At 32.0% G+C, this 115,343-nt stretch carries 93 protein-coding genes and 1 riboswitch (2 of these 94 only partly in view); of the genes, 46 read left to right on the top strand and 47 right to left on the bottom strand.

Annotated features, from left to right (window positions below):
• Positions 1-700, top strand: partial view of a TonB-copper family protein gene (locus MUN68_RS11425; protein ID WP_249996153.1) — the final stretch only. Its footprint begins 1,301 nt before the window's first position; 700 of the gene's 2,001 nt are visible here — the last part of the coding sequence; the start codon falls outside the window, past its left edge; its stop codon occupies positions 698-700.
• A 2-nt stretch (positions 701-702) separates the two neighbouring features.
• On the opposite strand, the gene MUN68_RS11420 is transcribed toward MUN68_RS11425, so the two are convergent.
• The 7 genes from MUN68_RS11420 to MUN68_RS11390 form a co-directional block, all read right to left on the bottom strand.
• A complete protein-coding gene (locus MUN68_RS11420) occupies positions 703-1,167 on the bottom strand; it encodes a hemerythrin domain-containing protein (RefSeq protein ID WP_249996154.1) in 465 nt (154 codons plus the stop codon).
• A 138-nt stretch (positions 1,168-1,305) separates the two neighbouring features.
• A complete protein-coding gene (gene ric / locus MUN68_RS11415) occupies positions 1,306-2,037 on the bottom strand; it encodes an iron-sulfur cluster repair di-iron protein (RefSeq protein ID WP_249996155.1) in 732 nt (243 codons plus the stop codon).
• A 47-nt stretch (positions 2,038-2,084) separates the two neighbouring features.
• Positions 2,085-2,528: an RrF2 family transcriptional regulator gene (locus MUN68_RS11410; RefSeq protein WP_249996157.1), complete on the bottom strand. Its 444-nt coding sequence runs from the start codon at positions 2,526-2,528 to the stop codon at positions 2,085-2,087.
• A gap of 80 nt (positions 2,529-2,608) precedes the next feature.
• Positions 2,609-3,172 carry a PepSY-associated TM helix domain-containing protein gene (locus MUN68_RS11405; RefSeq protein WP_249996158.1) on the bottom strand — a complete coding sequence of 188 codons (564 nt, stop codon included), beginning with the start codon at positions 3,170-3,172 and terminating at the stop codon, positions 2,609-2,611.
• An 80-nt stretch (positions 3,173-3,252) separates the two neighbouring features.
• Positions 3,253-3,807 (bottom strand): YdeI/OmpD-associated family protein, encoded by a 555-nt coding sequence (locus tag MUN68_RS11400; RefSeq protein WP_249996159.1) that lies wholly within the window; start codon positions 3,805-3,807, stop codon positions 3,253-3,255.
• A gap of 19 nt (positions 3,808-3,826) precedes the next feature.
• Entirely contained in the window at positions 3,827-4,297 is a 471-nt protein-coding gene (locus MUN68_RS11395) for a DUF6265 family protein (protein ID WP_249996160.1), read from the bottom strand.
• Between the two features lie 8 nt (positions 4,298-4,305).
• The gene (locus tag MUN68_RS11390; RefSeq protein ID WP_249996161.1) at positions 4,306-5,574 is read right to left on the bottom strand and encodes a nuclear transport factor 2 family protein; all 1,269 of its coding nucleotides are present in this window, start codon (positions 5,572-5,574) and stop codon (positions 4,306-4,308) included.
• A gap of 175 nt (positions 5,575-5,749) precedes the next feature.
• Between MUN68_RS11390 and MUN68_RS11385 the strand changes: the two genes are divergently transcribed.
• Both MUN68_RS11385 and MUN68_RS11380 read left to right on the top strand, forming a co-directional pair.
• Positions 5,750-6,061 (top strand): BlaI/MecI/CopY family transcriptional regulator, encoded by a 312-nt coding sequence (locus MUN68_RS11385; protein WP_249996162.1) that lies wholly within the window; start codon positions 5,750-5,752, stop codon positions 6,059-6,061.
• Entirely contained in the window at positions 6,058-7,470 is a 1,413-nt protein-coding gene (locus MUN68_RS11380) for an N-acetylmuramoyl-L-alanine amidase (protein ID WP_249996164.1), read from the top strand. Before MUN68_RS11385 ends, MUN68_RS11380 begins: the two co-directional genes overlap by 4 nt.
• A gap of 172 nt (positions 7,471-7,642) precedes the next feature.
• On the opposite strand, the gene MUN68_RS11375 is transcribed toward MUN68_RS11380, so the two are convergent.
• The 6 genes from MUN68_RS11375 to MUN68_RS11350 all read right to left on the bottom strand — a co-directional run bounded on the left by MUN68_RS11375 (position 7,643) and on the right by MUN68_RS11350 (position 16,614).
• Positions 7,643-9,451 carry an acyl-CoA dehydrogenase family protein gene (locus tag MUN68_RS11375; RefSeq protein WP_249996165.1) on the bottom strand — a complete coding sequence of 603 codons (1,809 nt, stop codon included), beginning with the start codon at positions 9,449-9,451 and terminating at the stop codon, positions 7,643-7,645.
• Between the two features lie 120 nt (positions 9,452-9,571).
• A complete protein-coding gene (locus MUN68_RS11370; RefSeq protein WP_249996166.1) occupies positions 9,572-10,765 on the bottom strand; it encodes an acetyl-CoA C-acyltransferase in 1,194 nt (397 codons plus the stop codon).
• Positions 10,766-10,769: 4 nt separating this feature from the next.
• The gene (locus tag MUN68_RS11365; protein WP_249996167.1) at positions 10,770-13,178 is read right to left on the bottom strand and encodes a 3-hydroxyacyl-CoA dehydrogenase/enoyl-CoA hydratase family protein; all 2,409 of its coding nucleotides are present in this window, start codon (positions 13,176-13,178) and stop codon (positions 10,770-10,772) included.
• 1 nt (position 13,179) lies between these two features.
• A complete protein-coding gene (locus MUN68_RS11360) occupies positions 13,180-13,635 on the bottom strand; it encodes a MarR family winged helix-turn-helix transcriptional regulator (protein WP_249996168.1) in 456 nt (151 codons plus the stop codon).
• 128 nt (positions 13,636-13,763) lie between these two features.
• Complete coding sequence (locus MUN68_RS11355; protein WP_249996169.1) at positions 13,764-15,536, bottom strand: AMP-dependent synthetase/ligase; 1,773 nt, start codon at positions 15,534-15,536, stop codon at positions 13,764-13,766.
• A 274-nt stretch (positions 15,537-15,810) separates the two neighbouring features.
• Positions 15,811-16,614: a helix-turn-helix domain-containing protein gene (locus tag MUN68_RS11350; protein ID WP_249996170.1), complete on the bottom strand. Its 804-nt coding sequence runs from the start codon at positions 16,612-16,614 to the stop codon at positions 15,811-15,813.
• Between the two features lie 184 nt (positions 16,615-16,798).
• Here MUN68_RS11350 and MUN68_RS11345 point away from each other — a divergent pair, with 184 nt between their 5' ends.
• The 3 genes from MUN68_RS11345 to MUN68_RS11335 are packed head-to-tail and all read left to right on the top strand — an operon-like array spanning position 16,799 to position 22,852.
• Positions 16,799-20,128, top strand: a complete 3,330-nt coding sequence (locus tag MUN68_RS11345; RefSeq protein ID WP_249996171.1) for a tail fiber domain-containing protein — start codon at positions 16,799-16,801, stop codon at positions 20,126-20,128.
• 19 nt (positions 20,129-20,147) lie between these two features.
• Entirely contained in the window at positions 20,148-22,121 is a 1,974-nt protein-coding gene (locus tag MUN68_RS11340; RefSeq protein ID WP_249996172.1) for a tetratricopeptide repeat-containing sensor histidine kinase, read from the top strand.
• Positions 22,118-22,852 (top strand): LytR/AlgR family response regulator transcription factor, encoded by a 735-nt coding sequence (locus MUN68_RS11335; RefSeq protein ID WP_249996173.1) that lies wholly within the window; start codon positions 22,118-22,120, stop codon positions 22,850-22,852. Before MUN68_RS11340 ends, MUN68_RS11335 begins: the two co-directional genes overlap by 4 nt.
• On the opposite strand, the gene purL is transcribed toward MUN68_RS11335, so the two are convergent.
• The 3 genes from purL to MUN68_RS11320 all read right to left on the bottom strand — a co-directional run bounded on the left by purL (position 22,853) and on the right by MUN68_RS11320 (position 29,871).
• Positions 22,853-26,581 carry a phosphoribosylformylglycinamidine synthase gene (gene purL / locus MUN68_RS11330; RefSeq protein WP_249996174.1) on the bottom strand — a complete coding sequence of 1,243 codons (3,729 nt, stop codon included), beginning with the start codon at positions 26,579-26,581 and terminating at the stop codon, positions 22,853-22,855.
• Between the two features lie 167 nt (positions 26,582-26,748).
• A complete protein-coding gene (locus MUN68_RS11325) occupies positions 26,749-28,650 on the bottom strand; it encodes an endonuclease (RefSeq protein ID WP_249996175.1) in 1,902 nt (633 codons plus the stop codon).
• Positions 28,651-28,656: 6 nt separating this feature from the next.
• Complete coding sequence (locus MUN68_RS11320) at positions 28,657-29,871, bottom strand: RsmB/NOP family class I SAM-dependent RNA methyltransferase (protein ID WP_249996176.1); 1,215 nt, start codon at positions 29,869-29,871, stop codon at positions 28,657-28,659.
• Positions 29,872-30,021: 150 nt separating this feature from the next.
• On the opposite strand from MUN68_RS11320, the gene MUN68_RS11315 reads away from it, so the two are divergent.
• From MUN68_RS11315 to MUN68_RS11265, 11 genes are all read left to right on the top strand, one after another.
• Positions 30,022-30,600 carry an RNA polymerase sigma factor gene (locus MUN68_RS11315; protein WP_249996177.1) on the top strand — a complete coding sequence of 193 codons (579 nt, stop codon included), beginning with the start codon at positions 30,022-30,024 and terminating at the stop codon, positions 30,598-30,600.
• A 39-nt stretch (positions 30,601-30,639) separates the two neighbouring features.
• Entirely contained in the window at positions 30,640-30,954 is a 315-nt protein-coding gene (locus MUN68_RS11310; protein ID WP_249996178.1) for a hypothetical protein, read from the top strand.
• Positions 30,955-30,966: 12 nt separating this feature from the next.
• Complete coding sequence (locus tag MUN68_RS11305; RefSeq protein WP_249996179.1) at positions 30,967-31,470, top strand: Spy/CpxP family protein refolding chaperone; 504 nt, start codon at positions 30,967-30,969, stop codon at positions 31,468-31,470.
• 115 nt (positions 31,471-31,585) lie between these two features.
• Complete coding sequence (locus MUN68_RS11300) at positions 31,586-31,882, top strand: EF-hand domain-containing protein (RefSeq protein ID WP_249996180.1); 297 nt, start codon at positions 31,586-31,588, stop codon at positions 31,880-31,882.
• A gap of 154 nt (positions 31,883-32,036) precedes the next feature.
• Positions 32,037-33,032, top strand: a complete 996-nt coding sequence (locus tag MUN68_RS11295) for a YHYH protein (protein WP_249996181.1) — start codon at positions 32,037-32,039, stop codon at positions 33,030-33,032.
• A 2-nt stretch (positions 33,033-33,034) separates the two neighbouring features.
• Complete coding sequence (locus MUN68_RS11290; RefSeq protein WP_249996183.1) at positions 33,035-33,643, top strand: hypothetical protein; 609 nt, start codon at positions 33,035-33,037, stop codon at positions 33,641-33,643.
• A 97-nt stretch (positions 33,644-33,740) separates the two neighbouring features.
• A complete protein-coding gene (locus MUN68_RS11285; protein WP_249996184.1) occupies positions 33,741-34,844 on the top strand; it encodes a fibronectin type III domain-containing protein in 1,104 nt (367 codons plus the stop codon).
• 61 nt (positions 34,845-34,905) lie between these two features.
• Positions 34,906-35,436, top strand: coding sequence for a toxin-antitoxin system YwqK family antitoxin (locus tag MUN68_RS11280; protein WP_249996185.1), 531 nt, complete (start codon positions 34,906-34,908; stop codon positions 35,434-35,436).
• Between the two features lie 34 nt (positions 35,437-35,470).
• Complete coding sequence (locus MUN68_RS11275) at positions 35,471-36,088, top strand: SCO family protein (RefSeq protein WP_249996186.1); 618 nt, start codon at positions 35,471-35,473, stop codon at positions 36,086-36,088.
• Between the two features lie 24 nt (positions 36,089-36,112).
• Complete coding sequence (locus MUN68_RS11270) at positions 36,113-38,425, top strand: CotH kinase family protein (protein ID WP_249996187.1); 2,313 nt, start codon at positions 36,113-36,115, stop codon at positions 38,423-38,425.
• Between the two features lie 204 nt (positions 38,426-38,629).
• The gene (locus MUN68_RS11265; RefSeq protein WP_249996188.1) at positions 38,630-39,430 is read left to right on the top strand and encodes a sulfotransferase domain-containing protein; all 801 of its coding nucleotides are present in this window, start codon (positions 38,630-38,632) and stop codon (positions 39,428-39,430) included.
• A 74-nt stretch (positions 39,431-39,504) separates the two neighbouring features.
• Here MUN68_RS11265 and MUN68_RS11260 read toward each other — a convergent pair whose 3' ends face one another.
• The 7 genes from MUN68_RS11260 to MUN68_RS11230 form a co-directional block, all read right to left on the bottom strand.
• On the bottom strand, positions 39,505-39,951 hold the full coding sequence (locus MUN68_RS11260; protein WP_249996189.1) for a hypothetical protein: 447 nt from the start codon (positions 39,949-39,951) through the stop codon (positions 39,505-39,507).
• Between the two features lie 5 nt (positions 39,952-39,956).
• Entirely contained in the window at positions 39,957-40,457 is a 501-nt protein-coding gene (locus MUN68_RS11255) for a hypothetical protein (RefSeq protein ID WP_249996191.1), read from the bottom strand.
• Positions 40,458-40,521: 64 nt separating this feature from the next.
• The gene (locus tag MUN68_RS11250; RefSeq protein ID WP_249996192.1) at positions 40,522-41,064 is read right to left on the bottom strand and encodes an RNA polymerase sigma factor; all 543 of its coding nucleotides are present in this window, start codon (positions 41,062-41,064) and stop codon (positions 40,522-40,524) included.
• Between the two features lie 288 nt (positions 41,065-41,352).
• Positions 41,353-43,194 (bottom strand): ABC transporter ATP-binding protein, encoded by a 1,842-nt coding sequence (locus MUN68_RS11245; protein ID WP_249996193.1) that lies wholly within the window; start codon positions 43,192-43,194, stop codon positions 41,353-41,355.
• Complete coding sequence (locus MUN68_RS11240) at positions 43,194-44,924, bottom strand: phospho-sugar mutase (protein WP_249996194.1); 1,731 nt, start codon at positions 44,922-44,924, stop codon at positions 43,194-43,196. Before MUN68_RS11240 ends, MUN68_RS11245 begins: the two co-directional genes overlap by 1 nt.
• A 79-nt stretch (positions 44,925-45,003) precedes the next feature.
• On the bottom strand, positions 45,004-45,951 hold the full coding sequence (locus MUN68_RS11235; RefSeq protein ID WP_249996195.1) for a glycosyltransferase family 2 protein: 948 nt from the start codon (positions 45,949-45,951) through the stop codon (positions 45,004-45,006).
• 54 nt (positions 45,952-46,005) lie between these two features.
• The gene (locus tag MUN68_RS11230) at positions 46,006-46,524 is read right to left on the bottom strand and encodes a DUF4199 domain-containing protein (protein ID WP_249996196.1); all 519 of its coding nucleotides are present in this window, start codon (positions 46,522-46,524) and stop codon (positions 46,006-46,008) included.
• A 160-nt stretch (positions 46,525-46,684) separates the two neighbouring features.
• On the opposite strand from MUN68_RS11230, the gene MUN68_RS11225 reads away from it, so the two are divergent.
• The 3 genes from MUN68_RS11225 to MUN68_RS11215 all read left to right on the top strand — a co-directional run bounded on the left by MUN68_RS11225 (position 46,685) and on the right by MUN68_RS11215 (position 49,140).
• On the top strand, positions 46,685-46,936 hold the full coding sequence (locus tag MUN68_RS11225) for a type B 50S ribosomal protein L31 (protein ID WP_249996197.1): 252 nt from the start codon (positions 46,685-46,687) through the stop codon (positions 46,934-46,936).
• A 105-nt stretch (positions 46,937-47,041) separates the two neighbouring features.
• Complete coding sequence (locus tag MUN68_RS11220) at positions 47,042-48,223, top strand: GlmU family protein (protein ID WP_249996198.1); 1,182 nt, start codon at positions 47,042-47,044, stop codon at positions 48,221-48,223.
• An 11-nt stretch (positions 48,224-48,234) separates the two neighbouring features.
• Positions 48,235-49,140, top strand: a complete 906-nt coding sequence (locus tag MUN68_RS11215) for a TolB family protein (RefSeq protein WP_249996199.1) — start codon at positions 48,235-48,237, stop codon at positions 49,138-49,140.
• Positions 49,141-49,258: 118 nt separating this feature from the next.
• Here the strand turns inward: MUN68_RS11215 and MUN68_RS11210 are convergent, their stop codons facing one another.
• Positions 49,259-50,896, bottom strand: a complete 1,638-nt coding sequence (locus MUN68_RS11210; RefSeq protein ID WP_249996200.1) for an ABC transporter substrate-binding protein — start codon at positions 50,894-50,896, stop codon at positions 49,259-49,261.
• A gap of 82 nt (positions 50,897-50,978) precedes the next feature.
• Here MUN68_RS11210 and mtaB point away from each other — a divergent pair, with 82 nt between their 5' ends.
• Positions 50,979-52,304, top strand: coding sequence for a tRNA (N(6)-L-threonylcarbamoyladenosine(37)-C(2))-methylthiotransferase MtaB (gene mtaB, locus MUN68_RS11205; RefSeq protein WP_249996202.1), 1,326 nt, complete (start codon positions 50,979-50,981; stop codon positions 52,302-52,304).
• 42 nt (positions 52,305-52,346) lie between these two features.
• Here the strand turns inward: mtaB and MUN68_RS11200 are convergent, their stop codons facing one another.
• The gene (locus MUN68_RS11200; RefSeq protein ID WP_249996203.1) at positions 52,347-52,643 is read right to left on the bottom strand and encodes a GNAT family N-acetyltransferase; all 297 of its coding nucleotides are present in this window, start codon (positions 52,641-52,643) and stop codon (positions 52,347-52,349) included.
• Positions 52,644-52,761: 118 nt separating this feature from the next.
• On the opposite strand from MUN68_RS11200, the gene MUN68_RS11195 reads away from it, so the two are divergent.
• From MUN68_RS11195 to cls, 3 genes are read left to right on the top strand one after another with little or no spacing between them, the layout of a single operon-like run.
• Complete coding sequence (locus tag MUN68_RS11195) at positions 52,762-53,430, top strand: alpha/beta hydrolase (protein ID WP_249996204.1); 669 nt, start codon at positions 52,762-52,764, stop codon at positions 53,428-53,430.
• A 40-nt stretch (positions 53,431-53,470) separates the two neighbouring features.
• The gene (locus MUN68_RS11190) at positions 53,471-54,424 is read left to right on the top strand and encodes a lytic transglycosylase domain-containing protein (protein ID WP_249996205.1); all 954 of its coding nucleotides are present in this window, start codon (positions 53,471-53,473) and stop codon (positions 54,422-54,424) included.
• On the top strand, positions 54,425-55,879 hold the full coding sequence (gene cls, locus MUN68_RS11185; protein ID WP_249996206.1) for a cardiolipin synthase: 1,455 nt from the start codon (positions 54,425-54,427) through the stop codon (positions 55,877-55,879). It abuts the gene before it with no gap.
• A 7-nt stretch (positions 55,880-55,886) separates the two neighbouring features.
• Here the strand turns inward: cls and MUN68_RS11180 are convergent, their stop codons facing one another.
• Positions 55,887-56,465, bottom strand: a complete 579-nt coding sequence (locus MUN68_RS11180) for a DUF2892 domain-containing protein (protein ID WP_249996207.1) — start codon at positions 56,463-56,465, stop codon at positions 55,887-55,889.
• A 170-nt stretch (positions 56,466-56,635) separates the two neighbouring features.
• Between MUN68_RS11180 and rpmH the strand changes: the two genes are divergently transcribed.
• From rpmH to MUN68_RS11165, 3 genes are all read left to right on the top strand, one after another.
• Positions 56,636-56,797 (top strand): 50S ribosomal protein L34, encoded by a 162-nt coding sequence (rpmH, locus tag MUN68_RS11175; protein ID WP_033961596.1) that lies wholly within the window; start codon positions 56,636-56,638, stop codon positions 56,795-56,797.
• Positions 56,798-56,896: 99 nt separating this feature from the next.
• Positions 56,897-59,749: a carbamoyl-phosphate synthase large subunit gene (gene carB, locus MUN68_RS11170; protein WP_249996208.1), complete on the top strand. Its 2,853-nt coding sequence runs from the start codon at positions 56,897-56,899 to the stop codon at positions 59,747-59,749.
• A gap of 72 nt (positions 59,750-59,821) precedes the next feature.
• Positions 59,822-60,685, top strand: coding sequence for a T9SS type A sorting domain-containing protein (locus MUN68_RS11165; protein ID WP_249996210.1), 864 nt, complete (start codon positions 59,822-59,824; stop codon positions 60,683-60,685).
• 95 nt (positions 60,686-60,780) lie between these two features.
• Here the strand turns inward: MUN68_RS11165 and MUN68_RS11160 are convergent, their stop codons facing one another.
• Together MUN68_RS11160 and MUN68_RS11155 are read right to left on the bottom strand one after the other, a co-directional pair.
• Complete coding sequence (locus tag MUN68_RS11160) at positions 60,781-61,542, bottom strand: T9SS type A sorting domain-containing protein (protein WP_249996211.1); 762 nt, start codon at positions 61,540-61,542, stop codon at positions 60,781-60,783.
• Between the two features lie 130 nt (positions 61,543-61,672).
• Positions 61,673-62,749 (bottom strand): hypothetical protein, encoded by a 1,077-nt coding sequence (locus MUN68_RS11155; RefSeq protein WP_249996212.1) that lies wholly within the window; start codon positions 62,747-62,749, stop codon positions 61,673-61,675.
• Positions 62,750-62,864: 115 nt separating this feature from the next.
• Here MUN68_RS11155 and MUN68_RS11150 point away from each other — a divergent pair, with 115 nt between their 5' ends.
• Genes MUN68_RS11150 through MUN68_RS11140 form a run of 3 tightly spaced genes read left to right on the top strand, consistent with a single transcriptional unit; the run spans position 62,865 to position 66,620 of the window.
• Complete coding sequence (locus MUN68_RS11150; RefSeq protein ID WP_249996213.1) at positions 62,865-63,389, top strand: RNA polymerase sigma factor; 525 nt, start codon at positions 62,865-62,867, stop codon at positions 63,387-63,389.
• 47 nt (positions 63,390-63,436) lie between these two features.
• Positions 63,437-64,348, top strand: coding sequence for a FecR family protein (locus MUN68_RS11145; protein WP_249996214.1), 912 nt, complete (start codon positions 63,437-63,439; stop codon positions 64,346-64,348).
• Positions 64,332-66,620, top strand: a complete 2,289-nt coding sequence (locus tag MUN68_RS11140) for a TonB-dependent receptor plug domain-containing protein (protein WP_249996215.1) — start codon at positions 64,332-64,334, stop codon at positions 66,618-66,620. Before MUN68_RS11145 ends, MUN68_RS11140 begins: the two co-directional genes overlap by 17 nt.
• Here the strand turns inward: MUN68_RS11140 and MUN68_RS11135 are convergent.
• From MUN68_RS11135 to MUN68_RS11085, 11 genes are all read right to left on the bottom strand, one after another.
• A complete protein-coding gene (locus tag MUN68_RS11135) occupies positions 66,617-67,168 on the bottom strand; it encodes an acyl-CoA thioesterase (RefSeq protein WP_249996216.1) in 552 nt (183 codons plus the stop codon). The genes MUN68_RS11140 and MUN68_RS11135 overlap by 4 nt on opposite strands.
• Positions 67,169-67,176: 8 nt before the next feature.
• Positions 67,177-68,499 carry a DNA recombination protein RmuC gene (locus tag MUN68_RS11130; protein ID WP_249996218.1) on the bottom strand — a complete coding sequence of 441 codons (1,323 nt, stop codon included), beginning with the start codon at positions 68,497-68,499 and terminating at the stop codon, positions 67,177-67,179.
• A gap of 72 nt (positions 68,500-68,571) precedes the next feature.
• On the bottom strand, positions 68,572-69,213 hold the full coding sequence (locus tag MUN68_RS11125) for an SCO family protein (protein ID WP_249996219.1): 642 nt from the start codon (positions 69,211-69,213) through the stop codon (positions 68,572-68,574).
• Between the two features lie 10 nt (positions 69,214-69,223).
• The gene (locus MUN68_RS11120) at positions 69,224-70,909 is read right to left on the bottom strand and encodes a tetratricopeptide repeat protein (RefSeq protein ID WP_249996220.1); all 1,686 of its coding nucleotides are present in this window, start codon (positions 70,907-70,909) and stop codon (positions 69,224-69,226) included.
• A gap of 195 nt (positions 70,910-71,104) precedes the next feature.
• The gene (locus MUN68_RS11115; RefSeq protein WP_249996221.1) at positions 71,105-72,037 is read right to left on the bottom strand and encodes a hypothetical protein; all 933 of its coding nucleotides are present in this window, start codon (positions 72,035-72,037) and stop codon (positions 71,105-71,107) included.
• Positions 72,038-72,052: 15 nt separating this feature from the next.
• Positions 72,053-73,009 (bottom strand): DUF6175 family protein, encoded by a 957-nt coding sequence (locus MUN68_RS11110; RefSeq protein WP_249996222.1) that lies wholly within the window; start codon positions 73,007-73,009, stop codon positions 72,053-72,055.
• A gap of 16 nt (positions 73,010-73,025) precedes the next feature.
• The gene (locus MUN68_RS11105) at positions 73,026-73,547 is read right to left on the bottom strand and encodes a hypothetical protein (RefSeq protein WP_249996223.1); all 522 of its coding nucleotides are present in this window, start codon (positions 73,545-73,547) and stop codon (positions 73,026-73,028) included.
• A gap of 12 nt (positions 73,548-73,559) precedes the next feature.
• A complete protein-coding gene (locus MUN68_RS11100) occupies positions 73,560-74,792 on the bottom strand; it encodes a hypothetical protein (protein WP_249996224.1) in 1,233 nt (410 codons plus the stop codon).
• Between the two features lie 151 nt (positions 74,793-74,943).
• Entirely contained in the window at positions 74,944-75,735 is a 792-nt protein-coding gene (locus MUN68_RS11095) for an ABC transporter ATP-binding protein (RefSeq protein ID WP_249996226.1), read from the bottom strand.
• Positions 75,736-76,752, bottom strand: coding sequence for a FecCD family ABC transporter permease (locus MUN68_RS11090; protein ID WP_249996227.1), 1,017 nt, complete (start codon positions 76,750-76,752; stop codon positions 75,736-75,738).
• Complete coding sequence (locus tag MUN68_RS11085) at positions 76,753-77,907, bottom strand: ABC transporter substrate-binding protein (RefSeq protein WP_249996228.1); 1,155 nt, start codon at positions 77,905-77,907, stop codon at positions 76,753-76,755.
• 191 nt (positions 77,908-78,098) lie between these two features.
• A riboswitch (cobalamin riboswitch) is annotated at positions 78,099-78,302 on the top strand.
• A 64-nt stretch (positions 78,303-78,366) separates the two neighbouring features.
• On the opposite strand from MUN68_RS11085, the gene MUN68_RS11080 reads away from it, so the two are divergent.
• The gene (locus tag MUN68_RS11080) at positions 78,367-80,298 is read left to right on the top strand and encodes a TonB-dependent receptor plug domain-containing protein (RefSeq protein ID WP_249996229.1); all 1,932 of its coding nucleotides are present in this window, start codon (positions 78,367-78,369) and stop codon (positions 80,296-80,298) included.
• Between the two features lie 37 nt (positions 80,299-80,335).
• Here MUN68_RS11080 and MUN68_RS11075 read toward each other — a convergent pair whose 3' ends face one another.
• Entirely contained in the window at positions 80,336-81,781 is a 1,446-nt protein-coding gene (locus MUN68_RS11075) for a S41 family peptidase (protein ID WP_249996230.1), read from the bottom strand.
• Between the two features lie 325 nt (positions 81,782-82,106).
• Here MUN68_RS11075 and MUN68_RS11070 point away from each other — a divergent pair, with 325 nt between their 5' ends.
• Genes MUN68_RS11070 through MUN68_RS11055 form a run of 4 tightly spaced genes read left to right on the top strand, consistent with a single transcriptional unit; the run spans position 82,107 to position 84,309 of the window.
• Positions 82,107-82,616, top strand: a complete 510-nt coding sequence (locus tag MUN68_RS11070) for an RNA polymerase sigma factor (protein ID WP_249996231.1) — start codon at positions 82,107-82,109, stop codon at positions 82,614-82,616.
• Positions 82,603-83,172, top strand: a complete 570-nt coding sequence (locus MUN68_RS11065; RefSeq protein WP_249996232.1) for a hypothetical protein — start codon at positions 82,603-82,605, stop codon at positions 83,170-83,172. The genes MUN68_RS11070 and MUN68_RS11065 overlap by 14 nt, the downstream gene beginning before the upstream one ends.
• Positions 83,173-83,185: 13 nt before the next feature.
• Positions 83,186-83,758, top strand: coding sequence for a DUF4252 domain-containing protein (locus MUN68_RS11060; protein WP_249996233.1), 573 nt, complete (start codon positions 83,186-83,188; stop codon positions 83,756-83,758).
• Positions 83,759-83,763: 5 nt separating this feature from the next.
• Positions 83,764-84,309, top strand: coding sequence for a DUF4252 domain-containing protein (locus tag MUN68_RS11055; RefSeq protein WP_249996234.1), 546 nt, complete (start codon positions 83,764-83,766; stop codon positions 84,307-84,309).
• Between the two features lie 58 nt (positions 84,310-84,367).
• On the opposite strand, the gene MUN68_RS11050 is transcribed toward MUN68_RS11055, so the two are convergent.
• Together MUN68_RS11050 and purB are read right to left on the bottom strand one after the other, a co-directional pair.
• Positions 84,368-84,547, bottom strand: a complete 180-nt coding sequence (locus MUN68_RS11050) for a hypothetical protein (RefSeq protein ID WP_249996236.1) — start codon at positions 84,545-84,547, stop codon at positions 84,368-84,370.
• 5 nt (positions 84,548-84,552) lie between these two features.
• The gene (gene purB / locus MUN68_RS11045; protein WP_249996237.1) at positions 84,553-85,896 is read right to left on the bottom strand and encodes an adenylosuccinate lyase; all 1,344 of its coding nucleotides are present in this window, start codon (positions 85,894-85,896) and stop codon (positions 84,553-84,555) included.
• A gap of 206 nt (positions 85,897-86,102) precedes the next feature.
• Between purB and MUN68_RS11040 the strand changes: the two genes are divergently transcribed.
• The 6 genes from MUN68_RS11040 (at position 86,103) to priA (ending at position 93,211) form a co-directional block, all read left to right on the top strand.
• On the top strand, positions 86,103-87,032 hold the full coding sequence (locus MUN68_RS11040; RefSeq protein WP_249996238.1) for a YihY/virulence factor BrkB family protein: 930 nt from the start codon (positions 86,103-86,105) through the stop codon (positions 87,030-87,032).
• Entirely contained in the window at positions 87,025-87,465 is a 441-nt protein-coding gene (locus MUN68_RS11035; RefSeq protein ID WP_249996239.1) for a DUF2147 domain-containing protein, read from the top strand. Before MUN68_RS11040 ends, MUN68_RS11035 begins: the two co-directional genes overlap by 8 nt.
• A gap of 286 nt (positions 87,466-87,751) precedes the next feature.
• A complete protein-coding gene (locus MUN68_RS11030; protein WP_249996240.1) occupies positions 87,752-89,440 on the top strand; it encodes a hypothetical protein in 1,689 nt (562 codons plus the stop codon).
• 45 nt (positions 89,441-89,485) lie between these two features.
• Positions 89,486-90,034 carry a hypothetical protein gene (locus MUN68_RS11025; RefSeq protein ID WP_249996241.1) on the top strand — a complete coding sequence of 183 codons (549 nt, stop codon included), beginning with the start codon at positions 89,486-89,488 and terminating at the stop codon, positions 90,032-90,034.
• Between the two features lie 45 nt (positions 90,035-90,079).
• On the top strand, positions 90,080-90,685 hold the full coding sequence (locus tag MUN68_RS11020) for a hypothetical protein (RefSeq protein ID WP_249996242.1): 606 nt from the start codon (positions 90,080-90,082) through the stop codon (positions 90,683-90,685).
• A 72-nt stretch (positions 90,686-90,757) separates the two neighbouring features.
• Positions 90,758-93,211, top strand: coding sequence for a replication restart helicase PriA (priA, locus tag MUN68_RS11015; protein WP_249996243.1), 2,454 nt, complete (start codon positions 90,758-90,760; stop codon positions 93,209-93,211).
• A 36-nt stretch (positions 93,212-93,247) separates the two neighbouring features.
• Here priA and MUN68_RS11010 read toward each other — a convergent pair whose 3' ends face one another.
• On the bottom strand, positions 93,248-93,943 hold the full coding sequence (locus MUN68_RS11010; RefSeq protein WP_040254020.1) for a LytR/AlgR family response regulator transcription factor: 696 nt from the start codon (positions 93,941-93,943) through the stop codon (positions 93,248-93,250).
• A 200-nt stretch (positions 93,944-94,143) separates the two neighbouring features.
• Between MUN68_RS11010 and rpsF the strand changes: the two genes are divergently transcribed.
• The 4 genes from rpsF (at position 94,144) to MUN68_RS10990 (ending at position 95,794) form a co-directional block, all read left to right on the top strand.
• Positions 94,144-94,482: a 30S ribosomal protein S6 gene (rpsF, locus tag MUN68_RS11005; RefSeq protein ID WP_249996260.1), complete on the top strand. Its 339-nt coding sequence runs from the start codon at positions 94,144-94,146 to the stop codon at positions 94,480-94,482.
• Between the two features lie 2 nt (positions 94,483-94,484).
• Positions 94,485-94,781, top strand: a complete 297-nt coding sequence (rpsR, locus tag MUN68_RS11000; protein WP_249996244.1) for a 30S ribosomal protein S18 — start codon at positions 94,485-94,487, stop codon at positions 94,779-94,781.
• 13 nt (positions 94,782-94,794) lie between these two features.
• Positions 94,795-95,244 (top strand): 50S ribosomal protein L9, encoded by a 450-nt coding sequence (gene rplI / locus MUN68_RS10995; RefSeq protein WP_249996245.1) that lies wholly within the window; start codon positions 94,795-94,797, stop codon positions 95,242-95,244.
• Positions 95,245-95,320: 76 nt separating this feature from the next.
• Positions 95,321-95,794 (top strand): DUF6495 family protein, encoded by a 474-nt coding sequence (locus MUN68_RS10990; RefSeq protein ID WP_249996246.1) that lies wholly within the window; start codon positions 95,321-95,323, stop codon positions 95,792-95,794.
• Positions 95,795-95,809: 15 nt separating this feature from the next.
• Here MUN68_RS10990 and MUN68_RS10985 read toward each other — a convergent pair whose 3' ends face one another.
• A complete protein-coding gene (locus tag MUN68_RS10985; RefSeq protein WP_249996247.1) occupies positions 95,810-97,045 on the bottom strand; it encodes an ABC transporter permease in 1,236 nt (411 codons plus the stop codon).
• A gap of 307 nt (positions 97,046-97,352) precedes the next feature.
• On the opposite strand from MUN68_RS10985, the gene hisS reads away from it, so the two are divergent.
• Positions 97,353-98,726, top strand: coding sequence for a histidine--tRNA ligase (gene hisS, locus MUN68_RS10980; RefSeq protein WP_249996248.1), 1,374 nt, complete (start codon positions 97,353-97,355; stop codon positions 98,724-98,726).
• 89 nt (positions 98,727-98,815) lie between these two features.
• On the opposite strand, the gene MUN68_RS10975 is transcribed toward hisS, so the two are convergent.
• The 3 genes from MUN68_RS10975 to MUN68_RS10965 all read right to left on the bottom strand — a co-directional run.
• Positions 98,816-108,640 carry a choice-of-anchor D domain-containing protein gene (locus MUN68_RS10975; RefSeq protein ID WP_249996249.1) on the bottom strand — a complete coding sequence of 3,275 codons (9,825 nt, stop codon included), beginning with the start codon at positions 108,638-108,640 and terminating at the stop codon, positions 98,816-98,818.
• Positions 108,641-108,823: 183 nt separating this feature from the next.
• On the bottom strand, positions 108,824-111,274 hold the full coding sequence (locus tag MUN68_RS10970) for a M14 family zinc carboxypeptidase (RefSeq protein WP_249996250.1): 2,451 nt from the start codon (positions 111,272-111,274) through the stop codon (positions 108,824-108,826).
• 296 nt (positions 111,275-111,570) lie between these two features.
• Positions 111,571-115,343 carry the 3' end of a BspA family leucine-rich repeat surface protein gene (locus tag MUN68_RS10965; RefSeq protein ID WP_249996251.1) on the bottom strand. It continues 6,055 nt past the right edge of the window, so the window shows 3,773 of its 9,828 coding nt (coding positions 6,056-9,828); its start codon lies beyond the right edge, outside the window — the gene reads right to left on this strand; its stop codon occupies positions 111,571-111,573.

Below are 115,343 nucleotides of genomic sequence, written 5' to 3'. Positions count from 1 at the left end.
GGGTTATGGAGAACGAGCTCCTTCTGTGAGTGAAGGTTATGGTTTTTTCTTATTTAATAGTTTTGATAACTATGATTATATAGGGAATCCAACACTTGATAATGAAAAAGCGATTGAAATTAATACTAAAGCCAATTATCATACTGATAAATTTCATGTTGGAGTAGAGGCTTCCTATTTTTATATCAAAGATTTTATTATTGGAGATATTGATGAGTCGTTAAGTTCTATGACTATTGGTGCCAATGGTGTTAGAATTTATAAAGCACTTTCAAGCGCATCTATATTTGATGTGTATATAAATTCGTCTTATGAATTATCTAACTCCTTTTCAGTAAATGGAACAATTGGTTATAATTATGGCAGAGGAAGCAATGATGAAAATTTACCATTGATAAGACCATTTTCATATTTAACAGAAGTGAATTATAAAACAAAGCATTTTAATGCAGCACTTCAATTAGAAGGTAACGGAAATCAAAGTAGTTACAGTAGCTTTTATGGTGAAGATGAAACATCTGCTTATGGTATTTTAAATCTTAATTTCGGAAATGTCATTTATGCGAAAGAATCTAAGTTCGTTTTAAAATATGGAATTGAAAATCTCTTAGATACTGAATATTCAACATTTTCAGATTGGAATAACATTCCGAGACAAGGACGTAATTTTTATATGAATTTGTCTGTGGTATTACAATAAGTTTAAGTCCAAAATACATCATCTAGATTATCTTCAAAACGATCTGGATGGTGTATTTTATCTATATGAAGCATTTGCGCTTCAGTTGCTACTTTTTGAATTTCTGGAAATAAAACACGCTCTTCAAATCGGATGTGTTTTTCTAATTCTTCTTCTATACTACTTAATGTTTTTGCATCATCATCCTTACTTTCATTAAATAAGCATTTTATTCGACTGTGTTCTGTTAAAGCTCTTTTAACAAGTTCATGATCTTGGCCTAGAATAGGGAAGATGTGTTTTTCTTCAATTTCAAAATGCGGAATTAAATGGTTGTCAAAAAACCAGTCTGCATATAGTCGAATGCGTTTAGGAGCAATTTCTTTACTAAATCCAGATCTAATTTTCCAAGATAATAATAAGCCATGATGGTGCTCTCTACTTAGCGGTTGTAAAGCTTTATGTCGTTTTTGAGGTTGATGTGGCATTGTTTTGAATTTTATATTAAAAAGAACACTTCCCTTGGTCCAAATTATTGCAATTTCTGTTTATTCCCTCGAAAAAAACAGTTATTACAGTAGGTTAAGTAACTCAAAGGAAGTGAAGCTTCAACGTAAAACCAATCGTTAACTATATGATTTTTCCAGTTTTATAGCTTCCGGAAAAAGGATATTATTTTCTAAATGAATATGTAAGTGTAAATCTTTTTCAAATTCGTCTAGCATTGCAAAGGTAACTCTATAAGTATTACAGGCATCTGCTGGTGGATTGTAATTTTCTGTAAGTTCTGCTATTTTTCTAAAACGCTCACCTTCATTATCATGTTCTTGCATCATCATCGCGATTGGGCTTTCTATTGTGCCAAATTGTGGTGATTGTACAGCTATGTTTTTTAATTTGCCTTTTACTAATTGTTTTATAAACGGAAAGAGTATGAGTTCTTCTTTTTTCATATGAGAAGCTAGCTCAACGGTTGAAGCTGTAAATAATTCATTGATTTTTAACAATTCTGGATGACGTTCACCATGAACACGACATAGCTTATCTAAAAACTGTCTTAGAATTGGTGTTTTTTCTTCAACATATCTGTGATGTTTCTTTTCAATATAATCAACTAATAAATCTATTGGCCACGATTTATAGTCAATAGTTTCTGCTCCTTTAGAATTTAAAATAGAATTAATTTCGTCTATTAAGATTTTGCTGTCAATGCCTTTTTTTTCACAAGCTTCATTGATTGTTCTATTACCATTACAACAAAAATCAATTTTGTATTTCGAAAAAATTGCTGCTGTTCTGTAGTCTTCTGCTACAAATTGTCCAATCTCTACTTCTGTGTATTTTTCTAATGTTTCCATAATTAGTTTATTTCGGATATTTTTATCCTATTTATAATTAAATTTTTTTAGTCTCCTTTAATTTTTAAAAATGATGTTCCAGATTTGATGTCCAATGCTAGTTGTTCTAAATTGGTGTTTTCCAACATGTTTTTTAATTCTGAACGTACGATTTTAAATTTATCATGAACAGGACAAGGATGTTTGTCATCACAAATATGTAATCCCAAACCACAACCTCTATAAATACTGTCACCATCGATAGCATTAACAATTTGAGCGAGCTTTATAGTAGAAATTTTTTCTTTCTCAATTTCAAACCCACCATATGCACCTTGTACAGAATTTATAACATCATGCTTTACTAAGGCTTGTAAAATTTTAGCAGTAAACGCTTTAGGAGAATCTATTTCTTCAGAGATTTCCTTCGGGCTTACGCGTTTATTTTCATACGAATTAATCGCAATAAAAATAGATGCTTTGATGCCATATTCACAAGCTTTGGAAAACATAGGATTGTAATTTAATTGCAAATATCTGAAAAATATTTTAAATAGGATGTTATTGTCTTATATAAAATATTGAAACCTTTCTATAGTTTTGATAATTTGCTTTTGTTATTTTTAATCTGCTTAGGTTTTAACCATAACCAAAAGCCGCTAAACGATAGAAATAATAAGCCAAAAGCAATACATGTTGAGTAAAATAATTTTGTTGGTTTTCCTTCAGATTTAAATAAATAGCCAACAATTGAACCATCATGAATCATCTCAATAATATCTGCAGTTCTAGTTTTTTGCGAAATAATTGCTCCAGTGTAGCAATCGATTTGTAATTCAGTAAAATGCTCTTCAAACCTAACTTTAGCAATGCCTTTTCTTGGTCTATAATCAATTCTATTTATAGTTTTAGAAAGCTTTAAACTGTCTATAAAATGTACAGCATTTTGTTCAATTTCAGCAAGAGAAATTAAGGGCCTTCCATTTGCTGCAATATTTGTTGTTGAAGGTTTTAATTCTAATTCATCTTTCCAGGTAAGTAGCAATCCTGTGACACTCATTATAACAATAAAGAGCAATAAAATAATGGCAACAAAACGATGCGATTTGCGATACCAACGAGTAGATTTTGCTAAAGATTTGTTTTTCTTTTTCACAGATAAAATAAACTACGAATCTAAAAAAAAAGTCTATTACATTATCTTAAAGAGACGTTAATACCTCTTGAATATTATCGCTATCTCATTTTAATATTTGAGTTACATAATTTAATTATCTCAATTATTCGTTTTTCGCGAGTAGCGTCACGTTTTGCTTGATTTAGCCAATATAAATATCCTTTTTTGTAAGAAGGCGCGAAATTGTTGAAGTTATCAAAAGCTTTAGGGTTTATATCAAAGGCTTGTTTCAGTGCTATTGGAATAATGCCTTTTTCAACATCATCTAGAGCTGACCAACTTCCATTTTGTTTACCAATTTTAATTTTCTCTAAACCACTTTCATGCATCAATCCTGAAGTTGTAAGTTCTTTTATGTGTTTTTTATTCAAAGCACTCCAAACACTTTTTTCATTTCTTTCACAGAAGTATTGTTTGCGCTTCCCATTACCTAAACTTTTAACAGTAGAATCAATCCAACCATAACATAAAGCAACTCTTACGGCTTCTTCCCAACGCATCGATTGATTTTCGTGATCTACTTTATAAAAAATTAATTGAATGCCATTAGAAGAATTATAATTTTCTTTAAGCCAATTCCTCCATTCTGTGTCGGTTTTAAAATAGTATTCCATTGATATGATTAAATAATATTTATTTCTTTTTGTAATTAAATGTTACAATTTGAATATCACCTTCTTCATTTTCTATATCAACAAACACATTCATTTCATTATGGCTAATTTTTTCAAAAGTCATGCCTTCAAAAATAACTTTAGTAGCAGTAATTTCTTTTAATGGAAAATCTACAGTTTCGTTTTTAGTTTCCCAACCTTTAAGGTCGCTATCAAAATGTTTTAACTGAAGCACTAATGTGTTTTCAACCTCTCTTATAATTTCAATTTCATAAAAAGAGACTTTATCATCATTTATGAGTTTAAATGTTGCCATCATGGAACCACCTGAAGGTTCGCTCCAATTTTCTTCAGTTTGTCCACCAAAAGCTTCGCCTTTCCAATTGCCAGCAATCCAAGCGCAATTTTCTAATTTAGGTTCTAATTGTAGGTCATTTTGCGCTACTGTAGTTAACGTAAAAGCAAAGTATAAGATAACAATGTACTTCATAAGCTATTTTATTGAATGAATGTAACTGTAACTATTTTTCCATTTTCTATTTCGTAAATGGCAACAGCATTTCGTATTTTTCCATTAGCTGTAACTTGCTCTTCATCGATCACTTTATTGCCAATTACAATTCGTTTTTTTACGAAAGCTCTTAAATCTTTAACATTGTCAAACCAATCTTTATAGCTTTTTCGCATGGCTTCTTTACCATCAGTTTGTAAGGTGTTCGGATAGGCATATAATTTCACATCAGCAGCATAATCTTTCATAAAAGCATCTATATCTCTAGCGTTATAAGCATCGAGATTTCTTTGAACTATAGCTTCAACTTCTGACGTACTTGTAGAGGTTTTTGTTTCAGTTTTTTCGGTATTAGAAGTGTCTTTTGTAGCATCTATAGCTTCAGTTTTCGGACTAATATCTCCAGCAATAAGCAGTTTGTTAGATTCTGAATTAACCGCTAAACGTGTGATTTTAGTAATTCCATCAGAATTTAAATCGGTAATTTGCTTCCAATTATTATCTCTTTGAAGGCGTAATTTGAATAAGGTACTCTCTTTACCTGAAAGTAAAGTTTTTCCGTCTAGCCAGCAAATGTCTTCAATACCTTCAAGCGTATTTGCAATCACTTTTATGGCTCCAGTTTTGGGATTCAGTGATTTTATTTGCCATTGATTTTCATTGTCTTTAGAAATAAAACTCACAAGATTAGAGTTTGGAATTCTGTGAAAAGAGCGACCAACACTAGTTGCATATTTTGTGTTCGTTCCATCTTGAAGATTACTTACAAATAAGTTAAGATTATCATTTTCTATAACTGCAGAAACAATAGTGTGTTCATCATACCAAGTGTAATAAGCCACAACTAAATTTTTGATAAGTACTGTAGATTCACCATTGCTACCACTATAAGAATATAAGCGTTGTTTTCCGTCTTTATCTAAACGCACTGCTGAAATTTCATTATTAATAGGATGTTTAAGCGGTGTATATTCTCCTCCTTCAGTAGCATTTAACCAAGATTTTGATCCATAACGCGTATCATATTTTGCAATGTCAGTTTGTCCATTTCTAGTTGACGCAAACAAAATATATCTATCGTTTAAAAAAGAAGGCTGATTGTCATAACCTTCATTATTTGATAAGTTTTTTGCGTTTTTAACTTCAATTTTTGAAGAATTAGCTTCTAAATCGAATAAGAAAACTTCAGTGTTAGATTGCGCATTAATAATAAAGATTGTTCCCAAGAAGGCTAGGAAGCAAGGTATTGTTTTCATAAACTTTTATTTAGGTTAAAGATATGAAAGTTTTAATGTTGATTTTATAAAAGTTTGTGTAATTCAATTTTATTACTACATTTGTAGTATTAAAACTATAATTGTGGATATAAAACAGTTGAATAAAACAGAATTGCAAATCATGAAATATTTGTGGAATCTAAAAAAAGGATTTATGAAAGATATTGTTGAGCAATTCCCTGAGCCTAAACCAGCTTACACGACTATTTCTACACTTTTAAAGCGTATGTGTGATAAAGATTACATAGGTTTTGAACGCTTAGGAAGAGATAAACAATATCATCCAATTTTGAAAAAAAATGAGTATTTCTCAACTCAAGTTAATGGAATGATCACGCATTTTTTTAATGATTCTAAATCGCAGTTTGCTTCTTTTTTTACTAAAAATGCTGATTTATCTATGCAAGAATTAGAAGATCTTCAGGAATTATTACAACAGAAAATTAATCAAAAAAAGTCTAAATGATTAACTACATTTTTTATACAATCGTAAGTTTAGGCTGTGCTTATTTAATATATCAACTAGTCTTAAAAGCACAAAAGACATTTCAGTTTAATCGTTTTTTCCTTTTAGGAACACTACTTCTCAGTTTGATGGCACCAATTATGGAGATTAATGTTTTAGATACGATGCCAAGTATTACTGAAATCTCCTTAGAACCTTCAGAAGTAAGTGTTGTTTCCCATGAGATATTAGAAGGAGTTACAGTGGCTGAAATTCAAAAGCCTAAATACTCAATATTTTACATTTTGTGGTATGTATATCTTACGATATCAATTTGTTTTGCAATTAGATTTATAAAAAACATATTCGGAATTATTAAGCTCACAAAACGAAGTCATGGACGTATTGGAAGCTTGAAATTAGTAGAAACTAATGATGGAAAAAATGCTTCAAGTTTTTTTAATTATCTATTTATTAATACTGAATCTTTAAAAGATAAGTGTTATTCAGATTCTATGATTCAACATGAGCTTGTGCATTGCAATCAATGGCATACTTTAGATGTTATTGTATTAGAATTATTGTTATGCGCATTTTGGTTTAATCCATTTATTTGGTTTTATAGAATGGCTATAGTTCAAAATCATGAATTTATTGCAGATGGTAATACAGTTCAATCTGGTATTGATATTATAAATTATTCACAAATCATTATTCATTCAAGTCATAAGGAATACCGCGTTCCATTAACTAGCGGATTTAATTTCATTCAAATCAAAAATAGAATTACTATGTTACATCAATCACAATCATCAGTATTAAAACGAACCTTAAAAATCACAGCTGCACTGTTGCTATTTGCAAGTGTTTTTATGTTTAGCTCCTTCAAAGATTTAAAAGAACCATTAATTGTAGTTGTAGATGCTGGACATGGTGGTAAAGATCCAGGGAATTTAAATGAAAAAGATATTGTGCTTAGAATTTCGAAACAGCTATCAAAAATGAGTAATGAAAAAATTAAGATCATAACAATTAGAGACAAAGATAAGTTTTGGTCTCTTGAAGATCGTGTGAATTTTATTAATGATAAAAATGCAGATTTAGTTATTAGTTTGCATACTAATGCCTATAAAGACACTTCTGTAGGAGGTGTTGAAGCTTATTATTATGATAAAAATAATTATGGTAAAAAATCACATGATTACAGTAAAATTTTACTTCAAAACCAATTGCATTTATTTTCTAGTAAAAGAAAAATTAAACAAGCGGGTTTTTATATCCTCAAAAATGTGAATTGTCCTGCGGTGTTATTAGAACTTGGATTTATAACTAATGAAAAAGACAAGGCCATCTTAACTAACGGAGAAAATCAGAAGGCTATTGCGAAATCTTTATTTAAAAGTTTATTAGAGATACGAGCAACGAAATAGTTTTAAAAACTAGAAAAGAAAAGCCAATTCCGTTAGTGAATTGGCTTTCTACTGTTTATAAAATTTTGAATTAGCCTAAACTTATAAACAAACTGTAACTGTCTTATTGAGTACAATCTAAATTTTATGGCGTAAAGGATGTACTCAAATCAACAAATCAACTAAATATATTTTAGAAGCAGTACTTGCTTTCTGCTTTTACTTTTTCAGCAATTTCAATACGTAAATCGACGATGTCTGGATAATTTTGATATTTGGTAAAGCGTTTGAGTCCCATTAACATCATACGTTGTTCATCACCTTCAGCAAAAGAAATAATACTTTCTTTTCCTTTTTCTTCTACGATATCTACCGCGTGATATAAATATAGTTTCGCCATAGCTATTTGAGCAGATTGTGTATCTTCACCAAAACGTTTGGCATTCTTTTCGGTTCTTAAAATTGCAGACTCAGCCATATATATTTCAATTAAAATATCTGCAGCGGCAATTAATAATTGTTGATGATCTTCTAATTGTGGTCCATATTTTTGAACAGCTCCACCAGCTACCATTAAGAAGGTCTTTTTTAGTTTCTTAATCATTTCTTTTTCTTCTGAAAATAATTCAGAATAATCTGGTGTTTCAAAAGAAGGAATTCCTACAAGCTCTTCTTGTACAGCTTGAGCAGGGCCTAATAAATCTAAATGCCCTTTCATAGCTTTTTTTACTAACATACCAACAGATAACATTCTGTTAATTTCATTAGTACCTTCATAAATACGAGCAATACGAGCATCTCTCCAGGCAGATTCCATTGGAGTTTCTTCAGAGAATCCCATACCACCAAAAATTTGGATACCTTCATCAGCACAGTTTTGTACATCTTCAGATACCGCAACTTTTAAGATTGAACATTCTATTGCATATTCTTCAACACCTTTAAGTTCAGCCTCTTGGTGAGAATTACCAGAAGCCTCACGAATTGCGATGCGATCTTCAATATTTTTTGCAGCTCTATAGGTTGCAGATTCACCAGCATAAGCACTACTAGCCATTTCGGCTAATTTAGTTTTAATCGCTCCAAAATCTGCAATAGGTGTTTTAAATTGTTTACGCTCGTTAGCATAGCTTACCGCAATTGATAAAATACGTCTTTGAGAATCTAAACAAGCAGCAGCCAATTTAATACGACCAACATTAAGCGCATTCATGGCAATTTTGAAACCTTCACCACGACCAGCTAGCATGTTTTCAGCAGGAACAACACAATCACTAAAGAACACTTGACGCGTTGAACTTGCACGAATACCTAATTTGTGTTCTTCTTCACCTAAAGTAATTCCGTTAGGATTATCTTTGTCATATTCTACAATGAATCCAGTAATGTTTTTATCGTCTTCAATACGAGCAAAAACGATCATCAAGCTACAGAAACCTGCATTTGAGATCCACATTTTTTGTCCGTTAATTTTATACGATTTTCCATCAGCTGAAAGTTCTGCAGTTGTTTTACCAGAATTGGCATCAGATCCTGCTCCAGGTTCAGTTAAACAATATGCTCCAAACCATTCACCTGTAGCTAATTTAGGAACGTATTTTTGTTTTTGTTCTTCGGTACCATAAAGTGTAATTGGCATTGTTCCAATTCCAGTATGCGCACCAAATGCTGTACTAAAAGAACCCGTTCCAGATGAAATATAATCACATGTTAAAACTGTTGAAACAAATCCCATTCCTAGTCCACCATAAGCTTCAGGAACAGCTACACCTAGAAAACCAAGTTCTCCAGCTTTACGCATAACGTCTTCAGTTAAGGCATAATCTTTAGCTTCAAAACGAGGTTTATGTGGAATAATCTCACGATCATTAAATTCCATTACAGCATCCTTCATCATTTTTTGTTCTTCCGAAAAATCTTCAGGAGTAAATACGTCTTCGCATTTTGTTTCTTTTACTAAGAATTGTCCTCCACGTAAGATGTTGTTTTCAGTTGCTTCCATTGTATAATAATTGTATTAGGTTCTTTATTAATAATTGTATGTTGGAGCGCAGTCGAGAACTAATTTAGTTTGTCCGATCAAAAGGTTTCGACTGCGCTCGACTGGACAGAATTGATTTTTTTAACTTAAAAATTCAAATATTCCACAAGCACCTTGACCAGTACCAACGCACATGGTTACTGCTCCATATTTGCCTTTCATATCACGTTTACGCATTTCATCAAATAGCTGTACTGAAAGTTTTGCTCCAGTACATCCTAGTGGATGACCAAGTGCAATTGCTCCACCATTTACATTAATGATATCAGGATTTAATTCTAATTCTCTTATAACTGCAAGAGACTGAGAAGCAAAAGCTTCGTTTAATTCAATAAGTGATAAATCGTTTTGTTGTAATCCAGCTTGTTTTAGAGCTTTTGGTATTGCCTTTACTGGACCAATTCCCATGATACGAGGTTCAACACCTGCAGCTGCATAGTTTACCATTCTAGCTACTGGTTCAAGATTTAATTCTTTCACCATAGCTTCACTCATAACCATTACAAAAGCTGCACCATCACTCATTTGTGATGAATTACCAGCAGTAACACTTCCTCCAGCTGCAAACACAGCTCTTAATTTTGCTAAAGCTTCTTTACTTGTACCAGCACGAGGACCTTCGTCTTTTGTTACTGTATATGATTTCGTTGCTTTTTTTCCGTTGGAATCAATATAGGTTTGTTCAACTTCTATTGGTACAATTTGATCTTGAAAACGATTTTCAGCTTGTGCTTTTAAAGCTTTCATGTGAGAATTGTAAGCAAATTCATCTTGATCTTCACGAGAGACTTTAAATTGATTTGCAACTGCTTCAGCAGTATTTCCCATTCCCCAATAATAATCTTCATGACCAGCTTTTACTATGGCATCGTAATTCAATTCTGGTTTAAATCCAGTCATTGGTACGCTAGACATGCTTTCTGCTCCACCTGCGATTATACAATCTGCCATTCCGGCTTGAATTTTTGCAGTTGCCATTCCGATAGTTTCAACTCCAGAAGAGCAAAAACGGTTTACAGTAACACCAGGAACATCTATAACTTCTAATCCCATTAATGAGATTAAACGTGCCATGTTTAGTCCTTGAGAGCCTTCTGGCATTGCGTTTCCAACAATAACATCATCAATACGTTTTGGATCTAAATTTGGCAATTCTTTCATCATATATTTGATGGTTTCTGCTGCCAATTCATCTGTCCTTTTAAAACGGAACACGCCTTTTGGTGCTTTACCAACTGCTGTTCTATATGCTTTTACTATATATGCTGTTTTCATTTTTTTAGTTTCTTAACGGTTTTCCAGTTTTTAACATGTGCTGAATTCTTTCTAAAGTTTTACGTTCAGTACATAGTGATAAGAACGCTTCACGTTCAAGATCTAATAAGTATTGTTCGCTTACTAAAGTTGGTTCAGATAAATCTCCTCCAGCCATAACGTATGCTAATTTATTTGCAATTTTCTTATCATGTTCACTTATGTAATGACTTGCTTCCATAGAATCTGTTCCTACTAAAAACATACTTAAAGCTTGTTTACCAAGAACTTTAATGTCATTGCGTTTCACAGGTTGCGTGTAACCAGCATTAGCCATTAATTTTGCATGTGCTTTTGCAGTTGCAATCTGTCTGTCTTTATTCACAACAACAATGTCTTTTCCTTTTTGAAGAATTCCTAAATCAAATGCTTCATAAGCTGACGTTGCTACTTTTGCCATTCCTATGGTTAAGAAATACTCTTGTAGTACATTTAGTTCAACATCACCTTTTTTGAAAATGTCTTGAGCTCTTAAAGCCATTTCTTTAGAACCTCCACCACCAGGAATCACACCAACACCAAACTCTACAAGTCCTATGTAAGTTTCGGCAGCAGCAACAACTTTATCTGCATGCATTGATAACTCACAACCACCACCAAGAGCCATTCCGTGAGGAGCAGAAATTGTTGGAATAGCCGAGTAGCGCATACGCATCATTGTATCTTGGAAATATTTAATAGCCATATTAAGCTCATCATATTCTTGCTCTGCAGCCATCATGAAAATCATTCCGATGTTTGCTCCAACAGAGAAATTCGCAGCTTGATTACCAACAACCAATCCTGCAAAATCTTTTTCGGCTAAATCAATAGCTTTATTTAATCCAGCAAGAACGTCACCACCAATGGTATTCATTTTAGATTGGAATTCTACATTAAGGATTCCGTCACCTAAATCTTCAACAACGACACCTGAGTTTTTAAATACTTCATTAGATTTTCTAATATTGTCTAAAATGATAAAGCTATCCTGACCAGGGATTTTTTGTTGTGTTTTCTTCGGAATGTCATATGCATATGTTGCACCATCTTTTACAGAATAGAATGAAGTACTTCCAGAAGTTAACATATCCTTGACCCAAGCATTAGGTTCTAAGCCTTCTGCTTTCATTATTTCGATTCCTTTTTCAACACCAATAGCGTCCCAAATTTGGAAAGGTCCATGTTCCCAACCAAATCCAGCTTTCATAGCATCATCAATCTTAAATAAATCATCAGTGATTTCTGGAATACGATTCGATACATAAGCAAATAAAGCAGCAAAACTCTTTCTATAGAATTCACCAGCTTTATCTTTTCCTTTGACTAAAACTTTAAAGCGATCAACGACTTTATCAATAGTCTTCGTCATTTCTAACGTTGCAAATTGTGCACGTTGCTTTCCTCTATATTCTAAAGTATTTAAGTCTAAAGATAAAATCTCTTTCTTGCCTTCAGTAGAGACATGTTTTTTATAAAATCCTTGTCCTGTTTTACTTCCTAACCATTTATTTTCCATCATAGTATTGATGAAATCTGGAAGGTTAAAAAGTGAGTTACATTCGTCTTTTGGACAATTATCTTTAATTCCGTTTGCAACATGTACTAAAGTATCTAAGCCTACAACATCTACCGTTCTGAAGGTTGCTGATTTTGGACGACCAATGACTGGTCCAGATAATTTATCGACTTCTTCAATCGTTAACTCTAAATCTTTAACCGTATGAAATAAGCTCATGATGCTAAAGATTCCTATTCTATTTCCAATAAATGCAGGTGTATCTTTTGCAACAACAGACGTTTTTCCGAGGAATTGTTCACCATAACCATTTAAGAATTCTAAAACAGATGCATCCGTTTTTGGTCCAGGAATGATTTCAAACAATTTTAAGTAACGAGCAGGATTAAAGAAGTGCGTTCCGCAGAAATGTTTCTGAAAATCTTCACTACGACCTTCACTCATAAATTTAATAGGAATACCAGAGGTATTTGAAGTGATTAAAGTTCCTGGAGTTCTGTATTTCTCTAATTTTTCAAAAACTTGTTGCTTGATGTCTAAACGTTCAACAACAACCTCCATAATCCAATCGACATCTTTTACTTTAGCAATATCATCTTCAAGATTTCCTGTTGTAATTCGATTTTTAAACGATGCGTGATATAAAGGAGCTGGTTTCGATTTTATTGAAGCCGTTAGCGCATCATTTACCATGCGATTTCTAACAACTTTATCTTCAAGCGTTAACCCTTTCGCTTTTTCTTTATCATTAAGTTCTCTAGGAACGATGTCTAATAAAAGGACATCAACACCAATGTTTGCAAAATGACAAGCGATTCCGCTTCCCATAATTCCCGAACCTATAATGGCTATTTTTTTAATTCTACGTTTGCTCATTTTATTTTATAGTATGTTCTTTTTGGTTGTATATCTGTTTATTTGAAATCATATTATTAATGACTTCTGCTACTTTATAGAAGTTTGTAAGTTCTTCTTCAGAAACGTTGTTTTTTACTGTTTCATTAAAGGTGATTACTTTTTCTTTTGAATAATTTCTTTTTTCTCTTCCAAATTCTGTTAAGTGTATTAAGACACCTCTACCATCTTCAGGATTAGGTTTGCGAATTATTAAACCCTTTTCTTCCATGGTTTTTAGTGTACGAGATAAACTAGTAGCTTCCATTCCCATTTTTGGACCTAGAGAAGTAGAAGGCGTTCCGTTTTCTGGATCTATACTAAGTAGTGCAAAACCAGTTGCCATCGTTGTACCAAATTGGGAAGCTTCTTCATTATACATCTTATTGACTGCTAACCAAGTGGTTCTAAGTACGTAGTCTATTGTTTTGTCTTTCATGTAATGAAATTAGTTTTTCAAATATACTAAAAAATACTATGCACGCATAGTATTTGTGAAAAAATTATGCATGCATAGTATATTGGTGATGTAAAAAAAATGCTTCATAATAAAATGAAGCATTTTTTTTAATTTCGATATATTTTATCGTAAAGATCTTGATATATACCCTTAATTATTTTGCGTTTCATTTTCATGGTAGGAGTTAAGTGTCCACTATCAACAGACCAAACATCAGGAGTCAGTTCAAAACGTTTTATTTGTTCCCATTTACCAAAGTTTTGATTATACTTGTCGATTTCCTTCTGAATTCGTTTGATAACAATATCTGAAGTTGCGATTTCTGTATCTGAAGTGCCAATAGAATACCTTTTATGATTTATCCAATCTCTAATGAATTCAAAATTTGGTTGAATGATGGCTGCTGGCATTTTCTCGCCTTCACCAACGACCATAATTTGTTCAATGAATAAAGACTGTTTCATATCATTTTCTAAAAGAGGAGGAATTACATATTTTCCGCCAGATGTTTTAAACATTTCTTTTTTACGGCCAGTAATTTTAAGAAAGCCGTCTTGATCAATTTCGCCTTTATCACCTGTGTGAAAATAGTCATCAGTCATGACTTCGGCAGTTTTTACAGGATCTTTATAGTAACCTAGCATTACATTGGGTCCTTTTATTAATAATTCTCCATCGTCTGCAATCTTAACCTCTACATTATCTATTGGTTTACCAACAGCTCCAACTTTATACATTTTATTTTTATATAAGCCAACAGATACAACTGGAGATGTTTCAGTTAAGCCATAGCCTTCCATAACTCTCATTTTTGCTGCTCCAAAAATCCTTGCTAATCTTGGTTGAAGCGCAGCACTACCGGAAACCATAGTTCCTAATTCGCCACCAAGTGCTTCTCGCCATTTACTAAAAATAAGTTTATTGGCTATTTTGAGCTGAAATTCATACCAAACACCATTTGCACCATATGGTTCCCATTTTTCACCGAGTTTAACTGCCCAAAAGAATAGTGCCTTTTTTACACCTTTTAATTCTTCACCTTTCAGCATTATCTTATCGAATACTTTTTCGAGTAAACGAGGTACAACACTCATTAAGTTAGGTTTTATTTCTTTTGCATTATCTCCAATTTTGTCAATGCCTTCAGCAAAGTATATTGAAGTTCCTGCATATTGATATACGTAAATTAATACGCGTTCGAAAATATGACAAATGGGTAAGAAACTTAAAATACGATTTTCGCCTTTTACTAAAGGAACTCTTGGTGAGCTGTCTAGAGCATTACTAGTAATATTCCAATGCGAAAGCATTACACCTTTAGGTCTTCCAGTGGTTCCAGAAGTATAAATTATAGTCGCTAGATCGTTTGGTTTTACATCGTTCTTTCTAGCTTCGACTTCAGGTTGATTGCTTTCATCTTTTCCTAATTCAAATAATTCAGAATAATGCTTGCAACCTTCAATTTGATTAAATGAGTACACCTCTTTAATGTTAGTGTTGGCTATAACTTTATTTACTTTTTCTAAGACTTCTTCATCAGAAACAAAGCAGTAAATTGATTCACTATGATTGAGAACATATTCGTAGTCTTCTGCGCAAATAGTTGGATAAATTGGAATGTTCTGTGCACCAACTTGTAGTATTCCAATATCCATGATGTTCCATTCTGTTCTATTGGTAGAAGAAATAACAGCAATTTTATCATTTTTATTAATACCTAATTTTAATAACGCTCTACTTATTGTATTTGCTTTATTTATATATTCTTGAGTAGATGTTGGTATCCATTTGCCATCATACTTAGTCACCAGAGCAGCAGCATTAGGCTTGTTTTCTAATTGGTAATATGGAAAATCAAAAAGGCGAGTAACTTCTGTCATTATTAATTTATGATTAGGAAATGCAAAGTAGTTAATAAATGAAGATATCACAAATGCTATAACAAATCACTAACATTTGTGCACTTATTATTTTTTAATAAAAAAGGAGCTATAATAACAATAGCTCCTAATTATATATTCGTCTTTCTAAAATTAATACTAACTAAAAAACTTAAATATAACCCTATAATTAAATTGATTCAAATAATAGCAGACAAACAAGCTATGAAATTACTTACAAATATTGAAGTTATGTTGTAAAAAAACGTAATAATTACTTATTTAGGTATTCGTTTAGTAATGGGTTATTAGTATTAAAATATGCTTTAGGTGATTGGTGCATAAATAATTTAAAATCTTTTGTAAAATGAGATCTATCATAATAGTCATACATATGAATCAAATCATTTAAATCAATTTCTTCGCTTTCATATTTGCGCATAAGTTTTAAAAACCTATATAGTCGTGTATATTTTCCTGGTGTTAAACCAACAATTGTTTTAAAATGATTTTCTAATGTTTTTTGAGAAATTTTTATTTGATCGAGTATTTCTTGAATATTTAAAAGACCTTCTTTGCTCTTTATTATATCAATTGCTTGGTCAATTTCATTGGTTTTTTTATTAACGTTTAAGTTTATATTTTGAAATAGTTCGTTAAGGTTTTTGACAATTGTTTCTGAAGGTTGAGGGCTTCCAAAAATAGGCTTTAATAGGAGGTATAAATCTTTATTGTATTGCGATAATTGAACATGTTTATTATAGAGTTGTGAAATATCTGTATTTAAAATTTTGAATAGAGCTGTAGGATGGAAACTAATCCCTAAAGAATGTGTTGCTTTTGTTGCTGAAAATTGATAAGACCTGAAGAATTGCCCACTAATAATAATGTCCTTTAAAGGTGTCTCTGTCTTGTTAATGATTGCTTTTTGTTGACCATATAACACTGAAGTGATGTGAGTGTTTCCTATTGGTAGTACAATAGATTCAAAGGGAGTACTATTTTTACTAAATTTTAGTTCATAGTATTCCTCAATGATATTTGAAACTGGACTATGATCAAAATAGTTGAGGGTCATTTATATAATATTATGTAGGTAAAATAACATATTTTATTTAAAACCAATGTTTTTTGTAGGCAATATATTTCGCAATTCCGCAAAATCTACCAAATTCTTCTCTAAACCTACCATATACTAATAGGCTGTTTTCTGATCTTTAATTAGAAGTTAATTTTAAGGTAAATCATAAAAAATATCGATTATGAAACCTCTGCAGTATCTAATAGTATTTATTTGTTTTATATCAATTTCAAATTCTTTTTCTCAGGTTGGAATTGGTACGACTTCACCAGATGCATCTTCAGTTTTAGATATTGTAACTACAGATAAAGGTCTACTTATTCCAAGGGTGAATTTGCCTAATATTGCAACAACTATGCTAGATGGTACGAATACAGCTGCAACAAGTTTACTAATTTATAATATTAATGCAGCTGTAACTGGAGGCAATGGAATAGGTTATTATTATTTTAATGGAACTATTTGGGAAAAACTAATAACCAGTGGTTCAAACATAGAGAAAATAGATGATCTTATTGATGGGAAATCTGATAGTGATGGTACTCAAAATGGTTCTTCAATTTATTTAGGAATAAATTCTGGTTTAAATGATGATAGTTCTGATAATAAAAATGTGGGAATTGGATTTGAAGCAATGATAACTAATATATCAGGTTATAATAACTCTACAATTGGCTACCAATCACTTTATAGTAATACTACAGGTTCTGGTAATGCAGCAAATGGGTTTCATGCGCTTACTAACAATACAGTAGGTAATTGGAATGTTGCAAATGGTTACAGATCACTTTTTTCTAACATTGGAGGGAACAACAATACTGCTAATGGAAATCAATCGCTATTTAATAACACTAATGGTTACAATAATTCAGTAAATGGCTATGAATCTATGTATTCAAATTTAACTGGTCATGATAATACAGCAAGTGGATTACAGTCTCTTTATTCTAATACTTTTGGAGGCAATAATACGGCATTTGGAGTAAGAGCAATGTATTTAAATATTAACGGGTCTGACAACGCAGCTACTGGAGATCGTTCTTTATATTCAAATACTTCAGGACGGTTTAATACGGCAAATGGTAGCGCGTCAATGTCAGGAAACACTTCGGGGGATTTTAACACAGCCAGTGGATACCAATCACTTTTAAGAAATACGCAAGGAAATAACAACACAGCAAACGGAAGCCTCTCAATGTTCTCAAATACACTAGGTCATGATAATGCTGTCAATGGTTTTCGTGCACTTTACTACAATTTGGATGGGGATTTTAACACGGCTTCTGGAAGTTTTTCGCTTTTTTTTAATAGTACTGGAAATCAAAATATTGGATTAGGTCATGAATCTTTATTCACTAATACAACTGGCTCTTATAATATAGGTATTGGAAGTCGTACTGGATCTGGTAATAGTACAGGAAGTCATAATATATATCTAGGCCATAATTCTGGTACTCCTGAGACTGGATCTAATAAATTGTACATAGAAAATTCTGGTGCCAACTCCGATAACGCATTAATTTACGGTGAGTTTGACAACAATATATTAAGAACAAATTCTGAATTTCAAATAGGAAATCCAATAGGAACTGGTTATGCATTTCCAACAGTAGATGGATCAGCAAGCCAAATTATGCAAACTGATGGTTCGGGAAGTATAAGTTGGGTAAACAGTTTTAGCGAAGATTACAATGATCTTTTAAATATTCCTATCCATAATATAAATAATTTGGTAGATGGTAAATCGGATAATGATGGAACTAATAATGGTTCATCTATTTTTTTAGGTGTTAATGCTGGGTTAAATGATGATAGTTCGAACAATGGTAATATAGGTGTAGGATTTGAGTCCTTAATGTCAAATAGTAATGGTAACACGAATACGGCTATAGGTCATACATCGATGTATAATAATTTATCTGGATCTGATAATGCTGCATTTGGCTTTTGGTCTCTTTATAACAATAGAGTAGGAGATAGTAATACTGCTCTGGGAGTAGCTGCAGGTTTTAGTAATTTTTACGGAAGTAGAAATGTCTTTTTAGGCACGTCTTCAGGAAGTACTGCTCCTTACGGAGATGGAAACATATTTATAGGTTATACTGCTGGTCAAATGTCTTCTGGAGATGACAAACTTTATATAGAGAATTCAAATGCTGATGCTGATAATGCTTTAATATATGGTGAATTTGATAATAATATTTTACGAATTAATGGTGAACTTCAGTTAGGTGATTCCCTGTTAAATAGATATGCCATGCCTACATCTGATGGTAATCTAGATCAGTTATTGCAAACTGATGGAGCTGGAAATATAGATTGGGTTGATGCTTCAAGTTTAGGGTCTGATGATCAAAACTTAAATGGAGCTATCCTTAGTGGATATAATTTAGAAATTTATATAGAAAATGGTAATTCAGCTAGTGTTGACTTATCTTCATTAGTTTCGTCAGGTGATATAACTGGTATAACAGCTGGAGATGGTCTAACAGGTTCTGCCTTAAGTGGTGCGCCAACTTTAGATGTCGTTGCAATTAATGGATTAACAGCATATACCAACAGCGTTGTGTTAGGTGGAACTTTAACTCAAGCAACAACAATCACACAAGGTACAAATAATCTCACTTTTGATTTAAACTCAAGTGGTGATTTTATCGTTCAAGACAATGGAATAAATCATTTTGAAGTGAGTAGTTCTGGGTTGACCTATTTTGGCGATGATACATGGTGGAATGATGGTAGCACAACAGGAACAACCATAGCAAGTTTGGTTGATGAAGGAAATAATGGACGTTTTAGAATATATGAAAATGGAGTTGCTTCTGTAGATCTCGATGCCAACACAGGATTTATTTTTAACGAACAAGGTTTAGATAGGGATTTTAGAATAGAAAGTGATGATGAAACTAGTATGTTTATAGTCGATGCAGGCAATAATCGGATTGGTATTATGGAAGCGACTCCAAATTTTGACATTCATTTAAAACAGTCATCAAATACTGAAGGAGGCGTAGGCGGAATAGGATTTGAAAGTAGCGTGACAACCAATAATTGGAAGCTATACCATTCAGGCGCGAATTTCTCTTTTGCTGAAAATGGAGTGCGACGTGCTTATATAGCGACTACAAGTGGACTGTATATGGATACTTCAGATAGACGATTAAAGAAAAGTATTACTGAGGTTGAATTTGTACTTGATAGAGTAAACAATTTAAAAGCTTATCGCTACTTATATAAAGATCAAGAAGATTCTGGAAAAAAAATACTTGGGTTTATGGCTCAAGATGTAGAACCCTTATTCCCTGAACTGGTTGGACAAGCTGAAGATGGTTATTTAGCATTAAATTATGCTGGCTTTGGTGTTGTTGCAATAAAGGCAATTCAAGAACAGCAACAAATTATTGATGCGCAACAGCAACAAATTGAAACACTTCAAAAGTCAGAATCAGAATCTATGCTATTATTAAACAGTTTGCTCAAGCGCATTGAAAACCTAGAGAACCAAGATTAATTTTCCTATTTTTAAAGTTATGAAGCTTTCCTTTTACAGCTTATTTGTTATGTTCGTGTTTTTGAGTTTTCAATTTATTGAAGCTCAAAATATAGATAGTCTTAATATTAAGGCAGTTTCAAGTAACGACACTAATCGCTTGAATGCTCTTGGAGTTTTAGGAGATTACTATTATTACAAGGAACCAAAAAAATCGGATAGTCTTTATAGAGTAGCTCTAACGCTTGCCAAAGAAATTAAAAATGAACTGGAAGAATGCAAATTATTAAGTTATATAGGCTTAAGGTTTAATGAAACAGCTCAAGCCGATTCTATCTTATATTATCAAAATAAAAGTTTAGAAATAGCACTTAAAATTGGAGATTCGGCTTTTATCGCCTCAGCTTATGGAAATATTGGAAATGCATTCCTTATAAAAGAACGTCATGATGATGCCATTGAAAATTATAATAAGGCTTTACTCATTTTTGAAAAACAAAGAAACCTAAGGTTGCAAGGGACAACATATGGTACTTTCGGAAATATTTATATCGATTTAAAAGATTATGAACAGGCTATTCTATATAATCAAAAAGCGAAAGAAATTTTTAAAGCACTTAATTTTATTCCAGGTTATGCTTCATCAACACTAAATACAGGAATTTGTTATCAGCGTTTAGAAAAGTACGAAGAAGCCATTCAATATTTGGAAGAAGCAAAAACGATCTGTGAAGAACATAGTTTGAATAGATTATTACGTGTTGCTACTTTGCAATTGGGTAACATTAATTATAATTATTACAAAAATTATGATCAAGCTAAAATTCAATATGAAAAAACTGAAGCTCTGGCAATCCAATTTCAAGATAATGAAGGTATTGCGCAATCAAATTATAGTTTAGGAAAAATAGCTTTGCTAAATAATGATTCAAATAAGGCCATTTTACATTATAGAAAAGCTGTTGAAAATTTTAGAAAAGTAGGAAAAAAAGAAGCATATTATAATGCTATTTCTGAACTCATTTCTGCTTTGAAAAAAAGTGGGAAAAATAATGAAGCCATTATGTATTATGATGAATTAATTACACTTAATGATTCTATTTTTAGTGAAAGTTCTAGAGCGAAAACTCTAGAACTGATGACTACTTTTGATGTGTCTCAAAAAAACAAAGAAATTGAAATCCAAAATTTAAAGTTAGAGCAACAAGATTTAGAAATTGCTAAACAACGAAATATTCGGATTTTCTTTTCTGTGTTTTCGGGACTATTAATCATCTTATTATATTTTGTTTGGCGATCAAATAAATACAAGAAATTAAATCAGTACAATAGGATTAAAAGCAAGCGTTTCGAACTTGAGCAACGTTTATTGCGTTCACAAATGAATCCACATTTTATTTTTAATGCTTTGAACTCAATTCAGAGTTATGTGTCTGAGAATAAAACTATGGATTCAGAAATATATTTATCCCGATTTTCACATTTAATGCGACAAATATTAGAGCATTCACAAGAAGAATTTATCATTTTGAAAGATGATTTTAATGCTTTAGAAGCATATGTTAATCTTGAACAATTACGATTTGAAAACAGCTTTGATTATAAGTTCAATACTAATGATATCGACGAATCAATAGCTATGATTCCTCCAATGATTTTGCAGCCCTTTATTGAAAATGCTATCTTACATGGATTAGAACCCAAAAAGTCTGAAGGTTTAATTAAGGTAGATATTAAAATGAAGAAAGCCATTCAAAACAATATGACTTATGGTGTATTAATTTGTAATATTATCGACAATGGTATTGGACGCGAAGCAGCATCTAAAAAAGATACATCTCCAAATAGAGAACATGTGTCGTTAGCATTGAAATTAATTAAAGAGCGATTAGCTAATTATTCAGAAATCACTAATGAAACTTACCAAATAACAATTGAAGATTTGTATGAAAACAATATCGCATCAGGTACAAAAATTAATATTGAAATGCCTTATACGCAAGACTTATTATGATTAAAAGCGTTATCATAGACAATGAAAAAAAGAGCCGCAAAACACTCAGTAATTTTTTACAGAAATACTGTAAAAATGTTGAGGTTCTTGGTGAGGCTGATGGTGTGTCAAGTGGAATAGAGCTTATAAAAAAAGAGAATCCAGAATTGGTGTTTTTAGATATTGAAATGACTGATGGCACAGGTTTTAAGCTATTAGAGTCTTTTGATGACATTCAGTTTAGTGTCATTTTTGTTACAGCTTATAGTGCTTATGCAATTAAAGCGTTCAAAATTAGTGCTATTGCATATCTGTTAAAACCAATAAATCCGCAAGAGCTTATTGATGCTATCGATAAATATCAAAAAGAAATAGGACTAAAAGGAATTCATAACAAATTAGAAGTCTTGTTAGGAAATCAAAGCAGTATTAAAAAGATTGCATTTCCAACGTCTGAAGGCATTGAGCTAGTAAAATTAAATCAGATTATACATTGTGAAGCAGATGATAATTATACATCAATTTATTTAGCTAATGAAAAGCGAATCATCGTCTCAAAAACGATTAAAGAATACGATACGATGTTGAGTGACTTTGGGTTTTTTAGAATTCATCAATCGCATTTAGTGAATCTTGATTATATTTCAAAATTCAACAAAAATGATGGAGGTTATGTGGTTTTAGAGAATGGAAAAAAATTACCTGTTTCTAGACGGAATAAACAAGAGTTTCTGGAAAAATTATTACGTTGATTAGTTGTTTTCTATCCATTTTTTCGCATTAATAAAAGCTTCTAACCAAGGCGATACTTCATCTGTTCTATCTGTTGGATAATTGGCCCAATTCCATTGAAAGGTAGACCGTTCAATATGTGGCATAGTTACTAAATGACGACCAGTTTTATCGCAGAGCATTGCTGTGTTGAAATCTGATCCATTAGGATTTGCAGGATAAGTTTCATAGCCATATTTTGCAACGATATCATATTGATCTTCACTTTGAGGTAAATTAAATTTCCCTTCTCCATGAGAAATCCAAACACCTAAAGTACTTCCAGCAAGAGAAGAAAGCATTACAGAATTATTCTTTTGAATCGTAACAGATGTAAAACTACTTTCATGTTTCTTCGATTCATTATGAATCATTTTCCCATGGGCTTCATGTTCTGGGTTGATAAGATCTAATTCCATCCATAGCTGACAACCATTACATATTCCAACAGATAATGTGTCTTCTCTTTTAAAGAAATTTTTGATGGTTTTGTTTGCATTTTCGTTGTACTTGATTGCTCCAGCCCAACCTTTTGCAGAACCTAAAACATCAGAATTTGAAAAGCCACCTACTGCACCTAAAAACTGAATATCTTCAAGAGTTTCACGACCAGAAATTAAATCTGTCATATGAACATCTTTAACATCAAATCCAGCTAAATACATTGCATTTGCCATTTCACGTTCAGAGTTACTTCCTTTTTCTCTAAGGATTGCAGCTTTAGGGCGTCTTGTCTCATCGAGCGCAGTCGAGAGGTTGTCAAGAGGTCTCGACTGCGCTCGACCTGACAACATATCATTTAGTTTCCCTGTGAAATGATTAGGAAACGTATACCTTAAAGGTTGATTTTTATAATTATTATAGCGTTCTTCAGCTAAATCATTTGCTGTTTGCTTTTGATCGAGTAGGAAGGACGTTTTGTACCAAACATCTCTTAATTTAGAAACATCAAAAGCGAAAGAATCTTCATTGTTTTTAATCGTTACTTGTCCTGAAGTATTTGCAGAACCAATATTGAAAAACTCAATGTTTTGTTCTGATAAAATAGCTTCTATTGAAGCATCAGCTTGAAATACAAGTCCAGAGTTTTCAGCAAACAATACTTTTATAGAATCCTCTTCGTTTAAAGAAGAGATATCGAAATCTGCACCTAAATTTACATCAGCAAAACACAATTCTAATAAAGTGGTAATCAATCCACCTGAAGCCACATCATGACCTGCAACAATTTTATCAGCTTTTATTAAACCTTGAATAGTGTTGAACGTGTTTTTTACAAACGCAGAATCTTTTACATCTGGCGCTTCATTTCCAATGGTATTTAATACTTGATGAAACGAACTTCCTCCTAATTTAAAATCGTCTTGTGACATGTTGATGTAGTAGATATTTCCACCATCAACTTGTAAAACAGGTTCGATAACTTTAGAAATTTCATTACAATTTGCAGCAGCAGAAATAATTACTGTTCCTGGAGAAATAACTTCGCCATCAGGATATTTTTGCTTCATAGATAACGAATCTTTTCCTGTAGGAACATTGATTCCTAAATCGATAGAAAATTCTGAAATTGCTTTAACAGCTTTGTATAAACGAGCATCTTCACCTTCATTTTTACAAGGCCACATCCAATTGGCAGATAATGAAACGGATTGTAAATTATCTTTTAAAGGTGCCCAAATAATATTGGTTAAGGCTTCAGTAATTGAATTTCTACTTCCAGCTTCTGGATGAATTAAACCTGAAATAGGAGAGTGGCCAATTGAGGTTGCAATGCCTTCTTTTCCATTATAATCTAAAGCCATTACGCCAACATTATTTAACGGAATTTGCAAAGACCCAACACATTGTTGTTTTGCAACTTTGCCACCAACACAACGATCAACTTTATTTGTTAACCAATCTTTACAAGCAACAGCTTCAAGCTGTAACACTTGCTCTAAATAGATGTTTAAATTCTTCGTTTTATAGCGTGAATTTTTATAATTTCTTTCAACAGTTGTATCTGTTAGAATAGTTTTAGGTGAAGAGCCAAACATATCTTCTAAAGCTAAATCCATAGGTTTATCACCTTTGGTTTTTGACTCAAAAGTAAATCTATCATTTCCTGTAACATCACCAACGGTGTACATTGGAGAACGTTCACGTTCAGCTATTTTTTGTAACGTATCTATATGTTTTTTAGCAATGACTAATCCCATTCGTTCTTGAGATTCATTACCAATAATTTCTTTTGCAGACAATGTTGGATCTCCAACAGGTAGTTTATCTAAATCGATGTTTCCGCCTGTATCTTCTACTAATTCTGATAAACAATTTAAATGTCCACCAGCACCATGATCATGAATAGAAACAATAAAGTTTTCTTCACTTTCTACCATACCTCGAACCGCATTTGCAGCACGTTTTTGCATTTCTGGATTAGAACGTTGCACAGCGTTTAGTTCAATTCCAGAAGCGAATTCTCCTGTATCTGCCGAAGAAACTGCTGCTCCTCCCATTCCAATTCTGTAATTTTCTCCACCAAGAATAACGATTTTATCGCCTTTTTTTGGAGTGTCTTTTAGAGCTTGTTCTGCTTTTCCATAACCAATGCCTCCAGCTTGCATGATGACTTTGTCATAGCCTAATTTTCTAGCTTTTGAAGTGCTCGAAGATGAATTTTCTTCGTGTTCAAAAGTTAACACTGAACCACAAATTAAAGGTTGTCCGAATTTGTTGCCAAAGTCTGAAGCGCCATTTGATGCTTTTATTAAAATATCCATCGGAGTTTGGTACAACCAATCTCTAGCTTCAAATTTTTGTTCCCAAGGTCTGTTGTCTTCTAAGCGAGAATACGAGGTCATATAAACCGCAGTTCCAGCTAATGGCAACGATCCTTTTCCTCCAGCTAATCTATCGCGAATTTCTCCTCCAGAACCTGTAGCTGCTCCATTGAAAGGCTCAACAGTTGTTGGGAAATTATGTGTTTCGGCTTTTAGAGAGATAACAGATTCAAAATATTTTGTAGTATAATAGTCTGGAATATCAGCACGTTTAGGTGCAAATTGTTCCACATTCGGACCTTTGATAAAAGCGACATTATCTTTATAAGCTGAAACAATATCGTTAGGATGTTGCTTCGATGTTTCTTTAATCATTTTGAATAGAGAAATTGGTTGTTCTTCTCCGTCGATTATAAAAGTTCCGTTGAAAATTTTATGACGACAATGTTCTGAGTTGACTTGTGAAAAACCAAAAACTTCCGAATCGGTTAACGGACGACCAATTTTTTTAGAAACACCTTCTAAGTAGTCTATTTCTTCATTATTTAGAGCTAAACCTTCCTGTTGGTTGTATGCTGAAATATCTTCAATATTCAGTATGGGCTCAGGTTTGACTTCAACCGTAAATGTACTTTGATGTAAACTTTTGAATTTTTCAGAAATCATTGGATCATAATCCTTGAAATCTTCAGGTGTAGCTTTAAATTCTTCAATTCTTAGGATGTCTTGAATTCCCATGTTTTGGGTGATTTCAACAGCATTTGTACTCCAAGGCGTTATCATCGCAGCTCTTGGTCCAACAAAAAAAGCATCGAGAGATGCTTGTTCTATTTTGGGTTGGTTGCCAAAAAGCCATACCAATTTTGAAATGGCTTCGGTTGATAATTCTTTTGTGACTTGAACAGCAAATACTTTACTGTTTTGGTTTCCGAAGAAATGAATCATTATGTCTTAGTTTGTGTTGTGTTTTGTAAAAAACAAATTTACTTTTTTTCAATGTATTTAACACATATTATTCATTCGAATATTTAGAGTTATTCACGTTGTTATTAACGAAAAAAGACCAATATAAAATCAATTATATTGGTCTTTTGTAAACAAATATTTTGTACTTAATTCTTAATCAACTTTTTACTGATTGTTGAATTGCCTTGTGTTAAGCGTAATATGTAAACACCGTTAGATAAATGTTCAGTTTGTATTGTTGCCGAAGTATTAATCGTTTTAGAAATAACACGTTTTCCTAAAACATTATAGATCTCCACTTGAGTTTTCTTAGCTGATTGAAGTTCAATGTTTAATACGTTTTTTACTGGATTTGGGTATACTTTAAATTGATTTAATGCAACATCATCAATACTTAAGGTTTGAGTGTGATCACCTAAATCATCACAGTTATCAGACTCGTCCCATTCATTTATAATATCGAATGTTGTTGTTGGTCTATCAACAGTTGACTTTCTAATTAGGGTTATGTCTTCTCCATATACAGCAGCATTTCCTAATTCGCCAATGATATCTAAAAGGACATCATTTTTAAATAATCCAATAGCGTCATTTCCATTAAACGACGTCATGTCATTATTTAGATAATCGTATTCACCCGAACAAACCGATGCACCACCATTTGCAACAACATATACATCTTGGTTTGTTATGGTTGCACCATTTGGAAATGTAAATCCTGATGTCCAACCTGCAGCACCATTTGCACTAAGTTTAATTGTGTAAACGGATAAATTAACATCTGCTCCAGTGAAATTAGCAATTTCTAATACTTTATTTTGACCAGACCCTTCAATGTATTCAGAAAAGAAAATATCGATATCACCACCAGAGCTTCCATTGTCTGTTGTTGTTTCACAATCTTGATTACTAAAACTAGATTCGTTACCTGAGTTGTCTTTAGCTTTAACAGTAAAACAATAATTAGTATCTGCAGTCAATCCTGTAGCAGTGAAAGTCGTTTCAGTTGTATTAAACGTATTCGTTCCATCAACATACACATCATAAGAAGCCACTGCAATATTATCGGTTGAAGCAGTCCAAGTTAAATCGATACTATTATCTGTTGGGTTTGAAGCCACTAAGTTTGTTGGATCAGAAGGTGCTTCAGTATCAGGAGTTGTGTCCCAAATTAAAGCTACATATTCTGGATGATCTACAAATGGGTTTCTATTGTTTTGATGGCTATAATAAATATTATTGTTTCTGTCGATTTCTTTTGCAGAAACAGGGTCATTTTGATGCCAAGTCACTAAAATATTTAAGAACGGATCAGCTAATGCTTTATCAGAACTTCCATCAAACATTGGATATGATGACCAAGATGATACTTGATCTTCATAACGTGTAACGAAGTAAAAATAAATACGAGCAATATCACCTTTAAACTCATCGATAGGCTCAAAAACTCGGCCTGAGTAACCAGCTGAGTAACCACTATTTAAATTGTTTCCAAGTTTTGATCCGTTATCTGTAGGATTATCAATTCCAGATTGCGATACTAATTGACTGTCATTTACACGGCCAAAAGGATAACTATCCCTAAACCCGTTAACACGACCATCAGTAGGAATTAAATGATGCGCATCACTATACATTGGACTTTGCGAACCGAAAACGGATTGTGGAATCACATGTTCTTTGTTGTAACAATCACCTTCACCACTATAGTTTCCACATTCGTCAGATCCTGGCGAAAATGTATAAGGATCTGCACCAGAAGGATTTTCTGAATACATATCTAAAATGGTATTGCTTCCAGCAGCTTCATAATAATAATCTCTTTCGTAAGTAGAATTAAAACCATCTAAAGAATTATAACTTTGCGGATTATGTTCTTCTTCAATCGTATTGCTTATCTCAGGATCATCAGTGTTATTGATAATTCTTTTAAGTTGTGTTTTTAAAGTATAACCTGTACCAGTGGCATGATCATAGTAATTAGCCGGAATTTGTGCCGAAGCAGTTAAAGTTATAAGTGTAATTAATAAAGTGTAAAAATGCTTCATTGTATTTTATTTTTTCTTTTCTAGCAATGCCATGTAAAATCCGTCAAATCCAGATTTGTGAGCAAAAATGTTATTTTCTTTTATAAAGGTAAACTCTTTTCCTAATTTAGATGTTAAAAAAATGTCAACTTGTTTTCTATTTTCTGAAGGTAAAACTGAACACGTCGCATACACTAGTTTACCACCAGCTTTCACAATGCGAGAATATTGTTGTAAAATCTCTTGTTGCGTTTTTTTGATGTCTTCAATAAACTCAGGTTGAAGTTTCCATTTAGCATCTGGATTTCGTTTTAAAACACCTAATCCAGAACAAGGCGCATCAATTAAAACACGATCTGCTTTATCATAAAGTTTCTTGATAACTTTAGTCGATTCAATAGCTCTTGTTTCAATATTAAAGGCCTTATTGCGTTTAGCTCTTCGTTTTAATTCATTGAGTTTATTACCATAGATATCTAATGCAATCACCTGACCTTTGTTTTCCATTAAAGCAGCTAAGTGTAATGCTTTTCCTCCAGCTCCTGCACATGCATCTACAACTCGCATTCCAGGTTTCACATCTAAAAATTCTGCAACCAATTGTGAAGATGCATCTTGAACTTCAAAGTGACCATTTTTAAAGGCTTCCGTTTGAAATACATTTGCACGTTCTTTTAAACGTAATGCATTTGGATGGCCTTTTATAAATTCAGTCTCTAATCCTAAGTCAAAGAGTTCAGATTGTAATTTTTCTTTAGTTGTATTTAAGGTATTCACTCTTAAAATCACATCAGCCTGAACATTTAAAGCTGAAATTTCTTTAGACCAAACAGTTTCACCTAGTTCTTTAACACCAAGTTCATCCATCCAATCTGTAATAGATTCTTTATATTTTCTTGTTTGTGATAATTCGTCAAAACGACCTTTGATTTTACGAGTTGGTGTTGCTTCAAAATATTTCCAATCTGGTAATTTTATGCCTCTTAATGTTGCCCAAACAGCAAAAATTCGCCAAAGATTATCTCTGTCAAAAGGTGTTTTTACTTCAGCAATTTCAGCATATAAACGTTTCCATCTAACAATGTCATAGACCGTTTCTGCAACAAATCCACGATCACGACTTCCCCAACGTTTATCACGTTTAAGAAGTTGTTGAATGACTTTGTCTGCATATTTTCCTTCATTGAAGATTAAAGTTAATCCATCAATAACTGCAAAGCATAAATTTCTGTGTAATCGCATTATAAAAAATTAAGCATGCAAAGGTACATTAAAAGTTGGTATATTGAAGTGTTTATGGGAAAGTGTTATCATTTGAAAATAAATACTTAGAAACACAAGTTTTTATTTTAAAACGCATCTAAATTTAACAAAGTAAAATTTAGCTATTTTTTGACAGACAACGAATTTATAGAAGAATTAAAAAGTAAGAGTAGAGCTTCTTATAGCAAGTTACTTGATGATTTTCAGCACAAAGTATTTGCGACGTGTTTGTCTTTTGTGCCAAATAAAGAAGATGCAGAGGATATTGCTCAAGATGTTTTTGTAGAAGTATTTAATTCAATCTCTAAATTTAAAGGACAATCTAAACTCTCAACTTGGATTTATAAAATTACAACTAATAAATGTTTAGAGTTCATAAGAAAACGTAACACCAAAAAACGTTTTGCGTTTTTACAATCTTTAACTGGTGATGGTTTTGAAATTGATAAAACCAATTATTTCACAGAAATGAATCATCCAGGAATTATTTTAGAAAATAAAGAGAAGAGTGAAACACTTTTTCTTGCAATTAATGGCTTACCTGAAGCGCAACGATTGGTGTTTACATTACATAAAGTTGATGGAAAAAGTTATCAGGAAGTATGTGAAATCACAGAGAAGAGTATGTCATCCGTAGAATCTTTAATGTTTCGTGCTAAGAAAAATTTACAATGCACATTAGAACATTTTTATAAAAATGATCAATAACGCAAGTTTTTTAAAGAAATAACATCTAAAAATATGAGTATGAAAATATATAATAACATACAAGATAAAATTGACGACGTTTTAAATAGTGTTGATGCAGTTAATGATGTAAAAGTGTCTCCATTTTTTAAGGATAAGGCAATGCAACGTTTGTTTACTGAAAAAGATAAAAGTCAAGCAAAAGTTTGGTCATGGTTTTCTCCACAGTTACAACTAGTAACTTTGATGGTTTTTGTGGTTTTAAATGTATTCGCAATGACACAATTAGATTCTAATACTTCTAGTGAAGAAATTGACGAGTTTGCACAAACTTATAGTTTAACTAGTACTGATTATCAATCTATTTTTAATTAAAGAATTATGATTATGAAGAAAAATAAGCTCTTATACATCTTATTAGTTTTTCTAGTGGTAGTTAACGGTTTTTTCTTATTTAATTATTTAGGAAAACCAAATTTTAAAAGACCAAGCGGAAAACAGGACGGTTTTATTGCTAGAGAATTAAATTTTGATGAAATTCAAAAGCAGAAGTTCGAAGCGTTAAAAGCAGCACATTTTAAAAGAATTGAAGTGGTTTTAGATGAAGAAAGAAAACTAAAAGATGATTTGTTTGACCGAATTTCAAATGAAACTATAAATACTTTTCAAATAGATTCAATTACTAATCAAATAGGAAAGTTAGCTAAATTAAAAGACCTAGAAACATTTAATCATTTTAGAGATATACAAAATATTTGTAATGAAAGTCAGAAAAATCAGTTTGAACAGATATTGAGACATGCACTTCATGGAAAAGGAAAAAACGGTCAAGGTCCTCCTTCAAATAGGGGAAGGGAAGGTGATATGCCACCTCCACCACCAAAGCATTAACTTTTAAAAAGATTCTAAATATTAGAGTCTTTTTTTTATGCTTTTTTTAACAATGGCTAGCACAAGTTTTTCAAATCAATGCCATCTAAACTTTATGTAACAAAAAATAGTAACGATGAAAAATTGCAAATTAAGAATGTCAGTTCTAGCTCTTGGAATGACAGTATTGGTGTCAAATAGTTCTTTTGGACAACCAGGAAATGGTCAAGATCGAAAAAATCCACCAACATTCAAACAACTATTAAAAGATTTAGATGCAAATGAAGATGGTAAGCTTTCAAAAGACGAAGTAAAAGGACCTTTAAAAGAAGTATTTACAAAAGTGGATACTGACGAAGATGGTTTTATTACAGAAAAGGAATTTGAAAATGCTCCTAAGCCGAAAAAGAGAGAGCGTAAAGAAAAAAGATAAAATAGAATATTGATTTGATTGGTTAGTTTTGTTAAAAGCTTCGTGAGTAATTGCGAAGCTTTTTCTATGAAATTGATAAGTATTTTATTTGTTATTCTTACTTTAGTAGCACTTTTTAAAATGAAATCAAGAAAATAGTAATTAAAAAAACAGCATGAAAATAAATATAACAACCTTTAAAAATCTGAAAACATTTGGTTTCGTAATGTTTTTATTTATGTTAACACTAACTGCTTGTAGTAGTGATAGTGATACTAAAGATAATAATGATGATGATCCAAATGAGGATTTAATTAAAGAATCATATTTTAATGCAGCATCTTTAATCTCCTATCAAAAAGTGCCATGCACTCTTGAAGATGGTTCTGAAGGAGAATGCTATCAATTGGAGTTTTCAAGTAACCCAGTAGACAATGGCCCATTTTGTCCTACAACAATTAATGAAATTGGTGGCTTAGGTTTTTATGATGGAGCTACAAATCCAGGGTTTCAAGTCATCAAAGAGAGTCTGTTTACTGCTATGGAAGCTGATGGTTTTGACATTGTAGATAATAATGGAAATATAAATATTGACGATTTTACTAATCCTCCAGATCCAGGTGGCTATTCTTTTTGTTTACAAGCTGTACCAAATAATAACTTGCAATTAACTTTTTTAATTCCTGTAGAGCCAATTTTAGCCTCAAGTAACAACAATATAGAAACTGTAGAGTTGATCGGTGTAACTATAGATGGAGTACCAATTAATGGTGATCCTCCTTCTGTTGCTAATGGTCCTGTGCTTGGAGTAGGAAATATACCTGCTATCGATCCTTGTGGTGGTCATCATGATCCTGCTGGTTATTATCATATGCATTTTGTAGCAGAATCCATCAATCAGGTTTTAGAATCTAACGGTATTAATGATGTATCCTGTACATTAGTAAATCAGGTTTCCAATAGTAAATTAATAGGTTTCGCAAAAGATGGATTTCCAATATATGCCTATGAAATTGAACCTTCAGGTTTAGATGAATGTGGTGGAATTACAGCTAATACTTCAGATTATCCAAATGGAGTTTACCATTATGTTGCCAGTAATACTGATGCTCCTAATGTGCCAAAATGCTTAAAAGGTGTAGCAGCAATTAATAGTTTCTCATTTCAGTAAAAATGAAAAGAATCGTTTTTCTTCTGTTGATTCTAATCGTTTCAATTCAAACGGTGCATGGGCATAATCCGTTATCTGCTATGTATTATTTAGAAGTTAAGGATGGCATTAATATCCTCAATATAAATTTAAGTCAAGATGGTTTGAATGCCGCTTTAAGAAAGCATTTTCCTAAGATAAAATTTGAAAAAATATCTAAAACAGAATTCAAACAACTCACAGTAAGTTATTTGAAAAACAATTTTCACTTAGACATTAATGGGAGTACAATCGACCTTTTAGAAGGTGGAATAAAACTTGGTAGTCATCAAACTGATGCAAAATTTATGGTGTCAAGTTTACCTGAAACCTTTAAAAAACTTAATGTAAGTATCAAAGCTTTTGCTGAAAATGAACAACATCAAACTGTTTTTTCTTTATTGTTAAACGGAAAAACGAGTAAAGTGATTCTAAATAAAAATAACGATTATACTGCATCAGTCAACTTTAAAAACAGTTTAATGGTGGTCAGTTCTAAAACTTTCAATAAAAATTATTTATGGTGTTTTGTCTTAGTACCAATTTTTCTATTTGTAAAAAGTAGAATTAATAAAGAAAGCACTAATACATAATAATTAAAGACGCTAAAAAAAGAATTTAATTTCAACCGCAAGTTTTTCATTTATATCGCATCTAAACTAAAAAAAATAATAGATCAATATAAAATCAATGAAAAATCATTTAAAAATTCTAATTGTATTTGTTTCAGTAGCGATAGCGTTTTATGCTTGCAGTAGTGATGATTCAAGTAATAATAATGGAAATGGAGGAACAACAAACGAAGCGCCTTCTAGTATTACAGTAAGTGTAAATTCAATAGCAGAAACAACTGCAACTTTAAATTGGACAGAAGCTACAGATCCTGATGGAGATACGGTTACTTATTCGATCACTTTACAAGATTCTGAAATAGCAACAGAATTATCACTACTTACTTTAGATTTAACAGGTTTAACACCATTTACTAGCTACTCAGGAACAGTTGTAGCTAAAGATGGAAATGGAGGGAATAGTACAGCTAATTTTAGTTTTTCTACTAATGGATCTGCTCCAGCTTTGCATCAAGCATTTTTAGAGTTTGATGCAGACAATACCGACATCATGTTAAGTGGTTCTAATGTTATGATTGAAACTAATGGTTTACCGAATCATACCTCACCATATTGGTCTAATACAACTGAACGTACTGCAATTGATCCAATGGGAAATACTTTGGTGACTCCTGCGTCTGCTGTAAACCATCCATTATTTGTTGAGCCAACAGTTACGACTTATATGTTTATGGCTCCAGGGAATATTGATGATTTTAACGGAAGTTATTCATTAACAGTATCTGCAAATCCTCAATTGGCAGCAAATTCAACTGCAACAGGTTTAGGTGCCATAGGAATTGCTGTTTCTGGCTCTATGATTTATAATGATGAAGAAGGACCAAATATTCCTTTAGATAATGCGGTTAGTTCTTTAGATTATACAGCTGCACATACTGGTCCGCAGAGTTATCACTATCATTTAGAAACTAAAGCATGGTCTGATGATGATGAAAAATTGATAGGCATTATTGCTGATGGATTTTTTATCTACGGAAGAAAATGTAACTCTACTAATGATTATCCAACCGATTTAGATGCATCTGGTGGTCATACAAGTACAACACAGCATAGTGATGGTGCTTCAGAATATCACTATCATATTCAAAACGAATTATATTTAAATCAATATTATATCTTATTTCCAGGTGATTATCAAGGAACTCCGAGTAACATTCAGTAAAACAGTTTTAATTTTAAGCCTGTTGGTTCTGTCTTCTTGTCAAAAGGTAGAACAGAAACCTATGGTTTTTGCTGAAGTTGTAAACCACTCAATAAATGATATCGCTGTAAATAAAAATGAATTAGTACTGAAAACCGATTTGGGATTAATGTATTATCAAAATCAACCCTTTAATGGAACTTCTGTAAAGCATTATAATGCTGTGGTAAAAGCAGAGTCTATCAAATATATCAACGGAAAGCGTCATGGGATTTACCAAAAATGGTTTCCAAATGGAGCTTTGAGTTTTGAGGCTTATTATGTTAACGGACTTCAGCATGGTAAAGCAAAATCGTGGTGGAAAAATGGCAATTTGCGTTCGGAAGCAAATTTTAAAGATGGTATTGTTAACGGAATTCAGAAGCAATGGTACAAATCTGGTGCAAAGTTTAAAGAAATGTCTATAGTAAACGGTCAAGAAGAAGGTTTCCAAAAAGCTTGGCGAGAAAATGGAAAAATTTACAATAACTACGAAGCAAAAAACGGACGAATTTTCGGATTGAAACGTGCAAGTTTATGCTACCAATTAGAAGATGAAAATGTTCAATATTAAATATATAATTGGTCTTAGTTTGATTTTCTGCCTTATGGGTTGTAAAGAATCTACAACTTCAAATAAAACAAGTCGAGTTGCAGCATTGCCTTTTTATAAAGAAGCAACATTTACACCACATTGGTTAGATGCAACTAGTGAAGCTGCTGATATTATACACCGAATACCAAGCTTCAATTTGATAAATCAATTAGGAGAAGAAGTCACAGAAAAAACTTTTAAAGATAAGATTTATATAGCCGATTTTTTCTTTACGACTTGTCCAGGTATTTGTCCGAAAATGACAGCTAATATGATGGTTTTGCAGGAAGAATTTATTAATAATAATGACATTTTATTATTGTCACATTCTGTAACTCCAGAGACCGATTCTGTTTCAATATTAAAACATTATGCAGAAACTAAAGGAATTATAGATCGTAAGTGGCATTTAGTAACTGGAGATCGAAAGCAAATCTATGATTTGGGTAGACAAGCTTATTTTGCAGAAGAAGACTTAGGAGTAAACAAAACGGAAGATGATTTTTTACATACCGAAAATTTTGTACTTATTGATAAAAACAGACATATAAGAGGCATTTATAACGGACTAAATAAAACGTCTGTGCAACAATTAATTGCAGATGTAAAAACACTGCAGAAAGAAAACTAAATTAAAAATCAAATTAATAATTCAATGAAAAAAATAATTGCAATTTTGGTGTTATCACTAATTTCAAATATCATTTCTGCACAAGATTTATATGATATTAATAGCATTCAAACTATAGAAATAGTTTTTGCTCAAAGCAATTGGGATGCTCTTTTAGATGCTGAAAAAGCTGGTGATAATAATTATACTGAAGCAACTTCAGTAACTATTAATGGAACCTTGTTTAATCAAGTTGGTGTTAAATATAAAGGGAACAGTTCTTATAATTCTAACCAAACTAAAAACCCGTTTCATATTGAGCTTGATACCTATATTGATCAAAATTACCAAGGTATAACAGATTTAAAATTATCAAATGTTATTTTTGACCCTTCTTTTGTTAGAGAAACGGTTGCTTATGACATTGTGAGAACTTATATGCACGCACCACAATCTAATTATGCAAATGTATATGTAAATGGAACATTAATAGGATTATACACAAATGTAGAATCAATTTCTAAAAAGTTTGTGAATAACCATTTTGGCTCAAGTGATAATGCCTTTTTTAGTTGTAGCCCTCCAGATGGAGCTGGACCGCAATCTAATAATTTGCCTAATCTTGCATATTTAGGAACAAACAGCGCAAGTTATGATGATGCTTATGAAATTAAATCTGATGATGAAACAGATCCAACTGTTGCTGAAGAAGATTGGGATGAATTGATTGAATTAACTAATATACTTAATAACGATATTGCAACTATTGAAACTGTATTAGATGTTGATAGAGCAATATGGATGCTAGCTTTTGATAATGTTTTGGTTAACCTTGATAGTTATATTGGTCAGTTTAAGCAAAATTATTATTTATATAAAGATGATAACGGACGGTTTAATCCTGTAGTTTGGGATTTAAATATGTCGTTTGGAACTTTCGGTATGACTGGAGCAAGTGGAGGAGGTCCTGGTCCTGGAGGAAATCTAAATTCTACAACTCAAAAAGCGCAAATGGATCATTTATTACATGATACAGATACTAATTTTCCATTAATGTCAAAACTTTTAGCAGTTCCTAGGTATAAAAAAATGTATCTAGCACATTATAAGACTATTTTGACTGAGCAAATTACAAACTCTAATTATTTAACCTTGGCTAATGATTATCAAAATATTATTGATGCTTCTGTTCAAGCGGATGCTAATAAGTTTTATACATATGCACAATTTGTTGGTAATATAAATACAGATTACGGTTTAGGAATGAATACAGCTTCCGGTTTAACTAACTTAATGAATGCAAGAGGTAACTATCTTGAAACATTGTCAGATTTTACGGTTACGCAACCAACAATAAGTAATGTAACACCTTCAAATTCTAGTCCAGAAATAGGAACGACTATAAGCATTACAACTGATGTCGTTAACACAAATACAGATGCTGTTTTCTTAGGTTATAGAAATGACCAACACGAACCATTTACTAAAGTGTTAATGTATGATGACGGAAATCATAATGATAATGGTGCAAATGATGGCGTTTATGGTATAGACTTATCAATCACTGAAGAATATACACAATATTACATTTATGCTGAAAACAACAATATTGGTGCTTTTTCACCAGCCAGAGCAGAACATGAATTTTACTCAATACATGCTATTTATGTAACTATTCCAGTTGGAGATTTAGTTATAAATGAGTTAATGGCATCTAACGCTACAACTGCTGTAGATCAAGATGGTGAGTATGATGACTGGGTTGAATTATACAATAATTCTTCACAAACTGTAAGTTTAGATAATTTATATTTATCTGATGACCCAACAGATTTGTTAGCTTGGCAATTTCCTTCAGGAATCACAATTGCGCCTAACGAATATTTAATTGTTTGGTGTGATAAAGATGACGAACAAGTTGGATTGCATGCAGATTTAAAGTTTTCTTCAGGAGGAGAAAGCGCCATCTTATCTTATGCAGATGGAACAATTATAGAAGATATTACGTTTGGAGAGCAAACTGAAGATATGGGTTATGCTAGAAATCCAAACGGAACAGGAGATTTTGTAATTCAAGAACCAACATTTGGTTTTAATAACGAATCACTTTCTGTTAACGACTATGAATTTGAAGATCGTTTGAAATTTTATCCTAATCCAACAACTGGCATTTTTAATATTGAAAATTCGAGAGCAAATATTGAGTTTGTTACGATACATAATGTTCAAGGTCAGTTATTATTTCAACAAGGTTTTCAAAACGAAAATCATGTTGAATTAAATTTATTATCTTACCCTAAAGGTGTTTATATAGTTAGTGTAAATAAGAATACAGTTTTAAAAGTTATAAGAAACTAGTGATTTTTTATGAAACTTTAAAGTTTATAAAAAGATAATAAAGGTATTATTGATAGATAGCTTTAATTATTTGAATGGCTTCGTGATTTGTCACGAAGCTTTTCTTTTTAATTGCAAGATTCAAAAAGTTGCTCTTATTTATTCTTTACAAATTAGATTCTTTATTAAAAGCATTATATATTGTCTACAAATAATATGGACTTTATGAAAAATACAATTCAAAGCACTTTCTGTAAACTTGGGTATTATTCAAAACCAGATTTCATAATCATTGGTACTCAAAAAGGTGGTACTTCAGGATTGTTTTCGATATTGAGAAATCACACTTATATAGAGCCTTCTTTAACTAAAGAGGTTCATTATTTTGATAATGATGAGTGGTATAACGAACATAAAATTTTTCAATACCATTCATTTTTTCCTTTGCCATATCGAATTAAAAAAAATGCAAAAGTTTTTGAAGCAACTCCGTTATATATTTTTCATCCAGAAGTAGCTTCTAGATTGTATTCTTACAATCCTAATCTAAAACTTATTATTGTGCTAAGAGATCCAGCTGAAAGAGCCTTTTCTGCATGGACAATGCGTCATCACAATTTTAAAACAAATAAAAATAGATCGTTGCATGATCCACGTTCGTTCTCAGATGCAATTTCAGATGAATTTGAGAATTTTAAAACAGAAACCTTTTATGATAATAGAATTTCTTACGTAAAACGTGGTATTTATCATCAACAAATAGAAAACTATCTAAAATATTTTAAAAGGGAACAACTATTAATCATTGAAAGTAATGATTTGAGAAAACATTCTGATGACGTATTAAAAAAAGTGCAGCGTTATATTGATGTGCCTTATGAGAAACTTGCTTTTGAAACGTCTAACAAGAGTAAAGTAAATGAAAAAGAAAAGTATGCCCAAGATATAAACAGACTTCGTGAATTTTACAAACCACATAATGATAGTTTATTCAAATTGTTAGGAAAAACTTATGATTGGACCTAGTATGTGTTTTAAATTGAGTGCATAAAAAAAGCCTCATGATTTTGTCATGAGGCTTTTCTTTCAATATTCTTTATTTAGTTTTTAGAGCCTTTTTTTTCTCTTCGTTTTTTTAACTCATCTAGCATCTGTCTTTTAAACTGTTCTTCAGTAAATTTTAATAAGATGATTTTTTTTGCAGGAATTGCAGTTAGTAAACTTTCTATTAAATCTGTTTTAAGCAATTGTTCTTCTCTTTCAAAAGCTAAAAGGTCGTTTAAAGCTGTTTTTGCTTGATCATCTGTGATGGTATTTATATCTAGATTTCGACGTTTTTCGCGTGCATTTATTCTAAGCATATCTGCTTCTTTTTGAAATGCATTATAAATTGGCCAAAATTTTTGAGCTTCAGTTTCAGTCAGATTTAATTTTTCGGTGATGAGTGCTATTTTTAAGGCTTTAATACGATCTTTTCGCTCATTTTTTTGAGCAAATCCATTAATTGTTAATGCTACAAATAATAGAGTTATAATTGTTTTTTTCATTTGTTTTATTCTAAAATTAAGTCTTCAAATTCAATGGTGTCAAATAAATAATCTTCAATTGTACTTTCTGATATTTCGTTTTCAATAAAATTGTTTTTATTTAATTCGTCTTCAGTTAATAGCGCAGCTAAGTCAGAGCTAGTGAAATCACCTTCTTCTAAATAATTTTCTATTGAAACTGTTTCAATATCATTAATACTAATGGTTTCAGAAGAAAGATAGACATTAAACATTAGGATCAAAGAAGCTGCAACTCCAGCAATGTAATATAAATGACGTCTCGATTTTAAAGTGATAACTGGTTGGTCTTCATTTAATCTATTTACTACTTTTTCGTCTAAGTTCTCAAAGTAATTATCAGGAACTTTAAAACCAGGTGTATCGATATTTTTAATCAATTGGGTTTCAGTTAATCGCGCTTTTAGTTTGTCATCAAAAGATTCAAAGTAACTGTCTGACGTTTTAAAACCAGCAGATTTTATTGTATGTAATTTTTTGTTTTCCATTGTTTGTATTTCGTATAAAAACGAAATTCTCTTTTAATTTAAGACTATTTTTTTTTCTAAACGTTTAATCTTTAGTTAAAAAGGCTTCTATTTTTTTTACTGCAATGTGATAGGATGCTTTTAAGGCTCCTTCGCTAGTATCTAAAATATCTGCCATATCTTTATATTTTATATCTTCAAAATACTTCATGTTGAAAACTAATTGTTGCTTATTTGGCAATGTCGCGATAGCCTTTTGTAGTTGTATTTTTATGTCTTCTCCTTCAAAATAAATATCAGCTTTTAAATTGTTGATTGTTTGATTTTGATAGTCTTCAGAAGATAATTGTAACCGTTTAGAGTTCTTATTGATGTGTGTAATGGATTCGTTTATAGCTATTCTGTACATCCACGAAAACAATTTGCTATCTCCTTTAAAGTTGTGAATGCTTCTATGCACTTTGATAAAAGTATTCTGTAGCACATCATCAGCATCATCATGAGACTTAACAATATGACGAATGTGCCAATACAATCGCTCTTTATAAAGTTGTAACAACTCATTAAACGCAGCTTCTTTGGTTTCTTTGGAGATTAACCTTTGAATAAATTCTTGTTCTTCTTTCAAAAACTCATTTTTTCTTTAGACTGATGAAAATAGTAAAAGTTTAATAAAAATTAAATTACAAGCTTATATGCTGATAGTCAAATATTTAGATTAAATTTTATCGATTAAGTGTTTGTTAAATACGATGAAATGCATATTTTTCTTGTTTGTACCATATATTTATTATATGTTTGCTTCAGCTTAACCTACTTATGAATATATTACCAGTGTCCCCAAATCTGGTAATAGAATTGAAAAGGACGCAACATATGTTGCGTCCTTTTCTAATTTTCTATAAGATGTTTAATTTTATTCGAAGCTTTGCATGTCTACCAATTTTTTATAAACACCATTTTTAGCAATGAGTTCGTTGTGTGTGCCTTGTTCTGCAATTTCACCTTTTTGCATGACAATAATTTCGTCGGCATTTTGAATGGTAGATAGTCTATGTGCTATAACAATTGAGGTTCTGTTCTTCATCATATTTTCAAGAGCTTCTTGAACAATACGTTCACTTTCTGTATCTAAAGCCGAAGTTGCCTCATCTAAGATCATGATTGGCGGATTTTTAAGAACAGCTCTAGCGATACTAAGTCGTTGTTTTTGACCTCCAGATAAATTACCTCCAGAATCTCCAATATTTGTATCTAAACCGTTTGTTAAGTCTTTTACAAATTCCCAAGCATTAGCAATTTTTAAAGCTTCAATAATGTCTTCATCTGAAGCATCTTCTTTTCCAATTAATATATTGTTCCTTACAGAGTCATTAAATAATATAGAATCTTGAGTGACAAGTCCCATTAAGTCACGAAGCGAATGAATCTCCATGTCTTTAATGTTGATGCCATCGATTTCAATTCGACCTTCGTTAACATCATAAAAACGGGTTAGTAGATTAGCAATCGTACTTTTTCCACTTCCAGATTGACCAACTAGTGCAATAGTTTTTCCTTTAGGAACTTCAATAGAAAAGTGTTTTAATACGTCAACCTCTTGATATCTGAAATTAATGTTTTTAATAGAAATACCACTTGTAAAACCTTGCTTAATCATCGCATCCTTTTTCGTAGGAATGCTGTCTTCTTGTTCTAAAATTTCAAATACACGTTCTGCAGCCGCTAAACCATTTTTTACAGAGTAGGAGGCTTTAGATATTGCTTTTGCAGGTGTAAGAATGTTATATGCTAGCATTAAATAGACTAAGAATAATTCGCCATCAAGTGTTTTTTCAACTAAAACTAAGTTTCCACCATACCACAATAAGGCAGCAATAGTTACAATACCCATAAACTCACTCATAGGTGACGCTAGGTTGTTTTTATTCCCTATACTATTAGATAATTTAAGAATCTTATTTATAGATTTTGAAAATCGCTGTTTAAAATTAGATTCAGCATTATAGCTTTTTACAACTTTTAATCCAGTTAAACTTTCTTCAACAATCGAAATGAGTTTACCAGATTCTTGTTGTAAACGTGTAGACTTAGATTTTAAATTTTTACCAATTCTAGAAATTATAAATCCAGAAATAGGTATGAATATGAATACAAATAGTGTCAGTTCTAAACTGATTTTTAGCATGGCAATAATTGCAAACAAAATGGTAAGAGGTTCTCTAACAACAAGTTCTAAAATCAGAAAGAAAGACCGTTTTACTTCACCAATATCACCAAGCATTCTTGCCATAATATCTCCTTTACTTCGCTTAGAATAGAAAGGAATGGGTAGGCTTATAATTTTGTCAAACATCTTAGACCGCAAATCTCTTAAAACCCCATTTTGCAAATGTAGGATATGATATGACGCTAAAAAATTAAATAAATTTTTAAGTAAAAAAGTGATAATCACAAGTCCGACTGCTAGTAATAATGCATATTGCGGACCGTTAAGTTTTTCTAAACTAGAAATGTTGTAGTAAAATGAATCTTTCAAATAATCTACAATGTTCCAAATATCTGTATATACAGGTTTGGTTGTAACTTTTGCTTCTAAATCTTCCCCTTTTTTAAACAAAACTTCCAAAAGTGGAAACATTGTAATAAATGAAAGTGTACTGAAAAGTGCATAAAGAATATTAAAAATAACGTTCCATACAATATTGGATTTATAACGTATTGCGTACGGAATTATTTTTTTTAGGTTTTGATCCATTATTTTAATTTCATATCCTTAAGGATAGTGTCAATTCTAGTTTCCAATTTTTGTTCCGTTGCTTTAAATTCTGACACATTGTCTAATGTTGTGTTAACGCTGATATAAAATTTAATTTTAGGTTCAGTTCCACTAGGTCGTAATGCAATTTTACTTCCGTCTTGCGTATAATAAATCAAGACATTAGATTTAGGTACATCAATACTTGTTTCTTCTCCTGTATTAAAATCTTTAGCAATAGACAATTGATAATCTTCAATTCGCACAACTTTTGAGCCATTGACTTCTTGTAATGGATTTTCACGTGCATCAACCATCATTTGTTTAATTTCCTGAGCACCTTCAATTCCTTTTTTAGTAATAGATATCAAACGTTCTTTATAAAAGCCATGTTCTACGTAAAGTTCTATTAATTCTTTGTAGACTGAAATGCCATTTGCCTTTGCTTGAGCTGCAATTTCACAAGCTAGAAGTGTAGAAGTTACTGCATCCTTATCTCTAACAAAATCACCAACCATAAAGCCAAAACTTTCTTCTCCACCACCTACAAAATCCATCGTATGAAAGTCTTTAATCATCTTAGCAATCCATTTAAAACCAGTTAAACCGATTTTGCATTCTACATTGTATGAATCTGCAAGAACAGACATCATTGGAGTGGATACAATTGTAGATCCTATAAATTGATTTCCATTAATTTTGTTATTGTTTTTCCATTGTTTTAATAGAAAGTTAGTCATAAGTAACATGGTTTGATTTCCATTAAGAATCACTAATTCACCTTCTAAATTTCTAACCACAACACCTAATCTATCACAATCAGGATCTGTACCAATAACAATATCGCCATCAACTTTTGAAGCTAATTCTGTTGCCATTTTTAGTGCCTCAGGTTCTTCAGGATTTGGTGATTTTACAGTTGGGAAATCACCATTAGGTTCACGTTGTTCTTCAACAATATGAACATTGGTGTAACCCGCTCGTTTTAAGGTTTCTGGTATTGCGGTAATAGAGGTTCCATGCAATGAAGTAAAGACGATATTTAAATTTTCTTTAGCGTCTTTTGATGTGTTAAAACTTCCGTTTTTTATAGATTCATTAATAAAAACATCATCGATTTCTTTTCCGATATATTGAATTAAATTATGATTAGCTTCAAATTTAATTTCAGAATAGTCCAAACGATTAATTTCAGCAATAATCTCTGCATCTTGTGGTGGAACTAATTGTCCGCCATCTTGCCAATACACTTTATAACCATTATATTCTGGAGGATTATGTGATGCAGTTAAGACAATGCCACAATGGCAATTTAAATGTTTTAGTGCGAATGATAATTCTGGAGTTGGACGTAAGTCTTCAAAAAGGAATACTTTTATTCCGTTAGCAGAAAACACATCAGCAACCACTTTTGCTAATGTTTTACTATTATGTCTGCAATCGAAAGCAATGGCAACTTTAAGCGCTTCATTAGGAAACGATTGTTTTATATAGTTACTTAAACCTTGTGTGTTTTTGCCAAGTGTAAATTTATTGATACGATTAGTGCCAATTCCCATTACACCACGCATTCCACCAGTACCAAATTCTAAGTCCTTATAAAAACTTTCTGTGAGTTCTTTAGTATCGTTAGCCATTAAGTTTTTTATGTAATCTTTGGTTTCGGTATCAAAAGTAGATGTTAACCAAGTATTTACGCGTTCTAAAAGTTGAGGTTCAATGTGTTTCATAATTTAAAAAGTAAGTTGCAAAAGTAAGTGTTTCAAAATCTGTTATTTATAAACTTGTCATTAATTTAGAGGACAAGTTTTATAGGTTTAATTCTTGCTTTATTAGGTAACGTTGTTTGTTCTCTTTGGTTCTTAAAATTATTTCTCCTAAAAATCCAGCAACAAAAAACTGTGTACCAATAATCATCGTTGATAGAGCAATATAAAATTGAGGTCGTTGTGTAATTAATCTCCCAGTTGGATTTAGGAATAATTTGTCGACACCTAAATATAAAGAAAAGGCAAAACCAATACCAAACATTAAAAAACCTAAAGCGCCGAAGAGGTGCATAGGCCTTTTCCCAAATCGAGAAATAAACCAAATGGTTAGTAAGTCTAAAAAGCCATTTATAAAACGATCCATTCCAAATTTAGTTTCACCATATTTTCTGGCTTGATGTTGCACAATTTTTTCACCAATTTTTGTGAAACCAGCATTTTTTGCTAGGACTGGAATATAGCGATGCATTTCACCACTAACTTCAATGTTTTTAACCACTTTATTATCGTAAGCTTTTAAACCACAATTAAAGTCGTTTAATTTAACACCAGAAGTTTTTCTAGCAGCCCAATTAAATAGTTTTGAAGGTAAATTTTTTGATATTATAGAATCGTACCTTTTTTTCTTCCATCCTGAAATTAAGTCATATTTATCAACAACTATCATGTTGTAGAGTTCAGGGATTTCATCCGGATTGTCTTGTAAATCTGCATCCATGGTAATAACAACATCACCTTGAGTCTTTGCAAAACCTGCATGTAAGGCTTGAGATTTTCCAAAGTTTTTAAGAAAACGAATCCCTTTAACGTTCTCGTCTTTTTGAGAGAGTTGCATAATCGTTAACCACGAATCGTCTGTGCTGCCATCATCAATAAAGATGATTTCATACGAAAAACGATTGGACTGCATGACATTTGCAATCCAATCGTAAAGTTCTTTTAAAGAGTCTTGTTCGTTAAGTAGTGGTATGACTACTGATATATTCATTAAGTAGTTTTAAATATTTAATATTCAAAAGTACTGAATTTTTTTAAGCTCTAGTTATGAGTTGCTTTTCATTACTAATCCGCCAATTAATGACCAAATTAAACCAAAAAGAGCACTCATTGCTATCCAAAATGCAGATCCAATAAGTGGATTAAACATCATTTCCATCATTTTCACGGTTTGATCAATCTGTGCTTGTGGCATATCTGGGTTATCAACAATCATTTTATCAATGGTTACTTCCATGAGTTGTGACATGAATTCAGGATCTATCACATAATTGAAAAGAAGTCCGTAAAGAATATAAACGATTGCACTTATGATTCCAATTACTACACCTAATTTAATTGCGTTTCCAAGTGTTAATACATTTGCATTGTAATTTTTATACTTGCTTATTGCATACATGATTACTATTGGGAAAATAATGTAATAAACGACTTGTGGCCATTGCGCACCTTCCATAGCTTGCCCAGTGACATAACTTATAACATTTAATACAATCATTATAACACCTAGGATGATGCCATAATTCATTGCAAATTTTCCAGTTGTAATCTTTTCTGTTTCCATAATTTAGTTGATTATTTAGTTAATACGTTTGGTTAGTATATTATTGATTAAATTTGTTACAATTCTTTTGTAAATAAAAAAAGAAATAATTTATTGGTAATTTACAAAAATTACTTAAATTTGCACCTCCAAAATAGTAAGGATTTTAAAGAATAAAGAGATGAAAAAAGGAATACATCCAGAAAATTATAGACTTGTAGCATTTAAAGATATGTCAAACGATGACGTGTTTTTAACAAAGTCAACAGCAGATACTAGTGAAACTTTAGAAGTTGATGGTGTTGAATATCCAGTAGTGAAATTGGAAATTTCAAGAACATCTCATCCATATTACACTGGTAAATCTAAATTAGTAGATACAGCTGGTCGTATTGATAAGTTCAAAAACAAATACGCTAAATTTAAGAAATAAGCGATATTTAATTATATACTCAAAGCCTTCAGGATTTATCTCGAAGGCTTTTTTGTTACCTACAATTGCTTTACATTTGATTTAACTATAATTTTTATCACAGTCATGAACTACATTCTTTTTGATGGTCCTTCACGTAATAATTTATTACCATTTACATTCACAAAACCAGTAGCAGAAATAAGAGTTGGTATTTTAACCATTAGAGAAAAATGGGAAAAACAGTTAGGCTTTACCACAACCACAATCACAGAAGACTACCTTTCTGAGAAATTTCCAATGGTTGAAATGGATTCTAATGTCATGATTAACGCGTCGTATTTGCCAAATAATGAATTAGTCGCCTTGGTAAAAAATCTAAGAGCGAATCAAGCCATTTTTAAAGGTGAAGATGTAATTGCGTTCTTTTCTAAAGATACTCAAGATGAGGTCAATTTTGATACTTATGAAGCTATAGAATATAATTCAGATCTCATTAAGATTGAACACACTTGGGATATTTTTTCAAAAAATGGTGAAGCAATAAATGAAGATTTTGAATTATTAACTCAGAATCGTAAATCTCAACCCATTCCAGATTCAAATAATTGTATCAATGCTCAAAATATCTTCATTGAAGAAGGTGCAAAAATTGAGTTTGCAACTTTAAATGCTAGTTCTGGTCCAATTTATATTGGAAAAGATGCCGAAATTATGGAAGGAAGTTTAGTTAGAGGACCTTTCGCTCTTTGTGAACATGCAACGCTAAAATTAGCTGCTAAAATTTATGGGCCAACGACTATTGGACCACATAGTAAAGTTGGAGGAGAAGTGAATAATTCTGTTCTTTTTGGCTACTCTAATAAAGGTCATGATGGTTTTTTGGGAAATTCTGTTATAGGTGAATGGTGTAATCTTGGTGCAGATACTAATAATTCTAATTTAAAAAATAATTATGCTGAAGTGCGTCTTTGGAATTATGAGACTCAAGGATTTGCTAAAACTGGATTGCAGTTTTGTGGATTAATGATGGGAGATCATAGCAAATGTGGAATCAATACCATGTTTAATACTGGTACAGTTGTTGGTGTAAGTGCTAATATATTTGGAAGCGGTTTTCCTAGAAATTTTGTGCCTAGTTTTAGTTGGGGCGGAAATTCTGGGTTTACGACTTATCTCACTAAAAAAGCGTTTGAAGTTGCAGAAGTAGTTATGAAACGAAGAGATATAGAGTTTTCAGATGTTGATAAAGCAATACTTGAGTATATTTTTGAAGAGACCAAACAATGGCGAAAAAAAGACGAATAAATAGAACTAAAATGAAAACCTTCCTACTTATATTAACCTTAGCAGTTACAGCTTCTGTTAGTTCTCAAAATGAAACCTATACTTTAAAAAACATTTCGCTTAATGACGAACTAAGCCAATATGGTGTGGTGCATGTTAAAGATGGAATTGTATATTATTCAAGATATAAAGTGAATAGTTTTGGTTCAGTTGAAAGAAATGATGATAGCCAACAGATTTTTACAGTTTATCATGGTGAAATGACTGACGATGGAAACATTATTAATACTAAAGAATTTGTATCATCAGATCGATTTGTATTTAATAGTTCTACGGCAGGATTCAGTAAAGATGGACAATATATGTACGTAACCACAAATGAGAAAAAGCGTGGTGATGTGTATAAATATGATGATAAAACAAGAAACTTAAGACTTGAAAGAGGTGAGTTTGTTGAAGGTAAAGGCTATATGAATTTTAAGCCATTGCATTTTTGTGATCAACGTTATTCTTATGGTCATCCATCGGTTAGTCCTGATGGACAATTTTTGTATTTTACATCAAATATTCCAAGTGCAAAAGGGCCTACTGATATCTTTAGAGTGAAAATTCTTGGAAACAATAAATATGGCAAACCCGAAAACCTAGGTGCAAAATTGAATTCGCCTAGAAAAGAAATGTTTCCGTATTTAAGTTCAGATAATACACTTTACTTTTCTTCTGATCGTGCAAAAGGAATTGGTGGATTGGATTTATACAAAGCTGAAATTGGTCCAGATGGAAAATTTGGTGTGCCAGAATTAATGCCAGCTCCAATAAATAGCAAAGCAGATGATATGTGTTTTGAACTTTTACCTGATGGTAAATCTGGATATTTTACATCTAATCGTGAAGGAGGAAAAGGTGAAGACGATATCTATTACTTTATAAAAGAATAACAAATTATTTTTGATTCGTTAATTCGAGTGAATTTTACGATTTAAATTGAGTGAAATTTGTATCGAGAATAAGCATTATAATTCAATACCAATCCAGTAAACGGTTTGTAGCAAACCTTTAGTTCGTTTTTCTAACACGCTTTAAATCTAAAAGATTTATTGGATTGATGCCTAATCCTGAAACTTGCTTTCTAGTAAATCTTACTACTTCATCATAAAATAAAGGAACTACAGGAGTTTTAACCATAACCAAACTATCCATTTTAGTATATAATATTTCACGTGATTTGGTGTCTGTTATTGTAAATGCTTTTTCATACCATTGGTCAAATAATTCACTTTTAAAGTGCGTGTAATTCGGGCCATTTGGTGCAAAATTCTTACTGTAATACAATGATAAATAGTTTTCGGCATCTGGATAATCAGCAACCCAACTTGCTCTAAATAGATCTAATTTTCCATTAGCTTTTGCGTCTTTTAATGTTGCAGGAGGAATAACATCTATATTTACTATAATCCCTATTTTTTGTAATTCTCTTTGAATATATTCACAAAAACTTAAATAATTACTGGTAGTTGTTATGGTTATTTCTGGATTAGTAATTCCAGTTTCAGTTTTAAATTGCTGTACTAATTGTTTTGCTTTTTCAGGCTGAAAACTAAAACCAATTGTTTCATCATATCCAGGAAGTCCTTTAGGAATAAAGCCTCCATTTGCTGGAATACCAATGCCGTTTCGTAAATACGTCATCATTTTTTGACGATCAAATCCATAGTTAATAGCTTTCCGAAGCATATCAGATTGCAATTCTGGCAATTCAGTTTCCATATAAAAAGCCAGATATTCTGTATTGAGATATGGACCACGAATCATGTTGACCTCAGTTTCATATGAAGGTCTTAATTGTCCACTTGCAGTCAATATCTCATCCTTGTATGAGGCGTCTAAACCAGATACGAAATCGATATTACCTTGCGCAAATTGTAAAAATTCACTTTGCTTATCTGGCAAAAATGTAATGGCTACAGCTTCTAAATATGGTAATTGTTGTCCATTGCTATCTGTTTCAAAATACGTTTCATTCTTTCTAAATACCAGTTTTAAATTTTCTTCCCAACGCTTAAATTTAAATGGACCTGTTCCTATTGGATGAGACCTGAAATCCGTTTTATTATGTTCTACAATTTCCTTAGGCACTACAGAGCAATACTTCATGGTTAATAGTCCAAGAAATGCTGGAAATGCTTGTTTTAATTGAATTTGGAATAGTGTGTCATTAATAGCTGTAAATTTTTCGACTTTATTAAGAGTCCAACTTCCTGGAGATGCTATTTTTTTATCTAACAAGCGGTTGAAACTATATTCAAAATCAACTGCTGTTACTATTTTGGTTGAATCGTTTCCAAATAATTGATGTTTATGAAACTGTACATCATTCCGAAGTGAAAACGAATAGGTGAGTGCATCTTCAGAAATTGTCCAATCTTTAGCAATACAAGGTTGTACATTCAGATTTTCATCCATTTGAACCAAACCATTAAATAATTGATTAATAGCCCAAATATCTGCATTATCTTTTGCAAATGCTGGATCTAATGATCCTATATTTTTATGTTCATTATATTTAAAAACAAGGTGGTTTTTATCAGAATTCGATTCATTTCCGCATGAAAAGAGCAAAAAAAGAGCAAATACACTCAATATTGCCATTGAAAATGAATATTTGCTATACAGAGGTTTTAGGATATTGCTCATTAATTGTAAATTTGCTCTCTCTAAATTTAAGAACGAGTAAATATAAATAGATTTCTGTGCTCACGGAAATACTAATCGAGTTATGAATAAAAAAGTCGCATTTTATACGTTAGGTTGTAAACTAAACTTCTCTGAAACGTCTACAATTGCTAGAAACTTTTCTTCGGAAGGTTTTGAGCGTGTAGATTTTAAGGAGGAAGCAGATATCTATGTGATTAACACATGTTCTGTGACCGAAAATGCTGACAAGCGTTTTAAATCTATAGTAAAACAAGCTCAAAAAGTAAATCCAGAAGCTTTCGTTGCTGCAATAGGTTGTTATGCGCAATTAAAACCTCAAGAATTGGCAGATGTTGATGGTGTAGATTTGGTATTAGGCGCAACCGAAAAATTTAATATCACAAGCTATCTTAATGATTTGACCAAAAATGACATGGGAGAAGTTCACAGTTGTGAAATTCAAGATGCCGATTTTTATGTTGGGAGTTATTCTTTTGGTGATCGCACTAGAGCATTTTTAAAAGTTCAAGATGGATGCGATTATAAATGTACCTATTGTACAATTCCATTAGCAAGAGGGATTTCTAGAAGTGATACTTTAGAGAATGTACTTCAGAATGCAAAAGAAATTTCTGAAAAAAACATTAAAGAAATTGTACTAACTGGTGTTAATATCGGAGACTATGGAAAAGGCGAATTTGGAAATAAAAAACATGAGCACACCTTCTATGAACTTGTTAAGGCTTTAGACAAAGTTCAAGGTATTGAGCGTTTGCGTATATCTTCAATAGAACCTAATTTACTGAAAAACGAAACGATAGAATTCGTGTCTCAAAGTAATTCATTTGTACCACATTTTCATATTCCTTTGCAGAGTGGAAGTAATGAACTGCTTAAACTAATGCGTCGTCGTTATATGACAGAATTGTACATCGATCGTGTTAATAAAATTAAAGAAACAATGCCTCATGCTTGTATAGGAGTAGATGTTATTGTTGGTTTTCCTGGTGAAACAGATGATTTGTTTTTAGAAACGTATAATTTTTTGAATGAATTGGACCTTTCTTATTTGCATGTGTTTACGTATTCAGAAAGAGATAATACTGTAGCTGCATCTTTAGAAGGTGTTGTGCCTAAAAATGTTCGTGCAAAGCGTAGTAAAATGTTACGTGGTCTTTCAGCTAAAAAACGCAGAGCATTTTATGAACAACAATTAGGAAGCACCAGAACAGTGCTTTTTGAAGGCGAAAATAAAGAAGGTTATATTCATGGGTTTACAGAAAACTACGTGAAAGTAAAAGCGCCTTGGAATCCAGAATTAGTGAATACTTTACAGACTGTTGATTTAACTAAAATTGATGAAGATGGATTGGTGAGATTTAATTTTGTACAAGAAGAAATAGTATAAAAAAACCAAAGCATCATGCTTCGGTTTTTTATGTCTAAGATATTATATTCTTATGCCAACTGGTAGCATCTTTTTATACTTTCGGTGTCGTCTAATAAATTTAGCAATTTCAGGACTCGTTGGAACTACGCTAATATTGCGTTCTGCAATATTTTCAAAGACTAGAGTCAAAAATTCTTCTTCAAAATCTTCTGATTTAATTCCATCAGGAATAATAAGTTTTGTTAAGAATATTTTACGATCTTGGAGAGCGTATTCAATTTTGGCAAGTTCACCTTCAACCTTAAGTTCAAATTGACGTAAAAAGTCGTTGTCAATCAGTTCTGCTGCATCAATCATAATAATTTGTATTTAATTCAATGGTTGGTAAGGTAGAAACTATAAGTTTATATAGTTTTGTGATACAAATTTACAAAAAAATTAACAGAAACTAAAAATAACTGATTTTTAAATACTTATGTCTCAAGAGATCATACATGTTTACTTCATGCCAGGAATGGCTGCTAACCCAACAATTTTTGAACACATAAAGTTATCTGAAGATCAATTTCAAATGCATTGGCTAGAATGGATGATTCCAAATAAAAAGGAGTCTCTCGAGTCTTATGCTAAGCGTATGATAGCTAAAATAGAACATGATAACATCGTATTGTTAGGTGTGTCTTTTGGAGGAATTCTAGTTCAAGAAATGAGTAAGCATATGAAACTTAGGAAACTTTTCGTAGTGTCTAGTGTAAAGTCTAAACATGAATTGCCAAAACGGATGAAACTCATGAAAATAACTAAGGCTTATAAAATATTACCCACACAATTGGTCAGTAATATTGATTTCTTAGCAAAATATGCATTTGGAGAAACCGTTACTAAACGAGTAGAATTATATAAAAAGTACCTTTCAGTGAGTGATAAACACTATTTAGATTGGGCAATTGAAAATGTAATTGAGTGGAATCAAGACCAACCTAATGCTGCTGCGATTTATATTCATGGAGAAAAGGATTCTATATTTCCACATTCTTGTATTGGTAATTGTTTGGTCGTAAAAGGAGGAACGCATATCATGATCATCAATAAGTTTAAGTGGTTTAACGAAAATTTACCAAAACTTATCTTAAATCAGGCTTGATAGCCAGTGTAATATTTTATACATTTATAAAAAAAGTAATATGAAGACGATTAAAAATATATTAACGACAATTGGTTTAATTGCTGTGTCTGGATTATTCATTTTTGCGATGCAGAAATCTCCTTCTGATAATCAAGTTTCAGAAAAACACAATTCAATTAATGAAACTGAATCTGCTAATAGTTATAATGTTTATGCATTATCTGTTCCTGGAGCTCTAGATTTTGCTGGTGAAGCTGTTCCATTAAATAATCCTGATATTTTAGAGCGAATGGATAGAGAATTACTAGTAAATACCTATTGGCAATCTAATGGATTATTGATGTTTAAACGTGCAGCTAAATATTTTCCTATAATTGAGCCTATTTTAAAAAAGAATGGTGTGCCAGATGATTTTAAATATTTGGCTGTTATTGAAAGTGGACTTACAAATGCTGTGTCACCAGCAGGAGCAAGAGGCGTTTGGCAAATTATGCCAACTACAGGAAGAGAAAATGGTTTAGAAATAAATAAAAATGTTGATGAGCGTTACCACTTAGAAATGTCTACTGAAGTCGCTTGTAAATATTTGCTTAAAGCAAAAGAACAATTGGGTTCATGGACTCTAGCTGCAGCTGCATATAATGCTGGTAATGCAGGAGTTTCAAGACGCTTAAAAGAACAAGGAGTAACAGATTACTACGATTTATTACTAGGCGAAGAAACTGGTCGATATTTGTTTAGAATTGTTGCTCTTAAAGAAATACTAAACCATCCTAACCAATATGGTTTTAACTTTAGTAATGATGATTTATATACTTCTGTGCCAACATATAAAGTTGAAGTAGATACTATAGTTAAAGATTTTTCTGAGTTTGCTAAAGGATTTGGTATCAATTATAAAATATTAAAACTTCACAATCCTTGGTTGAGAGAACCACATTTAAATAATAAATCGAGAAAAAAATATAGCATAGATATTCCTAAAGATGGATTCTATTCTGTAAAACCATAAATGATAGCTTTTATTAAGGATAATGTCTGGTCGATATTGCTGGTTTTTAATTATTTACTTGCTGTGTCAGCTGTAATAACCATTCTTCTTAAAAATATAAATCCTTCTAAGACTATTGCTTATATTCTAGTTTTAATCTTTTTTCCGTTTTTTGGGTTAGTTGTTTATTATCTTTTCGGACAAGAATATAGAAAAACTAAACTGTTCAATAGAAAAGATATTGCTAATAGTAATATCATTAAATCTGTTGGTAAAAACCTTCGTTTTGAAGAGAAAAAATTTGAAGATGTTACGATTGGTTTAGATGATAAAATTAAACTTATAAAATTGCTTAGAGCTAGTGAAAAATCACCGCTAACTTTAAATAATGACGTAGAAATTTTAAAAAATGGTGAGGTTAAATTTAAACGACTACTCGAAGATTTAAGACAAGCAAAAAATCACATACATCTTGAATATTACATCATTAAAGATGATCTTATTGGTACAGAATTATTAGATATTGTTTGCGAAAAATCAAAACAAGGTATTGAAGTGAAGCTGTCTTATGACGATGTTGGCAGTAAATTGTCTTCTAAAATGAAGCAAAAACTTCATGAAAGTGGAGTAGAGTATGTTCCATTTATGCCTGTCTTATTCTCTAGCTTAACAGGAAAGTCTAACTATCGAAATCATAGAAAAATAGCAATTATTGATGGTGAAATAGGGTATGTTGGAGGTGTTAATGTATCTGATAACTATGTAAATAATGGAAGTAATACAATCTACTGGAGAGATACGCATTTAAGAATTTATGGTGAAGCTGTAAAAGTACTGCAATTTCATTTTTTAACGACTTGGGATTTTGTTACAGAACATGCTATAGAAATTAAAAAAAGTTATTTTCCTAAAATTAATTTTGATGGCAATGTAGCAATACAAATTGCAGCTAGTGGTCCTGATACAGATTGGGCTAACATAATGGAAGCCATATTAACAGCTATAAATAATGCTGAAGACTATATTTATTTAACAACACCATATTTCATTCCTAATGACCAAATAATAACTGCGTTGCAGATTGCTTCAAAGATAGGTGTTGATGTGAAATTACTCATTCCAAAAGATTCAGATTCTTGGATAGCCAAGCATGCAACTAATTCTAATTTAGAAAAACTCTTAGAAGCAGGTGTTAAAGTACACCGCTATAACAAAGGTTTTATTCATGCAAAAACATTAGTGGTAGACGATGTGTTTTCAACTATTGGTACGTGTAATCTTGATAACAGAAGTTTTAATATTAACTTCGAAATCAATGCCTTAATTTATAATAAGCATCAAAGCGAATTATTAAAATCTCATTTTTTAGACGATTTAAAAAATAGCGAATGTATTAATTTTGATACTTGGAAAAATCGTTCAAAACTATCTAAGCTTAAAGAATCTTATGCTAGGCTATGGTCGCCTTTACTGTAAAGATAATTTAACGTCTACTTCGTCTATTTTGGCGTGAAGATGTAGGTTGCCCATACTGTTGTTTGGGTATAGACGTCTTTTTCATTTGCTGTTTAAACATTTTAATCTGATCAGCAAGCATGTCTCTTTTGTCTAGTTTTTCAGCTTCAACTAATAATTTCTTAGCTTCTTGAGGACGACGTTTACTAAATGCAATTCCAGCTAAATTTAATTTTGCCATAGCAAGATCATGATCCATAGATAAGCCAAGACCAATAGCTTTTTTGAAATGTTTTTCAGCTGCATTCATATCAGATTGAGCTACCATTACACCATGTAAATAATAAAAATAACCTTCTTGCTTCTTTACTAATGCACTTGAAGGATTTTTAATTTTATTCAACCATTTTGTAGCACCTGGAAAATCTTGTTTTCTCAATTTTAAAAAAGCAAGTAGTATGAATTCATTTTTAAAGTAGAGAAAAATAAAAATAAGTGATAATAAAAAATACATAATACCATTACCTATAAAGCCTTCAATAAACTGATATATAGCGTAGGCAACTATTAAAAAAGCGATTACTAATTTTATGTTTTTGTTGAACATTTTTAGAATTTAAAATTTAGGCTGCAAAGTTAATAAAAACAATTGTAAATATTTTTAATTTTAGGCTTGGCAAAATAAAAACTCTTTGTATATTTGCACGCAGTTTTAAGAACAGCTTAAGACAACAAAGTTAGAGATAAAAGAATATTAGTTTATAAAAATACAAGACAATGCCAAAAAGAACGTTTCAACCGTCAAAAAGAAAGAGAAGAAATAAACACGGTTTTAGAGAGAGAATGGCTTCTGTAAATGGAAGAAAAGTTTTAGCACGTAGAAGAGCTAAAGGAAGAAAGAAATTGTCTGTATCATCTGAAACTAGACATAAGAAATAATGATTAACAATTGTTAATATTTTAAAGGTGTTACTTAGGTGTAACACCTTTTTTTGTACCCATATGTTACCTATTTTTGCAACCATAAAAATTACTTAAATGCCAAAGAACGAAAAATTAAAATCTATCCTCATCATTGGCTCAGGTCCTATAGTTATTGGCCAAGCTTGTGAATTTGATTATTCTGGAACACAAGCTTTACGATCACTTCGTGAAGATGGAATTGAAACAATACTTATCAATTCTAATCCAGCAACAATTATGACAGATCCTACAATGGCAGATCATGTGTACTTGTTGCCATTAACTACAAAATCAATAATTAAGATTTTAAAAGAGCATCCACAAATAGATGCAGTTTTACCTACAATGGGAGGACAAACCGCTTTGAATCTTTGTATAGAAGCAGATGAAAAAGGAATTTGGAAAGATTTTAATATAGATCTTATTGGTGTCGATATTGATGCCATTAATATTACTGAAGATCGAGAACAGTTTAGAGAATTAATGCTTAAAATAGGTGTTGGCATGGCACCTCAAGCAACAGCAAATTCTTATTTAAAAGGAAAGGAGATTGCACAAGAGTTTGGGTTTCCATTGGTAATTAGAGCCAGTTATACATTAGGTGGAGCAGGAGCATCATTTGTTTATAAAGAAGAAGAGTTTGATGAATTATTAACGCGTGGTTTGGAAGTGTCTCCAATTCATGAAGTCATGATCGATAAAGCTCTTATTGGTTGGAAAGAATATGAATTAGAGTTATTGAGAGATAAAAATGATAACGTTGTTATTATTTGCACGATTGAAAATATGGATCCAATGGGAATTCATACTGGAGATTCGATTACTGTGGCTCCAGCAATGACACTTTCTGATAAAACCTTTCAAAAAATGCGTGATATGGCAATCCATATGATGCGAAGTATAGGTGATTTTTCAGGTGGATGTAATGTTCAATTTGCTGTAAGTCCTGATGAAAAGGAAGAAATTATTGCTATTGAAATCAATCCTCGTGTGTCTCGTTCGTCAGCTTTAGCTAGTAAAGCTACAGGATATCCAATTGCAAAAGTAGCAGCGAAATTAGCTATAGGTTATACTTTAGATGAATTAAGTAACCAAATTACAGGATCAACTTCAGCTTTATTTGAACCAACATTAGATTATGTAGTTGTTAAAATTCCACGTTGGAATTTCGATAAATTCGAAGGTTCAGACAGACGATTAGGCCTTCAAATGAAAGCTGTTGGTGAGGTTATGGCTATTGGTCGTTCGTTCCAAGAAGCACTTCATAAAGCAACACAATCTCTTGAAATTAAACGCAACGGATTAGGTGCAGATGGAAAAGGTTATAAAGATTATCAACAGATTATTGATAAATTAACCTATGCAAGTTGGGATCGCGTGTTTGCTATTTATGACGCCATTCAAATGGGAATTCCTTTAAGTAGAATCCACGAAATCACCAAGATTGATATGTGGTACTTAAAGCAATATGAAGAATTGCATGAACTTGAGAAAGAAATTTCGAAATTTACAATAGATACTATTGATCGGGAATTGCTTTTAGAGGCAAAACAAAAAGGTTATGGTGACCGACAAATTGCTCACATGTTGAAATGTTTGGAGAGTCAGGTTTATAACAAACGTGATGAATTCAATATTAATCGTGTTTATAAATTAGTTGATACCTGTGCTGCGGAATTTAAAGCGGAAACGCCATATTACTATTCTACGTTTGAAAATGAAGTTGAAACAGCTGATGGAAAAAAGTTTTCAGCAAATGAAAGTATTGTTTCAGATAAGAAAAAAATCATTGTTTTAGGTTCTGGTCCAAATAGAATCGGACAAGGGATTGAGTTTGATTACTGCTGTGTTCATGGTGTTTTAGCTGCTTCAGAATGTGGTTATGAAACCATTATGATTAACTGTAATCCAGAAACAGTTTCAACAGATTTTGATATTTCTGATAAACTCTATTTCGAACCTGTGTTCTGGGAACATATCTATGATATTATTCGTCATGAAAAACCTGAAGGTGTTATCGTGCAACTAGGTGGTCAAACTGCTTTAAAATTAGCTGAAAAACTAGACCGTTACGGAATAAAAATATTAGGTACAACCTATCAATCTTTAGATTTAGCTGAAGACAGAGGTTTGTTTTCTAACCTTTTAAAAGAAAATAATATTCCTTATCCACAATTTGATATTGCTACAACAGCAGATGAAGCTTCAGCAATTGCAGATGTTTTAGATTTTCCAATTTTAGTAAGACCATCTTATGTTCTAGGAGGTCAAGGAATGAAGATTGTGATTAACAAACAAGAACTTGAAGAGCATGTTGTCGATTTATTACGAAGAATGCCAGGAAATCAATTGCTTTTAGATCATTACCTCGATGGAGCTATTGAAGCTGAAGCCGATGCGATTTGTGATGGAGAAAATGTATACATTATTGGTATAATGGAACATATTGAGCCTTGCGGAATTCATTCTGGCGATAGTAATGCAACCTTACCACCATTTAACTTAGGTGAATTTGTAATGCAACAAATTAAAGATCATACTAAAAAAATTGCATTAGCTTTGAATACTGTTGGATTAATCAATATTCAGTTTGCGATTAAAGACGATATGGTATATATTATTGAAGCAAATCCTAGAGCATCGAGAACTGTGCCATTTATAGCAAAAGCCTATGGTGAACCTTATGTAAACTATGCAACCAAAGTGATGCTTGGTGAGAAAAAAGTAACCGATTTTAATTTCAATCCTCAATTAGAAGGTTATGCGATTAAACAACCTGTGTTTTCATTCAATAAATTTCCTAATGTAAATAAACAATTAGGTCCAGAAATGAAGAGTACAGGAGAAAGCATCTTGTTTATAGATAGCTTAAAAGACGACGAATTTTATAATTTATACTCAAGACGTAAGATGTATTTGAGTAAATAATCTAACATTTTCGATGAACGGTTATCTTAGTTATCTAAAAATTACTAATTTAGCTCGCAATAAAGCTAAGCTATGAAAACAAAACTACTTATATTTTCTTTATTGTTAATGTCTTCCGTAACTTTTGCCCAAGTTGTTGCAAATCAAGTTGATAATTTTGAGGATGGAACAAGTCAAAACTGGGAAATTGGTGGTGCAGCAGCACCTGAAGATATGCCAACCAATGTTGCAACTGATGGACCAAATGGTATTGATGATAATTACCTAACGTATACTTCACTTGGTGGAGGTGGACCAGTTAGTAAAATGGTTATTTTTAATGCAGGACCTTCTTCTCAATGGTCTTCTAACTTTACTTCTGAAAATATCGTCGGTATTAAAATGAATGTTAGAGTACTCACTAATAATTTAAATTTAAGAGTAGCTTTTCAAGGAAATGGAACTAGAATTTGTACAACTAATGCTGTAACAGTAACTGCAGGAAGTGGTTGGTCTGAAATTGTTATTCCAATTTCAGCATCTGATTTTACTTTAATTTCTGGTGGATCTACTATAGAAACGGCCTTAACTAATGTAAGTGCTATGAGAATTTTAAGTAGCGATTCTCCAACATGGTCTTCTCCTCATACGATTGCAGCGACTTTACACTTAGATAATATTACAGCTTCTACAACTTTAAGTACACGTGATATTGAAACTTCTAATGAGTTTTCAATTTCACCGAATCCAGCTACATCAAAATTAAATGTGTTTTTACCTCAACACTCAAATAATGCAACAATTGCTGTTTATGATGTTTTAGGTAAACGTGTTTTTACAACTCAAATAGATGCTTTAACGGCATCAATTGATGTTTCAAAATGGAATAGTGGTGTGTATCTAGTAAGAATTTCTACAGATAATTCTACACAAACAAAGCGTTTTGTAAGACAATAGAATTATTTAATATAATATACAAAAACCATCAGTAATTACTGATGGTTTTTTTGTTTTAATAGTTGAACGGATTCGTATTATTCTATATGTTAAAATCAGTTTTTGATAAAGCGTTTTGTTTCAGTTTTATCTCCCGAAACTATTTTGATGATATATAATCCATGTTCTAAACTCGTAATATCAATTTTTAGAGTATTATTTGTTTTAGAACTTCCTTTTATAACTTGTTTTCCCAATATATCAAATACTTGAAAGGTTAGATTAACCTCATTATTATGTAATTCAATATTTAATACTGAACTTACAGGATTAGGATAAAGATTGAAGTCTAACGTCCTGTTAAAATCATTTAGGCCTAATACTGTGTCCCAAAACTGAAAACCATTTTGAGCTCCACTTCCAGTATATTGATAAGGTGGAGCTTCGCTCACAAAAGTTCCAGCGGTCCAAATACCTTTATTAACAGCAACATTTTCACGACCAATTCCGCCTCCACCATATTGCATGAAATCTTCCATCGCTGCAGCAGAACCAAAGCTTGAAGAATTATAGAAACCAACATCAGAAGACGTAGTGTTTAAAGCAGAATCTAAAGTTAAAACAACATCAGCGCCTATGGCTAAATTTGTACTTCCACTTACAACTGCTAAACCTCCAACTTGATCATAAGCAAACCTTGCACAAAACCAATATGATGAAATGTCTTGAGGATTCATGGCACTACCAAAATTATGAAGTTTTACTGTATTTGCTACAGGATCTACTTCAACAATTCTAATTTGAGAAAAGGTTTGTTGAAACATAAAGGCAAAAATGCCAATGCATAACATTGTTTTAATTGAGTAATGTTTTTTCATAACGTTAAATTTATTTAATTAATAATTCATTTTTGGTATGGGTTTAAACTGCTCAAATTTTTTAGATTAAAGCAGCTTAATTGATCAATTTTTAATGACTAATCCAATTTTTCTTTTTCATTTTGGTTAGCTAATTACAATTATTTCTATATCGTAATCTGTCATCTGTATTAAGTATGAAATCAACCTTTGTTAACCCAGTATTGTTGTTTATTTCCTGTAATTCCCAATTATTATTACACAAGGGCAATGTAGGAATATCTATTGTTAGTATAATGTCATTTGCTGTTCCAGTTATTGACCAAGAACCATATGCAGTTGTCGAATTCCAATACACAGAAACAGTTCCATTTGTAAAAAAATTGAAATCATAGCCATCATAAATGGTATTGTAATCCACGTTATTTTTTTTTAATTTATCGACATACCAATCTTGACAACCCGTTAAAAAATCTGCAACTAATTCTTGAGTACACTGGTCACAATCATCATCATCATGATCAAAATCGTCATCTTCGTCGCAATCGTTTTGATGATTTTCAATGCTAGTTTGCAATTCTGTCATAGAATAAATCTCAAATTGAGAATTATCAGTGAGTTCAACAGAAATTGGAAAATCTATAGAAACAATATCTTCAGTTGAAATAGTTTTAATAAAATGATATAGTTCTTTATCGTTTGTAAATACTTCTGTAGATAATTGTTCATTATTTGTGTTAAATATTGAAACTGAAAACGGATAGACAAAATCGATGCATTCAATATCTTCATCAGCAATATTTTCACCATTACAGATATCAGCAGTGTTATAAAGATCATCTATATTATTCATTATAGCCTCTGAATAATCGGTATATACTATTGTGATTGGAAATGAAATGTTTAATACATTTATATCATCATACTCTTCATCAAAAATGTATTCCACTTTGTTATAGTCAGTTTCAGAATTAATAACTATTTCGGTCGAATTTGCAGTAACAGTAATTGGTAATTTTATATTAATGCAATTAGCAAGATCTAATATGTTATCATTTGAACCATCATTTGTAACAGTACGAAGCATTAAATCAGCAATTAAAGAGTTCGGTTCTAAAGTGTCTTCTGGAGGTGTTTCAATAAATTCTGATTCTTCTTTTCTACAAGACGTGAGTACTAGTGCAAAAGTAAATAGTAAAATTGAAACGAATTTAAATGCTGTTTTCATGGTATTTCATTTGTCTGAAATGTAATGCTTTTATTATATAACAACTTCAGTCTAAAAAGTCCCGAAAACGAATAATAAAATATTTATATACCTTTAAAAAATTAAAACAACAACCTTGCCCAAAGACATAAAAGAGAATATATGTGAAGCTAAAGTTTTTGAATATGTATATAATACATACTCAAATGACGTTCATAATTTTTTATATTATAAATATGGAGCACAGTTTAATCCAAAAGATAAAACACAAGATGCATTTATTAAATTATGGAACAATTGTAAGACTGTAACTTTAACTAAGGCTAAATCTTTTTTGTTTACAGTGGCGAATAATATGGTGCTTAATGATATAAAGCATCAAAAAGTTGTGCTCAATCACCAAAAAATAAAGCCTAAATCCCATACTAATGAAACGCCAGAATTTATTTTAGAGGAAGAACAATTTCTTCAACGTTATAAAAAAGTACTCGCAAGTTTAAATGAAGAACAGCGTGTTGCCTTTTTGCTAAATAAAGTGGAAGGTAAGAAACATAGTGAAATTGCAGAATATTTAGGCGTCACTCAAAAAGTTGTCGAATATAGAATTTACAGTGCTTTTAATATTCTGAAAAAAGAACTTGAAGGTTTTAAAATAAAATAATAAGGAGAAGTAGAGTTGAAGTTGTTATATAAGTAGTAAATCGATTTATGGATAAAGAAGATCTTTTAAAAAAATGGTTAAATGATGAGTTAACTCCTGCCGAAAAACGAGTATTCGAGCAAGATGGTGATTTTACTTTTCATCAAACTATTGTTGATTCTGCTAAACAATTTAAAGCGTCTAACTTTTCTAAACCAGAAACTTTTAAAGATTTAGAATCGGTATATCAAGTAAAAAAATCTAAGACGATATTATTAGATTGGTTTAAACCATTATTAAAAATAGCAAGCGTAGTTGTCATTACTTTAGGGATCTATTTTGCTTTTTTCAATACCAATATAATTGTAGAGAAAACCTTAGTTGGTCAACACACTACTATTGAACTTCCAGATCACTCTAAAGTTACTTTAAATGCAGATTCAGAAATTGAATACAGTCAAGTAAACTGGAGTGACAATAGACGTTTAAATCTCGATGGTGAAGCTTATTTTAAAGTCGCTAAAGGTAGAATCTTCGATGTCGTTACTAAGCAAGGTGTTGTAACAGTTGTTGGAACAGAATTTAACGTAAATCAACGTGACGATTACTTTGAAGTGCAATGTTATGAAGGAGTCGTTAAAGTAACTTCTGGTGATGTTTCTAAAACCTTATTGGCTGGAGATACGTATAGGCTTTTAAACAAAGAGTTTAGTCAGGATAAAGTGTCAGAGTTATCTCCACAATGGACACAGAATATAAGCACATTTAAAGCCATACCTTTTAAAGATGTTATTGCTGAATTACAACGACAATATGATGTTAAAATTAGTGTCGAGCATTTAGATTCAGAACGGTTATTCACTGGTGGTTTTATGCATGAAAATATTGAAAACGCTATCATTTCTATAACGCAACCAATGGGATTAAGCTATAAAACTAATGCCTCAAATGACATTATAATTTATGGAGATAAAAAATAAACTATATGTTTTATGTTTTATTCTTTTTCTTTTCTCTTTTGGAATTAATGCTCAAGAGACTTCATCTAAACTGCTATTAATAGAGGTGTTTGTAACACTTCAAAAACAGTATAACATTCAATTTAATTTTGCTGAAGATTCACTTGAAGGCATTACAATTGTTCCTCCAACTAAAGAATTGTCATTAGAAGATGTGCTATTGTATTTAGAAAGGAATACGTTGTTTTCATTTAAAAATTTAGATGGGACTTTCATTTTGGTTCGTTCTAAAAGTAAAACTTTTGAGCTGCAACATTTATCTGAAGTCATTTTATCCAAATACATTATTAAAGGCATAAATAAACTAAAGAATGGTTCTTACGAGATAGATTTTACACAGTTTGATATCCTTCCAGGTTTAATTGATACTGATGTTTTACAAGCTGTACAAGCTTTTCCAGGAATTCAAAGTATTAACGAAACCGTTTCAGATATTAATATTAGAGCTGGTACTCACGACCAAAACCTCATACTTTGGGATGGAATTAAAATGTATCAATCTGGACATTTCTTCGGATTGATTTCAATGTTTAACCCTCAAATTACACATCAAGTAAATGTTGTTAAAAACGGAACTGACGTTTCATTAACTGATGGTGTGTCTGGAACTATTTCTATGGAAACAAGTTCAAATATCAATACTGAATTTAAAGGGAGTTTAGGTGTGAATTTTATTGATGCTAACGGTTTTACTGATGTACCTTTAAGTGAAAAATCATCACTCCAAGTCGCTGCTCGAAAATCGATTAGTGATTTTTTTGAAACGCCAACATATACGAATTTTTTTAATCGCATTTCACAAGACACAGAAGTTGAAATGAATGCTAATGACATTATTAATTCTAATCAAGAATTTGATTTTTATGATACGTCATTACGTTGGATTTATGACATTTCTGATAAAGATCAACTTCGTGTTAATTTTCTGAACACTTATAATGAACTTCGATTTAATGAAAACTCAATTATCAATCAATTAGAAACATCTCGTCAAAGTAGCTTGAGTCAACATAGTATTGCTGGAGCCATTCAATACAACCGCATTTGGAATGATAAATGGCAATCTGGATTTGAGGTTTATGAAACCGATTATAAGCTTAAAGCAATTAATGCTAATATTATAGATCAGCAACGTTTTCAACAGGAAAACATCGTATCTGAAACAAGCATAAAGTTTAGAGCTAATTACAAGGTAAATGAAAATATTCAGCTATTAAATGGTTATCATTTTGTGGAAACTAAAATCACTAATCTTGACGACGTTGATAATCCACGTTTTAAATCCTTAGTGTCTGAAGTCTTAACGACTCATGGTTTGTTTACTCAATTAAAATATAAAACTTTAGACAATAATACAAACTTGAATTTTGGATTGAGATACAACTATCTTGGCAAATTTAGTAAGCATATTCTTGAGCCTAGATTTGCATTAACACATCAATTTTTGGATGATTTTTCGTTAGATGTTTTGGGAGAATTTAAACATCAAAATACGTCTCAAGTAATTAATTTTCAAAATGATTTCTTGGGTATCGAAAAAAGAAGATGGCAATTATCTAATGATACAGATATTCCTGTCATTAGGAGCAAACAAATTTCTGTTGGTTTAAGTTATAATAAGAAAGGATGGCTAGTAAATTTAGAAGGCTATTATAAATATGTTAATGGAATTACAACACAAAGTCAAGGATTTCAAAATCAATATGAATTTGTGAAGCGAATAGGTAATTACGACGCTAAAGGGTTAGATTTTATATTGCGTAAGGAAATTCAAAAGTTAAATACGTGGTTAAGTTATTCGTTCATGAAAAGTAATTATGAGTTTTCATCGTTATCAGAACAAATGTTTCCAAGTAATTTTGATGTCAAACATACAGTGACTTTTGGTGCAGTATATGCGCTTGAACGCTTAAAACTTTCTGCAGGATTTAATTGGCACTTAGGAAAACCAACAACGCAGCCCATTTCTGGAAAAGAAATTGTCAATGATGACATTAATTACGAAATCACCAATTCTAGTAATTTAGAAGATTATTTAAGGGTTGATATTTCTATGCTTTATGATTTTAAACTCGGAAAAACGAAAGCAGATTTAGGAGTTTCTATTTGGAATGTATTTGACAAAACAAATGAGATTAATAAATTTTATCGCGTAAACAATGGAATGGTTAATGTAACTTTGCAAAACTCATTAGGTTTTACTCCAAATGCTGTTTTACGCATTCACTTTTAATAGTTATCTGGAAGCTCAATCTTAACTCGGTATGATTTTAATTCTTCTAAATAATCTGTGTGACTAAAGTCTTCACTATTAAATTCAGATTGTCTAGATTCTTTAGTTTCTTTTCGCTTTAAAGCTTTTAAGAAACGTTTTATTTCTGTTTTATCGTTGATAATTAAGCCAGGAACTTCAACAGAATTTCCAAGGTCATTTTTTGCTACCATTGTGAAATAAGAGGAATTACAATGTTTCATTTTTCCTGTTCTAATATTTTCAGATTCTACACGAATTCCGACAACTATAGATGTATGTCCAACACAATTTACAGAGGCTTTCATGGTGACTAAATCTCCAATTTCAATCGGATTTAGAAAATCTACAGTATCTACAGAAGCAGTGACGCAATACGTCTCTGAATGTTTCGAAGCACAAGCAAATGCAATCTGATCCATCAAGTTTAAAATGTAACCACCATGAATTTTACCACTAAAATTGGAATGTGAAGGCTGCATTAATTGCGACATGCTGATTCTTGAAGAATCTATAGTTTTATAATTCATAAGCAATGTTATTCGTCATCATCTTGTGCACGTTTGATAATCGCATCAGGTAAAGATTTTTTAGCTTTAGCACCCATTTTTTTGAGTTTCTCAACACTGGTAATTAGGTTACCTCGACCTTCAACTAGTTTATTCATTGCAGAAGAGTAGTCTTTTTTAGCATCATCAATCTTTTTTCCAACACCTGTTAAATCTTTCACTAGACCTTCAAATTTATCGTAAAGCGCGCCAGCTTGTCTAGCGATTTCAATAGCATTTCGCTGTTGTTTTTCATTATTCCACATCGTATCAATAGTACGAAGTGTAGCGAGTAGAGTAGAAGGTGTAACAATAACGATATTTTGCTCAAACGCTTTATTATATAAAGTGTTGTCTTCATTAATTGCTACTGCAAAAGCAGGTTCTATAGGAATAAATAATAATACAAAATCTGGAGATTCTATATCATACAAATCTTGATAATTTTTTTCTGATAGCTGATCGACATGTTTTTTTATGGAATTAATATGTGCTTTTAAAAAGGTGTTTCTGTCTTCATCTTCAGCATTTACAAACCGTTCATAATCCGTTAAAGAGACTTTACTGTCAATGATCATTTTCTTACTATCAGGAAGGTGTAAAACCACATCTGGAAGCACACGAGTTCCGTCAGCCAAAGTAAAACTCTGCTGTACGAAATATTCTCTATCTTTTTCTAATCCAGATTTTTCAAGTACACGTTCTAACACCAATTCGCCCCAATTTCCTTGCATTTTACTATCGCCTTTCAATGCTTTTGTTAGGTTGGTGGCTTCTTTTGTCATTTGTTGATTAAGGTCTTTTAAACCAAGTAGTTGTTCTTTTAAAGCAGAATGCATACTGATACTTTCTTTTTGTGTATCATCTACTTTTTTCTCAAAAATTTGAATTTTCTCCTGTAACGGATTTAAAATATTTTTGATATTTTCTTTATTTTGAAGGGTGAATTTTTCAGATTTTTCATCAAGTATTTTTGTTGCAAGTAATTCAAAGTCTTTTCTTAATTGCTCTTGACGTTCTTCTAATTCTTCATCACGTTTTAAATTTTGTTGCTGAAGGTTGTCATATTCTGTGTTTTTTCTTGTTAATTCAGTATTTAGAAATTCTTTTTCACGTCTGATCTCTTCACGATCCGTTTCTAATTTTGATAGATTTTGTTTTAAGTCTTCAATGGTTGACGACATTTGATTTTGACGTTCTTGTAATGTGCTTTGTTCGCTTTTACTTTTAAGTTTAATAAAAAGCATGCCTAAATAAGCTCCAATAGCTGCAGAAATAAGAATGGCTAAAATGAGAATAATGCTGTCGTTCATAAAAGGAATAGAAATTTACTCAAAGATAAATGATTTGTCGAAAGAATTAAGCTTGTAATTAAAAGATATCTTCTAGTTTTTTAAAATATGGATATCTTCTATAATACGTTTGATGTCTTCATCTTTTGTGCCATCATAAATACCACGAATTTGTTTTTCCTTGTCAATTAAAATAAAGTTGGGTGTATGAATAAAATCTTGTTGTCTGTCGCCTTGTTTTACAACTGCAAAGTAGCTTTGTCGAGCGAGTTCATATATATGCTTTTTGTCACCAGTGGTTACATTCCATTTGCCATTTATTACACCTTTTGTTTTTGCATATTCCTTTAATACAGCAACATTATCTGTTTCAGGAAGTACAGATAATGACAAAAGCATGATATCATTGTCGTTTATGAACTCTTCTTGAATTTTCCTCATGTTATTTGTCATAATTGGGCAAATTGTTCCACAGGTTGTGAAAAAGAAATCGGCTACATATATTTTATCCTTGTAAATATCTTGGGTGATAATTTGTCCATTTTGATTGATTAGCTCAAAATCTGAAACGGTATGATTTTTCGATTTGTTTCTAAGGTTTTTATCTACTAATTCGGATTTAAAGTCAGTTGGATTATAGATAGGTAATACGTTATTCTTTCTATTGTTACAAGAGAATAATCCTAAAAATGCAAGACATAAAAATGAAAACAGAAATGTTTTTTTTGCTTTCATAAGGCTATTATTATATAGATGTCACATTTATAAAATTCTTAGCTTCATCAAGTTCTGGTCGTGTACTATTTGCGTTTTTTGAAAGCTCAATCAGTTGCTTAAAATATGATGTTGCCTTTTCTGAATTTCCTAATTGTTTCTCAGCTATTGCAGCACCATAAATCCCGTTAAATCTATTTGGATGTCCTTTTAAATTCATCTCATAAGCTTTTAGTGCTTCTTCTGGTTTATTTAAAATGAGGAGCATATCTCCAAGAAGTTCATCTGCTGGTAATACTTCTCCAGGAGTAACAGGATGTTTAGAAGTTTCGCTTTCAAGTTTTGAAGCCATTCTCATTAAAGCGAGAGCTTCCTCGTTATTTCCTTTTGCTAGATTTATCCAAGCTTCTGTGATTTTTATTTCAATACGGACTTGACCAGCTTTGTATTTAGCCTGTGCATTCTTTATTTCAAGGAGTTCTTTATGTAAAAATTGAAGGGTTTCTAGTTCTTTTTCAGCAGAAGAAATGTCTCCTGAACGTGCAGAGCCTAAAGCTCTAGAAAAATGCAGTATTGATTTTGCCCATGGATATTTATCCCAATCAAATTCCATGTTTGGGCGTTCTAGGTTTGCGGCTTTTTTCCATTGTTTATTTTCTAAAGCAATTCGAGCTGGAATTGCATTTGCAGTATAGGCTACAGCAAAATGATTTAAAGGAAATATTTTTTTCATTGATTTCAGATATGCGTTTTGAACTTCAACCTCTTTATTATTACCTTGTTGCAAATAGGCATAAACGAGATAATCCATCGCATGAATCTCTTGAGCCCAATTGGCATTAGCATTTAGACTTTCAGCATAGCAAACAGCAGATGAAGCCGAATTTATATTGGTATCTATAGATTCTTGCCAAAGCCCTAATCTTGTAAAAATATGAGAAGGCATATGTTGTGCATGAGCAGATGCTGGAGCAATTTCGGCATAACGTCTAGCCGTATTTAAAGCTGATTTAGCAATTTCAGGATAATCATAAGTATGAATTATATAATGTGCAATTCCAGGATGGTTAGGTTGTTCTTTAAAAAGCTTTTGTAAAATAGTACCAGCTTTTTTCTGATTAACATATGTTTTGTCATTTGGATCAGCAGCTGAGGTAATTGCTAAGGAATAAAATATGGCTGCTTCAGTATCATCAGTTTGAGTCTTATATATTTGCTCCATTTTCTTTTCATATAAAAGTTCTCGAGTTTTATGGTCTTTGTTTTTCCAATCATCATAAAAAACACTTATGGCATTTATGTACAATTCTGCTCGTTCTGATTTTGGTAAAGATTCTGCTATTTCAAGAAGGACAGATCCTTTATTTAATTCTGTTGGTCCAGGTGGAGCCCATAATTCATGATAAATACTCATTGCAACTCCCCAATATGCCATAGCACATTCCGGATCGGCATCAATAACTTTAACAAATGCTTTCTCTGCTTCATCATATTCAAAAGAGTGTAGTAGAGAAATAGCTAAATCAAAAGTTTCACGAACATCATATTCACAATCTAAAGCAAAACTCACATCTCCAAATTCAGGATTGCCACAAAGTAAAATATCACCTCGTTTTAAGTCTATGGTGGCTAAAGCAGGATTTGACTTAGGCGTTTTGTCTTTACAAGAAAAAAGAATTATGCCTAATGCAATACAAATTACTTTTAGTGATTTCATTATTTTATTTATTATGAAGCGTTCGTTAAAATGAAAAAACGTTTAAAAAAAAAGAGGAGATATTCATTTTTTAAAAATCTGATTTTCAGCACTCTAAATTTAAGTTAAAAAAGTTAGATTAGAAAATGAATTAAAACTATTACATAAAAAAAAGCACTCAAATAGAGTGCTTTTTTTTAATATATGTTAATAATATTAATACCAACCTCTAACATTGTACATTACTGTACTCGGTTGGTTTTTAGCTCTTGCCATACTCACTTCAAAAGCTGAATCGTAATAGGACTTAGTTGCATCTAAAACTTTAAGTTTATAATTCCAATCTCTATCTTGTAATTCTTTAGCTCTTGTTTCAATTTTGCTAAACAATGCTTTTACTTGACTAAAACATTCTGCTTCAGGTAATACAGAAGATAAAATTCTTGCTGCTTCATTCGCTGCTTCTATATCTTGATTAGCACTCCAAATAGCTTGAGCTTCTGTAAGTCTCATTTTACAATCTCTATTAGCAGCTTTAATATAAAGTGCTTTTGTTTTTCTTTCTGACTTTTCAAAACAAGAACTAGATGCTGGTATGCCTAACATTAGCCCTAATGCTTCTTCTACCTGACCAGAATTTTCAAGAATGGATGCCTCTTTTTGTATTTGCGAACAATTAGTGTTATAGTAATCTATGATTTTATCTTTTCCTCTTGCGATAAAATCTTGCATCGCTTCATTTTTAGGTTTAAGACGTTTTAATGCCTGCATATAAGCCTTTGTTTCTGTAGTTCCAACACCTTTTACATTAAATGTTTCACTAGCGTATAATGTTCCTGAGATTCCATCTCCTATGTATAAAGTAACATCTAAAACAAGAACTACTTTTACTGGTGCTGTTGGCATAATTTCTTTTGTAGCAACAACAATATTAGGAGTAATTATAAACCTTGAATTGTATTGATTGTCACTTATGCCATTTGCCGTAACTAGTTGTCCGAGTTTATTAATTAACATCTTTTTTGCTGATGCTGGTACATTTTCAATTTGATCAGGAACATAAGCTCCTAAGTTGATTGCATAGTCATTGTTTTGTCCAATTGCTACAATTGAAGCGAAACAAAATAATATTGCTAAAGCGTTTTTCATTGTCTTGTTTTTTTATTATTTACTTCCAAGTATTATGGTTGCTCTTCCAAGTCCTTTCATAACTAATTTATTTGGAATATTAAAAGGTGCATTTTTTAAATACTTACTTAATTCTCTTACATATCTTCGAGCATCAATAGCTCTACCTTTATCATTGTATAATGGAATTCTTACTTGTTCAAATAGTGCCATAGTTTCTGTGATATCTGTAGTGCTAAATCTTCCTTTTACCGTATTGTCAGCTAACCAATCTTCAATAACATATCCTAATTCATCTTCACCACCAAATTCAGTTTCTAAATCACCATCCCAATCATCCCAAGTTTGGATTCTTACAATAATTTCACGTCCATTTTCAAACATGTCATCAAAATGATCTTGTAGTGATAAGGTGAAGTTGTCCATATGAGAAATTACGGCTTCAGAAAGTAGTACAGGTGTTTCAGCCGAAAAAGAAGGTGCTCCAGTTCCAGTTGCTGTTGCAACTTGTTTGTCTGTGTAAGCATCTAATCCTTGAAGATTGAAATTTATAGATTTCTTAGGGCCAGTTTTATTAACGGTCCAAGTTAATTGAATAATAATATCTGCTTTAGCCGCTTTTTTGATGGCATCAATCGGACTTTCATTTACTGAAGCTCCAGAATCTTTAGAGCTTCTTAAGGCATCTTCCACAGCATTAGATTCCATAGTTTTTATAGCAGACTCCATATTTTTAAGAGGGAACCCTCTTTCTGCCATCATTCCATTAATTTGGCTAATGACTTGTAATACTTCTGCATTTTCTTGAAATGCTCTTTTGTAATCTGGAATTCTTATCGTAGATCCTTGATTATCAAAATTTAGCATATAACCATTTTGGTTACACCAAACATCACTTGGAACAACCATTAGAGTAGGTTTCTTTGCTTGACCAAAACTCAATAAACAGAATAATGTAAATGTTATGAGGGTAAATAATTTATATGATTTCATTTTTATTATTTTTTAATTAAAATCCTGAGTTTAGAGACTTAACAATACCTTTCTCTTCTAGTAGTCTTCTTAATTGGTCGGTTAATACATTAACAACAATTCCAATTTTGTACTCTCGTTTGCTTATTTTTAATCGATCACCAGGAGCAATATTGCCATCAGTAGCAGAACTAACATATCTTAAATATGCTCCACCATCAGCAAAAAAGCTTTCAAAAAACTCTTTGTGTTTTTCTTCTAGCGAAGGGTCATTTACTAAAGCTCTAAATTGAGTACAACCTTGTCCTCCTCCAGCAAAACCTTTGAAGATGATTCCGTGTACTGCATTTTTCATTCCACGAGAAATAGCGTGTTTTGGGTTTTTAGAATACGACCATACTTTTACAAGTTTTGATCCTTGTTTAGCAATACCTTCACATTCTAAATCATATCTCCAAATTTTGGTATCCTCGTTGGCTTTATTTTTTTTCCATTGTGCGTTTACACTTGTACAAAAACCTATAAAAAGTACTGACAGTATTACGTGTTTTAATTTCATGATTATTTATTTTTAATTAATTTGACGAATTAGCATTCCTGCATAAAATTTCTTCTTTTTTCCACTAAAAACGGTGTATTCGAGAGTATCATCTGTATTTTCTTCATCTGCATTAAATCTGTTATCCCAAATTTGATTCTTATCAACTTTGATTACTCCAACTCTCTTGTATTCAGTTTTACCTTCTTTATTAAGGACTTGTTCCAAAACTTCATATTTATCACCTTTTTCTAAACCTTCTTTTAATCCTATTTTAGCTGATAAAGGATCAGAACTCATTAGAGGTGTTTTTGTTCTAAATACTTCATACTCTCTTTGCAATTTTGCAGTTACTGCATCTGACGCTTTCATAGTAGCTATAGTAATTAATTCTTCGTCAGTTTTTTTAGTATATGTTGTACTTTGTAAATCTGCCCAAGCCATTTGAGTTCCAATATATTCTAATTCAAATACATTAGACTCATTAAATGCGTTCACTCTTTCTTCGTCAATTTGTTCATCTTCTGTCCAGTAGTCATTATAGAATATACTTGCTACTTCATCATTCCATTTAAGTCTGAATAAAAGCGCATCAGTTTTTATTACATATCCTTTACCTAATATGCCTACACCTTCACTAGCTACTTCAGTTACTTCGGCTACTTCACTAGCTCCAGCTAATACTGCAACACTTCCAATTGAAGCTAATAAACCTTTTGCTTTTTCAGCAACTTCTTCTTTATCTGTGTATTTGAAATTGTTTACTATTACAAAGGTGTTTTTAATAAGCTCTTCACCTGCATCAGCTAGCATTGCTGTTCCACGCTCACTGTTTTTTGCAATTTTAACGTCTAAATCTGAAGCATTATAAAAGCCTCTTTCAGATATTAAATCCATATTAAATCCGCCTTGTTCGCTTCTGTTGAACCATTTTGCGACCATTGATTTTGCAATATCATGAGTAGATAAATACTCAGTAATGGCAACTTTTTGTGCTTCTTTTAATTCTGCTTTAGACAGAGAATCATTATATAATTTTGGAATACTTCTTTCATTTGTAACATGGTTGTTAAATTTCTCAGGAATTTTGGAATCAACAAAGGTTTCTTGAATAAGTTGACTGAAGTTTCTGGTCGAATCTGCGACCATAAGTGTATACAGAGAACTTCTTCTGTATTCAGCAGTTTTAGTATCGTTTTGTGAGTATCCTGTGACCATAAAACAGGTACAAAATAATAAGATGAAAGGGTTGGTTAGTCTTGACATTTTTTAGCATTGGTTATTAGTATGCAAATTATAAATTTTTATCTGCTTATAATGCATTTTGATTTGCTTTTAAACAGTTTTTTTTGCAGTATATCGAAATAGGACTTTGCGAAATTGTTTTCATAGTTGATTGAAACTGATTGTAAATGAGTTAGTTCACTCTGAAGTTGCCAGCGTTTTTATCAAAACTAATTAAGTCTTTTGGGAATAGGCTTTCAAAGACGCCATTTTCAATAAGATTACTTGGAGAATCTGATAAAACAGTATTGGTAGTCATAACAACCATCGTGTCACATAATTGAATTGCTAAATCAATTTCATGAGATGAAAATAGGATGGTTTTATTTGTGTCTTTAGCAAGTTTTTGAAGTAGTTTTAATATGTATGCTTTATGATACATATCTAGATGCGTTGTAGGTTCATCTAAAATAATAAGGTCTGTGTCTTGAGCTAAAGCACGTGCAATCATCACTTTTTGAAGTTGACCATCACTTAGTTCAAAACATTTTCGATGCTTTAATTCTGAAAGATTAGTTTGTAGTATTGCTTTATTAATAATAGAAGTATCTTCTTCGGATAGATTGCCTACCCAATTTGTATAAGGTTGTCTGCCAAGCGCGATGAGTTCATAAACTGATAAATTTTTAGACATGAGTTGTTCGGTTAATACCAAACTCATGGTTTTTGCTAACTCAACTGAAGAGAGATTTTCTAGCGATTTTTCATTTAAATAGATACTTCCACTTAGAGGTTGCTGTAGCGATGTTAAGGTTCTTAATAATGTAGATTTGCCTATTCCATTCGCACCAACTAATCCGATGAGTTCACCTTGTTTTAATTCAATATTGATATTTTTAGCGATTACAGATTCACTTTTCTTTGACGTGTAACCAATGGAAAGGTTGTCAGTTTTTAGAATGATATGTTTGCTTGTCTTTTCCATCTAAAACATCATTTTTCGTTTTCTTACTAATAACCAAATCACAACAGGAGCGCCAATTAAAGATGTAATTGCATTAATTGGTAACATATAACCACTGTTTGGTAATTGGGCAATGCTATCACAAATAAGCATCACTATAGCTCCAAATAAAAATACTGCAGGTAGTAATATTTTGTGATTAGATGTATTAAATAATTGTCTTGTCATGTGCGGAATTGCGAGTCCGATAAAGGCTATTGGTCCAGCAAATGCTGTAATTGTACCAGCAAGTAAACTTGTAGCTAATATGATGATTAACCGACTTTGTTTAATATTTAAACCTAAGCTTTTTGCATAATTTTCGCCCAATAAGAAGGTATTTAATGCTTTTATTGATACAACAGTTAATACGATTCCGAAAAGATAAATACAAAAAAAGATCAAAATTTCATTCCAAGATAAGTTTCCTAAGCTCCCAAATCCCCAAAAAATGTATTGTTGTAATTGTTCCGCAGAACTAAAATAGGAGAGGACACTCACTACAGCTGCAGTAATACTTCCAAACATTAGACCTATAATTAAAATAGCCATAGTGTCTCTAACTTTTGAAGACACTAAAAGCACAGCTAATAACACAAGAAAACTACCTAAGCTAGCAGCAATAACAACACTCCATTTTGAAATAAATAGTGTTGCAAATACACCTCCAAATACTCCTGAGCCTAAAATAATTAAGGCTACACCAAGGCTTGCACCAGAGCTAATGCCTAAAACGAAAGGACCTGCTAATGGGTTTCTAAATAGTGTTTGCATTAAAAGCCCAGAAATACCTAAACCAGATCCGACTAATATAGCTGTTATGGCTTTTGGAAGTCTGTAATTTTGAATGATATAATTGTCAGTCGTGCCAATTAAACTATCTAAGATTGTTCTTAAAGGGATTGAAACAGAACCTAAACTTATATTTGTAAAAAAACAAAGTATCAATACTAAAATTAGTATAGAGAAGGATAGCTTATATGAATGTGTATTTGGCAATTATTCTAAGGGTTTAAAAAAGGATGTTTGATAATCTTCTAATAACTCTGGATGACAGATTTTAATAATATCTTTTAAGACTAAATCTGGTCTAGCTGTACCTAATTCATAATACATAACACCACCAGTTTTTCCTGTAGTATTTACAAAAGAATATACATTTTTATTTTTAAAGGCTTTAAATTCACTGTAGTGCTCACTTGCTTTTTTAAGAGAATTTAAACTATTGTAATAGGATGGACTTAGCCATAAATCAGCATCTTTAGCTTTGTTAAAAACGGTTTCAAAGCTTAATGCAATGCTTCCTTTGTCTTTAGTGTCACTCCATAAATAATTTACATTGGCATCTTTAAGAATTTGTGCTTCAGGACTTGTTCCGTTTGGTAAATACCAGATGTCTTTATACATAGCGCCACACAAAACTGTTGGTTGCTTAGTTAGTTTTGAAGCAATTGCTTTTGTTTTTAAATATTCGGTTTCAATCTGATTGAAAATAGAATCAGCTACTTTTTCCTTATCATAAAGGACACCAAAAAATTTAATCCATTCTGCTTTTGCTAACGGAGACGTTTCTACCCAATCTCCATTATAAATGACAGGAGTGCCAGATTTTTTGATGGTTTCAAAAGTTTTGTTGTTTCCATCGATACCAAAACCAACAACAAGATCTGGTTGGATTTCTAATAAAACTTCAGTATTTATGCCTTCGTTCTTACCTAGTTCTCTAATATCTTTATTATCTATTCTTAGTCTAGTTCTTTCTGAAGACACATAATTTGTTCCTGGAAAACCAATAAGGGTTTCCTCAACACCCAAAAGTTCTAGTGCAGGAATATGAGTTGTTGAAGTGACTACGATTTTCTGAACAGGTATTGTTAAAATACCATCAAAATTGGCTTTGTTTAAAGTGACTTTAGATACATTTTCTTTAGGTATCAATGCGTATTTATAATGTTTTTCAGATTTAGGCCAAGGATTTTTTATGTATAAGATGCTATAATTATCGTTTTTTATAACTGAAAAGCCTTCAGCGTATTTGTTTTTAGCTTGCTCTGGTTGTGATGGAAGCGTTCTGTTTAGCCTTTTGTCTTCTTTACAACTTGTGATTATGAATAGTAGAAAATAAACAATAAAAAAGTGTTTGTTTTGTAACATTTGTAACTGTTAGAATGAGATGTAATCTCTAATTTTGATTAAAATTACTGTTATGCATGATAATTCAAATTTAACAATATATATAGTAGGTGGAATTATATTACTTCATTTTTTAATAGGTTTTATATATCTCATCTATAAAATGAATAAGAAAGACTAAGTTTTATTAGTTTCCATTTAAAAAAGAATCTATTTTTGCTGCGAATTTTGGTTCTATTCGTTTAACCGAATGGATTAAAAGGGAATCTGGTGAGAAATTAATTTTCAATTCTAGAACTGTTCCCGCAACTGTAAGCTATTAAGCTTGTTATTACCTTCATTGTCACTGGAAATTATTCTGGGAAGACCAATAACAAGACGCAAGTCAGGAGACCTGCCAAATTCAAACAAATAAGTTAAACTTTCGGGATAAAAGTTTGCGTATGATAATCCATGCGATTCCGAGTTATTAAAAATTACATGAACACAAAAACATTGGTTTTTGGTATGCTAGCTATTGGCATATCAACATTAGGTATTGCTCAACAGCAAACCGATTCGTTAACAATTGAACAGCTGGATGAAGTTGTTGTTACAGATTCTAAATTCAAATTAAAACGCGAAAACTCAGGTAAAGTTATTACCAAAATCACCCAAGAAGATCTTAAGCGCCTTCAAGGAAAATCTATTGCAGAGATTATTAATAATACTGCTGGAATTGAAATTAATGGAACGCGTAGTAATGCAGGACAAAATTTAAATTATTTTGTTCGTGGAGGACGAAATCGTCAGGTTCTTATATTAATTGACGGAATTGCAGTGACTGATGCGTCTCAAATTGCTAACGACTATGATTTGCGTTTGCTTAATGCAGATCAAGTTGAAAGTATTGAGATTTTAAAAGGCGCTTCAAGTACACTTTATGGAACTGGAGCAGCTTCAGCAGTTATTAATATCAGACTTAAAGACGCTTCAAAAGATGCATTTGCTTTAAACTTGAGAAGTACGCTTGGAACGAATCAATCTCAAGACGATAATGATTACGGAATAGAAAACGTTTCAAATTCTGTGTCTATTAATGGTACAATAGATAAGTTTTCTTATTTAGCGAGCTTTGGTCATCAGTTTACAGACGGTTTATCTGCGGTTTCTGTGGGTGAAGATGCAGATGTTTTTAATACTCATAATGGGTTTTTGAAACTGGGTTATCAATTTTCAGATCATTTTAAAGTAAATACTTATGCTAGTTTTGATACGTTTAAAGCAGAGTTTGATGACGGATTTGGTTTAGTTGATGCTGATAATTTGTCTATTACAGATCAATATAGAATTGGAGTTTCTCCAGAATTTAATTACAAAAAAGGAAGCATAACATTAAATGCTGCTTACAATAATATTGAGCGTGATATTCAATCGGGTTTTCCTACACAGTTTAGTGCAGAAAGTTTTGTAGGTGATATTTATAATCGATATAATTTTAGCGATACATTTTATACAGTTTTAGGTGTAAATGCACAACAAAACGACATTGAAAGTTTTTCTATTCCTTTTGGAGGAACTGATTTTGAACAAGCTATTAATCCTGATGATGCTACATTTACTATTGTTGATCCTTATGCAAATATGGTTTATGTCTCTGATTTTGGATTAAATGTAAATGCTGGTTTACGATTAAATAATCATAGCGAATATGGAAACCATTTGGTATATAGCTTGAATCCGTCATTTAAAAAAGACTTGAGTTTTGGATATATAAAAGGTTTAGCGAGTTATAGCACGTCTTTTATTGCACCTTCATTGTACCAATTGTTTGAGCCTACATATGGCAATGTCGATTTAAAGCCTGAGGAGAATAGAACGATTGAAGTTGGAACTGAACTTAATATTAAAGATAAAGCAACCATTAGTGTGGTTTATTTTAATCGTTTTGAAGAGCAATTTGTTGATTTTGTAGACCTTGGAAATTTTGTATATCAATATGCTAATTCAGATGAGGATTTTACAGCTAGTGGATTTGAATTAGTCGCTGATGTTGCTTTGATGAAGAATTTGAAGTTTTTAGTTAATGGAACTTACACTAAAGTAGAAGAGGATTTAAATCTTAGAATTCCTGAAATTAAAGTGAATGCTGCTATTAATTACCAATTGAATGACAAAGCGTTTATGAGTTTAAGTTATCAGTATAATGATAGTCGTGATGATTCATTTTATAACAATGTAACCTTCATGAATGAAACCGTTAATTTGAAATCTTACAGTTTAGTCGATTTTTATATCAGTCATAAAGTGATAGATAATTGCATGACGATTTTCGCGAATGTAAACAATATTTTAAATGAAGACTACGAAGAGTTGTTAGGTTATACAACCAAAGGACGAAATGTTAATGTAGGATTTAATCTAAGTTTGTAAATAAAAAAAAGCCACTTTCAAAGTGGCTTTTTTTATGTTATTCAAATTGTATTCGATCAATAAATACATCTTCTATATCAATATACATTCGGTCTTCAAATGGTTTTAAATTCATGTCTTTTTTTATAGATTTAACCTCGTTGTTAAATTGACCATAACGACCTAAGCCTTGAATATCTAAAAGTGCTGCAGCAAGTAATGGTTCATTAGTGTCTCCTAATATGCCATAATTCCGTGGTGTTTCATTGATGTCAATATCTGGTATTAATCCAGTTGAAGGTACAGCTTCGTCATTCACATTTATAGAATTTGCTACTAAAGGTTGAAGCGCATAGGTGTGCGTCGGATTAATATCATTTGGACCAAAGCCAGGTGAGTCAAATAAAGTTATTGACGCTTGTGTTTTTCCTACGGTATTATCACCAATTTGGACAACATCAATATATTGACTTAAACTATTAATTACTAATTCGCTTGCAGAAGCTGAAGCATCTGTTGTAAGTACATAAACTTTACTCAAGTTCAAGCTGTTTATTTGATTCCCATCAAAGCTATTAACAAATTTATAATTACTGTTGTTTTGCTGTAAATCTTCATTGTAAATTAATTTAGAATACACCTCTCCATTAAACTGACCAGTAATCATACTGCCTAATATAGCTGCAGTACCAACAGATCCGCCAGGATTATATCTTAGGTCTAATACTAAATGTTGAACATTACTGGCCTGTAATTGTCCAAATGCTGCATTCAATTCGTTTTCAAAATTATTATTAAAACCATTATAAACTAAATAACCAATATTTTCGCCATCAACATCAATAACATCTGTTTGGAAGACTGGATTTTCAGTATAAGCTTGTTTTGTAAGGCTTGTACTGTTTGCTGTAGATTCAATGATGTCATCTTCAACGTCATCAGGTGTGCCATTGTCATTATAATTTGCAAAATTTAAAGTGTATGAATTTTGATTTAATAAATCACTAAGATTCGTATTTGATAAAGGCACATCATTTACAGCATCAAATATTTGTCCGCGTAGCAAACCTTGATTGTCACCAACACTATTAGGAAGTACTAATCTTATAATTCCGAAGACTTCAGTATCACTTCCTGGCTTAAAGTAAAAATCAAATTCTAAACCTGTTGAAAGCGAGTTTCCTTGTTGGTTTTCAAGAAAATCAATATAATTTGGGATTAAAAAGCTAAAACGATCCACATTATCTCTATCAAAGAGTAGGCTTTCAAAAATACTTTCAGGAGTAGAAAATTGATTGAGGTAAAACCCATAATCTCCATCAGACGAAAATCGATTGTTTGCTAAATCTGGCACATCTGCTTTATAAAGGTAAGTCGCATTCAAGGCTTTCCAGATAAAATCATTGATTTCACTAGCAGCTACTGCATTATCGTCATTATCCTCAAAACAATTGGTAAATGTAAGCGCTACCGCAAGCAGTAGGCATAGTTTTATAAGTTTCATATTTTTTCTTTTTCAATTTTTTTTCGCAAACCAACTATACTATAGTCAACTAAACTATAAATTTACTTACATTATTGTTAATTAAAAAATTTAATATGTTTCATAATTAGTTTTGTTGTCTGTCTCTTCTAGCGCATTCGAGAACTATTTATAGACATCTCGACTTACGTTGTAAGGTGCTTTCAATGAAATATATTTTATTTCAATCAATACTCGATAAGACAAAAGAAGAATTATTTTCAATTGAGTTGTAACAAAACTTATACATGTTCGTCGTAATGATAAGAAGCAGAATAATCAGCTGTTTTTAACTAACCACCAAACCATGACACAGACTGATTTTGTAAAATTAGTAATGCCTTTTAAGGATAAAGTCTATCGCTTAGCAAAAAGACTTCTGGTTTCTAACGAAGAAGCAGAAGATGCCACGCAAGAGATTTTAATGAAGCTGTGGCGTAACAAACAGAAAATTAGCGAATACAAAAATGTTGAAGCGTTTTCGATGACAATGACAAAGAATTTTTGCTTAGACCGATTAAAATCGAAACAAGCGCAAAATTTAAAAATAGTTCATAGTAATTACCAAGACAATAACACGTCTTTACAAAGTCAGGTAGAAAATAATGATAGTGTTGATTGGGTTTCAAAAATAATTGAAGAATTACCAGAACAGCAAAAAATAATATTACAGCTCAGAGATATTGAAGAATATGATTTTGACGAAATAGCTAAAGTAGTAGATATGAATCCTACAGCAATTAGAGTCGCATTATCAAGAGCAAGAAAAACAATAAGAGAAAAATTAACGAATACACACAGTTATGGTGTTAAATAGCATAGAGAAACTAATAGAAAAGTATGACAATGGTGAAACATCGTTGAAAGAAGAGCAGAAGTTAAAAGACTACTTCGCACAAGACAATGTTGCTCCTCATTTAGAATCGTACAAAATAATGTTTCAGTATTTTAAGACAACAAAACAAGAACTATATACTAAAGACGTTCCGTTAAAACCTAAGAAAAACTTCGTATATCAATGGATTTCTGTCGCTGCAGTAGCAGTTCTAATGTTAGGAATTATTATTCCGAATATGTTTGGAGACAACATTTTAACAGTTGATGATTTATCACCTGAAGAACGTAAAGTGTATTTTCAAACACAAGAAGCAATGGCAATGCTATCTTCAAATTTTGATAAAGGCACCTCAAGCTTAAGTGCTTTAGGAACTGTATCAGATAATTTTAACCAAGGAGCTTCAAGTTTTAATGCTTTAGGCCTGGCATCACAAAGTTTTAATGTAGGTGCCGAAAAAGCGAGTTATGTAAATAAACTCGGAAAAACAACAAACAAGTATTTAAAGAACACTAAAAGAAAACAAGCAAATAATTAAAAAACAAGAACACATGAAAAATTTAATAGTAATAGTAGCAATAATGTTGTCAACAATCGTAGGAAATGCACAAAGTGTATTTGATAAGTTTGAAGATAAAGAAGAAGTAACATCTGTAATCGTTAACCAAAAAATGTTTAAAATGTTAGCAATGATGGGAATTGATGCAGACGATCCAGAAATGCAAGGTTATATCGATATGGCAAAAAATATCACAAGCTTTAAAGTCTTTACAACTGGAGATGAGAAAATTTCAGGAGATATGAATTCTACAGTAGCTAAGTACTTAAAGAATTCTAGTATGGAAGAGTTAATGCGTGTAAAAGATGGCGATCAAACCGTTAACTTTTATGTTAGAGAGGGTAAAGATGAAAATCATGTTAAAGAACTATTAATGTTCGTTAATGGAATTAAAGAAATGACCCAAGGTCAAGACATCACTATCAATGGAAAGAAAAGAGAAATTGAAACTGTATTGTTGACTCTAACAGGAGATATCGATTTGAGACAAATCTCTAAGTTAACAAGTCAAATGAATATGCCTGGAGGCGATCAGTTGAAAAAAGCAGGAAAAGATAAAAACTAATCATTATGAACTCATCAATCAAAACCTTAATCATGATGTTGATCTCGGTTGTAACTTTACAAAGTTGCAACCAAGATCCAACATTGCAAAGTTTCTATGTAGATAGTGAACTTGCGCCTGGATTTACATCTTTAGATGTGCCAATTAGCTTATTAAAAATAGATGAAACGTTATTGGATGAAGAGCAGCAAGAGGCTTACGATTCAGTTGACAAGTTAAGTCTCGTTGCATTTGTAGCCGAAGATGGCAATGCCGAAGAAATGAATACTGAATATGCTAAAGTTGAAGCCATATTAAAGAATCCTAAATATGAAGAATTGATGCGTGGCGGAAATTCTACAGATGGAAAATTTGTTATTAAATGTATTGGAGATGGAGACAATGTAGATGAATTTATTCTCTTAGGAAATTCAATTGAAGCAGGATTTGCAGTTGTAAGAGTATTAGGCGATGATATGAATTTTGCTAAAATAATGAAACTAGCTTCTGTTTTAGATGAAGGTAATATAGAGGAAACTCAATTGAAACAAATCACTAAATTTTTTCAATAACTGATTCGTATTGAAAATGTTAATGTTAAATCACCTTAAGTTTTCTTGAGGTGATTTTTTATTTGGTATCAGATTCTTTTACTGCAATCCAAATAAGAATAAAACCAAGTAAAGCAAAGCCTGTAAATAAAAGTAGTTTTACAATTATATAATCTAAGATGTCAAAAATTCCAGATATAAAAAAACCAAAAAGTAAGACTCCAGTACAAATAAGTGCTAAATTGTTTTTACTTAACATTGGGTTTAAATTCCAGTATAATTACTAGGATTAATAGCTTTTAATTCTGATTTAATAGCTTCAGAAACCTCTAAAGTATCAATAAAATTTGAAATGGATTGCTTGTTAATGGTTTTATTGGTTCTCGTTAATCCTTTTAAAGCTTCATAAGGGTTAGGATATGCTTCACGACGTAAGATGGTTTGTATCGCTTCAGCAACCACAGCCCAATTGTTTTCTAAATCTTCTGCAAACTTAGATTCGTTTAATAATAACTTGTTTAAGCCTTTTAGAGTCGATTTAAAACCAATTAGTGTATGACCGAAAGGAACACCAACATTACGCAAAACTGTACTGTCTGTTAAATCACGTTGTAATCTTGATATAGGAAGTTTTGCAGATAAGTGTTCAAAAATAGCATTGGCAATACCTAAATTTCCTTCAGAGTTTTCAAAATCTATCGGATTTACTTTGTGTGGCATTGCACTACTTCCAACTTCACCTTTTTTAATTTTTTGTTTAAAGTATTCCATCGAAACATACGTCCAAATGTCACGATCTAAATCAACAATAATGGTATTGATCCGTTTTAAACCATCAAATAAAGCAGCCATATGATCGTAATGCTCAATTTGTGTTGTTGGAAACGAATGCTGTAAGCCTAATTTTTCTTGAACGAATTGTGCTCCAAAAGCTTTCCAATCTACATCAGGATAAGCCACTTTGTGCGCATTGAAATTTCCTGTAGCTCCTCCAAATTTCGCAGCACTTGGTACATCATTCAATAAATTAAACTGTTCTTCTAAACGCACAACAAATACCTGAATCTCTTTGCCTAATCGCGTAGGAGAAGCGGGTTGTCCATGAGTTCTTGCTAACATAGGAATGTCTTTCCATTCAATAGCAATGTCTTTCAGTTTCTTTAAAACTTCAAAATATTCAGGCACATAAACGTCATTCATGGCATCTTTTATACTTAACGGAATTGCGGTATTGTTGATGTCCTGAGACGTTAATCCAAAATGAATAAACTCCTTGTATTTTGAAAGGTTTAAAGTGTCAAATTGTTCTTTTATAAAGTATTCAACCGCTTTTACATCATGATTGGTAATGGCTTCAATGTCTTTTATAGCTTGTGCGTTTTCAGAAGTGAAACCAGTATAAATCGCTCTTAAATCTTCAAAAACTGACGCGTCTATATCTGAAAGTTGAGGCAGCCTCAATTCGCAGAGCGCAATGAAATATTCAATTTCGACTAAAACACGATATTTTATTAGCGCTTCTTCAGAAAAATAAGGAGCAAGGTTATTTACTTTGTTTCTGTAACGACCATCTATTGGAGAAATGGCATTTAAGGATGATATTGACATTGGTTGTGTTGTTTTCTTTTACAGTAATTTCAAATGGTAAATAGTATAAAACTATAAGTTGGCTAAGATAATTGTTTTCGATGGAAGCAAGGCATAACTCATTGTAAGTTTTTATACTTTTCTTAAATTTGTAGGTATAAGTTTTCTACTTTTACAAGTGCTAAAATTAGTTTGTGGCTTGAATAAAATATTATCAAATTCCTTACATGTCTAGACCTATTGAAGATAAATTAGAGAAAATTCCAGTAGTTAATCTACTCGTAAAATTCTTCAAGAGCATTAAGCTAAAAGTGTTGGAGGGTTTGTCGTTATACGATTTATTGGAGCTTTATATTATTGGTATTGTGAAAGGAACTTTGAGTACAAGAGCAAGTGCTATCGCTTATAGTTTTTTTATGGCGTTATTTCCATTTTTGCTATTTGTGATTATCGTAATTCCGTATATTCCTATTGATGGTTTTGAAACCGAGTTTTTAAATTTTTTGCAATCATTTTTACCACCTACCACCACAGAGTTTTTTCATGAAAGTATTTTTGAAAACATAAAAGGAGGTGGACTTATTTCATCTGTATTCTTGGTGTCTATTTTGCTAATGGCAAACGGAGTAAATGCTGTGTTCTCTGGTTTTGAAAGTTCTTATCACCAACAACTTACGCGAAATATTTTTAAACAATACATCTTTGCATTAGGCGTTGCTTTAATTCTAGCTGTATTGTTAATTTTAACCGTTGCAGTACTTGGTTTTTTTAATATTTATGTGGTAGAAAACATTGTTGAATTGGCGCATGTTGAAAATGAAAATAGCGGATTGTTATTGGTGTTGTCACAATATTTATTCTTTATAATTATGGTGTATTTAGCTACGGCAACCTTGTATTATTTTGGAACTAAAGAAGGAAAAAAGTTTAAGTTTTTCTCTATTGGAGCACTGTTTACCACGCTATTAATTATTTTAACATCATATTTATTTGGTATTTATATTGAAAGTTTTGGCCAGTACAATAAACTATATGGTTCTATTGGAGCGTTGTTGATACTAATGTTTTATTTATGGCTTAATGCCAATATTTTGTTATTAGGTTTTGAGCTGAATGTTTCATTAACCACACTAAGAAAACATAGGAAATATGCGTAAACTCTTTTTTTTAATACTTGGCTTCGGAATGACTTTTTCATTACATGCTCAAGATATTTTGGGACAATGGAAAACTATTGATGATCAAACAGGTATTGAAAAATCAATTGTTGAAATTTATAAGAAAAATGGAAAAGTCTTCGGAAAGATTATCGAAATATTTGATAAGTCTAAACGTGATTTGCCATGTAAATTTTGTGATGGAGATGATTATAATAAGCCCATTTTAGGTTTGGTTATCATTAAAGATATGGAGGCAAAAGGTGATGCGTTTAAAAACGGAACCATTACAAATCCTGAAGATGGTAAAGTGTATACTTGTAGACTAAAGCTTGATGAAGATGATCCTAATCAGCTTCAAGTTAGAGGGTATGTGGCATTCTTTTACAAAACTCAATATTGGGTAAGAATAAATGATATACCTGATAATTAATGATATAAGTACTTGTTTTTATATTTGTTTAGGCTAATATTATGACCGTTTGTCGTAAATTATTGCTGAATTTACTTACTTTTTGTTGCTTTATGTATTCGAGATAATTATACCTGCTATTAGGTATTATTCATTTAATGTTTTGATGTACATTTGTTTAGCTATTAATAGGTCTTTTTTTTGAATTGCCTTTTCTTTAAAGCAAAAGATTTTTAACCTTAATAGTCCTAAAATTGAAACTATAACTGGTGATTATTAACAACAACTAATTTTTAAAACACAACGAATGATTATTAAATTAAAAAACTTTAAATTTCTAACGCTTGCCTTAATTTTTGTATTGCCTGTTTGCGTTAATTCTCAGGATTTTAAAGAAAGTATTAACGACATATCTTCAAAACTTGAGTCTGTTGAAGCTTCAAAGGCTCAGTTTAGTCAAGAACTAAAAGATATCTCTTCAGGTTATGCTATAGCTACAATTACAGAGATAGATACCAAAGGCGAATCAGAAGGAATTAATTATGAATTTAGTTTTTCTGATGTAGATATCAATACAGTAAGAACCATTACTAAAAAAGATGTGATTCTAGTTCAATTATTAATAAAAGGAAAGCAAAAACTGATCAAAAAAATTGAAGATGGAGGCGATAAAGTAAGCTATGTTGACGAACTGTTTTTTTATGCAAAAGACATCGATAATGGTAGAGATATTGTAGATTCAATTAAAAATATAATTCCTTTAAATGAAACGATAGAAAAGAATAAACTATCTCTAACCACTTACAGCGAACATCTACAATGGTTAATGGATAATGTTTCAGAAGTTGATTATCTTAAAAAACAATACTCTCAGAAACTTTCAAATGATGGTAAACAAAATGGACATGCTAAATTAGAAACAACTGAAAGTGTAAAAAGCAAGATGGAAGTTATGAGTTATGAGTTCAATTTTGCAGTTCTAAATCCAAATAGTATCAATTTTAAAATACGTAGCGATGAGTTCTATATCGAAGTTGAGAATAGGAGAAACATAAAAAGTATTAAAACATTTGATAATAACGTTCAAGGAAACTTCACGAATAGTTTGGAGTTTTATGCATCTAGTGTCGAAAATGGAAAAGACATTTATAAAGTGCTTAAGGCTATTATTCCATTAGCAGAAAAAGCGTTTTCAGATAACAAACCTAATATTGCAACTAAAACGAATGCGATTGACTATTTAAATAAAGTCATGGCTAATATTTCTACGACAGATAAAGCCATAACGCAAACAATCAAAAATGAGTGTGTAACTGATTTTAATCAGAAAATCGCAACGAGTAAAGATATAGATGATAATGTGTATACCTTTAACTTTATTGATATTAATAGCGATAATATAGAGTATAATTCACAACAAGATTTGCTGTTTGTAGAGTTTTTTACAAACCAAAAAAGCAAGTATATGAAATACACTCAAAATGGAGAATTACAGAATTATAAAAATGAGATAAAACTGTATGTGAATTCTATAGAAGAAGCAATGATTGCAAGAGAAGCGATACAGACAATTATAAAAGAATGTAAAACACAGACAAAAACGTATTCTGGTTTATCTGAAAAACAATGTTTAGATGCGCTTTCTGAAGCAATAGGTGTCGTAAAAATAAACGATGATAATTATGACCAATCAATTGAAATTATTGATGATGAGGCTAAAACGATAAAGTTTACAAAGGTGTTTGCTAATGCTAAAAAAAGTGAAGAGCAAGTATTTGAATTTGGAATTAAAGACATTAATACTAAGAGTATCGAAATGAAAACCTCAGGAAAAAATGTTACTGTTGAAATGAGTACCAAATATTTTGAAAAAATTGTAAAAACGTATGAAGATGGTGAAATAAAAAGTTATGGAAATAAAATTATTATTGAGGCTTCTAATATTGAGAATGCTAGAGAAATACTAAACTTGTTTGCCATAGCAACTAAAGATTAAAACAATTTTTGATTATTAATTAATCATAAAATAAACCAACCAACCATGAAAAATATTATTTGTCTTTTTTGCATTTCTTTTTTATTAATTAGTTGTGGAGGTAATGATGATTCTAGTGACGATGGTCAAATGTTAGATGACTCAGATTATTATATCAGTTTTACTGAATCTGGAAACAATTATGATTCTAGAGCTAGCCAGAATACAGGTGTAAGTGTAGCTAGTGTTCTTATAGAGAGTCCGAATAGTTTGGCATTTTCTGTTATAACAGATTTCGTTACAAACAATGGAAAGATTATAGTACTGCTTATTGAATTAACCTCGGATGCTCCAGTTGGTTTTGGGGCTGGATTTGAATTAAATGGAGGGAATGAAGATTACATCCTTGAGTCTATTTATTCTAGAGCAAGCTTAAGTGGAGGAAATTCTTTTGGTGGATCTGCAGATGAAAATAATGAGATCTATTTAAAAATAATATCCTTAGATAGAGATAATAAAATTATTTCTGGGAAATTTAGTTTTACTGCTGTGTCAGATGATGAGTCTGAATCAAAAACAGTTTCTAATGGCTATTTTAATGTTAATTACCAATAAAGAACACATACTATTTTAATATTAACCATTTAAATTATACCAATCATGAAAAAAACAATTTTATTTTTTGCAATGATTACCATGCTATTTTCTTGTAGTGGTGACGATGATGCCGCAGAAATCGCAAATCAATTTGATGGATCTTTAGAGTCTGTTGAAGAATTCTTTACACCAGAACTCGTTGATGCATTATTAGATTTAGGTTTTATTATAAATACAGGTGATAATCCTCCAAATATAGAAGGTGTTTACTTTTCAAGTCCTTTTATTTTAGAAGCTTCTACTGTGCCATCTGATTTTGTTGGGCAATCTTTTGCTGATTATACGTCAGAGTTTTCTAATCAAGATAATGGATCATTAACTATAGATTTTAATGGAATGGGAGGAAATCAAACAGATGTTGGTTTTGGCTCTTTTGTTTCTGGTGATGGAAATGCATTTTCAGTGTATCTTAAAAATACGGGTACAATTGGTACTTATAGCGCAGATACTGCTATTGCTATTTCTGGCCGAATGACTGAAGATGGGATTGAAGATTTTAAACTAGCAGCATTAATGTTAGATGATAATGGAGATCCTGAAAGTGTTTATATTGAAAATAATACAGGTCGTTTAATATATGATTCGGATGAATTTTCACCAAGACAATAGAATAATCATTTAAGTACAAAAACCATCTCAATTTGAGATGGTTTTTTTATGCAAACATAGTACCTTTGATGTGTGAACTACTTCATCAACGTCATATTGCCAATTCCTTTAGAACAAAGCTTTACGTATGCGATTACGCAAGCTGAAGCTGACTTTCTAAAGCCTGGTATGCGTGTGTCTATTCCCTTCGGAAAGAGTAAGATTTATACAGGACTCGTTGAAAGCATTCATCAAAATGCACCTTTAGTTTATGAAGCCAAACAGATTCATCAAATTCTAGATGATATGCCTTTGGTAACTTCTGTTCAGCTGAAACATTGGCAATGGATTTCAAAATATTACATGTGTACAGTAGGTGAGGTTATGCGTGCTGCGTTGCCAAGCGCTTTTATTTTGGAAAGTGAAACGGTCATAAGTAAAAACAGCAAGGTTCAAATTAATGATGAAGATTTAAAAGATGACGAATTTATTATTTATGAAGCTTTGCATCATCAATCGTCTTTAAAGATTCAAGATTTAATGTCGATTTTAGATAAGAAAAATGTACTTCCTGTCATCAAACGACTTTTAGAAAAGGAAGTCATCAATGTTCAGGAAGAGATTTATGAAAAGTATAAACCTAAGTTGGTTAGATATGTCAAAATAGCTACTGCTCATACGTCCGAAAAAGCTTTACAAGAATTGATGGAATCGTTAAGTCGAGCACCTAAACAGCGTGATGTGATTATGACTTTATTTTCAGTTTCCGCACAAACTAAAAAGCCAGTAAAAGTTTCAGAATTGATTGAAGAGAGTGGATCATCTTCAGCAATTATTAAGACTTTAATTAATAAGGAAATATTAGAGGAATATCATATTCAAACCGATCGTGTTCAATATGAAGGAGACGATAATGAAGCGTCTAAGCGCTTAAATGAACACCAGGAATTAGCTTTAAATGAGGTGGCTCAGTCATTTGAAAATCAGAATATTACACTTTTACATGGTGTGACGTCTTCAGGAAAAACTGAACTTTACGTGAAACTAATTGAATCACAATTATCTAACGGAAAACAAGTGTTGTATTTGTTGCCTGAAATTGCGTTGACAACACAATTGGTAGAGCGTCTTCAGAATTATTTCGGTGAGAAAGTAGCTGTGTTTCATAGTAAATATTCATCTCATGAACGTGTTGAGGTTTGGAACAATGTGCTTAATAATTCGCATAAAGCTCAAATCGTTTTAGGTGCACGTTCTTCAGTATTGTTGCCCTTTCAAAATTTAGGATTAGTGATTGTTGATGAAGAACATGAGTCGTCATATAAACAATTTGATCCAGCGCCTAGATATCATGCTAGAGATGCATCAATAGTTTTGGCGAGTTTGTTTGAGGCTAAAACCTTATTAGGTTCTGCAACACCAAGTTTAGAAAGTTATTTCAATGCGCAGCAAGGGAAATATGGATTGGTAGAGCTCAAACACAGATACAATAATGTCTTAATGCCAGATATTGAACTTGTAGATATTAAAGACAAGCACAAACGTAAACGAATGACTGGTCATTTTAGTGATCGCCTTATTTTAGAAATGCAAGAGACTTTAAAGGATGGACATCAAATTATTTTGTTTCAAAATAGACGAGGTTTTTCACCAATTGTAGAGTGTAATACTTGTGGTCATTCGCCTCAATGTCCTAACTGTGATGTGAGTTTAACGTTTCATCAATATAGAAATCAGTTACGATGTCACTATTGTGGTTATAATTCTGCGATGCACAAAAACTGTGAAGCTTGTAGAAGTGTAGAACTCGATTCTAAAGGCTTTGGAACAGAGCAAGTAGAGCAGGAGGCTAAGTTGTTGTTTCCGGATCATAATGTAGCTCGTATGGATTTAGATACGACTCGAGGTAAATATGGCTATGAAAAAATTATTACAGCCTTAGAACAGCAGGAAATCGATATTTTAGTTGGTACACAAATGCTAACCAAAGGTTTAGATTTCAGAAATGTAAAGTTGGTTGGTATTATGAATGCTGATAATATGCTTAATTTTCCGGATTTTAGAGCACACGAACGCAGTTATCAATTGATGGCTCAAGTTTCAGGAAGAGCTGGTCGAACTAAAGAGCGTGGTAAGGTATTGATTCAAACGTATAATCCGTTTCATCGTATTCTACAACAGGTCTCTACAAATAATTTCAAGCAAATGTTTGATGAGCAAATGGATGAAAGGCATACGTATAAATATCCTCCAATTTACAGAATGATAAAAATTACTTTAAAGCATAAGGATTATCAAAAAGTGAATATTGGAGCAGACTGGTATGCAAAATCATTAAGAACAGTCTTTGGTAAACATGTTTTAGGGCCTGAATTTCCTCCAGTAGCTAGGATTCGTAATCAGTATTTGAAGCATATCCTAGTGAAAATTCCTCAAAAGCAATCTTTAGGAAAAACGAAAGAAGCTATTATTAAAATAAATAACAGCTTCTTAAGTATTAAAGATTTTAGGGCAGTAAGAGTAATTTTAAATGTCGATAATTATTAATGTTATATCTTCAACTAAAGAGTCTTATTGTGCCTTTTAAATATTGTTTAAAGCGTCGACAAGTTGGGTTTTCTTGTTTCTACTTAATGGAATCTCATAAGCGCCAACTTCAACATTTTTGCTATTAAATCGATCTACTTTGTCAAGGTTGACAATGTACGATTTATGGATTCTTAAGAATTTACCCTCAGGTAATTCATGTTCAAAAGCTTTCATTGTAGATAAAACGACCAAGCTATTTTCTTCAGTAACTAATTTTACATAGTCACCAAGAGCTTCAATCCATTTAATATCTTTGATGTAAACTTTACGTTTTTTCAGGTTACTTTTCACAAAAATGTGTTCACCATCAGTTTCATTAAAATCAAGCTTAAGTTTATGTTGCTCTAAGGCTTTTTCTACAGATGTATTAAAACGCTCCCTAGTTATAGGTTTCTGTAAATAATCCGTTGCGTCATAATTAAAAGCTTTAAATGCGTATTCAGTTTTACCTGTAACGAAAATAATTTGGGGTTTGTTGTTGAGTACATCGAGCAATTCAAAACCGTTAAGTACTGGCATCTCAATATCTAGGAAGATTAAATCTACCTTATGAGTATTAAGCCCGTTCTTGGTCTCTAGCGCGCTGCTGTATTCTGCAATAAGGTTAAGTGAGGAATGATTCTCAATTAACTTTACAATCGATAATCGTTGAATCGCAGAATCATCAACTACTACACAGTTTAAAGTCATAACATTATTATATTTTAGGTTAAGATATCGACAATGTTACAAAAAATTCGGATAAAAACCAAAAAACATCGGTAAAGTGTTTGTTTTAACATTTCTTTAACATAGTTAATTTCTATAAAATTTTATATGCAAAAACGTTGCCAGAAACAGAAATAATAGTTATTTTTGCACTCATTTTTAACACAATAAAAAATATTTTTATGAATCATTATGAAACTGTTTTCATCTTAAATCCCGTTTTATCTGACGATCAGATAAAGGAAACAGTACAGAAATATGAAGATTTTCTTGTTTCTAGAGGAGCGAAGATGGTAGCCAAAGAAGATTGGGGCTTAAAAAAATTAGCCTATGCAATCCAAAACAAAAAAAGTGGTTTTTATCACTTATTTGAATACACTGTTGATGGAGAAGTAATAAATCCATTAGAAGTAGAGTTTAGACGTGATGAGCGTTTTATGCGTTACTTGACAGTAAAATTAGACAAGCATGCGATTGCTTGGGCAGAGAAGAGAAGAATCAGAGATAAACAAAAAGCGTAATTATGTCTTCAATTGAACAACAAGCTAAAGGAAAAAAAGATGGAGAGATTAGATATCTTACTCCATTAAATATAGACACAAGCAAAACTAAAAAGTATTGCCGTTTCAAGAAATCTGGTATCAAATATGTTGATTACAAAGATGCAGATTGGTTACTTGGTTTTGTTAACGAGCAAGGTAAATTGTTGCCAAGACGTTTAACAGGAACTTCTTTAAAATACCAAAGAAAAGTATCTGTTGCAGTAAAAAGAGCTCGTCATTTGGCTTTAATGCCATACGTAGTAGATTTATTAAAATAAAATACCAATAACAATGGAACTTATATTAAAACAAGACGTTGAAAATTTAGGATTTAAAGACGATGTTGTAACGGTTAAGAACGGTTATGGTAGAAATTTTTTAATTCCTCAAGGTCAAGCCGTAATGGCTACGCCTTCTGCTAAGAAAGTATTAGCAGAAACTTTAAAGCAAAGAGCTTTTAAAGAGAAGAGTATTGTTGATGCAGCTAATCAAACTGCTGAAGGACTTAAAGCATTAGAAATTAAAATTGCTTCTAAAGTTGGATCAGGAGATAAATTATTTGGATCTGTGAACAATATTGATATAGCAAATGCTTTACAAAAAGCTGGTCATGAGATTGACAAAAAATTCATCTCTGTTGCTGGTGGATCTGTAAAACGTTTAGGAAAGTACGATGCTGTGATTAGATTACACAGAGAAGTATCTGTAGATTTACCATTTGAAGTTGTAGCTGAAGCTTAAGACTCAAATACATTATATTAAAAGCCTCAACTTCATGTTGAGGCTTTTTCAATTTTATGTTTTAAAAAGGATATAAATGAAATATTCAAGACTTACAAAAGAACAATTTGAAGAGTTGCATCAAGAATTCATCAACTTTTTGGCAACACAATCGATTACTGCTGAAGAATGGACAGGTATAAAAGCCAATAAGCCTGAAGTAGCTGAAGAGGAGCTTGATGTCTTTAGTGATATCATTTGGGAAGGTGTATTGTCTAAAGTTGAGTTTCTAGAACATATTTCTCCTCAACAAATGCATTTGTTTCATTGTACAGATAAGCAGATGCGATTAATTGCACTCAAAATTAAAGCTACAGATATAGACATTACAACTAATGAAGGCTATGATTGGTTTAGAGATAATTTGATGTCTGATGACATAGAATTCTTTACAGCTAAAAAAGACTATTCAGAAAGTGAAAATCAAGATAAGTTTAAACTTATACAAGAAGGAGCAAGCATCACTAAAGGCGAACTTTATCAATATTTTGAAAATTTAGTAAGTAAATAAGTTTAGAGATTTAGTTTACTCGTAACGTAATGACTCAATTGGATCAAGTTTTGCTGCTTTATTAGCTGGATAAGAACCTGAAATAACAGCAACTATAAACGTAATAATGGTGGCTGCAATCATGGCTGACCATGGGATCACGAATTTAAAGTCCACAATGGCTGCAAATCCGAAGCCAAGAAGTATCCCAAATATGATTCCTAAAAGGCCACCTAACTGACCGATAATGATCGTTTCTATAAAAAATTGAAACGCTATTGTACTCCGCTTAGCGCCTAAAGCTTTCCTTACGCCAATCTCTCTAGTTCTCTCGGTTACAGATACTAGCATCATATTTAAAAGTGCGATTGTTGATCCAAAAATTGTAATGATACTAATAATCCAAGCTGCAGTTTCTAAAACTCCGGTTATAGAACCAATACGATTAATTAAGTCATCACTTCGTTCCAATCCAAAGTTGTTTTCTTCAATAGGGTTTAATCCTCTAACATTTCTGAAGAGCAAAATGGCATCATCTTGTGCACCTTCTAACATGTCTTTTTTATCAGTTTTTACACTTAAGCTGTAATTGATGTTTGGGTTTGTGAAAATAGTACGTGCTTTTTGCAAAGGCATAATTACTCTAAGATCCTGATTGTTCCCAAAGGTTGAACCTTTTTCTTTTAAGACACCTATGACTTTAAATTTTGAACCTCTAACACTTATGGTTTTATTAATTGGATTCACATCATTTAATAGTGCTTTTCTAAGATCACTACCAATAACACAGACGCTATTACTGTTTTGTACATCAAAGTAATTGATTTCTCTTCCTAATTCTACTTCCAAACCAGAGTTGGTGATGTAATTTTCATTAACGCCTAAAATCTGAACTTCAGGATCTGTTTTTTCATTATCGTGTTTAACTTCAGCTGTACGAGTACCTACAAATGATATAGATGTTTTTGTGAACGGAAAGGCATATTTTTCCTCAAATGCTTTTACATCTCTATAGCTAATTACAGGATTAACTTTTTGTTTTTCGCCTTGTCGCTGTGTGTTAAACTCATAACGCTGAATGTTAAAAGTATTGGCTCCCATTGATGAAAAATCACTAGAGATTGTATTTTCAAGTGCAGAAACAGCGCTCAAAATCCCAACTAAGGCCGTAATACCAATAGCTATGATTAAAATGGTAAGGATTGTACGAAGTAATTGACTCTTGATAGAATCAAAAGCAATTCGGATATTCTCTCTAACTAATGAAAACATAGAAAACTATAAAAGTTGGTTGCGTTTTAATGTAAGACTACAAAACATCTATAAAGTTACTATAAAAATCAAATAACTTTCGAATGCCTATAAAAATTATAATATTTTTGTGATTCAAAAAGGACAAGCATTTTTTGTTTTTTTTGATATATACTATAACTAATTATAGTTTGCTCGAAAAATTTAGATAACTGTCATTTCGAGCGCAGTCGAGAACTTGAGACGTTTTATTTTGAAACATTTCGATTGCGCTCAATGTGACAATAGATTATATCAATTTTTCTACTGGACTATATTAAATACTAAAATGGCACAAAAACCAAGCATACCAAAAGGCACGAGAGATTTTAATCCTGAAGAAGTTTCAAAACGTAATTATATTTTTAATACGATTAGAAGTCAGTTTGAGGTTTTCGGATTTCAACCTATCGAAACACCAAGTTTTGAAAATTCAAGCACCTTAATGGGGAAATATGGAGAAGAAGGTGATCGCTTGATTTTTAAGATTCTGAATAGTGGTGATTATTTAAGTAAAGTTGATACCGAACTTTATGATTCTAAAGATTCAATAAAAATTACTTCAAATATCTCAGAAAAAGCCCTTCGTTACGATTTAACTGTTCCCTTTGCGAGATATGTTGTACAACACCAAAATGAGATAGATTTTCCGTTTAAACGCTATCAAATTCAGCCCGTTTGGAGAGCAGATCGACCACAAAAAGGTCGATTTAGAGAATTTTATCAATGTGATGCAGATGTAGTTGGGAGTAATTCACTTTGGCAAGAAGTAGAATTTGTTCAATTGTATGATGCCGTGTTTTCGGCTTTAGGCTTGAATGGTGTAACAATAAAAATCAATAACCGTAAAATTTTATCTGGAATTGCTGAAGTTATTGGAGCACAAGATAAACTTATCGATTTTACAGTGGCTTTAGATAAGCTTGATAAAATAGGAGAGGAGAAGGTAAAAGCTGAAATGATTCAGAAAGGAATTCCGCAGTCAGGAATTGATAAATTACAGCCTTTATTTAGTTTAACAGGAGATTTTGGAGCTCAGGTTTCAGAATTGAAATCGATTTTAAATACTTCCGAAGAAGGTAAAAAAGGGATTGAAGAATTAGAATTTATAAATCAAGGCATTGAATCACTTGGCTTAAAAACAGCGAAACTTCAACTTGATGTGACCTTAGCACGTGGATTAAACTATTACACTGGAGCAATTTTTGAAGTGTCTGCTCCAGAAGGGGTTAAAATGGGATCGATTGGAGGAGGAGGTCGTTATGATGATTTAACAGGAATCTTCGGATTGAAAGATATGAGTGGTGTAGGCATTAGTTTTGGTTTGGACCGAATCGCTTTAGTGCTTGAAGATTTAGGTTTGTTTCCTGAAACAGTTACCAATACAGTAAATGTGTTGTTTATTAATTTTGGTGATGCTGAAGCTTTAGCGAGCATGAAAGCTATAAAGAAACTTCGTGAACATGGTATAAGCACTGAATTATTTCCAGATAATAAGAAAACGATTAAGCAATTTAATTATGCGAATAAACGTAATATCCCTTTTGTTGTGCTTTTAGGTGAGTCTGAAATAAATTCGAATACCTTCACGTTAAAGAATATGAAAACAGGGGATCAAGAATCCCTTTCATTTGATGACATGTTGAAAGCCATACAACAGTAAAAATACCAATCAACTTATTGTAAAAGTAAAAGCCTCAAATTTCTTTGAGGCTTTTTACATAAGTTAAGTTTAAGGTAGATTTGGGTCTATTATTTTACAAGAACTTTCTTGGATACTGAACCGCTTCCAGTATTAATTTTTACAATATAAGTTCCAGAACTTAAATTCTTAACTTCATATTCAGAATAGTCCAGTTCTGAAATATCTTTTATAGTGTGAATCGATTGTCCAACAATGTTGAATAGTTCGATAGACTTCACATGTTTGAAATTAGGGTTTAATAATACTAGGCTTTCAATGTCATTAGAGTAGTATACTTCTAATGAGCTTAATTCGTTGTCCTCAATTTCTAAAGTATCTTCTGCATCTCTAAATGTTACTTCAAAACGATCTAAATACTCACCTGCATTAAGGAAGATTTCGTAATCACTATCTCTTAAGTTATGATAGATGTTATTTTCGATATCATGGATGAAAATGTCTAAACTATCAGGTACGTTCTCAAGACTGTTGATACTAATTGTATTTATACCTTCGGAATCCGTTTTAATACCTAATGGATACGTTGTATCAATTTCGACATCATTACTACCCTGAATAATATATTTATCTCCATCAATCATCCAGAACATATCATCCATTTGAACTTCATTTAGAATACCATCATATCCTAAGTCTACAGCTGTAGTAGCATTTGGATCAATAGTTAATAATAATTGACGTTGAATTGTATTAACAGTGTAAACACCGATTCTAAATTTCATTCTAGGATCTCCACTAGTAGACTCCGTTTGATAAGCACTTGCTGTAGCTTCACTATTTCTAACAAAAACAGAGTTTCCGTTTAATGTTCCATCTTCTTTTTGGAATTGACGTTGATCATTTTCAAATTTGATTTGTCCTCCTGCATCTGCAACCACAAAGAAACCTTGACTTACAGGTATATATCTACCTGGAGTTTTTCTCGCTGTACCAGTGTTACTAATGCCAGATACTGGTTGACCAAGTGTTACTGAAGGTGTACCTCCAGATAAGTTCATTAATGCATAACCACCTTGGTAGTCTTGTAAGACATGATTTCCTCCGCCCCAATGTTCCCAGAAGTACAGCGTACCAGTTGTCACACCTAAGTTGTCATTTATAAATTCTACAGCATCTATAGCTGAAGCATAAGGATTACCAACTAGATAATTATTACCAGCGTTTATTGTTAAATCGATATGACCATTATTTGGTTTACCTCTAAAGATATAGTTTTGATCATCAGTTAGTGCGCCAGATCCTGGGCCTTTCATTGTAAATCCTTCACCAGCTAAAATAGCGCCAGTACTTCTTGTTTGTTGCCATGCAGAGTAATCGCCATCAGCTAAGTTAGAAAATGTCCATACCCAGTAATCTGCAATTCTCAATGGAGAAGTTGTACCATTATAACCTGTAGTTTGAAAACCAACATTTTGCATAACATTTGTTAGGTTATATCTAAATTCATTAGTTTCCATATCTGTTTGACCAACAGGAGAAGACCAATAGTTATATGTAAATGTATCGGCTGTACCTTGTTGATCCCGTTCTAATCGTCCTGAACTAGCAACTACTAAATCACTATCTGCAGTTTGTATTAATTGAGATTCTCCTTCAAGATCAATAGTACCTGTTAAGTCTAAAAAGTGAGATACTGTTAAACCATAACCTGAATTTGTTGTGGCATCGGTAACACCACTAACTTCTAACTCGTTACTATCTACCATTAATCCTAAAACAGTTCTATTTCCATTTTTACTAGCAGGTAAATCAGAGTCATCATTAATAGTAATATTGTGATTGGTCCTTATAATATTCCAATCTACAGTCTGATTACTATCAACAATTGAAGTTGTTCCTGGAATAGTTTGAACGCTTCCGTTAGCCCAAGTACTTTGAAGGTCCCAGTCACCATTTTGAGTAGACTCATAAGGCAATGGAGCAGTTTGTCGATCAACTGTATTTAAATTTCTTAATGCACCTTGATTACTATTTCCGGAGGCGTCTTCTGTATTTGTATACGTGTATACAGACATTGGATAATAACCTGCTAAATCGTTCCAAGGAATTGTTTCTACATCATTTTTACTTATTGAATTTGGTAAAACTTTACCAGCAACTATAGATGAATTATCTTCAATTTCTTGATTCATGATAAATCTTAACTGTTCTTGAGAAAGTAATTTATCCCAAACTCTTACTTCATCGATGTTTCCTTTGAAGTGTTGTGTAGGAGTTCCTTTACCACCAGCAGCGATATAAAAAGATTCATCAGTGGCAACAGGAGGTGTTCTCGCAGCAGATGTTTCTAGTACGCCATCAATATATAAACTAACAGTTGTACCATCATAAGTTGCGGCTACATGATGCCACTCTTCATTAGGAATTAAAGTTGTAGAATTTAAATACTGATTACTTCCATTTTTCCAATAAATTTGAAGTCTGTTGTTGCCTAATACTTTAAAATCATAACCTTGAGTAAACGCTGTATTTCTTTTAGACAAAATTGATTTTGATCCAGTATCTGTGGCATCCCTTTTTATCCAAGCTGAAATAGTAAATTCATCAGGATTTAAATCTAAAGCATCTTCCATGTCAACATAGTCAACTACGCCATCAAAATAAATTGAACGTTCAACGATAACCTGAGGAGCATATCCAAAAGTGATATACTTTGTATTATCAAAATCGTATTCTGTCTCAAGATTTCCATTTCCATCATCTGTCATTACTCTGTAATCGGCAGTTGGATCAAATACACCTGTACTTGAAATGAACATATAAAAGTTACCAGGTGGAGTAATATTTCTGATAGCGTTTTGAGGAATTCTTACTTTCATTGTTGGAACATCGCCACCATTTTCTTCGACTTTCCAGATACGTCGCATTGCAGTAAAGGATACATCTGTGCTAAGTGCAGGTGAAATTCCAGCACTCATGTTTACAGAAATTACTGAAGCAGCTAAATCTAAATCTGCACCATTATTTCCCCAAACTAAAAATTCTTTATCTCCAAGCTCTGTTGGATTAGAAGCTTTGTTTATGTTATTTGTTGTGTATATATCAGATAGTCCCATAGTAAGAACACCTTCGCTACGAAATCCACCGTCTAAAGCATTATTAACACTTCTAGATTGTTTTTGATTTAATCCAGAGGCATCATCTCTACCTATACCAGCAATATCATAATTGTAATTTCCAGAATCTGCTGATTGATCCCAAATTACGGTTCCGTCACTGTTAACATAATCTTGCGATGTGCCATTTACACCTAAAGTAATCCCATATTTAATACCTAAATAAGATTGGATTCTATTTCGTTCTTGAGTTAAGTTTGCGTCATCTTTTCTAGTTGAATAGGTAATAACCTCAGCAACTCTTGCATTTAAAGAAGCTTCCCAACCTTCAGAACGTCCAAGCCACCATCGAGAATCGTTGGTATTCATAAACTCAGCAATATCATTTTGAGTTGTTCCTATATCATTAGCGTTATAAAATAATTCTTGTTGTGTTACGGCAGGATTATTCCTTGTATTAATTATACCTACATTATTGTAACTTGATCCTGTACCTATTTCGGCAACAGCGTAGCCATCACCATATGAATTGTCATAAGAATCATGTGCGTAACAAATAATTTCGTTATTTACTCTACCTGTATAATTACCAAAACCAATTCCTGTGGCATCTGTAGCCTGAACTTCTAATTGGGAATCACTACAAAATACATCCATAAAACCAAAGGAAGTATTAATAGGTGTATTGTCTGGAATTAATACAATAAAAACTTCTTGTGTGTAAAAACCATAGTCACCAGATAAAAATTCAGTATTAGTACTATCATGTGAATAATCACTATCAATGTTTAATGCAGTGTATGAATTGTCAAATTCAATTACTGGATTAAAATTCACATTTTTAGAAGTGTTATCATAGTATGTCGGAGCTTGGTTTGAGTGATTTACTTTAGCGTCACTACCAAGACCTTGATCTACCCAATCAGTAACATCTTGTCCACTAGTATAACTAAGCCCAACATCAGTTTTAAGCCATAAGCCTAAGTCAGCAGTTACACCACCTGGTGCTACTGTTGGTGTAGGTTTGTCTTCTAAAGTTAACAAATCGATAGCCATATCACTGGAGTTAGATCCAGCAACCTCACCTCTAAATCTTATTCTAACAGTTTGCCCTATATAGCTGCTTAAGTCTATACTTATTGGAGTAAATGAGGAATTAGAATTTGCGTGTATTTCACCTGAATTAGTGTATAAGATATTAGGATAATTTATTCCATTATCAGTACTAAGTTCAACGAATAAGTCTCCCATTCCACTGCCATACATATGGTATGAAAATGTAAATTTTGGATTGCTAGCGCTAGTTAAATCAAAGCAAGGGCTATTTAATAATGTTGTACTATTATTATTCCCATTTGCTTCAGTAAAGCTATAATAGTTACCATCTGGAGCAGCATTTGGACCAGTTGATCCTGAAGGAGTGGAACTCGTAGTTCTTGACCAGTTAAAATCATCATCAATGGCATTTACACCTTGTGTCCAAAGACCAAAACCAGATTCAAAACTTTCTTCATACGGAAAAGAAGATACTGTTACTGTACACGCTCCAGGTGTAATACCATAACCTTGAATGCTAAAATAATAAGTGCTTTCATCACTATCGTTGTTTGCAACAATAATATTTGCTGTTCTGAGTCCAACAACACTTGGGTCAAAAGTAATATTAAAAGTAGTTGAACCAAAAGCGGCTACAGATGATGAAGGGCTAGCAGTTACAGAGAAATCTCCTGCATGAAGTCCACTGATTGTTATTGTTCCTATATTCAAAGTTGCAGCACCAGTATTTTCAATTGTATATGTTTTTGTATGTGTTGCTCCAGTTACAGATACGGCAGGAAATTCTGTATCATCTGTCGTTGATGGAAATATATCTCCATCATTAATTGTGTTACCGTTTCCTGTTATATTGATTTCAGGAGCAGCAGTAAATCCTGTTCCTTGAATGTTAAAGTTATATGGGTTTTCGTCACTATCATCATTAGCAATACTTAAAGAAGCTGTTCTTAAGCCAATTGCACTAGGATTGAAAGTGATTTCGAAAGTTGTACTATTTCCGCTAGCAATTGAAGGAGAAGGAATGTTAGTGATTGAAAAATCACCTGCATGCGCACCAGATATCGTAATATAAGGAGAAGCTGCAGTTAAATTTAAGCCAATACAACCAATGTTATTTATTGTAAATGTATGAGCATTAGTTCCTGCAGTAATATCAATACTACCAAAATCTGTGTCATCAAGGGTAGCTGGAGTTGTATCACCATCTGTAATAGTTATTCCGTTACCAGTGATTTCAATTTCATTGCCACCACCTCCACCAGAGACATTAAAATAGGTTGTTACACCTCCTGAAGTAGCTGAATCTCCATCTTGATTTATTACTGTAGATCCTCCAGCTGTAATGGTAATATTGTCAGTTCCATCCCAACCATCATTTGCATTATCATACATGATGAAGTAATAATTGTTTAAATCCTCTAAACAGCCAAGATCAAGTAAAGTTGCATCTGAAAATGGAGCAACATAACCATAAGAGTCAATAAGCACTCCACTAGGTGTATAGATTTCCACTCTATTTTCATAGGCATATGATGGCCAACTTACAGAAACAGTTACATTAGAATACGTGGCAGAAGCACCATTTCCATGAATGTTGAAGTTATAAGGATTTTCATCACTATCATCATTTGCGATAGTTACAGAAGCAGTTCTTAAACCGATAGCACTAGGATTAAAAGTGATCTCAAAAGTGGTACTATTTCCACTAGACACCAAAGATGAAGGAATAGAGGTGATTGAAAAATCGGCTGCATTCGCACCAGATATTGTGATATATGGTGAAGCTGCCGTTAAATTTAAATCACTACATCCAAAATTATTTATGGTAAATGTATTTGCATTAGTTCCAGAAGCGACATCAACATTTCCAAAATCTGAATTATCAAAGATAGATGGTGTTGTATCACCATCTGAAATAGTTGTACCGTTACCAGTAATTTCAATTTCATTATCACCACCACCACCAGAAACATCAAAGTAAGTTGTTACACCTCCTGTAGTTGCTGAATTTCCATCTTGGTTAATAACAATGGAGCCTCCAGATGTAATGGTTATGTTATCAGCACCTTGCCAACCATCATTCCAAGTATCATACATGATGAAGTAATAATTGTTTAAATCTTCTAAACAACCAAGGTTGATTGTTTCACTATGTGATGCAGTTCCTCCATAGCCTATGGAATTAATAAGTGTACCAGTAGGCGTGTAAATTTCAACTCTATTTTCATATGCATATGATGGCCAATTAACCGAAACACTTACGTTTGAAAAAGCAGGAACAGTACCTGTACCTTGAATATCAAAGTTATAAGGGTTTTCATCGCTATCATCATTTACTATACTAACAGATGCAGTCTTTATACCTATAGCGCTTGGGTTAAATGTAATATCGAATGATGTACTACCAGAAGCAGCAACAGAAGATGATGGGCTAGAAGTCACAGTAAAGTCTGCAGCGTTTGCGCCAGAAATTGTAATTGTTCCAACAGATAACGATGCTGTTCCTGTATTTTGTATCGTAAATGTATTAACGTTAGTACCTGCAGCGATAGCTACATTTCCAAAATCTGTGTCATCCGTAAGGCTAGGAGTAGTGTCACCATCATTAATAGAATTGCTATTACCTGTAATGTTTATTTCTGGACCTGGAGTAAATCCATTTCCATGAATGTTAAAGTTATATGGGTTTTCGTCACTATCATCATTAGCGATACTAATTGAAGCTGTTCTTAAGCCGATAGCACTTGGATTAAAAGTGATTTCAAAAGTTGTACTATTTCCACTTGTGATTAATGCAGAAGGAATCGTTGTAATTGTAAAATCTGCTGCATGCGTACCTGCAATTGTAATATATGGAGAAGAACCGGTTAAATTTAAGTCTGAACATCCAACATTATTGATTGTAAAAGTATTTGCGTCAGTACCACCTGAAACGTTTACGTTTCCGAAATCAGTATCATCAGTAACAATTGGAGTTATATCTCCATCGTTTATTGTGTTTCCATTTCCTGTAATTTCTATTTCGTTACTCCCTCCACCAGAGACATCAAAATATACTGTTACACCTCCAGAAGTAGCTGAGTCTCCATCTTGGTTGATAACTTCTGTACCACCAGCGGTTACTGTGATGTTGTCTGGACCTTGCCATCCATCATCCCACGAATCATACATGATGATGTAATAATTAGTTAAATCTTCTAAACAACCAAGGTTTAGTATTGTGTCAAAAGGACTAGCTCCACCAGAATTAATAGTGTTTATAAGTGTTCCGCTAGGCGAATAAATCTCCACAGTGTTTTCATTGGCATAACTTGGCCAATCTACGGAAACAGTTACATTAGAGTAGGTAGTAACTGTGCCAGTTCCTTCGATATCAAAGCTATAAGGGTTTTCATCACTATCATCATTTATAATACTTACTGATGCTGTTCTAAGACCAATAGCACTAGGATTGAAAGTGATATCAAAAGTTGTACTACCATATGCCGCCACTGAAGCAGATGGGCTGGAAGTAACTGTAAAGTCTGATGCATTTGTGCCAGAAATGTTAATCGTTCCTACAGACAAAGATGAAGTTCCTGTATTTTCAATGGTAAATGTATTAACCTTAGTTCCAGCTGCAACATCAATATTTCCAAAATCGGTGTCATCACTAAAGTTTGGAGTGGTATCTCCATCAGCTATTGTTGTTGCATTTCCTTGAATATTAATTTCTGGAGCAGGTGTTGCTGTAATTATTTCAAGAGTATAGTCTTCAACTTCACCATCAAAACCAGTTTCACAACTCGTTGCATCTGAAGCCCATTTTGTAGTTATACGCATTCGCGTTGTACCTAAAGTTGATGTTCCTGGTACTGTAATTGATAAAGGAGAACCAGTTGGAGGTCCATTAGCTGTATTATAAGCAGACCCTAGATCATAAGATTCACCACCATCAGTAAAGTCTCCATTTTGATTCCAGTCTATCCAAGCAGTAACATGATAAGTATAGCCACCAGTGGTATTAACATTAACAGTTAAATCATATGTAGAACCTTGAGTTATTGTTGTAGAAATACCTGTATAATCTGAATAACCAATATCAGCATTTGGTGATGAATTATTAATTGTATTAAAATCTACAAATCTAATATTATCAGTATAACTATCAGAATTTGTTCCTGAAGATGTACAATAAGTTAGTACTGTACCTGTACCTTCAATATCAAAGTTGTAAGGGTTTTCATCACTATCACCATTTATAATACTTACTGATGCTGTGCGTAAACCTACAGCACTAGGATTAAAGGTGATGTCAAAAGTTGTAGTGCCAGATGCTGCTACCGAAGCAGACGGAGTTGCAGTAACAGTAAAGTCTGAGGCATGAGTGCCAGATATATTAATTGTTGTATTAACAGATAAAGAAGTTGTTCCTATATTTTGTATTGTAAAGGTGTTAACATGGTTTCCTGCAGATGCATTTACATTTCCAAAATCGGTATCATCTGTTAGTGTTGGAGTGGTATCTCCATCATTAATAGTATTTGAATTTCCAGTAATATTAATTTCTGGACCTGCAATAATTGTATTTAATCCGGATAAATCAACGATTTGAATTTCATGAGCCATTGTGTTACCAGATCTATGAGCCCAATGAGCAGCTTGCGTGGCTGAGTTAAAGTAATAATTTCTCCAACCTCTCCCATATGCAGAACCTCCACCAGAAGATATTGAACTTCCCACAATTAATGCCTGGTTTACATCAGATAACCCAGCACTAGTAATATTAATTGTAGTTTCATTAGCAGAATTACTTGTATTTTGGAATCGTGTTACATTTAGCCCTGAGTTGGTAAGCACATGTACAAAATGTCTATTTGTTCCTGCAGAATCATGATTTCCATTAAAGGTCCAATCTACAGTGTTGTTTGAGCTTCCAGGTTCCATTACTGGCCAATTATCAGCAATCGCATCATTGTCTCCACTTGCTCCTGTATCTCCAATATGATGTGAAAATATAATGGCATCATTCCAAGAACTTACATTCGTCACTGTTCCAGTACCATCTGAATTGTTATTAATAGTAAATGTTCCAGTATCATTTGAACTATTCCCAGAATCACCATGAAGTACAGTCCAGTTGCTCCCAGTAAATTCAACAACAGTTATATATACAGTAACATCATTGTCATTAGATCCTTTACGTACTCTTAATGTTGTTGCGTTTTCTAAATATGCTATAGCTGTACCAGAATCAGCATCATCATTTGTAGTATCATTCATTATTCCTGTTATAAAAGGAATACAATCATTCGCATTTGAAATACCAGATAGAGCTTGAGTAATACTATTATTAGTTCCATTTAAGTTAACAGCATATCTTCCTCTTACAATCATTTCATTATTTCCTCCTGGAGCACCAATATATTCCCATAATGAGGTATTGAATCTCATATTTGAATTTAATGAACTACCTTCTCTATAGTAAGTAAGTGTGCCTGTATTTGTTAATTGCCTTGCTCCAGCCAAGTCGTCACCATCTAAATTAGCCGCAGAACCACTTTGTCCTGCATTTGATTTTCTGTTGTTGTTAGCTAATTCAACAGCATTATTTAGCGAAGAAACTGGAGTGAAGCTTGTGTTGCTTCCACCAGACCTTGCAATATTATCTTCTAGATGTTGAACTTTATAATCTGGAGTTTGTGATAAAGCAAATTTTGAAAATAGAAGTACACAACAAATTATTGCATACGCTCTTAGCGAAAGTGTAAAAAATTTCATAAGCGGTTAAATTTAGTTTGGGACTAATTAAATTTATAGTACAAATATATATTGTTACTCCATGAAATGCAAATAAATTCGATGAAATGCATTTATGTTTTTTAATTATTTGATTTTCAGTAATGTAAAAAAAAAGCTGAAATATAATATTTCAGCTTTTTTTTACATTACTGCTGGTGTATTTTATTGTTTAATTAATTGTTTTATGATAGAGTTATTGGTTTCATTATCAGAGATTTTCAAGAAATACGAACCTTTAGATATATTTTGTGTGTTTTCTAATCTGAAGTGTCCATTCCTAAAATTAATGTTAGTTAAATTAAGTATTGTACGACCACTTATATCATACAATTGAATATTAATATTTGAGTTTGTGGATTGATAAGGTAGTTTAATTGTAATTGAGTTACTGAATGGGTTAGGGTAAACACTCACGTTTTCAAGAGCATTTTCTTTAATACCAAGAGTGTCTTCAACTGTAACTACAACTTCCTTTCTTGCACTTTTAAGATCCTCAAGATTCCAATCGTAGAAGAAATAGTAGTAATCTAGATCATTAATATTGTTTCCTTTTATAGTAATAGAGCCATTAGTATATGGGTAATTGTTTCCTGTTCCAGAGTTATTTCTAAATAGTGTAAATCCTGACGACATTTCGGTACTTGTTAACCTTAAATTATTTTCAGCAGGAATCATAAAATTTAATTCAATTTGTTGTAAACCTGCGGATTCAACTATAATAATTCTTGAATCTAACATATTACCTGATTCATCTTGCAATTGAACTTCCATTTCACCAGCTTGTCCAGCATTTATGGTGACTTCTTTTAATAGTACAGATTCAGTCGAATCAAAAATTAAATAGCGATCTGTAGATCCACCTTCGAATAGACTTCCATTAGCAGAGTGATTTGTAGATCCTACATTTCCTTTTGTTATTAAATCTTCAACAAAATAGGAAGTCGTTGTTGTTAAATTAGGAGTGTTGTAACTATTTCCTGTTGCTATTGGAGTTTCATCATCAATATTTTGGTACCAGTTAATTGTACCAGATCCAGTGGCAGATAAAGAAGCGCTTTCATTTGTGTTAATTGTTGCATTATTGGCATTTACTAAAGGTGTAGATGCGACCATAGTTACATTTTGTATCGTTTTAGTATTATCTGTAACATTTACGTTAATAGTTTGTGTTACATAACCAGGAGATTTATAAGTTACATTATAGTTTCCTCCTTTGATTAATCTGTAATAATCTCCATGATCTTCATTTGAGAATACATAAGAATTTAAAGCATCATGTCCTGCTATCGAGATTTCAGCAACGACTGGATTTCCAGATTCATCTGAAACAATTCCTTGAAATCCATAGTTAGCTTGCTTGATATAATCTAAAAAAGCTTGTTTATTAAATGTCCATAAATCTGGTAATGCAGATCCATTAACAAATTTTACAAACGATAGTTCAATAGTGATTTCTTTTGTATGCCTGTAAAAGTTCATATAATCTTGACGACCTCCATAGACTTGATACCAAATTGATCCTTGTGTTACTCCAGGGCTTGATGGGTTTTCTGGAGAATCATACTCTACAGTCATATAATTTGGATGATTATTACCACCTGCATTTCTTCCAGATATGCCATTGTAATAATTATTTGGACTATCATTTTGACAATTTATAGCATATTCGTTGGAGATGTGCTCATAAAAATCGTGATCAACATGTTTTGAAGTTGTATTGTCATACGGATAATTAATTACTTCTGTACCACCGTGAAAGTTAGCAGAAAGCACAAAGTCTCTAGAAGCTTCAAAAGCCATAAATGCTTTTGTTTCTGGTTGATAAGTTGCTCCATTATCATGTAATCCTGCTGCATTATCTGGATAATTTCTATTTAAATCTTGACCAGCACTATTCGCTCTTATTGGGTTTGTTATTGGTTGATTGTTGCTGTAATTTCTATAAGTTCCATCAGGATTTGCTAATGGATTGATGTAAATTTCAGTTGAATTTATAAGATTGTTTACTTCTGTATCACTTCCATAATTTGAAAGTAAATAATCAATAAGTCGAATCATTAATGGGTAGCCAGTCAATTCATCTCCATGCATTGATGAGGTGTACATAAATTCTGGTTCAGCTTCATCAACAGCTGCATTATCTGAGATTTTTAATACTAGAAGCTCTCTTCCTTGAGGAGTTGATCCAATAGATTGCAAAGTACAAAGCGTTGGGTAAGTTGTTGCGAAATAATTCATTTTGGCAACATATTGATTATACGTTGGAAATTCATCCCAACTTGTATCCCAAGCTAAAACATCATAATTGTCACTAGTGCTAAATTCATTATCATTTTGATTAACCGTATATGTTAATCCATAACTTAAAAATTGTTGAAATGATTCAGCGTTGGCATAGGCTTCAATCTCAAGTGTTTCTCTGTTAACTTTATGTCCTACTGAAAGAAATTGAGAAATTTCTTCAACTTGTGCTTCTGTATGAGCAGTAAAAACTAAACAGACTTCTCCTTTTAATTCAATGTATTTTTGAGCTTTTTGTAAATTGGTCGTTTGAGAATGTACACTAAAAAACATAAGTAGTAGTAATACATATAGAAATGTAATTTTTCTCATCGGTTTAGAATTTAGGTAGATTTGGGTTTAATCTTACAGCAAATATATCATATATTTTAATAAAACATCTGCAAAATGCATATAAAACCGATGAAATGCATAAAATTTTATGAATTGGACTTCAATTACATATAAAATATTAAACTAAATTGTTATGATTTAACTTTGTTTATATCGATTTTGAAGTCGTAAATAATATTAAAAAGAGCTTCTATTTTATAAATGATCCTAAGGATGTTATAAAACGAAAGCTCTTTTTATTTGAAATAAAATTATTCTTTTAAGTCACATAATAATTAGTCATTAATGATAACTTTTTTATTATAAGTAGTATAGTTTGTTTCAACTTTTATAACATAATTCCCAGTTGAAATGTTCTTAACAGGTATTTTAATTTTATCAGATAATGGTAGGTTAGCAGCATTCCATGAAGCTACAACTTGACCAGCAATATTAATTAAGTATACTTGTTTAACTTGAATTGAATTTGGTGTTTGAATATAGATTTCATTGTTTGTTTGAAGATAGTTTACCATAATATCTTTAAGTTCAGTGTCTATAGTTGATAATGTAGAATCTTCTTGAAATACTAGAAAGAATCTGTCATTATAACTGCCTGCTTCTAATGTGATTTGGAAGCTTAAATCATTAAATTGAGTGTATGTACCTTCTTGAGAATCATAAATGAATACATTAACATCTTCTTCAAAGTTTTCTAAACTGGCAAGCTGAATTTCTATAGTTCCACCATTAGTTATATTAATATTTAAAGGGTAGGATTTTGAGTTGTCAAAATTACCAACACCTTGAATGATGTAATTCTCACCATCAATGTTGAATGACATGTCACTTGGGAAGTTGTCGTTATTTAAAGCATCATAGCCATAATCTACGGCATCAGTTGCTAAATTATGATTCATAAATCCTAGTAATAAATGTCGAATGGCATTTTCTGGAGATACAAAATCAATTCGAATAAATTTATTGAGGTCTTCAGTTTCACTATTAGATGAATTTTCATTATTCGGATTAGTGGTTCTCATAAAAACAGAGTTTCCGCTAGATTCTTTAACAAATGCACGTTGATTATTGTTAAATTGAATTAGTCCACCAGTAGCATTACCAGTCACAAAAAAACCTTGTCCCACAGGAACAAAACGTCTAGGGATTTTATTAGCATTCCCTACACCATTTATTTCTGGAGGAGATACAGCTGCAGTTCCACCTGTTAAATTTAAGTAAGCATAACCACCTTGGTATTCAGATAAGTAATGTGAATCGCTTGTTGAAGATTGTTCCCAAAAATAGATAGTACCATCTAAAAGTACAGCACTGTTATCTGCAATGAATGAGTGAGAATCAATTGATGATGGATAAGGGTTTCCGACTAAAGCCTGATAACCAGGAGTTACTGGAGAAGTCATTGTTCCATTATTTGGTTGACCGACAAAAGTGTAGTTTTGAAATGTTGTACTATTTCCACTTCCTTTCATGGTAAATCCTAATCCAACTGGTATTGATGTAGTCTCAGAAATTGCATTCCAATCTGCATACGACGCTTCAGGATAATTTTCATAAAGATGTAACCAACGTCTACTCATAGTTACAGGTGAAGTTGTTCCAACTGCATTTGAGTTGCTTGTCCATTGTACAGGTTGAGGATTATTTATGTTTGTAGCATCATATAATACATTACCTATAGAATAGGTGTTTCCGTTGGCACTAACAGGACTTCCCCAATAATTATAAGCGAAAATATTACTAGTTCCTAGCTGGTCACGTTCAAGATTTCCTGTTCCTGTATAATCAACAATACTGTTTGAATTTTGAAGTAATTGAGATTCACCAACCAAGTCTAAAGTACCATCAATTTTTAAATATTCAGTAATAATTAATGGTTGGTCGTTAGTTACACGATATCTATTAGAATCAACAAGTAATCCAAATAGAGTTGTTGACCTGTTTCCTGAGTCTACATCATGATTAGTTCTAACAATATTCCAATCAACATTATTGGTGTTTGGTATCATTTGTACGTTTCCATTTAACCAAGTATTTGCATTGTCCCAATTACCATTATTAGTACTTATATATGGTAATGGAGCTGATTCTTCTTGTAAGGAATTGATGTTAGATAAACGTCCAGATACACCTACATTACCCACTAAATAACCAGCAGAAATATCTGTTGTGCCTTGATTCATTTGATAATAGGCATCTAGATTACTCCAATTTAATCCAGTAACATCTAAACCTAGAATAGAGCCTCTAACAGTAGTATTGTTTTCAATTTCTTGATTCATCATTTCCCGAATTTGTTCCGTACTTAGAGTTGAATTCCAGATACGTAATTCATCCATCCAACCATTAAAATAATTTGTTGGAGTATTATTAGTTCTACTCATAGCTCCTAAAAGCATATGGTTTGTATTTGTAGTTGGATTGGGTCCAGATGAACTATTTCTTTGTACTCCATCGACATATAATGTATAAGCAGTTCCATTGTATGTTACTGCTACATGATACCAACGGTTAGAAGTTATGCCATTAGCAGAAATGTTATAACCATTTGAATGGAATGAAATAGTATTATTTACTAATCGTAAATCATAACCTGTCGCGAAGTTATTAGCATTACGTTTTGATAATATGGTTTGAATATTGCCATTAATTGTATTTGGTTTCATCCAAATTTCAATACTAAATGAACCAGAAACATTATTATTGTTTTCAAAGTCAACAGAGTCATTAATTCCATCAAAATCAATAAAGTCGCCACAGACAGGGAATGCTACATTAAAAGTTGATGTGTCATCTGTACATGGAGCAGCATTATTTAATGTCCAAGTAATAGCATAGTTAATTCCACTTTCACCAGTGAAAGTAGCGTTTGGATCATTCACATTTGAAAAACTAAAAGGACTTCCGCTTGGTATTGAGACAGCAGACCATTGACCCGTTGAATTACCTAGTAATTGAATTGTAGTATCGTTACAATCAGTAATAGTAGTTGTGTTACTTGCAGAAGCATTCTCAAAAGGAATTACATCAATTATTACAGAATCTGAAGCACTATTACAAGGCCCAGCACCATCAGGATCATTGGTTGTATAGGTAAGTGTTACTGTTCCGGAAGTTTCGCCAGGACCAAATGTGTAAATCGCATTAAGCAATGCGTTATTATTAAAACTTCCTGTACCACCTGACCATAATCCAGAAGTATTTGATGTTGCGTTTAAATTAACTGTATTCAAACTAGAACAATGTGTAATATCTGTTCCTGCATTTACAGTAGCAGCTTCATTTATGGTTACAACCATATCATCTGAAGCGTAATTACAAACACCAGAAGGATTATTAGTCGTATATGTTAAGGTGACTGTACCATTTGTAATATCTGTTATACTTGGTGTATAAATATTTCCAGCAAAAGTTCCTGTTCCGTTTGTAGACCAAGAAGCAGAATTTGCACTACCTCCATAAGAAGCAGAAGACAAATCAACAGTTTCATTAGAGCAAATAGTTTGATTTAAACCAGCATTAACAGATGCAGCTTGATTAACTATAATATCAACTGTATCTATAACTGGTCCGCAACCAGCTGGATTATTAGCTGTTAAAGTTAATGTTACAGTACCACTTGAAATACTAGGTGTATATGTTGTATTTAAATTGTTTATGTTTAAGAAACTTCCACTTGGTGCACTCCATGTAGAAGAATTAGCATTACCACCAATACTACCATTTAAGACGATGCTACTATCGCTACAAATAATTTGATTTATACCTGCGTAAACGGTTGGAAGTTCGTTTATAGTTACAACCATGCTATCACTAACTCCAGAGCATAAGCCATCACTAGGTGTATTTGTATAGGTTAAAGTAACAGTTCCATTAAAAATGTCTCCTGCGCTTGGTGTGTATATATTACCAGCAAATACACCACTACCTGAAGTACTCCATATAGCAACAGCATTTGTTCCTCCAAAAGAACTCGAAGATAGGTTTACTGTATCTCCTTCACAAATTGTAATATCAGAAGGAGCAGCAACTGTTGGAGGGATATTTA

It is taken from the genome of Psychroserpens ponticola (genome assembly GCF_023556315.2).
In the GTDB taxonomy this organism is placed as follows: Bacteria; Bacteroidota; Bacteroidia; order Flavobacteriales; family Flavobacteriaceae; genus Psychroserpens; species Psychroserpens ponticola.
Note: the sequence above shows the minus strand (reverse complement) of the source record. Positions and strands in the feature narration are given on the sequence as shown.

Coding starts and splice junctions, on each gene's coding strand:
- MUN68_RS11420 (WP_249996154.1), bottom strand. CDS start 1,167: ATGCCACATCAACCTCAAAAACGACATAAAGCTTTACAACCGCTAAGT.
- ric (WP_249996155.1), bottom strand. CDS start 2,037: ATGGAAACATTAGAAAAATACACAGAAGTAGAGATTGGACAATTTGTA.
- MUN68_RS11410 (WP_249996157.1), bottom strand. CDS start 2,528: ATGTTTTCCAAAGCTTGTGAATATGGCATCAAAGCATCTATTTTTATT.
- MUN68_RS11400 (WP_249996159.1), bottom strand. CDS start 3,807: ATGGAATACTATTTTAAAACCGACACAGAATGGAGGAATTGGCTTAAA.
- MUN68_RS11395 (WP_249996160.1), bottom strand. CDS start 4,297: ATGAAGTACATTGTTATCTTATACTTTGCTTTTACGTTAACTACAGTA.
- MUN68_RS11390 (WP_249996161.1), bottom strand. CDS start 5,574: ATGAAAACAATACCTTGCTTCCTAGCCTTCTTGGGAACAATCTTTATT.
- MUN68_RS11385 (WP_249996162.1), top strand. CDS start 5,750: ATGAAAGATATTGTTGAGCAATTCCCTGAGCCTAAACCAGCTTACACG.
- MUN68_RS11380 (WP_249996164.1), top strand. CDS start 6,058: ATGATTAACTACATTTTTTATACAATCGTAAGTTTAGGCTGTGCTTAT.
- MUN68_RS11375 (WP_249996165.1), bottom strand. CDS start 9,451: ATGGAAGCAACTGAAAACAACATCTTACGTGGAGGACAATTCTTAGTA.
- MUN68_RS11370 (WP_249996166.1), bottom strand. CDS start 10,765: ATGAAAACAGCATATATAGTAAAAGCATATAGAACAGCAGTTGGTAAA.
- MUN68_RS11365 (WP_249996167.1), bottom strand. CDS start 13,178: ATGAGCAAACGTAGAATTAAAAAAATAGCCATTATAGGTTCGGGAATT.
- MUN68_RS11360 (WP_249996168.1), bottom strand. CDS start 13,635: ATGAAAGACAAAACAATAGACTACGTACTTAGAACCACTTGGTTAGCA.
- MUN68_RS11355 (WP_249996169.1), bottom strand. CDS start 15,536: ATGACAGAAGTTACTCGCCTTTTTGATTTTCCATATTACCAATTAGAA.
- MUN68_RS11350 (WP_249996170.1), bottom strand. CDS start 16,614: ATGACCCTCAACTATTTTGATCATAGTCCAGTTTCAAATATCATTGAG.
- MUN68_RS11345 (WP_249996171.1), top strand. CDS start 16,799: ATGAAACCTCTGCAGTATCTAATAGTATTTATTTGTTTTATATCAATT.
- MUN68_RS11340 (WP_249996172.1), top strand. CDS start 20,148: ATGAAGCTTTCCTTTTACAGCTTATTTGTTATGTTCGTGTTTTTGAGT.
- MUN68_RS11335 (WP_249996173.1), top strand. CDS start 22,118: ATGATTAAAAGCGTTATCATAGACAATGAAAAAAAGAGCCGCAAAACA.
- purL (WP_249996174.1), bottom strand. CDS start 26,581: ATGATTCATTTCTTCGGAAACCAAAACAGTAAAGTATTTGCTGTTCAA.
- MUN68_RS11325 (WP_249996175.1), bottom strand. CDS start 28,650: ATGAAGCATTTTTACACTTTATTAATTACACTTATAACTTTAACTGCT.
- MUN68_RS11320 (WP_249996176.1), bottom strand. CDS start 29,871: ATGCGATTACACAGAAATTTATGCTTTGCAGTTATTGATGGATTAACT.
- MUN68_RS11310 (WP_249996178.1), top strand. CDS start 30,640: ATGAAAATATATAATAACATACAAGATAAAATTGACGACGTTTTAAAT.
- MUN68_RS11305 (WP_249996179.1), top strand. CDS start 30,967: ATGAAGAAAAATAAGCTCTTATACATCTTATTAGTTTTTCTAGTGGTA.
- MUN68_RS11300 (WP_249996180.1), top strand. CDS start 31,586: ATGAAAAATTGCAAATTAAGAATGTCAGTTCTAGCTCTTGGAATGACA.
- MUN68_RS11295 (WP_249996181.1), top strand. CDS start 32,037: ATGAAAATAAATATAACAACCTTTAAAAATCTGAAAACATTTGGTTTC.
- MUN68_RS11290 (WP_249996183.1), top strand. CDS start 33,035: ATGAAAAGAATCGTTTTTCTTCTGTTGATTCTAATCGTTTCAATTCAA.
- MUN68_RS11285 (WP_249996184.1), top strand. CDS start 33,741: ATGAAAAATCATTTAAAAATTCTAATTGTATTTGTTTCAGTAGCGATA.
- MUN68_RS11280 (WP_249996185.1), top strand. CDS start 34,906: ATGGTTTTTGCTGAAGTTGTAAACCACTCAATAAATGATATCGCTGTA.
- MUN68_RS11275 (WP_249996186.1), top strand. CDS start 35,471: ATGGGTTGTAAAGAATCTACAACTTCAAATAAAACAAGTCGAGTTGCA.
- MUN68_RS11270 (WP_249996187.1), top strand. CDS start 36,113: ATGAAAAAAATAATTGCAATTTTGGTGTTATCACTAATTTCAAATATC.
- MUN68_RS11265 (WP_249996188.1), top strand. CDS start 38,630: ATGAAAAATACAATTCAAAGCACTTTCTGTAAACTTGGGTATTATTCA.
- MUN68_RS11260 (WP_249996189.1), bottom strand. CDS start 39,951: ATGAAAAAAACAATTATAACTCTATTATTTGTAGCATTAACAATTAAT.
- MUN68_RS11255 (WP_249996191.1), bottom strand. CDS start 40,457: ATGGAAAACAAAAAATTACATACAATAAAATCTGCTGGTTTTAAAACG.
- MUN68_RS11245 (WP_249996193.1), bottom strand. CDS start 43,194: ATGGATCAAAACCTAAAAAAAATAATTCCGTACGCAATACGTTATAAA.
- MUN68_RS11240 (WP_249996194.1), bottom strand. CDS start 44,924: ATGAAACACATTGAACCTCAACTTTTAGAACGCGTAAATACTTGGTTA.
- MUN68_RS11235 (WP_249996195.1), bottom strand. CDS start 45,951: ATGAATATATCAGTAGTCATACCACTACTTAACGAACAAGACTCTTTA.
- MUN68_RS11230 (WP_249996196.1), bottom strand. CDS start 46,524: ATGGAAACAGAAAAGATTACAACTGGAAAATTTGCAATGAATTATGGC.
- MUN68_RS11225 (WP_249996197.1), top strand. CDS start 46,685: ATGAAAAAAGGAATACATCCAGAAAATTATAGACTTGTAGCATTTAAA.
- MUN68_RS11220 (WP_249996198.1), top strand. CDS start 47,042: ATGAACTACATTCTTTTTGATGGTCCTTCACGTAATAATTTATTACCA.
- MUN68_RS11215 (WP_249996199.1), top strand. CDS start 48,235: ATGAAAACCTTCCTACTTATATTAACCTTAGCAGTTACAGCTTCTGTT.
- MUN68_RS11210 (WP_249996200.1), bottom strand. CDS start 50,896: ATGAGCAATATCCTAAAACCTCTGTATAGCAAATATTCATTTTCAATG.
- mtaB (WP_249996202.1), top strand. CDS start 50,979: ATGAATAAAAAAGTCGCATTTTATACGTTAGGTTGTAAACTAAACTTC.
- MUN68_RS11200 (WP_249996203.1), bottom strand. CDS start 52,643: ATGATTGATGCAGCAGAACTGATTGACAACGACTTTTTACGTCAATTT.
- MUN68_RS11195 (WP_249996204.1), top strand. CDS start 52,762: ATGTCTCAAGAGATCATACATGTTTACTTCATGCCAGGAATGGCTGCT.
- MUN68_RS11190 (WP_249996205.1), top strand. CDS start 53,471: ATGAAGACGATTAAAAATATATTAACGACAATTGGTTTAATTGCTGTG.
- cls (WP_249996206.1), top strand. CDS start 54,425: ATGATAGCTTTTATTAAGGATAATGTCTGGTCGATATTGCTGGTTTTT.
- MUN68_RS11180 (WP_249996207.1), bottom strand. CDS start 56,465: ATGTTCAACAAAAACATAAAATTAGTAATCGCTTTTTTAATAGTTGCC.
- rpmH (WP_033961596.1), top strand. CDS start 56,636: ATGCCAAAAAGAACGTTTCAACCGTCAAAAAGAAAGAGAAGAAATAAA.
- carB (WP_249996208.1), top strand. CDS start 56,897: ATGCCAAAGAACGAAAAATTAAAATCTATCCTCATCATTGGCTCAGGT.
- MUN68_RS11165 (WP_249996210.1), top strand. CDS start 59,822: ATGAAAACAAAACTACTTATATTTTCTTTATTGTTAATGTCTTCCGTA.
- MUN68_RS11160 (WP_249996211.1), bottom strand. CDS start 61,542: ATGAAAAAACATTACTCAATTAAAACAATGTTATGCATTGGCATTTTT.
- MUN68_RS11155 (WP_249996212.1), bottom strand. CDS start 62,749: ATGAAAACAGCATTTAAATTCGTTTCAATTTTACTATTTACTTTTGCA.
- MUN68_RS11145 (WP_249996214.1), top strand. CDS start 63,437: ATGGATAAAGAAGATCTTTTAAAAAAATGGTTAAATGATGAGTTAACT.
- MUN68_RS11140 (WP_249996215.1), top strand. CDS start 64,332: ATGGAGATAAAAAATAAACTATATGTTTTATGTTTTATTCTTTTTCTT.
- MUN68_RS11135 (WP_249996216.1), bottom strand. CDS start 67,168: ATGAATTATAAAACTATAGATTCTTCAAGAATCAGCATGTCGCAATTA.
- MUN68_RS11130 (WP_249996218.1), bottom strand. CDS start 68,499: ATGAACGACAGCATTATTCTCATTTTAGCCATTCTTATTTCTGCAGCT.
- MUN68_RS11125 (WP_249996219.1), bottom strand. CDS start 69,213: ATGAAAGCAAAAAAAACATTTCTGTTTTCATTTTTATGTCTTGCATTT.
- MUN68_RS11120 (WP_249996220.1), bottom strand. CDS start 70,909: ATGAAATCACTAAAAGTAATTTGTATTGCATTAGGCATAATTCTTTTT.
- MUN68_RS11115 (WP_249996221.1), bottom strand. CDS start 72,037: ATGAAAAACGCTTTAGCAATATTATTTTGTTTCGCTTCAATTGTAGCA.
- MUN68_RS11110 (WP_249996222.1), bottom strand. CDS start 73,009: ATGAAATCATATAAATTATTTACCCTCATAACATTTACATTATTCTGT.
- MUN68_RS11105 (WP_249996223.1), bottom strand. CDS start 73,547: ATGAAATTAAAACACGTAATACTGTCAGTACTTTTTATAGGTTTTTGT.
- MUN68_RS11100 (WP_249996224.1), bottom strand. CDS start 74,792: ATGTCAAGACTAACCAACCCTTTCATCTTATTATTTTGTACCTGTTTT.
- MUN68_RS11095 (WP_249996226.1), bottom strand. CDS start 75,735: ATGGAAAAGACAAGCAAACATATCATTCTAAAAACTGACAACCTTTCC.
- MUN68_RS11085 (WP_249996228.1), bottom strand. CDS start 77,907: ATGTTACAAAACAAACACTTTTTTATTGTTTATTTTCTACTATTCATA.
- MUN68_RS11080 (WP_249996229.1), top strand. CDS start 78,367: ATGAACACAAAAACATTGGTTTTTGGTATGCTAGCTATTGGCATATCA.
- MUN68_RS11075 (WP_249996230.1), bottom strand. CDS start 81,781: ATGAAACTTATAAAACTATGCCTACTGCTTGCGGTAGCGCTTACATTT.
- MUN68_RS11070 (WP_249996231.1), top strand. CDS start 82,107: ATGACACAGACTGATTTTGTAAAATTAGTAATGCCTTTTAAGGATAAA.
- MUN68_RS11065 (WP_249996232.1), top strand. CDS start 82,603: ATGGTGTTAAATAGCATAGAGAAACTAATAGAAAAGTATGACAATGGT.
- MUN68_RS11060 (WP_249996233.1), top strand. CDS start 83,186: ATGAAAAATTTAATAGTAATAGTAGCAATAATGTTGTCAACAATCGTA.
- MUN68_RS11055 (WP_249996234.1), top strand. CDS start 83,764: ATGAACTCATCAATCAAAACCTTAATCATGATGTTGATCTCGGTTGTA.
- MUN68_RS11050 (WP_249996236.1), bottom strand. CDS start 84,547: ATGTTAAGTAAAAACAATTTAGCACTTATTTGTACTGGAGTCTTACTT.
- purB (WP_249996237.1), bottom strand. CDS start 85,896: ATGTCAATATCATCCTTAAATGCCATTTCTCCAATAGATGGTCGTTAC.
- MUN68_RS11040 (WP_249996238.1), top strand. CDS start 86,103: ATGTCTAGACCTATTGAAGATAAATTAGAGAAAATTCCAGTAGTTAAT.
- MUN68_RS11035 (WP_249996239.1), top strand. CDS start 87,025: ATGCGTAAACTCTTTTTTTTAATACTTGGCTTCGGAATGACTTTTTCA.
- MUN68_RS11030 (WP_249996240.1), top strand. CDS start 87,752: ATGATTATTAAATTAAAAAACTTTAAATTTCTAACGCTTGCCTTAATT.
- MUN68_RS11025 (WP_249996241.1), top strand. CDS start 89,486: ATGAAAAATATTATTTGTCTTTTTTGCATTTCTTTTTTATTAATTAGT.
- MUN68_RS11020 (WP_249996242.1), top strand. CDS start 90,080: ATGAAAAAAACAATTTTATTTTTTGCAATGATTACCATGCTATTTTCT.
- MUN68_RS11010 (WP_040254020.1), bottom strand. CDS start 93,943: ATGACTTTAAACTGTGTAGTAGTTGATGATTCTGCGATTCAACGATTA.
- rpsF (WP_249996260.1), top strand. CDS start 94,144: ATGAATCATTATGAAACTGTTTTCATCTTAAATCCCGTTTTATCTGAC.
- rpsR (WP_249996244.1), top strand. CDS start 94,485: ATGTCTTCAATTGAACAACAAGCTAAAGGAAAAAAAGATGGAGAGATT.
- rplI (WP_249996245.1), top strand. CDS start 94,795: ATGGAACTTATATTAAAACAAGACGTTGAAAATTTAGGATTTAAAGAC.
- MUN68_RS10990 (WP_249996246.1), top strand. CDS start 95,321: ATGAAATATTCAAGACTTACAAAAGAACAATTTGAAGAGTTGCATCAA.
- MUN68_RS10985 (WP_249996247.1), bottom strand. CDS start 97,045: ATGTTTTCATTAGTTAGAGAGAATATCCGAATTGCTTTTGATTCTATC.
- hisS (WP_249996248.1), top strand. CDS start 97,353: ATGGCACAAAAACCAAGCATACCAAAAGGCACGAGAGATTTTAATCCT.
- MUN68_RS10975 (WP_249996249.1), bottom strand. CDS start 108,640: ATGAAATTTTTTACACTTTCGCTAAGAGCGTATGCAATAATTTGTTGT.
- MUN68_RS10970 (WP_249996250.1), bottom strand. CDS start 111,274: ATGAGAAAAATTACATTTCTATATGTATTACTACTACTTATGTTTTTT.